Source organism: Paenibacillus bouchesdurhonensis (genome assembly GCF_900155685.1).
Classification (GTDB): Bacteria; Bacillota; Bacilli; order Paenibacillales; family Paenibacillaceae; genus Fontibacillus; species Fontibacillus bouchesdurhonensis.
Window position 1 is genome coordinate 346,028 of sequence record NZ_LT732547.1, and the last position, 115,343, is coordinate 461,370.

The following is a 115,343-nucleotide window of genomic DNA, read 5'->3' on the forward strand; positions in this document are numbered from 1 at the left end:
TTTTACCACTTAATGATGCGAGGACTATTTGGAGCAAAAGGATAGTTCCGTTGTTTAACCTTGAGTTGAACGACTGGAGCTATTTTTTTTGGACGCTCGGGACTTTAGGATTGGAAGCTTGACTTTTTGGGCCTACAGTTTTAGATAATTGTGTATAGTAATTTCTACAACGCTGTGACGAAGGATGTGTAGTCATTGTCAAAGTTTATCCGGATCAACACGTTGCGCAACCAAATCTTTCTTGGCTTTATGCTGGTGATGATCATCGTACTCGCTTCAGTCAGTTTTTTTACGTTCGATCAAGTATCGATATTGTTGCGTAACAACGCTGAGAAGCATATTCAGCAAACGGCCGTTCAGGCGACAGGGAAGCTGGATGCCTTGTTGCAGCAAATCAATACGCTTACAGCCCAGGTTGCAATGAGTGCAACGACCCAGCGCTTGCTCACCGAGGAAACGATGGGCGTGCCAATCAGCTTTGGAGATCGCCAGCTGCTTCAGCAGGAGGTGCGTAAATATGAAGCCTATGCGACCGGCATACGCTCGCTTGAGTTATATACGGCTGATTTCAAAAGGCTGCTGCCGCTGGATGACTTTAGATTGACCGAACGGGCCTCCAGTGAATGGATTGAGCGGGTAGACGAGGAAATGGGCCGACTGGTATGGTTTGGCCTTGATCCTCAGAATCCAGATGGCGTTATCGCGATTCGCAGCATTCGATTAATCGATAAGTCCTTTTCGCATGCCGGGTATTTAATGGTTCATATTGAGAAAAGCTACTTTGAGCTTACGGATGCAACGTCGGAGAGCGAAATGCGCGAATCGATGGGACTGTTTGATAAAAGCGGGAGAACAATATTCTCCGATTTTCCAGCAGAGGTAGATTCGAAGATGCTCCTCAGTCATGTCGGCGAAAGCATTACGATTGGCGGCAAAGGGTATATTGCAATTCAGAAGCAGTCTGAGGCTACAGACTGGACGCTCGCGATTTTGACGCCCATGGATTATGTTACCGAGGGGATTTCTGTGCTCCGTACGAATATTCTCGTATCCGGTGTAGTTGGCGGCTTGCTCTTTCTGATATTTACCTTTATTCTATCCACGATGATTACGCGGCCCATTTTGAATCTGATTAAGGCGATGCGGGGTGCTCGATTTGGCACGCTGAAGCCAAGTCCTATTACGTCAACGACGATGGAGATCAATGAGCTCAACAATTCATACAACCAAATGGTCGTCGATCTGAACGAGCTGATTGAAGTTGTCTACCAGAAGGAAATCATCCAGAGCCGTACGGAATTGAAGGCGCTCCAGGCTCAGATTAACCCGCACTTTCTTTTTAATACTCTAGAAGCATTCTACTGGGAACTGGAAGATAAAGGGGAGGAGGAGCTGGCTCAAATTGTCGTGGCGATGTCCGGCCTATTCCGTTATGTCATCAATAAAACGGATGAGGATGAATGGGTCACGCTCGGAGATGAATTGGATCATGCGGAAAGATATTTGAAGATTATGGAGATGCGCATGGTGGACAGATTATCATGGCGAATTGAGGCAGACGAGGACTGCCGTCGAGTACCCGTACCTAAGCTGCTGATCCAGCCGCTAGTTGAGAACGCTATCCTGCATGGTGTAGAGCAGCGGGTCGGCCCTGGAACGGTTGTATTGCGGGCAGAGCCTAGCAGCAGACCCGGGTTTACCCGGATTACCGTAGCGGATGACGGGTCGGGAATGGATCAGGAGAAGCTTCGTTCCTTATATGCCGTTATGAGAAAAGGGCATGTAAGTGCTACTAAAGGGCATGGCATCGGGATGGTCAACGTGGAAAGGAGACTAAGGCTGAGCTATGACTCTGAGGCTGACGGGCTTGAAATCAGGAGCGAGAAGGGGCAAGGAACGACGATAGCCTTTGAAATACCGAATGAATATGGGAGTGACAATAAGCCATGAAGACGATTCTAATCGTAGATGATGAACCGAGGACAAGAGAAGGGGTTCGCAAAACCTTAGAGGCATGGTCCTCGGGGCGTTACCGCATTGAGACAGCGTCCAGCGGCGTGGAGGCTTTGGCATGGCTGGAGGAGCACGAGGCCAATCTGCTCGTAACCGATATACGGATGCCCGAAATCGGCGGGCTCGATCTTATTGAGAGACTGGAGGATATGAAGAATCCTCCGGTCGTCATCGTGATTTCCGGTCATCCTGAATTCGACTATGCGCAAAAGGCGCTGAAATTTGGCGTGATTGAGTATTTATTGAAGCCGCTGGATAAGGCCAAGCTCGTTCAGGCCGTTGAGCTTGCACTCCAACGGGAGGAGAAGATCCACCGGATTGAACGGATGGAGAAGCTGGTCGACCCCAAGCTCATGGAGACGATGGAGCACGAGAATGTTTACAGCACTCCCGTGCGGGAGGCGATTCGTTATTTGGACGAACATTTGCATGAATCGGTATCCATGCGCGATCTGGCCGATCATCTTCACATGAACGCCAGCTATTTCAGCGTGCTGTTCAAGGAACAGACCGGGCTTACCTTTAGCGAATATTTGACGAAGCAGAGAATCCAGCGGGCGAAAGTGCTGCTGACAACGACGACGCTCCCTATCGCTGAAATTGCTGAAAGGGTCGGATATCAGACAGCAAGGTACTTCGTGAAAGTGTTTCGTGAGCTCGAACAGGTGAGTCCAGGGCAATATAGGAGCAGAGTGAATGATTCGGCGGACATTATCCAATAATAATGGCATAAATCCCAATCCCTCTATCATTACGGTATGATCACACCATTGTTACAATTTAATTAAGCGGAATGAAACCGCTAGCATTCGTAGAAAAGGGGTTGTAAACGTGTTCAAGAAAAAATGGACGATGCTGCTATTAACGTCATTGTGTCTGGCTTTGGTCTTAGGAGGCTGCGGTTCGAAAGGAAATAACGCTGGCGATACCTCTCAGGGGGGCGGCGAAGGCAAAGGCGGCGAACAAGTTACAGTTAGCTTCATGCACCTATGGCCTGAAGGCGTGTCCGCTGGTCAGAACAAAATCGTGAACCAAATCATTACGGAATATCAGAACGAGAACCCTAACGTGAAAATCAAGCAAGAAGTGTTGGATAACGAGCAGTACAAGAACAAACTAAAAGTACTTTCCGCATCTAACGAGCTGCCTGATGTAGGTGTAACCTGGGCAGCGGGATTCTTGCAGCCTTATGTGGAAGGCAATTTATTTGCTCCGGTGGATGATCTGCTGAGTGGCGAATTGAATGGAAAATTCGTTGCCGGAACGACTGAGGCATATAATATTGACGGAAAAACGTATGCGCTTCCACTAGAGTTTAATATTGCGCCGGTGTATTACAATAAAGCGATTTTTGAGAAATACAATCTTGAAGTTCCACAAACGTACGAACAATTTAAAGAAGTTGTGAAAACGCTGTCTGATAACGGGGTAGCACCAATTGCACTGGGCAACAAGGATCGGTGGACGGGCTCCCTATGGTACATGTACATGGCTGACCGGATTGCAGGACAGCAAACGCTCGCTAACGCGATTAGCGGCTCAGCCTCCTTCAAGGATGAAGGATTGCTGAAAGCAGGCGCCGAGGTTCAGGCTTTGGTTGACAGCAACGCATTTGTGAAAGGCTTCAACGGCTTGTCCAATGAAGAGGCGAAGTCTGAGTTCCTGAATGAAAAAGCGGCAATGTATATGATGGGTTCCTGGGATCTTCCGAACTTCACAACGAATGAGGAAATTCCGTTGGAGTTCCGTAACAGTGTTGGTTTCTTCAAATTCCCGACCATCGAAGGCGGCAAAGGCGACATCAACAGCTGGGTTGGCGGACCAGGCGTAGGCTTGTTCGTGGCTGAGAACTCCAAAGTGAAGGATGAAGCCAAGAAATTTGTAGAATACTTTGTTACTAAATGGGGTGAGCAATCCGTAACTGGCGCAGGTGTTATTCCGGCTACGAAGGTAGATACGTCCAACCTAGAGTTGCCACAATTGTACATCGACCTGTTTAATGAAATGAATCAAGCAAGCAGCATCACGTTGTTTGCAGACGTTCAAATGCCAGCGAACGCGGCAGAGACACACCTTAACATGATCCAGGCTCTCTTTGGCAAAGCGGTAACACCGGAGAAATTCTCGGAAGAGCATGACGCGGCAATTGCCAAAGGACAATAATAGCTTCGTTTCAAAGACATTTTTGCAACAGGATGATTGGATCTATCCGGCAGCATTGCCGGATAGTCTTTTCTCAAGGAGAAAACGACTATGAAGGAAAGGAGTCGGACAACGTGGACAAGGTGCTCTCAAATAAAAAGATAATTGCACTCTATGTACTGCCATCACTGCTACTCATTTTAGGCGTCGTTTACATTCCAATCCTACTTACCGGCTACTACGGATTGAATAAGTGGAATGGAATCAGTGCCATGGAATTCATCGGCATGGAAAACTATCTGGCTCTAGCGAAGGATAGCGCATTCTGGAGTAGTGCTTGGCACTCGCTTCTGCTAGCTTTGTTCTCCACACTTAGCCTCGTTATTTATTTAGCTGTAGCTATGGTTCTTGCTACCCGTATTAAGGGGGCGAACCTGTTTCGTAAAATTTATCTCATTCCGATGCTGTTGTCATCGGTTGCGATCGCGCAATTGTGGCTTAAAATTTACCACCCGACAAACGGGATTGTAAACAGCTTCTTGGAATCTATTGGTTTCGCTAATCCTCCTGCATGGCTCGCAGAGACATCATTGGTATTGCCTGCTCTTTTTATTCCGATTCTGTGGCAATATGCAGGTTTCTATATTTTGATCTACTATGCAGCTCTGAAGAATATTCCGGCATCCCTTGAGGAGGCGGCGAAGATCGACGGTGCCAATGCACTGCAAATCGCCTGGAAAATCAAGCTTCCGCTTGCGATGGAAGTGATCAAGGTGACGATCGTTCTTGCCGTAGTCGGGTCACTGAAATACTTCGACCTGATTTACGTCATGACCGATGGAGGACCTAACGGAGCCAGTGAGGTTATGGCCTCCTACATGTATCGCGTAGCTTTCCGAGCCCATGATTTCGGCTACGGTAGCGCGATCGGTTTCTTCCTGCTTGTGATTTGTCTTATCATTACGTGGATTATTCGTAAATTAACCGCTACTAAAGATACCATTCAATATTCCTAAGGAGGGACGCTTCATGATATCTGGAACCGCGGGACAGCTTCAGGGCGGGCCGGCTAGCTCAGGGGCAACCCTTGGACGCAAACTAGGTTATGGTCTATTGTATATTATTTTGATTCTTGTGGCAGTTCTTCAAGTGCTGCCGCTAGTATGGCTGTTGTTCTTCTCGCTAAAAAATAATCAGGAAGTGTTCAACCTCCCGCCTTTCTCGCTCCCTATGGATCCTAAATGGGAGAACTATTCAAAGGTATGGAGTGCGGGGAATATCAATGTGTACTTCTTGAACAGCGTATGGGTTACCGTGCTGGCGACCGCGCTGACGGTCATTCTGGGCAGCCTGGTCACGTATGCCGTGACGAGAATGAAGTGGAAGGGAAGCTCTTTCGTACTGGGCCTCTTCATGGTCGCGATGATGATTCCCGTTCACTCGACGCTTATTCCTTTGTTTAGCATATATAACAAAATTGGTTTAACGGATCATCCGTTATCGCTTATATTTTCATATGTTGCATTCAATATGCCCATTACGATCATGATTTTGCTTGGCTTTTACTATGCTTTGCCGCGTGAAGTAGAGGAGGCAGCGGTGATCGACGGGTGCTCTGTGAACCGAATGTTCGCACGAATCGTGCTCCCGATGACCAGCTCCGTACTGGCGACGACGGCCATTATCAACATGATTTATAACTGGAACGAATTTATTTTCGTAAATACGTTCATCAGCTCGGATATCTACAAGACCTTGACGGTCGGCGTTCAGAACTTCATCGGTCAATATACGACGGATTGGGGTGCCATCGGTGCTACGCTTATGATTAGCATTCTGCCGATTCTGATCACCTTCCTGTTCCTTAGCGACAAGATTGTGGAAGGGATCGCTGCTGGATCGGTTAAGGGCTAAGTTGAAATCGGCAGATTTGAGCGATATGCATTCCAACTACCGTAGAGTTATTTCACACCGCGCAGCTTCTAGTGCGCGGTGTTTTGCTGTATGACGGCGGTCGGTCGGCCACATGAGCCAATATGCATTCGAACTACCGCCGGGATTCGGCGCAATGCTAGGTGCAGGTTCACATAGTTGTGCTGAGGTTATAAAGGTGGGGTAAGTAGTGTTGAGGCTATAAAAGTGCGGTAAGTAGTGTTAAGGCATACTAAGAGCTCGTTAAGTTTTGTACGGAGGCATATAGCGTCCGAGCCACGCAGAGTCCATGTCCGTGCAACGAAGAGGCGAGGTACGAGCAATGACAAGTCCATGTCCGTGTACAACACAGAGGCCAGGTACGCGCAATGACAAGTCCATGTCCGTGCAACGCAGAGGCCAGGTACGAGCAATGACAAGGTCATGTCTGTGCAACACAGAGGCCAGGTACGCGCAATGACAAGTCCATGTCCGTGCAACGCAGAGGCCAGGTACGCGCAATGACAAGTCCATGTCCGTGCAACGCAGAGGCCAGGTACGAGCAATGACAAGCCACGTCCGAGCAATGCGCAAGCCATTTTGCTGCACGAGCAAATGAAGAAGCAACCAGCGTTCAAGCAATCGTGTCGGGTGGTCAGAAGAGCTTGACAAACCTAGGTTAGAGAGAGATAGGGAAAAGCTGGAGGTTTGAATAAGATATTGTTACATCTACAGCTGAATAAAGAGCCTGGGGCGAGCCCTAGGCTCTTTATTCTCTTGGGGAGCGGATTAACATAGGGATGAATGTGGGCTATACAGTGTAAACTGCTGCGAGCAGTAAGTTGTAATGTTCTAGATGAATGCACGAAACAGTAGCAGTGTGGTATAGAGCGGCAGTGAGGTATCCAATACTAAGAGCGCAGCTTGCTAACGGTTATAAGTTCCGCTATTGCTCCATAATGCGCGGATTTATAGATCTAACGGATGCCGTAGCCCTTATTGAGCCTAACCACCCTGAAAATAGGATGATTAAGGGCGAATAGCGGCTCTGAGATCCGTTAAAGTTGTAAAAAGCTTTGTTTTGCAACAATAACGTTATCTGTATCCGTTAGGATTCAGTAGAGCAGCCCAGATGCCAATCGATGTACCGCAAGAACGCCTCAGGGCGCCGAATTGTTGTTCGGCATGCTGGTAGTCGGCCCTGTTGCGGGAAGATATCGGCATACAGGGAATATTAGTGTAGTTAATCGCAGCAATATACAAGCGACACACAAGCAGCGTACGAGCAACGAACAAGCAACGGACGGACAGCGTACAAATGGTGTACAAGCAATATACAAGCGACACACAAGCAGCGTACGAGCAACGAACAAGCAACGGATGACAGCGTACAAGCGGTGTACAAGCAACGAGCAATCACAACAACAGGCCGCGTTTGGGATACCCTGTCCCTGACGCGGCCTGTCATTAAATTAATTGTTCTTGTAAATGAAATAGTCGAAGTCGGCTGGCTCGTTCTGGCCGGAGGTATCCTGGCATTGCATGCCTACGAATGCTCCTGTAAAGAACCCTCCGCCTTGGATGTAATCGTCGGACAGCTTATAAGAATAGAAGTTGACCGGGATGACAGTCCAATCCTCTCCATCGAAGGAGTAGGAGTAACGGTACACATCTGTTTCTACATCTACGCGCAAGTACACATATTCAACATCCGCAGGAACTGCGATTTCATTGCCTTGCAGCGGGGCAGAGAACGTAAAGTTGTCGCAAACGACGAGTTCCAGAATTCTTCCCTTGTCTTCGTTCCAGGAGATTTGGCAGGAAGTCCAGTTCTGCGTGTTATAGTAATTCACTAATCCTGCCGACTGCTGGAAGGTTGTTGGATTGAACGCTACCTTCGTTTCCGCAGTGAAATTGAAATGCTGCCAGCGTCTCGCAATGAATGCCTGCGTAAATTTGGATGTCAGCGATTCTTTACCGTACAGGCGCAGATGCCCTGGCTTGTCGGTTAGCGATACAATATTGTCGCCCAGCGGAATCCGTAAGCTTTGGAAGTGCAGATTCTGCTTGTCGCTGTCAAAATCGTCCTTCTCCGGGAAGTCCGGCTCCCATTTTACTTCCGGAATGTTAGGCCCTTCGATTTGCAGGGAAGGCTGGTTGCCGCCCACAACGTATGGCCAGTCATTCTTCCATTCCAGGCGCTGAATAGCTGTCTCTCTGCCAAGTGGGCAGAAACCGCGAGGATCAAGCAGCGGCTGACCTTCCCGGGACAGCGGTCTTCCCGTTAAGTGAACGAGGAACCATTCGTCGGTATGCGTCTGCACGATCGAAGCATGTCCAGCCTTTTGCAGCGGATTACGCGGTACGGAGAACGACGAGATAAGCGGGTTCTCTGGATGTACTTCGTAAGGGCCACGTAAGTTTTTGGAACGGGCAATCGTAGCGCAGTGGTCATACTTGGTGCCGCCTTCAGCCGTAAGCAGGTAGTAATATCCATTTAATTTATATAGGTGTGGCGCTTCCGTCAGCTTGATATCGGTTCCTTTAAAAATAATCTCTCTGTCGCCGACCAGCTTCCGCTCGCTGGCACTATATTCTTGGAGCACGATGCCGTAGAAGCTGTGGTGACCGACACGCTGATCCCACAGCATGTTGACCAAGTACTTTTTCCCGTCTTCATCATGGAATAACGAAGGATCGAAGCCCGAGCTGTTCAAGTAAATCGGCTCTGACCATTCGCCGTCGATCGTGTCGCAGGTAACGAGGTAGTTATGGCAATCCTTCCATTGTCCGTCTGTTACTTTAACATCGGTGTAAATCAGCCAGAATTGACCATCAGCGTAGGACAACTGAGGTGCCCAAATCCCGCCGGAGTCCGGATTCCCCATCATGTTGAGCTGGCTCAGGCGATTCAATGGTCTGGTGACCAATCTCCAGTTCTTCAAATCCTTCGAGTGGTAAATGCCCACGCCGGGGAACCATTCAAAGGTGGATACAGCAATATAATAGTCCTCGCCTACGCGGCAAATGCTAGGGTCTGGATTAAAGCCTGTCAAAATCGGGTTTTGAATTGTAGCCATGCTTCTTCTCCTTTAACATGTTATTTGTTTTAAAAAAGTGGGAGCTTGAATTGAGGTTCACAAAGATAAATTACCCATTTCCTTTTGAAGGATGTCAGGGTTCTATCCATGTTATAATAACTATATTGTATCAATGTTACTTGGATGATCCCATATCCATTGCATGTTGATATTTATCCAAATCGATCAAGTTGAATGTTAGCATTTATTATCCAAAAGGGGGCACGAAAAATGGAGGTAAAAATGGAGCGCATACGAAGAGAAATGATGCTTCCCGACATGGAGTCCACCTTTCGCGTGTTTGCAGCCCACTGGCGAACAGTTGACCCGGATTGGAAGTTCCCCTCGCATAAGCATCCGCTATTTGAGGTGAATTTAGTCCTTTCGGGTACGCAGGAAATGATCGTGAACCGGACAGTATATGTGCAACGGCCGGGTGATCTCCTTTTGCTGGGGCCTGACGATGTTCATGAAAGCCGAGTGCTCGGCGGTGAAGAAATGACGTATTATTGCTTGCACTTTGACGTCGATGAGATAGCGTTTCGCGAGCTACTATATCGTAAAGAGGCCTGCTATCATGCCTCGGAAAGCGAATTGGCGTCTACGATTCGGCCTGCACTCGATAAACTGATTGCATTGACGTCGGAGGAGGCGGTCGTCCGCGTCGAATCCCGTATGGCAGCCCTTTCGGCAATATTCGAGCTTTTTGCAGGAATGAGCGGAACGCTTAGCAAACGGGTTGGAGATGGGCCTCCGTCACGAATGTCGCATACTGCATCTCAGGTGGCTGCCCTGCTGGAGCAAGCTGTGGATGAGACTGCGGATGGGAGCAGAGAGGGACGGGAAATGGAGACGATCGAGTCGATCGCTGCGGCGGTAGGCTATAGTACGTCTTCCATCAATCGGATGTTCACATCTGTATTCGGCGTATCGCCTCGTCAATATATGTCCAACTTAATGCTGAAAAAGTCCAAGCTGCTGCTCATGGATCCCGAGCTGACGATCGAGGATATTTCCAGCAGGCTTGGTTACAAAAACATTGCTCATTTCAGCCGCCAGTTTAAGCGCTGGACTGGTGAATCGCCAAGCAGTTTTCGCGCTCGTTTTCACACATAGGTCTTAATGTCTAATTTTGGGTATAACATTTACAGAAGTAAAAATATAACATATACTCCTTACAGTTTGAGCCTATAAGCAGGGATTTATTTATAAAGTAAGGAGTGATTTTATCTTTGGATCAAACTTCAATTACAAATGCATCAGTGACAGACGAAAGCGCAAGTTCTAACCTCAGTTCAAATTCCTCGGGGCCTCCTCCATGGGGGAAGTATACGGGCTTTCCAGTCCAACCGGGTGGTACATTCCCTTCCGTTCCAGAACTGATCGTGTACAGCTATAGTTCATCCATTGTTTTTAGGCGCTGGGCTGCTACGATACTAGATGTTCTAGTTTTGGCAGGCTTATACGGTACAGCTATCTTTTTTAATAGCAATATTCTGTTTTACCTCGTTCTCGGATTCACTCTGCTGTATTATCTGCTGCTGGAGGGCTTTACCGGCCATACGGCTGGTAAATACATCCTGCGTATTCAGGTTGTGCGTGAGGACGGAAGGCCTCCCGGATTTGTAAAATCCCTTATACGAACGTTACTGAGGATTGTAGATACGAACCCTGGACTATTAGGCGGCTTGCCAGCCGGGATTTGTGCTTTGGTGACGAAGAAGAAGCAGCGGTTAGGAGATATGGCAGCAAATACATATGTAATAAAAGTAGCCGATTCGCACGCTATAAAGCCGCCAAGTCGTAGAACGAAGATGACATTAGCCGTTATATTTTTTACCATTATTTTATTTGCGGCAGTGCCGAACGTAATTGCTTGGACGACAACCGGTTATCCTGAAACCCAACCCAAAACTGTTATACATATGAGTGAAGATGGTAAGTTTCAGATCATGGATCGAAGCAGCCTGAAGCGTGATTCTTCGGGGGCGGCTGAGCTCGGCGCCAATTTAGCGTTATCCAATGCGTTAAACACGAGACATATCGTCGTATTCACGTATTCCAAAGAGGAGATAGGAACGGAGCATACTTTGGAGGATTTTTATCTAGAGATGCAGGATCTGCTGCGCGATAATGTGACATCTGGTTTTCAGGAGAGGAAATTCGCCGTAGACAGTGGACTCGGATATGAGATGACTTATCAGCAGACTATTGATGGAGAACCTTATATGTATATCGCGGGTTATGTGGAGACCTCGGAACATTTTCATGAAGTTACCGCTATCATGGACGTAAGGAATTATGAGAAATACGGGGCTGAGCTCCGTGCAGCCATAGCAACGTTTAGGGAAGTAGATCCATAAGTTGAATTTGTATCTATGATATATGTTATATTCATAAACCTCCAATTGAAATGGGGGTTTATTTCGTATGAATATTAAAGAATGATTTGTTTTCGTAAGAGATATGGGTTGGTATATTTGTCATAGGCTATATGTACTAAAATTGTGTTGATTTGAGCAGGAGAATTTAGGAGGATGTAGAATTATTAAGTTTATAGAATTGAAGGAACTAACAGTTATGGTGAATTAAATAAACATTGGAAGCCGTGGGGATCTTCGCGGTTTCGATATAAGACGTTAAGTATTAAAAGTACCAAAAAAGTCAAGAGTTTATAGCCCTTAATAGAATACATAATTGTTTAGGAGAGTGTTTTTGTGATGTCTCAGACCTATAAACAAGATGAGAATCTCGACATTTACATAGGAGCTAGGCCGCTGAAAGATCAAATTTATATGATTATGCCTACATATGATTTGCTCAAAGAGCAAATTGATCATATAAGATCTACCGCGCAACAGTTCGCCTCTAACAAAAATTCCGACATAGTAAAAAAGGAAAGCAATAATACGATTGGTGTATTCGGCTCCAGAGGAACGGGGAAAACTTCAGCAATTTATACCGTTCAGGAATATTTATTGGAGGGAAAAAGGGGGGAGGAAAACATCCTTCTCCCTATTATTGAACCTGATAATTTTGGGGAAAACACAAAAATTATGGGATCTATAGTTGGGCTATTGAAGGAAACGGTTAATGACCTTCTTACAGAAATACGAAAACAAAATGGTAATGAGATTGAGGAACTTAATCATTTCTATAACAATTGTGTACTTAAGGATAACAATGTACTACGACAGAAAATGGATGAGCTTATTGAATATCACTTATATACGGAGAGTCAATATCGCACGCTGCTTAGTCAGAATTATGATGATCTTGCGACACATATCAATAAGTCATCCCGCCTTCTTATTCCAGATATAAAATTTAAAAAGAAACTGCTTGCTCTTATTGATGAAATTGTGGCTACTCAGAAAAAATTGTACAAAATAGAAAAGGAAGTATTGCTTTTTATTTTTATTGATGATATCGATTTGAAAACGACCAAATGTCGGGAACTCGTAGATTCCCTCCTTCAATATGCAAACCATCCAAACGTGGTAACTGTGTTGTCTGGTGATTACAACATTTTGGTGGAGTCCTTTACAATCGCTTTGCTTCATGATGAAAATTTGAGTTTAAGTCAGCTTTCTCCTAATACAAAACTACGTGAAAGAGAGAATCGAAGCTTGGGGGAGGAGGAAGACATTACAATTCTTGAACGTAAATTGGAGCTGTCTCATGAATATTTGAAGAAAATCATTCCTCCTGCACGTAGACATCAGTTGGTCAATTGGAATATGGAAACTATCCCTCAATTTGCATTTGGGGAAATAACGTTAGCCTCTCAATTGCAATTACTCATGAGGAATAATCAAATATTTGGCTATCATGATATCTCTAAAGAAATTTCTAAAGGTAGTTTGCTGCCTATCAAGAATAGCTTTGCAATTTTTGATAAAAAAGCTCGCGGACTGGTCAATGTCTATTATCATATCCATCAAATCAATCAGATTTTGTCGAGTGCTCAATATTTGGACTCAACCCCTGAGGAACAGGAAAAAATTAAATTTATACATATAAAAGCGCTTATAGACACGATCATTCTATCTTCGGGAGAACTCATTGTTGATCAGCAGCAATTTATGGATAAGCTTATACGCTGGGGAAGTAATCAGGAAAGCTCGTATATTGATTACGAAACAGATACTCTACAACTAGAGTTACTGATTATGGGTGAGATTATCAAAGAGCATCTTCCAAAGATTCGTTATGATGAGGCCGCATTTTCTGGAATGAAAAAGGTGTTGTTTCATGAACTAGCACTTTCGGAAAGCGATAAAAGAAACGCTGCTAATGATAATAGCAGCTTCATTAAACATGCGAACAAATGGCGGTATCCGCTCTATCGCATTGTACGAGGTATTCTTATTCATACTAAACCTCGAAGCGCTCTTTTGCTACTTGAATATCTGTCACGAGCTAGTGGAGAGTCATATTATTATGAATACCATCATTCTCCAGAGCGGTATGAAAAGGATCGATTCATATTTATGAGTATATATAAGCTCAGTGTTGAGGACGAGAACTTTTTGATTGATTTGTATGAACAATCGCATAGTTTCAAAATCAATGAAGTAAATGAGAGCATAAATTTCCTAAATGATATTTGTGCTGTTTCAGCAGAATATTCACTTACAGAAAGAATGTTTGATAAGCTCCTGAGTAAATTTCGCGTTGAAGTCGATAAATCAACTGCTCCTGATGAACGCGTGAAGGCGAAGGACTTATATATTAAGAGAGAGTTATTTATAAACACACTAGTTCAGCTAAGTAATATTTTGGATATAGACAAAAATAATGATAGTAAAAAAAATAAGGATGTGTACGGTACCTTAATACATGAAGATTTATTATCAAAAGAATATAGAATGATGTTGAAAATTAATAGGAATTTTAATGAGAATAAGAACCTTTCTGTCAGTTTATTAAGAATGCTGGATGCTAGTGTAAATAAATTAGGTGATTTATTATATGAACGGTTAAGCAGTTCATATATTGTTGTAGGTATAACAAGGGAATTTAAGGATGAGTATTCGAAATTTATTAACGGGGAGAATGGAGAAAATACAAAGTACACCCGTGTAAAGAGAGAAATATCCCGGATAATTAAATTAAACCAAATTGATTCCATGAATAATTATATAAAAATTGAAGAATTTATATCTCTGTATAAGGAAATTGATAAATTGTCCAAAAATAATCGTGTGTGGTATGGACAGTACGAGGCGATTCGTTTCCTTGCTGTTATAAAAAGAACGGCATATATTGAGTCTGACTTTTTTGCGGGAAATGAAATACCATTTCTGCAAGAACTGGCAAAGTACTATAAAGGCAGCAATTTATCGATTAAAACAGATATTGAATTTGAGAAGGCAAAAAAGGACATGAGTGTTATGCTCAAAAATGCTTACGATGTAATCCGGGGAAATATAGAAGAGTCATTGGCAGAATTCGACATGTCACTGGAAGATGATGAAAACTGATGCTTAATAAAATTAATTTACTGATACACGTAGCTACTTTCCCTTTTAAGGATCTGGAGTTTTATGGGCAAGAGGAAATCCTTCAGGTTCTATCAGATACGCTGAATACTGATAGTAGCATTAAAGAAGCGGAGAAAAAGAAGAATCGGAATCGAATGGTTCAAAAACTGCACAAAAATATTTTACTCAAGTGTTCTCCAAATAGCCTGGATGAAATAAATTTATTAATGGCCAAATTTCATCCCATGCTATGTGCTACTCAAACTAACCGACCACAGCATGTGGAGTATGATCTATATCAACATTATTTCAATATTTTAGAGGAGTTTTCCGAATCGCTAATTTCTCATCGTGACGGTGAAATCATATTCAAATATTGGAAGAGTGGGATGAAGGGGCACAAAAAAAGAAAATTCGATGATTTTCTAAGCGAGTATAAAGAACAAGATAAAGTACATTTTTTTCATTCCATTAGTCGGTTTATCCCTATGGATATCCTAGTGGCTGTTCATTATTCCATCAATAGTATATATGACCCGATCCAACTGGATGGCTTCTATCAGCATGTCAATTTAGCTGATGCCCCATTGCATGATGTGCTAGAGCGTGGAGTTGCAGAAAATCATATTCATGCGACTGCTGCCTTTAATTTCTCTATTCTATGGGAATCGGTCATGAATGATAAGCAGGCAACGGATTATTTGAGAAGGTTTGAGACCAATCATCTAGCTACATCTACAAAGGTATATGAGTATATCTTGACCGCCCAATTGTTAAGAATGATTATGGTGTTATATTTGGATGAAGGCACCGATATTGAATTATTCAAATGGTTAAAAACCATGTTTGGCCAATCCTCCAGCCTTCTGCATTCGATTCATTCTATTTTGACAGGTCAGAAAAACGAATTTGAGAATGTTAGCTGCTTGCAGGAAATTATTGAGGAAGTTAAGAAAACCATTGGTCTGTATGATGGAGACAGAGATCATGACTTTATATATTCTATTATTCGGCGGGACAAGCATATTAAAACCTATGGAGAAAATATATTCCTGCAAATGGTCATGAAATACAAGGAATCTACCTCGCAATCGATCGTTATGAAAAATCATTTTGAACAGTTTTTTAGAGTATTCTTTAAATATGCTGCTATCAAAAATGAGTTTTATCAGCAAGTAACCCAGGCGACATCGATCCAGGGGCTTGATTTTTTTAGGGGGTATTTTGATCGAGCAACAGACGGCTTCAGCAAAGGAAAGAATTATTACAAAATGCTGCTTCGTACTCTATTTCAGAATTCATACCTTAAGATGGTGGAGCTCCGTCTATCCTTACAAAAAAGTGAAGGTCAAAATAGGAAGACTATTCTCAGTATACTCCAATCCTATCATGATATTTTGAAAGAAGACTATGGTCTTGGCAAGGATTTAAATAGTGACTTTCCTCGAATCGGAATCATATACCATCTTATTAAGCAAGCTGACGATATTGAGAAATGCTGGAGCTTATATGAAGCGCATAGAGATCATACGATAGAAAATCTTCATTATGGGAAAATACAGCAGACTTATTTAAGACAGATTGAAATACTACAAAGTCTGCGCAAGAGGATTCCGCTTCTTACTAACTTTATTGTCGGTATTGATGCGGCTAGTCTTGAAAATAATACGCCAGTTCAAGTCTTTTCCCCCGTTTTTGCGGAGGCGAGAGACAGCCAATATGATTCGATTAGGGTTGTTAACCGTGATGGCTACATCATGAAAAATCAAAGCTTGTTTTTTACTTTTCATGCAGGTGAAGATTTTAGACATATCAACTCAGGACTTCGACGAATGGATGAGGTTATAAGCTACTGCAAGTTCCATTCTGGGGATCGAATTGGCCACGGCATTGCGCTTGGCGTCAATGTAAAGGATTGGGTGTCTAAGAATCCAGTTGTCGTTTTGCCGCGAGGTGAATATTTAGATAATTTGCTTTGGATTTGGGGAGTTTACAGTAAGTCTACAGGCTTAGATTCTAGAACATATGTTTATCTGGAGCAACGCATTTATGAGGTGGCTAAAGAGATTTTTCAAGTTACTACTGCCTTAACGATCCCGTTATTGTATGAAGTATACCAAAGAAGATTTAAAGCTATCCGAAATGAAATTGAAAGCCTTATAACTGATAATAAATATAGTTGTTCTACCATTAGAACAAAAGATGCTCCAGATGCACATAACGTACATATATGGGGTCAGGAGAATCTGTTTTTGGCTTACCACTGCAAGCGGTATTTGGAACGTATGACAGAGCCAGTTTATGTTAATACGACAGATGTTGAGGAGAGCATGTCCGTGGATATGCAAAACTATCTGATTCAAAAAATATCAAAATCTGGTATTGTCATTGAGGTGAATCCATCGTCAAATGAGGCTATTGGAGAAATAGATTCTATCTTCGGTAATCAGTTGTTTAGAATTCAATCCCCTGACAATAGTGAATTGTCTAATATTATGGTCAATATTAATTCTGACGATCCTATGGTGTTTAATACGAATGTCAGCAATGAAATTGCTTACTTGTACTATGGGATGCTAAAACAAGGTATTGGTAAGGAAGCAGCTCTCATATGGATAGAAAAGCTCAGAAAGTCGGGAATGGACACGTCTTTTATTCGTGGAAATACTAGCAATCAGGATTATATTTATGCACTGGAGACGACAATTTCTGCTTTGGAGGATCCCTTTTATTGTGATGGATAGCATCATGTATACGATATCGTGAGTGTTAACAGAGCAGCAAAAAATATGTTATTAAGAACGTTGGTCTTTTGGATTAAGGCAATAACAATCCCCCTTCCGATCTGATGAAGATTACGAGGGGGAGTCTTTTTTATTTGGGATAAGCTTGGTTCTCCTTGCGTTTCCTGGAGGCTCGGGGCGACTGGCCAATCACCTTCTTGAACATCTTCGAGAACAGGAACGGGTCGGTATAACCGACCGAGCGGGATACGTCGCTGACGCTAAGATCAGGATTGCGGAGCAGCTCCACGGCACGGTTCATGCGATATTCCAGCAAAAAGGTTTGCAAAGATACGCCGAATTGCGCTTTGAATAGTCCGGATAAATAGGTTCGATCCAGCCCGACGGAACGGGCGATGTCCATGACGCTGATCTTCTGGCTGTAGCTGCTTTCGATCCATTCGATCGCTTTGCGTACATAGACTTCCTTAGGGTATGAGGTCTTCTTCTCCGTGGCCAAATCCGGCGGCGAGCAGGCAATCAGTTCGGCCATAACTCGGTAAAGGATGCTCTGAATCAGCACATCTCCGCCGCGCTCCGAACGAGCTCGGGCCAGGTCATCGTAAAAAGCTTCGAATACAGGGCTGTTCGAGTAGAATACAGGGCTTGCAGGAAATAGATTGGCTCTCTGCAATAATGATTTGGCATGAAGCCCCCTGAATCCGATCCAAGAATATGTCCATGGACATTGGGCATCGGCTTCGTAATAGACTAAGGTCTCCGGTGGAATGAGAAAGCCGTGGCCTCTAGTCAGTTCATAAGTTCGGTCATCAATGCGGAAGCGCCCGGAACCCTCATGGACATAATGAATAATGTAGCAGTCCCGCAGGCCGGGACCCCATGCATGCCCAGACAAGCATTCCTCCATGCCGAAGAACAGTAAATTCAAATCCATCTGATTTTGGAACGTCTCGTTAAAGTGAACAATATCGATGCGGCTCACCTTTGCTTTCCCTCCTGGCTGTACACATCTATGCTATTTGCATTATAACAGGTTCCATATAGGAGATAAACGAAGTATACGAATTATTAAATGGGATTATGACATGTTTTAGCGGGAAAGAGCCATGTTCATCCTTCAGCTTTGCGCTTATAGTTAAGGTACATTTTAACGAATAGTGGAGGCGATAAAGCAATGGCGAAAATTACATTTATGGGCGCAGGAAGTACGGTTTTTGTCAAAAATGTTCTCGGAGATGTCATGCTGACAGAATCATTGCAGGGCTTTGAGCTCGCTTTGTACGATATCGATATGGAGCGGCTAAGAGATTCGGAAAATCTGTTGAACAGCCTCAAAGCATCGCTAGGCAGCACCTGCGTTGTAAAGGCTTACAGCGACCGCAAAGAGGCGCTCCGGGGTGCAAAATATGTCATTAACGCGATCCAGGTGGGGGGATATGACCCGTGTACGATAACAGATTTTGAGATACCAAAAAAATACGGCCTGCGGCAGACAATTGCCGATACCTTGGGGATTGGCGGCATTTTCCGCAACCTGCGGACGATTCCAGTCATGCTTGATTTCGCCAAGGATATGCAGGAGGTATGTCCAGATGCCTGGTTCCTGAACTACACGAACCCGATGGCGGTACTGACGAATGTGATGAATACGGCTGGCGGCATTAAGACGGTGGGGCTATGCCACAGCGTGCAGAAATGCATTCCCGAGCTGTTCGGAGCACTAGGCTTGAGCGAAGAGGGATTGGAGACGAAGATCGCAGGAATCAATCATATGGCCTGGCTGCTGGAAGTCAAGCGCGACGGAAAGGATCTGTATCCGGAAATTCGTAAGCTTGCCGCTGAGAAGCAGAAGGAGAGCCACCATGATATGATCCGCTTTGAGCTGATGCTGCGCTTTGGCTACTATGTAACGGAATCATCAGAGCATAATGCGGAGTATCATCCGTATTTCATTAAACGCAATTATCCTGAGCTGATCGAGCGTTTTAACATTCCGTTGGACGAATATCCACGGCGCTGTATTGAGCAGATTGAAGGCTGGAAGGAGCAGCGCGAGAAGCTCTTTGCCAGCAAAAATATCGAGCATACCCGCAGCCTGGAATATGCCTCGTACATTATGGAGGCCATGGAGACGAACCGGCCATACAAAATCGGCGGAAACGTGATGAACACGGGGCTTATAACTAATCTCCCGCAGGAAGCTTGCGTAGAAGTGCCTTGTCTGGTCGATGCCTCAGGCATAACGCCGACCTACGTCGGAGCTCTGCCGCCGCAGCTTGCCGCTTTGAACCGGACGAATATCAACACGCAGCTGCTCACCATCGAAGCAGCCGTCACCGGGAAGAAGGAGCATATCTACCATGCAGCGCTGCTTGATCCACACACGGCGGCTGAGCTTTCAATCGATGATATCGTTGCCATGTGCGATGACCTGATCGAGGCTCATGGAGATTGGCTGCCGAAGTTCAAATAGAAGAGATTAATGCTACCCTTTATTCGATTCTAGCTATTGCTATTGACGGTACTTGATAAGGTTTGTTATTATTTGGTCAAAATGACGAGGAACGTCTTCAATCACCATTGCGTGGTTTGGGGGCGTTTTTTTTATTTTCCAAGTCGTTTTTTATTTTACTAGTTTGATTGGAGGGGAGTTATCTCAGATGATGACTTTTGTGGAAGCGCACACAGCTTTTATTCAAGATCATTTGAGTCGTCGAATCGGTGAGCGAAGGAGCAGACTGGAAAGAGGGCATGGATATGGGGAAGTCCTTTTTGCGGAGAATATATGGTGGCCGCTAAAAGGAAACTTTGATGATCTTCATCCTGAATATGGACTTCTGTCAAGAAAGTGGACACCTATTAAGTGAAAGTTTACGCCGTCTCCTTCTTGAATTGCGCAGCAAATTGAACCGGCGACACATAGCCGATTGAACTGTGGATTCGTTTGCGGTTGTAGAAAAATTCAATGTACCTGTAAATGGTCTCGTAAGCCTGTTGTTTGGTCTTGAACTTCGTTCTGTAGATGAGTTCTTTTTTCAAGATGCTGTGAAATGACTCGATACAAGCGTTATCGTAGCAATTCCCTTTACGACTCATGCTAACCTTCATGGAATACGATTCCAGCTTGTCACGGTACTCCTTCGATGCGTACTGTGAACGCGATCGGAATGGTGAAGCAATCCCTTACCTGGTTTTTTCGCATCATATGCGGCTTCTAGAGCATCTAAGACAAGTTCTGTTGTCATCCGGCCGTAAAGCCGCCTACCCACGATCTCGCGTGTGCACAGATCCATCAGACTAGCCAAGTACAGCCGTCCTTCTCGGCAGGGGATGTAGGTAATATCTGCAACCCACACTTTGTTCGGTTCAGATACGGCAAAGTTCTGGTTCAACTCATTGGGAGCAATGGGTGAGTCATGATTGGAATCGGTCGTCTGCACCTTAAATTTACGGGAGACACAAGAACGCAACCCCAGTTCTTTCATGTAGATGCTAACTGTGCGCTCCGCGACCTGGATACGCTCTTTCCACAACATTCGGGTAATCTTAGGACTGCCGTAGCGTTCCCCGGAGTCATGAAAATGATACTTGACTCTCTCCAGAACCTTCGCCTTTCGAAGTTTCTGCTCGCTAGGCAATGCCTTTTGCCACTTGTAGAAGCCACTCCGAGACACTTGTAAAACCTTGCACATCTTCTCCACCGAAAACTCGGAGCGATGTTCTTCAATGAATTGGAATCTCAATTCCTTTCTTTGCTGAAGATGTGCAGCGCCTTTTTTAATATAGCGAGTTCTTCCTGGAGATCTTGATTTTCCCGCTCCTTCTCTTGATTCTCCAGTTCCTTATTACGCAGTTGTTGTTCGAGTTGACGCACTCTCTCCGGTGTGACTAAAGATTCCAGCTGGATTTCATCGCGGTAAAGTGCTTTCCAGTTGTGCAACACACCGGCAGATATACCGAGTTCTTCGGCCAACTGCGGCATGGACTTACTTTGCTCTAAAATATACTTCACTGTCTGCTTCTTAAACTCTTCACTGTAACTATTACGTTCCATCCGGACATCTCTCCCTTAAGAATTATTATCTAGGTTCACTTAAGGACTGTCCACTTTTTATTCTAGTTGCAGTTCTACAGTTGGTTGCTCCCGATATAGCAAATGTTAATGAACCAAGTGTACGAAGTACATGTAGATACAGCTATCTTTTCATAGTTATGTAGCTAGTTTGCCGAGGCTCTGTTCAGCGGCTAAATTGTCAATGCTGTGCAAAATAGTTAATTTGTAATTGCTGTGCGAAATAGTTAATTCATAATTGCTGTGTTGATTAGTTGTCTGGTGGCGGCAGGTCAATTGCTAAATTTGGAATGTTCAACTTGGAATGCCGGATGCAATCAAAAAAGGGGCTCCTGTGCTCTAATAAGAGCAAGGATCCCTTTTCTTGGGTAATGAGTGGGCGTATAGCCGGATACCTGTGTAAATGTGCAACGGGCCAATCGAATGAAGGCGCGCCGCATAGGTGTGTGCACATATCCGGCAAGCGTTTCTCGTAACCATTCAACTTAGAAGTTCATATAAATAAATTCCTGCGATTCGCCCGAGAAAAATAGGATGCCTAGGACGATAGCTATGATGACAATGGCTCCACCGACCGCTGTTCCCAGCATCATCAGTGCTCGGCCGACACGATGACTGAGGCGATTGGTTTTTGCTTGGGCTAGCTTGGCACTACGAGTTTGTAATTCCATATTGCGTCAACTTCTTATATAAAATTTCGCCGAACATCTTGTTGCCTTCATCCAGGAGGTGGGACGGGTCGCGATATAATTTATGCGGGATTGTATTCTCTTTCCCTTTGTTAAATTCAATATAAGGATAGCCTCGCGATTCGATCAGCTCCTGATAAGCCCCCATCACCTTATTGTAGTCTTCCCAATTCAGCAGCTTTTTCTTGGTAATATGCTCTTTATCGAGCGGAGCTGAATAGAAAACTGCTGTCTTGTCATGCTCCTGCAGCAGATCAAGCGTCTTCTCGATCATAAACAGGCCGAAGCTCTCGTCTTTATCAAACGGCTTATTCCAAACGTACAGCTGTTTGAAATGGTTGTCGATCTCTTCTTTATGTTTGTCCTGCATTTTATCATACGCCGTGTACATCGGAGTATAGCTCGGCGTTACGCCATTTTTCTTGTCCTGCTCGTTTTTGATTTCCCGGCGGATTTTCTCCATCGGAGTACGTGTCTTGAACAGCTTGTAGCTGATCACATCGCGATCATGATACAACGTCCATTTGCTTAGGAAATTGGATGTTGCCCAGTTGTGAATCTCGCTGGGGAGCGACTGGCGATTCTTATCCGGGAATTCATTCAGCCAGCTCCGCGGAATGTTCTGATCCAATTTCGTAATGAGGGACGGATACACGGTTACGTTAGGCTCATTATCTGATACAACGGCGATTCCGTAGTTGATTTCATATACGACATAATCGACTTCATCTATGATGGAGGCGAGCACGGCATAGGTCTCGGTGAACCTGCCGCCGGTAAGCCCCATATTGAGTATGCGGCTGTCCTTCAGATGAACCTGGAGAACTCCGGCAGAAGTGTTGGCCCCTTTCATCACCGTCGTTCCGAAGACCGTAGAGGGCCCGAATAAGCCGACTACCTGCTTCCCGTCATCCGGCTGCTCCTTCAAATATTCAATCCAGAGCGGCGTATAGACGATTGAGTCGTAAGCCGGAACCCGCAGTTCTTTTTTCGCATGGGTCACGACATCCTCTTTCATATGATCCACAATCGGACTTGCTCCGTCACTAATTCCGATCAAACCTGCGATAGCAAGCGAAACCATCATGACGGTTACCGTCTTATTCATGAATAAATTCGGCACTTTGTAAACCTCTCTTTCTTTCAATGCTTAATATCGTAAACCAAGCAAGCGCAGCATTAAATCCCATCCGTCCACGATCGGCAAAATGAAGAACACTCGGCTCATCGTTACGCCAAAAAACGTAATTAGAATAGCGATCAACGTTGTTCCTGGCTTCAGCCATTTCGGAACAGGCTTCAACTTAGGTTTGATTTGCTTCACATGGAATCTATGAATACATAACATCACGCCATGAAACATTCCCCAGACGACAAAGTTCCAAGCTGCTCCGTGCCATAGACCGGATACCGTCATCGTAGCCATCAAATTCAGATAGACTCTCGGAGCGGCCACGCGGCTGCCGCCGAGCGGAAAATACACATAGCGGGTGAGCCAGGAGCCCAGAGAGATATGCCAGCGATTCCAGAACTCGGCAACACTGCGAGCGAGGTATGGAAAACGGAAGTTCTCTGGAACGACGATACCGAACAAGCGCGCTGTACCAATAGCAATGTCTGAATATCCTGAGAAGTCGAAGTATATAACAAACGTATAAGCGATCAGTGAAATCCATAGCGTTCCAATATCAGCTCCGACAATCCCGGCTTTAGAGTAGACCGGCTGAGCCAACAGATCGATTGAGCCTGCCAGTACCAGCTTCTTGAACATACCAAACCCAATCCGGGTAACCCCAATCAAAACATGGTTGATCTGGAATTTGGCTTTGAGCTGCGGGTAGAACACCTGGAATTGCTTGATGGGGCCCGCGACCATCGTTGGGAAGAAGAAGATGAACGACAGCAGCCCCTCCGGTCTATGCTCCGGCAAATTTCCGCGCTTGCGTTCAACCAAGTAATGAATGAGCTCGAACGTAAAATAAGAAATCCCTAACGGGAGGACGATTTGTTCCGCCTTCGGGAAAAACGGCTGCTGCATAAAGGCGAACAGGTCATTTAAGGTATCGAGCAGCATATTCGTATACTTGAAATAACCGAGCACGAGAATAACCCCGATGATTGCGGCGGGGTAAATCCAGCGTTTACTCCACTTGGCAGCGGCCTTGACGACGATAATTGCGATGACGACCTCGGCCAGCAGCAAGAAGAGGTAGGAGCCTGCGTAGTAGTAATAAAAAGTGACGCCTGCGGCGAACAGCACCCAGGGTCTGATTCGATGCGGCATAATGTGATACGTGACAACAGCCACGAGCACGAACAGCCAGTATATCCAGTCTGTATAAATCATAATATTTCGTTTCCACCATCCAAGTTGTTTACTGTCTCTACTATTACTGCTTGTTCATGATAGCACAACATGAACGTACCCGGTTATATCAAAATTCGCTAAATGCACCAAATAACTGGAATATGAGTTTTGTTCAGAATACAAAATTCGCCAAATTACAATACATATCCTTCTTTTTAATATAAAAAGACGCATCGCATATAGTCTATAGATTAGACGCGTTTGCCGCACAAAAGTTCCAGTATTTGCGGATCGCAATCGAGATCTGCGCGAAAATCGCTGTCTGCGTATAGCACGAAAAAAACGCTGCCTGCATACAATAAAGTAATTCGCCTAGGAGGTAGGGTCGTGATCATTACATTAAATATGGAGCCTGGACGGCTCAAACAGCTTTCAGCGTCGGAAGTGGAACGGAATATCATGAACCAGCTAAGATTGAGCCCGGCTGTTCACATCTATCGCTTGCCGGAACAGCTCGATTTTGAATTGCGCACGAGAGCGGCGATTGTGAAGGCTGCAAAGGATTTTTACGCAGGAGGAACCAAATTTGCGACCTTCAAAAACTCAAGGGCTAACGAGCAGTATTGGACACGCATGTCTAACGGTGGATTTAGCTTAAAGGAAGAGGCGCTGCCTTCAGAAGCGATTGTCGATATATTTAATAATGGCTATAGATATGCTATGGAGTGCGCCACGGCGATGGTCGTTATTCTTTATAAAGGAGTGCTGGATTCCATCGGCGCCGAGGCTTTTAATAGGCACTTCAATCAACTGGTGCTCTACGATTGGCAATATGATAGTGATCTGCAACTGATCCAGACACAGCAGGCTGCTGCGGGGGATGTTGTCTATTTTGAGAATCCCGATTTCAACCCGCAAACGCCTGAATGGCAGGGGGAGAATGCGATTGTATTGGATAATAGCCTCTATTTCGGTCATGGGCTCGGTATTTCATCGGCTGAATCTATAATTGATGCCTTGAACGCAAAAAGAAAGCCAGGAAGCACGACCTCCGCCTTTTTATCCAATCTGATTGTGCATCCGGATTTTGAATATATTCGCAGACTTGGGGGGGCATAGCTAGCGACAACGATCGTTCGACATATTGCGAGAAAATACTACCAATTATTCAAATTTATTTCACAATATAAAATATTTTTCTAGACCTAACTGATGGACTATGTTATACCGATAATAGGTTAAGGAAAACTTATTATCGTAGGGGGAAAAATCGTGGAAAAAAGTCCAAAATCGTTTGTTGCTGCACTACTATTAGCTTTCTTTTTGGGATCATTAGGAGTTCATCGTTTTTACGTTGGCAAGGTTGGAACAGGAATTCTTCAGCTGCTTACTCTAGGTGGTATGGGAATCTGGACATTAATCGACTTTATTCTCATCGCTGTAGGCAGCTTCAAGGATAGTGAAGGCAGACCAATCAAGGCTTAGGTTCAATACATAAGACAAGCTGTAGAACTTCAAGTCGATAGTGCTTTAAATGCGCTATTTCACAAGACATACTTAAATGAAAGCGACCGTGCTTTGGCTTAGTGCCGAGTGCGGTCGCTTTCGCTTTCATTTATTGAGCGTATTGCTCGATTTGCTCAGAAGAATATATGGCCGTTTGCTTAGGGGCGCTCATAGCCATGCGGTACATTGCCCGGGCTACGGTCTTCGCCTCTATAGCTCTATATTTCCTTAGGGGGCCGATAAATAGGAAGGACAGGGCTTGAAAGATCACGCCTCCCCATCGTTCGGCAAGGCGATATTCCTGGCGATCGCCCAGCAATAGAGAGGGGCGCAGAATGGACAGACTGTCGTAAGGCATTTCGCGGAGCTCCCGCTCGGCGATGCCCTTGATCCGGGAATAGAATGCCGGGGAGTCGGCATTGGCTCCGATCGCGCTGATGAACAGAAAATGCCGTGCCCCTTGCCTCAGCGCCAGCTTGGCAACCGTTAGCGGATATTCGACATCGATTTTGTACATGGCATCCTGTGTTTTGGCCTTTTTAATCGTCGTTCCCAGGCAGCAAAATACGTCGTCAGCGGTGAAATGCTGCTCGTAATGCTCCAGTTGGTCAAAGTTGATTATAAGCTCGGTGAGCTTCGGATACTCCACATGAAGGGGAGCCCGGACGAGGGCGACCACGGAGTCGTAATGCTGCTCCTCAAGCAGTATATGGAGCAGCTGACGGCCAACGAGGCCACTGCCACCAACAATCAGGGCTTTTTTTATCATCGTAATGCTCCTCTCGAATAAATCAAGTCTGCGGGATAGGTGTATGCATTTAGTTTACTATAGTTGAATTGCTTATGGATTTGTTTTGCAGCGCTCGCAAGTGTACAATGTGGACGAATGAAGGTTCATCCTTCTATTATTGTTTCAAATTCAGTTAGGATGAGTTGTTAGTTACTTAAGGAGGGATTAGGTTGAAGTATCGGAGATTAGGCAAAACAGAATTGAACGTATCGGTCATCGGCATCGGAACATGGCAGTTTGGCGGTGAATGGGGAATGCAGTTCAATCAGGATGAGGTGGATGCCATCCTCGATAAAGGCCAGGAATGCGGCATTAATCTCATTGATACAGCAGAATGCTATGGCGACCATCTCTCTGAGTCGTTCATCGGCGATTATTTGAGCCGCCGCAAGCGGGAGGATTGGATTGTCGCAACGAAATTCGGCCATCATTTTCACGAGCGCTTCACCCGTACGGATGTATTTGATGCAGAGGATGTGCTGAAGCAACTGGATGCCTCGCTTAAAGCACTGAAGACGGATTATATCGATTTGTATCAATTCCATTCGGGGCCCGATCAGGTCTTCGATAATGATAAATTATGGACGATGCTGGACAAGCAGGTTGAGGCCGGCAAAATACGCCATTTAGGTACTTCAATCGGCAGCAATGATAATTTGCACCAGACCGATGCATCGAGCGAGGTCAATTCCAAGGCTATCCAAGTCGTATATAATCGCCTGGATCGCGTACCGGAGAATCGGGTATTTCCCTCTTGCGAACGTCAGGACCTCGGCGTGTTGGCTCGGGTTCCGCTGGCTAGCGGCTTCTTGAGCGGCAAATACAAGCCTGGAGCCCAATTCGATGCAACCGATGTGCGGCATCGTCAGGATGCTGAGGTCGTGCGCCGCAAACTGGAGGAGGTAGAGCGGATTCGCCGGGAGGAAGTACCGGCGGGCGTGGAAATGGCGCAATGGGCGTTGGCTTGGTGCCTTAAGAATCCTATTGTGAGCTCTGTCATTCCTGGTTGTAAAAATCCTGACCAGGTTGCATCCAATGCAAGCGCAGCGGATTTAGTAGAATAAACGAATAATGAGGCCTCGTTGGCGTTGGACGCTAGCGGGGCCTCATTGTGTCAAGGGTCTATAGAAACAGCCAATAGCTGACGTTCCAATGCATGAAGTGTCAAATACAGAGTACTAAGTAAAAATTTCAAAGGTCATAGTGCCAAAGTGCAGCCTTCAAGCTGCCGATTGGCAGTAGCCCGTGTTAGTCGGCCAAAGTGTTAAAGGACAGCTTGGCTGCTTTTAAGGCTGCACCTCATGCGCCTTCAGGACGATCACCGCGTTATGTCCGCCGAACCCGAAAGAGTTGGATATCCCGATGCGCAGCTTGGATTGTCGAGCCTGATGGGGTACATAGTCCAGGTCGCAAACCGGGTCGGGAGCATCCAGATTGATCGTTGGCGGAATAATGCCCTGCTCCAGTGATTTGACGAGGGCAACAGCTTCGACGGCGCTCGCCGCACCAAGCATATGCCCGGTCATCGATTTATTGGCTGTAATCGGGACTTGATAAGCATGTTCGCCGAACAGCTTCTTGATTGCTTTCGTCTCTGACCAGTCGCCTACCTCTGTACTCGTTGCATGCGCACTGATTACGTCCACGTCCTGCGGCCCGATATTAGCCTCTTTCAGCGCAAGCTTCATAGCGCGGTAAGCTCCGATGCCCTCGGGATGCGTCGCGACGATATGATAGGCGTCGGAAGTCGCGCCGTAGCCGATGATTTCGGCGTAGATGCGGGCGTTTCTCTGTTTGGCATGGGTGAGCGATTCGAGGATAAGGATGCCGGCCCCTTCCGCCATAACGAAGCCGTCGCGGCCTTCATCGAACGGCCTGCTTGCCTTGGTGGGCTCGTCATTGCGCGACGAGAGCGCCGTGGCATTGCCGAAACTTGCTACGGAAATGTCCGTAATCGCCGCCTCCGTTCCTCCGGCAATGATAATGTCGGCACCGCCCGACGCGATGAGGCGGTAGGCTTCCCCGATTGACGTATTTCCAATGGAGCAGGCAGTCACTGGCGATAATGTAGGACCGACGGCTCCGTATTTAATACTGATCATGGCGGCAGCCATATTCGAAATCATCATCGGAACGAGAAGCGGGCTAATTCGCTCGGCTCCTCGTTCTTGCAGCAGGCGGCTTTGCTCAAGAAGTGTTTCTATTCCCCCTGTGCCTGAGCCGACATACACCCCCATGCGCTCCTTATCGATTTGCTCCAAATCCAATCCGGAATCAGACAGCGCCTGATCTGCGGCAGCCAGCGCGAATTGGCAGAAGCGATCCATCCGGCGCGCTTCTTTGTGGCCGAACATAACTTCGGCATCGAAGTCCCGTACCATGCCCGCGATTTTGGTCTTATGCCTGGAGGTATCAAAACTATCAATGAGGGAAATTCCTGATTTTCCGTGAATAAGCTGATCCCAGAACAACTCTACTTGATTGCCGAGCGGTGATATTATGCCCAGCCCCGTAATTGCGACTCTTTCCATAAGAACCTCCTTGAGAGCTGTGATGGGACTTATTGTGTCATATGACTTATCCTATTACAAGTTGTTGATTATTATAGTATAATCAGTACCACTTTAAGTAGGGCTTGAAGGAGGAGTATGAAATGAAGCAGCAGGCGCGATTGCAGGAACTATCCGCTTTCTTGAAGGCGCAGCGCGCCAAGATCGTTCCGCAAATGGTTGGACTGCCGATAGGAGGCCGGCGCAGAACGCCGGGGCTGAGAAGGGAAGAGGTGGCTCAATTAGCTGGCGTAAGCACCACCTGGTATACCTGGCTGGAGCAAGGAAGGGACATCAAAGTGTCCGCGTCTGTACTCGATAATATTGCTGCCGCCCTGCGTCTTACTCGGGATGAGCGCAATTATTTGTATGCGCTCGCGATGGATACGGGGGGAGGTACGGGCGCCGCAGGCCTGCTTCTGCAGGAAGGTCAGCCGGAGATCAGCCCCTCCCTGCAGAAGATTCTGCAAGAGCTGAAATACTGTCCTACGATTATTTCAGATCGAAGATGTCAGATTGTCGGCTGGAATGAGGCGGCTTCTCATGTGTTTCTTGATTTTGAGGAGATTCCGTTAGAGCAGCGGAATATGATCTCATTGCTCTTTACTAGGCAGGAGTTTCGCAGGCTGGCTGTAAATTGGGAGCAATTTGTGCGAGGCTTCCTGGCTATTTTTCGCGCTTATTATGGGCAATATGTGGAGGATGAGTGGTATAATCATTTTTTGTCAGAAATGAAGGAGGCTCATCCTGATTTCAATCATCTCTGGGAGCAAAGCGAGGTCAGCTCGGCACCAGAGGTGATTCTGGAGTTCAGGCATGCGAAGGGGGGCAAAATGCACTTCCAGCTTACCTCGCTGCAGGTGCACGGAAACGTGGATTTACGCTGCAGTATTTATACCCCTGCACCGGAAACAGCTACGGAGTTTAAGCTGAGGCAGCTGATGGAGCGGGAAGAATGAGGGGCCCACAAATTACCAAGTCCCTTTTTGGCGTGCTATAATTATAATGTTCAGAAGAGTAGGCTGGAGATGTGAATCGAAGGCGAAATACGTATAGACAAATAGAGTCAAGGTTAATCTAGACAGGTTAGGCAAGGAGAAAGGTATGGGTATGGAGCGAATACACGCATGGTATAAGTCGAAGCTAGTCATGACAGGCTTACTGTTCGTCCTCAAGCTGATGCTGTTGCGGATGTTCTTTTTTGGAGAAATATATTGGAGCGGTTTGCCCGGGGAACTATTGGCCGTTCTGGGACTGCTATGTTTAGTAGAGCTGTTAACGCCAGATAGGGCCAAAGCGGTCGTTTATTGGAGCCTGAACGCCATCTTTTCTTTTCTTCTGTTCTCGACGGCTCTTTATTATGCCCATTTTGGGACAGTGCCTACGTATGCTGTATTAAGCGGGCTGAATCAAGTTCCCCAAGTACGGGCTAGTGTCAGTGCGCTGCTGCGGCCGGAGCAGTTTTTGTTTTTTGCCGATTTCGTGCTCGCTGCGGGTTGGCAGGTTATCCGTGCCTTAAGACGGCGCCGAAAGGGTTCAGTTTATACATTTATGCTTAAGGAGCAAACGAGTCGGAAATGGGCTTGGAACACTGTAGTAACGGTATTGCTTCTAATCAGTGCTGCCTCATCCTTATATTATGTGCGGCAAGGCAAGCTAATCGACAATGAGCTCGTTCGGGCAGAGAAGGTCGGGTTTCTGAACTATCAAGTCGTGGCTGCGATCAGCAGCCGTGAGGAAGACCAGATGATCGCGGAAGGGAACATCGAAGAGACGAAGGCTAACATTGAAAAGCTGCAGAGCAGCTATCCTTACCGCACTGAGACAGACGCTGTAGACGGAATGAGATCCCCCGATTATTTCGGGATCGCGGAAGGGATGAATCTGATCGTCATCCAGATGGAATCTTTTCAGAATTTTCCCATTAATTTAAAGCTGAATAATGGAGCTGAGGTCACGCCGGTATTAAATAAATTGGCTGGAGAGGGCATCTATTTTCCCCACATTTATCAGCAAATCGGACAAGGCAACACATCGGATGCAGAATTTATGTTCAATACCTCTATTTATCCGACGGCGGCCGTGGCGATGTCTACGGGCTATGGCGACCGCGAGTTGCCCAGCCTGCCCAGATTGCTGCAGCAGCAGGGCTACACCGCTAATACGTTTCATGTCAACAACGTGACGTTCTGGGATCGAAACAAGCTGTATCCTGCGCTTAATTTTAATCAATATTATGATAAGCCTGCCTTTAACAATGATCATTTCAACGATTATGGAGCTTCTGATGAAGAGATGTACCGGGTCGGCGTAGAGAAGATGAAGGATCTTCATGCGAGGAACAAGCGTTTTTATGCCCAGTTTGTTACGACCTCCAGTCATTCGCCGTTCGTCGTTCCGGAGTCTTTCCAGCAAATTGAGCTGCCGGCCGAACTGGAAGGCACGAATCTGGGAAATTACATGAATGCGATCCATTATACCGATTATGCTATCGGCGAGCTGATCGGGCAGTTAAAGGAAGCCGACTTGTGGGATAACACCATGCTTGTTTTCTATGGAGACCATTTCGGCCTTCAGCCGAAGGAGACAAGTGCGCAGGAAATCGAGGCGCAGCTTGGCGTGCCGTATGATGACACGATCAGCCGTTTCAATATTCCATTTATCATTCATGTGCCTGGCAAGCCGCTTGGCATTGTGTCGGAGCGGGCCGGGGGACAGGTGGATATGCTGCCGACTGTAGCGAATATCCTGGGCCTCTCCTTGAAAAGGGAGCAATTCACCGCATTCGGTCAAGATTTGCTAAATATTGATCGTAATTTATTCGGCGTCCGCTATTACCTGCCGACGGGCTCCTTCTTCAACGACGAAATTATGTTCATACCGGGACAAGGTTTCGAGGATGGACAAGCCATATCGATTAAGACGTTGGAGCCTGTGGCCGACTTTGCCCAGTATCGTCAGGATTATGAATATGTAACGTCGCTCATGAAGCTGTCGGATGAGTATGTGAAGCTACTGCCGAAGCGCCGCTAGTATCATAACTTTTTATACGGCTCCCTAAGAAAATAATCTTCGGGAAAAGCGCCGAAAGGCGTTTTTTTCATTAGGTTCTACCGCTGATAATTGTTCCGTTTTGCCCAAATGCCAGAAAATTTTAGGCAATGAAGAAACTTTTGCCCGTCTGGACACGTCAAATAGTCAAGGCAACGGTAATATGGGTAAGTTACCTATATCAAGACATAGGAGGGGTTAAGCAAGTGAGGAAACTATGGATAACTATTCTATCAGCACTATTAATTTTTCCATTAGTATTACAGACGCAAGCTCATGCAGCACAAGCCATCAGCATTTATATTAATGGGGTCAGACTGCCGACCGATCAGGCGCCGATCCTGGTCAGCGGCCGGGCGATGCTGCCGCTCCGCGCTATATTTGAAGCATTGGACGCGGAGGTGGACTGGAACAATAAGACGAAGACTGTAACCGCCTGGAAAGACGGAACTTCTGTCGTGCTAAAAATAAACAGCAAAACGGCTACGATCGACAATCAAACGGTGGGCCTCGACGTTCCCGCACAGAATGTCAAAGGCAGAACGATGGTTCCCGTTCGTTTTGTCAGCGAAGCATTGGGCGAGGAGGTAGTGTGGGACGCTAACAGCAAGACAGTGTATGTGACCACGAACACTACTCCGGTGGCGGCTGAGCCGGTCGGGTACGTATCCGCCAGGGATATCGCCAATAACGGGGACGGGCGCGACTTGCAGGTCAGCTTCTCGCGGGCGTCGAATCAGTCTTCTATCGATCATTACCGGGTGTTCATCGTTAAGACCAACAAAACTTCTAGCTTTAATCTGGCAACTGCCTTGAAGGTTCCTTCTGCAAATTATACGAGCGTATCGGTCGGAAGCGTTGATCCTACGGTCACATTGACGTCTCAATCTCGTGACGTGGACGGGGATTTGATTAAAGCGAACCAAGCTTATGTTGCTTATGTTGTCTCGGTCGGCAAGGGCAGCTTAGCCAGCGCACTGTCTTATCCATCCGCTGCCATCACATTGGGCACTAGCCATTCCGTGGAAGCAGCAACGAATGTTAGAGTCAGTGACGTCAGCGATTATGGAGACGGCAGAGATTTGTATGTAACATTTACGAAGCCATCCAAAGATAGCGACATTTCCAGCTACCGCATCTTTGTTGTGAAGACGAAGGATGCCGGAAAATTTGATCTTGCTGCGGCAAACAAGCTGTCCAGCCAGTATTACACCGTTGTCAATAAAACATCGAACAGCACGCTGACAGCTGCATTGAGTTCCAGCGCGCGCGACACTTCCGGAGATTATATTAAGAACGGCGTCTCTTATACTGTATTCGTACAGTCCGTCAGCAATAACACCGCCACGGCATCGCATAAGCTGTCTGCAGCGTCATCTTCGATTACGCTGAACAGCGGATCCGTTGCGGCGCCTGTCATAACACAGGTCATCGATGAAAGCGATTATGGAGATGGCCGCGATTTGCGCATCAGCTTCACGAGGCTGTCGGATGAATCAAGAATTAGCGGTTATCGCGTGTTTGTCGTGAAGGCTAACGACTATGGCTCCTTTAACCTAGCAAAAGCAAACAATGTATCTAGCGCGAACTATACGGAGTGGAGCAAAGACGGCTATAACTTTAATCGTAACTTGCCCTCCGGAGCAAGGGATGTCGATGGAGCAACCATTCGCAATGGCGTCAGCTACCGGGTATTCGTAATGGCGGTTGGCAATGGCGCTTATGCAGGCAACAATGCACTGTCCAATCCGTCTTATGCCATTACTCTGCTCAATAACTACAGTGTGGGCACGATTTCTAACTTAAGCGTAAGTGATGTCAGCGACTATAATGATGGCCGCGACTTGTTAGTCTCGTTTAACCGGGCATCGGATGAATCCAATCTGAGCCATTACCGCGTGCTTGTCGTGAAGGCTTCGAATGCGGACAGTTTCAACCTGGCAAAAGCAAATAATGTAAACAGCTCGAATTATACGCAAATCAATAAAGGCAGCAACAGCTATGTGCAGCAAGCATTGTCATCCGGTGCGAGAGACGTCGACGGGGCAGCGATCCGCAACGGTGTTAGCTATCGGGTGTTCATCCTGTCGGTAGGCGGCGGCAGTTATTCGGGCAGCAATACGCTATCCAAGGCATCCTCTACGATTACATTGTCTAACAACTATAGCGTAGGCGCCGTAAACGGCCTGGATGTAAGAGATGTGAGTGATTATAATGATGGCCGCGATTTGCAGGTCTCATTCAATCGGGCTTCTGATGAATCGAATATTAGCCACTATCGTATTTTTGTTGTGAAGGCAGCGAATGCCAGCAGCTTCAATGCTTCCAAGGCTATCAGGGTTTCGAGCAGAGATTACACCCGCGTCGACAAAGCAGGCTCTTATCTGAGTCAGACGCTTCCTTCTTCCGCAAGGGATGTCGATGGAGCGGCCATTCGCAACGGCGTCAGCTACCGTGTATTCGTACTTTCGGTAGGCTATGACGGCTCCGTTAGCCAGAACGCTTTGTCCTCCCAATCCGCGGCGATTACGCTGAGCGGGAATAGCGCGGTAGCAGCGGTCAGCAATTTAACAGCGACAGTGAACGGCAATAACGGCGACGGCAGAGATATCGTCGTCAGCTTCACTCGATCCGCTACGGAAGACAATATTGCAGAGCATCGTATTTTAGTTGTGCCGACAAGTCAGGGCTTCGGCAAGGAAGAGGCCAATGGGGTACGATCTGCGAACTACACAGCGGTAGCGGCGGGCAGAGATGTTTCCCAAGCCTTGACGGCTGCTACCCGTGATGTGAACGGCAACGTGCTGAAGACGGGCGAGACCTACCGGGTATTCGTTCTGTCCGTCTCTAAGAGCAACACGGCTTCCTTGAATGCTCTGGCCGGTCCGTCCGGCGAGCTCAGATTGACGGTCGTTGATCCTGTGGCTCCGGCGGCTTCGGGCGTGAGCGCCTGGGCGGACAGCAATGCGGCAAGCCTGATTGTCAGCTTTACCAAGCCAGCGAACGAGAACGGAGTATCCTCGTATGCGGTGCTGCTCGTACCGGCAGGCGAGGGAATGACGGAGTCCCGGGCAAGTGGACTTGGGACAGGAGCGTATAAAACCGTCAGCAAAGGCGGAACTCCGATCGTAACCTTCACCGAAGCTGACTTGGACGCATCGGGTAATCCGATTATGGCCGGTGTAACCTACCAGGTTTATGTGCTATCGATTGCCGACGGAACGAACGCAACAGTGAACCGTTTGTCCGATCCGTCTAATTCTGTAGTTCTCGTCAGCAGTAATCCTTTAGAAGCCAGATAACTGCTTGGCCGAGCTCAATGGTAAACTTATTATTTAGTAGTAAATTGTGTCTTCTTAATTTCCTAAGTTATGAACTATACGTGGTGTGGATAGGTTATCTTTGAAACCAGATTGATGTTATTCGCACTTCAATTTTCTAAAGTACTAAGCAGTCTTAATTGGGTATTCTACCTGATAAGGCTGCTTATTTTAATAGAATCTTTCGGGTAAAAGTAGGTTGATGGTAAAAGTTATATATCTCACTTGTTTTTCAGGTTTTAGATTTTAGTCAATTTCAATTCATTTTGTTCTATAGAATACTAATTTTCATGGCTTTTCTTAAACTATATACAACTTAATTATGATTAAAAGCTGATCAATAGGCAGGCAATGGATCCTAGTGAAACTCTTGATTTTTGGATTGCTTGAAGTATTAATAGGTAAAATAAAACCTTCAAATAATAGCTTGACCCTCCATTCACCTTAAGGGTGCATAAGAATGGGCATCAAGCGTTGTATACAGTAGTTTGTTGGTTGTCATGAAGAAGATAGCGAGATAAAAGTAATATGATAATAACCATAAGTTCTCCGTTAAGTTCTCCGTTTCACTGTTTGTACAAGTTCGTTAATCCCTTCCAAGTAATCCATTGATCATCTTGTTGTGGAACCAGTGGAGAGTGCCTCCTTAATGCAGCTTAATCGTTCTGACCCAATTCAGAGATTTTTGCATCATACGTTTAAGCTGATAGGCACGGTTATTTAGATTGTTGTCGCATCAGAGCTTCTCTTGTGTAATTTTCTTGTATGTGAGCTTTCCAATTCAAAAGTCAAGATGATGCCATTCTTTACTTCAGAGTCATCCATTCCCTACAAGCCGGACAAGCAAATATTGAGCCGTACTCGGAGTAAAAATTCTTCTTAAGCATGTATTTCACCTTTTTTGTTCCTAATATCCTCCAAATAAAGTATTTTACTTTGAAAATCTACTGGATTCATCTTATCTTTACTGCTGTGTGTGAGATTATCTTCATTCATCACGCCCTAGTAACATGTTATCTAGAGCAATCAATAAAGTTATTGAAGCTTTTATTAACACCTTCAATTACAATGTTTTGATTACTTGAATATATTACCTATTAATGGTGTTATTGGGATATTATAAGTTAGAGAGTATAAAGTTGTGGTATTGAACAATTCTTGTCATCGTTGAAACTATTTTAAGGAGGGTATTTATGAAACGTACATTATTAGCAGTTTTTATTTTTGTTTTGATTTTTAGTCTCCCAGTACAAGCAGTTGATTATGAAATTGTTAAAATTGATGGAAGTGTAAGCAAAGATGATGCATACGAACTAAAAGCTATTATGCTAACCCTTGACCCTGAAGATAGAGAGAATGTACTTGTTATTAAACCAGATGGAAGTTTTCTGGCAAATAAAAGGGAAATCAGGGACGAATTTATAAAACAAAACTCTGGGAAATTTGAAGAGAATGGTAGATTGAAAACAAGGCATATCAAATCCTCTGAAGAGATCAATGAATCTTACGTTACTGCTACAGTAGAGGATAGTAAGATTTATAATTATGGTTTAGGCGAGGAATTTACAACAATGGCTTACACAAACCCATCTCTTAATTGTCTTAATACAGTATCATCTGCTAATAGCACAGGGCCTTTTAGAAGAGTAGAATCTCAAAAGGGATTTACAAGATTTGAAAGTAATATTTATTTACCATCTAAAGCAGATTCAGATGTTTTTATAGCTGATAATACAACAATTGCGACATCCAATGATAAAGCATATATTTATACGGGAGGCAATGCTTACAGTTCTAATGGGCAATTTGTTGCAGGAGTTGATTTGGGTCTAGCTCTAAATTATCCAGCAGGGTCATCTCCAAGTAATGAGACATGGGGAATGTATGCTAGCGGTGGAGTGATTGAAGATCCAACTCAATTAGGGAACTTTAAAATGGGACAAACAGTATTTATGAAATATTATATTTCTGCAGATAATTATCATGCATTAAATGTTCAAGGACAAGCTAAAAATGGTACCCCTATCACAAGGACTGTAGTTATGATAACAAGTGGTAACTATTTTACTGAAGCAAATAAAGCCAACATTACTGTAAGAAGAGTGACATCAATTGCACAGACACGTAATAGGGAAGCAACAGGTTCTTTTGTTAAAAATGTGAATTGGACGAACTCCAAGGTTGGTGTAACCCCTACAGGAATGAATTTAATGAATTCCTCAAATACCTGGTATCAATGTGGTTATGGATTATCTAATGTATCAGTAGATTATGTCAACCAAGCAAATGAAAAAGTATGGATTAATACTAATACTCTTCCAAAATAAAGTTTAAAAACTACTATATATTTTAAACTGATAGTTTAATAAGGGGGGCAAAATGAAAAGATTGAGTTTGTTATTTTCATTGTTTGTATTGTGCTTTGTGCTTATCAATTCGAAAACCTCAAAGGCAGCAGTATTCGAAGAGGGCAATGTCATTTTAAAGTTGAATAATTCCTTTTTGGTATACTCTCAACAGGAAATGCCTCAAATTAATAATGGTCATGTATTCATACCAATTCGAATGATTGGGGATTTGATGGGGACTAATGTTATTTGGAATAATATGAGTAAAAGCATTATAATTCAAGATGATGACAAAACAATAAAAATGAGTCTTAACGAAAAAGCAGTTACGGTTAATAACGATGAAATTATTCTAGAGACCCCACCTTTTTTTAAAAACAATACGGTGTTTGTTCCATTGAGATTTCTAACGGAAGTTATGAATATTAATGTTAATTATTATGAAGATAAACGAGTTGTCGAGGTACAAAGTGAGAAATTCTTAAACACTGAAACTGTTTCAATAATTGATGAAATGATGAATAAAGATGAAGCTTACGAGGGGATGATTGTCCCATTATCCGTGAAAACCAAGCAAGAAAAGCATGGTAATACCCTACTTATTGAAGTACAAAATTATTCAGAAACTACGATTAATAAATATGAGTTGCATAGGAATATTATCTTTTTTAGAAGCGAAACTTCTGTTGCTTTTGCCGGATCAAAAGGTGAGAATTACCATCAAAGTACCCCTGGATATAATAAAGTTGAGATTGGGGCAAATGGAAGAATTACAGATGAAATCCCTCTTGTAAAGGATATACAGGGAGATAGACTAGGTAATTACAAATACATTTTAAGTAATTACTTTAAAATCAAGTAACAAATCTTGGTCAGATGTAAACATTAAGTTCTTGATAAGGCGTTGGATAAGGTTTGTTTACTCGACTATCTAAAGGATAAAGATGTAACTTATAAAATAAAGCCATTCGAAATAAACGAATGGCTTTATTTTATCCTGGTGCGCCCGGCATGGGCGATAACTAGGTGGTGAAAGTCCACTACAGGCTTGGCAGTAGGAACTGTTAGCCGAAGGCAAGGGTGTCGACCGTGAGGCCGAATCTGAAGGAAGCCGGAGGCAAACCCTCGGTCTGACGAACAGAAATCACATACAAGGCATGATGAGACGGACGAGCTTGCCAGACAAAGCAAAGTCCAATACTGCCCGAATCTCATGATGTAAATGTGGCAGATAGATGAGGAGAAAGTTATCGCTCTTACCCGGGGAGGTCTCACAGACGTGGAGTAGGAAAAAAAACCGAAAGACGAAGTAAAGCTTGCTGTGAGAAGTCAGCAGAAGCCATAGTACGCAAGCCGCGAAAGCGACTAGCAGAAGGGCTGAACAATCGCAAGTCTCGAATACAGACTGAAAGGAGAATCGGTGCGATGAAGGCAGAATACCGAAAGGGCTGCCTGCAAAGAGATAGCGTGGAACGCGAAGGGTATGCAGGAGTGCGGAGTATCGAAGCTCGGGAAAGTAAAGAAAGAGACGGTGCAAAGAACCTGATGGAACGTATCCTGGACAGAGACAATCTGAATCGGGCATACAAGCAGGTCAAAAGCAACCACGGAGCGCCGGGAGTCGATGGGATGACGGTCGAAGCGGCGCTGCCGTGGCTGCAGGAACATAGAGACGAGCTTTTGCAAAGCATCCGAGAAGGCAGCTACAAGCCAAGCCCGGTGCGGCGTAAGGAAATCCCCAAGCCAGATGGAAGCGGAGTACGAAAGCTAGGCATCCCGACTGTAGTGGATCGGGTGATCCAGCAAGCGATTGCCCAGCAACTGCAACCGATATTCGAGCGGATCTTCTCGGACGGAAGCTACGGCTACCGTCCGGGGCGCAGTGCGCAGCAAGCCATTCGAAAAGTAAAAGCATATGCCGAGCAAGGCTACGGACATGCGGCTGAAATTGATCTGTCGAAATACTTCGATACATTGAACCACGAGCTCCTTTTGAACTTGCTGCGCAAACAAATCCAGGACAAACGCGTTATTGACCTAATCAAGAAGTATCTGAAAAGCGGCGTGATGGAGAACGGCGTGCGCCACGCGACGGAAGAAGGATCGCCGCAAGGTGGGCCATTGTCCCCGCTATTGGCAAACATCTATCTGAACGAATTCGATCAGGAGATGGCAAGCCGAGGCGTGAAGATTATCCGTTACGCGGATGATATCGTCGTGCTCGCGAAAAGCAAGCGGGCAGCCACAAGGTTGCTGGAATCCAGTCGAACGTATTTGGAGAAGAAGCTTAAACTCCAAATGAACATGCAGAAAAGCAAGATCGTCAGTGTCGTGGCGCAGAAACATTTCAAATTCCTCGGATTCGCACTAGGAAAGAACGGAAACGGCGTATACATACGCGTCCACCGTCAATCCCTAGCCAAGGCAAAAAAGAAGCTGAAAGAACTAACGAAACGAAGCCAAGGCAGGAGTGCGCGACAGGTCATGGAGAAAGTGAAGGCCTACATTCGCGGCTGGATCGGTTACTTCTACGTAGCGGATATGAAGCGAATCCTGCAAAACTGGAACGAATGGCTGCGAAGACGGATACGCATGTACATCTGGAAGCAGTGGAAAAAGCAGAGAACGAAAGTACAGAACCTACGCAAGCTGGGTGTGCCGGAGTGGCAGGCCTACCAATGGGGGAATACGAGGCTTGGATATTGGCGCATCGCCGGTAGCGTGGTGCTGCAACGCTCTATTACAAATGGAAAGCTCGTACAAGCAGGGTATTATGACTTCCCAGCTCAGTACGAGCGTCTACGTCAAATGCACTCAAGCGATTGAACCGCCGTGTACCGAACGGTATGCACGGTGGTGTGAGAGGTCTCGGCTGCTCAACTAATGGGCAGCCTCCTACTCGATTGTACTCGAGGGGAAGCTTATTATTCTATTTATGATGATTTTATGGATAATGCACTATTAGTAAGTGAGACCTGCATGTTCCACGCTTCAAAAACAATAAAGGAAGACAAAATCATGATTCATTTCACTGCGAATGTTATATAAGATTGCTTTACTCAAACTGAAATAATATTAACTTCAAGATAAGATTTCGACAGAACGATTCTAATGAAGGGTTGTCAAGAAGCGTCATAACACAGTAGTCATGCAAATCCCTATTTTTAATACTTGTGAACTTATCCTATTTGACGAGATGCACGGGCGGCGGGCCGTCGCTCTTGAGCATGCTGAAACAGGCGATATCGATGAATTTGCCGTCAGCAAATTCGGCCTCTCGTTCGACTCCTTCATGGCGGAAGCCTAGCGATAATAGCATGCGCTGATCGGCTTGATTACTGCCCTCGATTCGGGCTTCGATTCGGTTCAGTTCCATGGTGTCGAAGCCAAAGTCAGTCAGCGCGCCTAATGCTTCCTTAAGAAACCCCCGTTTTCGGTATTCGGGATGGATCTCGTATACAAGCTCAGCCTTATAATGAGCTTTGTTCCAATGGGAGAAACCACAGGAGCCGATCATTCGGTTGCTGTTATTCAAATAAATTCCAAAACGGATGCCTCTCTGCTCCTGATAAGGGGTCATGAACCATTCCTGAATGCGGTAGGCTATGGCCTCGCGTTCTTGAAATCGTGGCTCGCGGGCTTCCTTTTTCGCCTGAACTGGCAGGTGCTTGTTATGTCCCGGACGAGTCTTCATCATTACGGAATTTCCATATAACTCTGCGGCCGCGTCCATATCCTCCAGCGTCACTTCTCGCAATTGAAGACGCTCGGTGGATAGGGCGGGGAAGCGGTCAAACATGGTGATCCTCCTTGGTACATCATTATTCTGCGGTCCTAGTATCCATATCCTATATATTATAACCGATGATTGCCATAATCGCTTCTTGAGACGGATTGAAAACCCCCACTTATTTCATCGAAACCTGTCGTTTGACAATCAAACCTAACGTTAGTACCCTTACAATAATAACTTGTACCCGAAAGGTATCATGATGAAAGATATGCATGAAATGAACGATGTTCTTATATATGTATCCAAAAGCGGAGAGCTGGATGATCGATATATTTGGAGAAAAGAGCAACTTTATCGGGGGATGAACGGCAAATTTGTTGAGCGCTTCTATATCCCCTCGGGGCAGAGCTACATCTTCAAGCCGGTAACGCATGAGGGGAGCAGGGATCGCGAGGCCTGGGTATACGAGCATATTCTATCTGCCTTTCCACCTATATATCCGCAGCTGCTCGGCTGTTCTACGCCTGGGCAGGGCGAGGCAGGCTGGAGTATCTTTGAGGATCTCGGCGCCTTGAGTCACCGGTTCGATGTGAAGCATGCTCTGTTCATTGCCAAGCAAGTGGCTTGGTGGCACTCTTTGCCCAAGGATCATTGGCAGGATGTGCCGACGCGGGACAGAAGCCGAATATGAAGCAGATGTTGGCCGATTTGCAGCGCCGTAAAGAAGAGGCGGAGGACTCCCTGGAAGACATCGCGATGCCGCGGGAACTGGTGGGCGAAATGCTGTACAAGCTGGATCAACAGGCTTCAAGCCTGCTGGACGAGAAGGCAGAAGTTTTGTCTCACGGTGACTTGCATTTAGGCAATTATGCGATAGCGAAGAACGGTAAGCTGTACATTTTGGACTGGGAGCATGCTCATCTGAACGTCCCCTACTGGGATTTGTATCATTTGCTCGATATGTCGCATCCACGTTACCCGAAGCAAATAACGCCTGCTTCCAGGGAACGGATACTGCGGTATTATTTGAAGCAGTCCGCCTATTACGGGAAGACTTGGAATGAGGAAGCTTTCATCAGAGATTACTGCCTTTTTGCTGCGGCATTCTCACTATGGATGCTCATTCTGATCTCAGATGATTTACTGCGGGGAAACAGTGTATGGTCGAAGGAAGAACTGCTGTCTCAGCGCAATGAGGTGAAGGCCAGCTTGAGCGATTGCTGGAGTAGGGCAAAGACCGTACACGATCAGGGCCAGGGCCATCATTTATTGCACAACACAGAAAGGGCGGGGAATCAGTGAAAAAAGTCGGTTTAGTTATGCGTAAAATCCAGTTTGCCGAAGCCCAGGGGCCTCGTGTTTTTGCGGAGCGCCTCCGGGCTATGGCTGCGGAGCTTGGAGTAGAAATTATCTTTATCTCGCCAGAGCGTCATGTCAGCGGCCATGATTGGGTTCCGGGCTATGAGCATGAAAAAGGGGATCTGGTGAATTACGATATCGTCTTGGATCAAATTCACGCCCAGGGGATTGAGCATGTCATCTTTACCGTCTCAGGCTTCACTTATTTGAAGATGTTCATCGAGAAGAGCGTATTATTTCCGCACAGCTTCCCTGACCCGGCGCTGACAGGCTACGAGATGATGAAGCCCTTTTACAGTATCGTTGACAAAGCCATCGTGCAGACCGAGTTTTTAAAAAAACAGTTCGACAGTGTGTTCGGCGTCACCGATGTCGATGTGATTCCAATTGGCTTCAACGAGGAGCTGGCGCATCGCTACTTTGATCCCGGCGCGATCGTGCACAACCGCGTGCTGTGGATCGGCCGGGATGAGGAGAATCGCCGGCCGGATCTGGTGCTGGAATATGCCCGGCGCAACCCGGATCAGGAAGTGTATATGGTATTCGGCGGCGAGCGCTACCGGGAGAGCATGAAGAAATATGACATCCCCAGCAACGTTAAGCTGCAATTCGCCCTGTCGCAGGCGGAGATTTTTCAGTTGATGAACTCAGCTAAAGTATACTGGAGCTGCTCCAGATTCGACACGTTTGCGATGCCGCTGACGGAAGCGCTGGCGATGGGCAAAATCATCATCAAGCCGGAGCATCCGTGCTATGACCATATCAGCTCGCGTCACGCCTTTGCGGGAAATGAGCAGAATTGGTTCGAACTGCTCAATATGGCATTGGCGTCGCCCATGTCCCACTCTATGGATAACCGGGAGTATGCCTTTGATAAGTTTTCGAGCAGCGTGATGAAGGAAGGGTATCGCCAGTTTTTTGACGGCTGGCTGCGATGACGCCCCGCTAAAATAGCTGCAGCTATGCGGAAGCGTTGTTAAGGGGCAACCGCGTCCGAAGCTGTTTAATCCGTACGCAAAGCGTAAATCGGTCGCAGCTTGGCTGCCTTATTGGCTGGTATCACACCAAATACAATACCGATGAATAACGAGAAGCTGAATGAAATAATTACTATGGACATAGAGACCTCGGTATTTAAGGTGGACATGCCGGCGATTAAAGCGCTGGCTCCGAAGCCGAGCGCGACGCCGATCAGGCCGCCAAAGCCGCTTAGCGCAGTGGATTCCACCAGGAACTGCAGCAATATATCCCTTTTTTTGGCACCAATCGCTTTACGCACGCCGATTTCCCGTGTTCTTTCACTGACGGACACGAGCATAATATTCATAATGCCGATGCCGCCGACCAGAAGAGAAATACCGGCAATCCCGCCCAGAGCCAACGAGAGCATTTGTGTGGTCGAATTCAGCGTGTCCATCATCTCTTGAGCGTTAAAGATGCTGTATGCATTGTCGGCGTTCAGAAACTTCTCATCCAGCCAGGCTTCCAACCGGGCTTGCGTACTTTGGACGAGATCTGTCGAGGCTGCTTGCACAGTAATAGAGCGAATCCCCCGGCTTTGCAAGAAGCGCTCGGCGGTGGTAATCGGAATAAGAATTTTATCATCATTTGAGCCTGTCGCGCTGGTGCCGATTGTCTCCAGCATGCCGACGATTTTGAAGCTTATCCCGTTTAATTGCAATGTCTCCCCGACCGGATCTTTATTTCCAAAAAAATCGCTGGCTACCTCGGAGCCGATTAATGCAACCTTCATGCGGTATTCATTATCGATATCCAGAATATACCTTCCTGACTGGATGTGGAAATTGTTCACTTCTTCATAAGCTGGCGTAATGCCTTCTACGGAATAGGAATCGTTAACAGTTCCTTTCTTCACGGTGACATTCCCTGTAATTATGGGGGAGACGGCTTGTACCCCGCTGATCTCGTTCAGAGCCATAGCTTCATCATAGCTGAGCGAGGTAGCGGCTCCCCGGCCCATGATATTAACGGTGAGCAGATCGGTACCCAGCCCCTGAAGCTGTTCGGTGATGGAGGACGTCGTGCCCTGACCAACCGAGACCAGGGTGATCACGGAGGAAACACCGATAATAATGCCGAGCATGGTCAGGAATGAGCGTGTTTTATTGCCGACAATGCTCTTAAAGGCCATCCTGATGCATTGGTAAATGTTCAAACCACAGTCCCCCGATCTTCGACAATTTTGCCGTCCATGATCCGGATGATTCGCTTGGCCTGTTCGGCTATGTTCAGGTCGTGAGTAATGATAATAATCGTATGGCCCCGCTGGTTCAGCTCCTGCATTTGGGCCATGACTTCCGCGCCCGTCTTGCTGTCGAGCGCACCTGTCGGCTCGTCCGCCAAGAGCATTGGCGGATTGCCTGCAATGGCGCGGGCGATCGCTACGCGCTGCTGCTGGCCCCCGGACAGTGCTGAGGGGCGGTTATGCATGCGATCCTCCAACCCGACCAAACGCAGCGATTCCGCAGCGGCCCGCCGCCGTTCTTTATGCGGAACGTTGCGGTAGATGAGGGGCAGCTCGACGTTTTCGAAGGCGGATAATTTGGGAAGCAGATTATACTGCTGGAAGATGAAGCCTATTTTTTCATTGCGAATTTGCGCCAACTTATTGTCGGACAGCTTGCGGACATCCTGCCCATCCAGCCAGTAACTCCCTTCATTAGCCACGTCGAGGCAGCCAAGCATATTCATCAGAGTCGATTTTCCCGAGCCGGAGGGCCCGATAATTGCAACAAATTCTCCGTGATGGATGGTAAAAGTAATATTTTGCAGCACGGGCATCATTTCTCCAGCCATGACGTAGCCATGGCCAAGGTCATTGACTTGGATTAACGGCTTCGATGAGTTCGGCGATGGCTTGGTTGTCATCATTAGAAACCGCCTCCGCCGCTGCCGCGCGAAGCTTCTCCGCCGGACATTCCTCCGCCGCTCGGCATGCCTCCAGACACACCGCCCATACCTCCGCTACCCCCGCTAAAACCACCGCCGGACATGCCGCTCCCTGACATGCCGCCTCCGGGCATCATGCGCTGTTCGCCTTGAGTATTGGAGGAAGAGGCTCTTCGGATCGTCGGGATGACAACCTCATCGCCCTCCTGCAGTCCGCTTATAATCTCAATGCTTGTTTCATCGTGTACACCGACCTCAACCTTTTGCATTTGACTTGCGGCTGTACTTCCGCCACGAGCTTCGCGCCCTGATTCAGGTGCCGATCCAGGTGCCGATCCAGATTCAGATGCTGAAGCATTCGGAGATGGCCTATTCCGTTCATTGCCTGCAGGAGCCTCCCCTGCAGAAGCCTCCGTGCTGGAGGAAGCCTTGGCGGGGAGAAGCACCATATAATCTTCTCCCATTTGCTGCACAGCCTCGATAGGCAGGGTCAGCACGTCTTTTTTCTCCTCAAGTATAATGGTTACCTCTGCCGACATGCCTGCGCGAATGCTTTCAGGCTCGTCTAATTTCACCGTAACATCAAACAGAGATACTCCCCCAGAGGCCTTGCCTTCGTTGGCGATATCGGCAACAAGGGCTGTAAAGACTTGATCAGGGATCGCATCCAGCGTAACCTCTGCCCGCATTCCGATCTGCACCTTGGGGATATCCAGTTCGTCGATGCTGACCATAGCGCTTAATGTTTTATAGTCCATAATCGTAAAGAGCTCGTTTCCTTCTTTTGCACGTTCGCCGGATGAAATATTAATCGTGGTCACCGTCCCGTCGATCGGAGCCGTTAGCGGGTCTGGGGCGATCATATCTTCTTTCAAGGAAGCTATCTCATCCACAATGTTTTGGATGCTCTTCTCCTGTTTGGTAATAGACAATTTGATAGATGCGAGAGAGTCTTCGCTTCCTCCTTCGTGGACTTCGCGCTTGAATTTCTCCTGCAATTCCTCCAAATTCAGCTGCTCGGTTTCCAGGGAGGATTCTTTGGCGGCGATACTGTCGCTTAAATCATCGGCTTCAAAGGTAAGAAGCACCTGTCCCTTGGCGACGACATCCCCAGCTTTGACTTTGACTTCGTCGACGATGCCTTCATCCTTGGTGCGCACCGTTTCACTTTCCGTGGTAATGACACTTCCAGCTCCCGAGACGCTGACAAGGATATCTCCTTTGGCTGCTTGCGTTGTGTTCTGCTCCATTGCTGGTTGCTCGGCTCGCTGATTATGAGCTGTAGCTATGTAGAAAACGACTGCCATTAAGAGGACAGCAATAATTCCCGATCCGAGCCAAAGCCATTTTTTCTTCATGAGACTATTCCAACTTTCTATCATAATTATGTATGTACAATCGTAGGAGAGCTTATATATTAGTTTAAATTGGGAGAATGAAACAAACCTTAAATCAAACTGAAAGATTGCTGAAAGTATCTACGGAAGCAGCAAAAAGGCCTATCGCCGAAACCGATGAAGCCTCGGTTCGCAATAAGCCGTCTTAAGCCCTTTTGGGCATTTATTTGCTATTTTGATTCATGCGTGAATTAATCGCTGCCGCAAGTTGACCTCAGCAGCTGTTCGATCGCCTGTTCTTCCAACGGACGGCTGTAGTAGAAGCCCTGGATTTGATCACATCCAATTTCCTGCAGGAATTTGAATTGCTCTTCGGTTTCGACGCCTTCCGCCAATACGGTCATACCTAAAGATTTGCCCAGTTCGATAATCGAGCGGAGCAGAGAGCTGTCCCGCTGGGAGGACGGTGTTTCCTGAATAAATGTTCGGTCGATTTTTAGTACATGTAAAGGCAGTGTCTTCAAATAGTAAATGGAGGAATAGCCCGTGCCGAAGTCGTCCAGAGACAAGCTAATGCCCCGTTCCTTTAAGGAATCAAGCTTTTCCTTGATCATTACCGGGTTGTTAATAAGAGATTCCGTAAGCTCAAGCTCCAAATATTCCGGAGCAAGCCCCGTCTGCTCCAGCACATGTTTAACCATATGAACAAAGTGGGGATGCCTGAACTGAACGGCAGAGACGTTTACTGAAATGGGCAGCTTTGCATATCCGGCATCCTGCCACTTCTTATTCGTGCGGCAAGCTTCCCAGAGCACCCATTCCCCCAACTGCACGATAAATCCGGTATCCTCGGCGATTGGAATAAACGAAGCAGGCGAAATGCGTCCCAGCTCGGGATCATTCCAGCGAATTAACGCCTCCAGTCCGGTAAGCGTCCGGGTAGCGGCATCGATTTTCGGCTGATAATGCAGCTCGAACTCTCCTTCAGCAAGCGCTCGCGGCAGTTTTTTCTCAATGTTGACCCGTTCCAGCAGCTTATCCAACAAATAATAATCGAAATAATGCGGGCCGTTGAGCACTTCTATTTTCGCTTCCTTCATCGCGAGCTCGGCATGTTTGAGCAGGATTGCCGATTCAGAGCCGTCATCCGGATAGAGGCTGATGCCCATCGCAAATCCAAGCGTTATTTCCTCATCGGTTAAAACATAAGGCCTTCTCAAGGCATCATTCAGCTCATTAGCGATCTCGTGAACTCTCAGCGGGTTGGCAATACCGGATAGCAGAACGATAAAGTCATCTGCGAAGCTGCGGCAAATCGGCGTACCTTCTTTTAAGGTCGCTTTGAGCCTTAATGCCACTTCTTTAAGCAGCTCGTTGCCGGTGCTTTCCCCATAGCTCTCATTGATGTACCGAAAGCGGTTCAGATTCAAGCGAATGACAGCCGCCGTGTGGGTTTTCGTTTCCGTTTCCTGAAAGGCCCTCTTCATCGCTTCCCGAAAGCCGTTGTTGTTCAGAAGTCCAGTGAGAGGATCGAAATTGGAGAGCAGTTTAATTTTTTGCTCGGAGGCATCCCGCTCTTCCATCTCCTTGGTCACATCGAACTGTAGGCCAATGAAATAGGTCGGCTCGCCATCTGAGTTCACGACAGGGGAAATAATAAACTGGTTCCAGAATGTGCTTCCATCTTTTTTGTAGTTTTTAATCGTAACGCTATCAGTTCGACCTTCCTTGATCGCTTGGCGGATAACTTCCAAATGGCCATCGTCCGTCTCCTCGCCTTGCAGAAACCGGCTATTGCGCATGAGAACCTCTTCGCGAGTGTATCCGGTAATCAATTCAAAGCCCTGGTTGACATAGACGAGTGGGTTATCCTTCAAATTAGGATCGGTAATAGCTAAACCGATCCCCATCTTATCAATGGATCGCAGCAGTGTGGCCGAATCGATAATTGATTCGATACCGGAATGACTCAAAATATTAGCCCCCTCAAGTTGAACCGCGAATTTATGTAGGACTTATGGTATGAGCATATTGGATTATGCCTTTAAAAATATCATATTGCGGACTGTGCAGGAAATCAATGGATAGGGTATAAGAAATTCAGGAAAAGTGGAGATTTTTGTCGAATTATCGCAATCTCTTCAGAGATGAGCGAAGAATTGGGTAATTCCAGAGTGAAATTGGGTAATTCATGACTGTTAAGTAGTCTGGAATTTTGTATGAGGTCACTAAATTTTGTATTGGTTTGACCCGTCCAAGAGGTTCATTTTACAATGCAGGGGAAAGTCTGGACAGTGAAGTGAAAGCGCATACGAAAGGGCCCCCTATCCCTGAAGTACGCGCTTTTCTTCCATAACAATGTACAAGGAGTGGTTAAGAGCATGACCAGACAAGCAAAATGCATAGTGACTGCAAAACAAACGAATGATCGTCTTAGTGAACGGGGCAGGATTTCCTTCCGGCTCAAAGAACAGGGGCAAATTGCGGATTTGGAGCTTCAGCCGGATGTCCGTTACCAGCAAATACTTGGGTTCGGGGGGGCTTTTACTGAAGCGGCTGCTTATACGTTGTCCCTTATGAGCCCGGAAAAACGGGAGGAGGTTATTCGCAGCTACTATGATCCAGAGGATGGAATCGGTTATACGATCGGTCGCGTGCACATTCATAGCTGTGACTTTGCCCTTGAGAACTACACGTATGTGGAGGATAACGATACCGAACTGAGAACATTCGATATTTCCAGGGATCGAAAGTGGGTGCTTCCTTTAATTAAGGATGCTGCTCGAACCAGAAAGGGAGACATTATGATGCTGGCTTCGCCTTGGAGCCCGCCGGCCTGGATGAAAACGAACGGAAATATGAATCACGGCGGAGCGCTGAAGCCGGAATACCGCGAGGTATGGGCGCGTTATTATACGAAATTTATCGAAGCTTATCGTAGCGAAGGCGTACCGATTTGGGGGATTACGGTTCAGAATGAGCCTGCGGCGGTTCAAACCTGGGATTCTTGCATCTATAGTGCAGAGGAGGAACGAGATTTCATTAAGGAATATTTGGGCCCCGTGATGCATGATGCGGGCATGGAGGACGTGAATATTCTGATCTGGGATCATAACCGCGATATTATGGTGGAACGCGCCAGCGTTGTGTTGTCCGATCCGGAAGCGGCCAAGTATGTCTGGGGAACAGGGTTTCATTGGTATGTCAGTGAAGACTTCGCCAATGTAGGCAAGGTGCATGAGCTATTTCCGGACAAAGGCCTGCTCTTTACGGAAGGCTGTCAGGAGGGCGGAGTGAAGCTGGGAGAATGGTTTACTGGCGAACGCTATGGACGGAACATGATCGGTGATTTGAACAATTGGACAGAAGGGTATCTGGATTGGAATATCGTGCTCGATGAGACAGGCGGGCCAAATCACGTAAACAATTTATGCGATGCGCCGATCATAGCTGATACGGTCACGGATACGCTGCATTATAACAGTTCTTACTACTATATTGGCCATTTCAGCAAGTATATAGCTCCGGGAGCCGTGCGCATTGGCTTGAAATCGCAGACAGAAGATGTACTCTCTACCGCATTTGCTAACCCGGACGGAACGCTTGTCGTCGTGATCATGAATGAAAGCGGGGAGCGGTGCAGCTTGACCTTGGGAATGGGGAGCGAGGTGCTGGAGGTTAAGCTTGAGCCTCATTCGATTATTACTTATGTTATTGATCATAGAGCATAAATAGAAATTATCCGAAATCCCTCTTCACGGTGCCTTGACGATGATCAGGCACGTAATCGTGAGAGGGATTTGTTCGCATTGACCGAAATTTCTGACCCCCAATACGAAATCTGAAGCCTTACGGCCTATGAGGATAGATCGTACAATTAGATTCAAACACATGAAAATGCTTTCATCACAAAAGCTAGCATGGATCAGCAAAGACAGAAACGAACACCTTGGAGGTCAAACTATGGAACTAGAGCACAGTGCCGAGTCATCCGCATTGTCAAAGATGGAGAATATGCGTCCAGAGCCGCCTCGCCGCCACTGGCTGAGGAAGATGTACAGGCAGCGGCATATTCAAATCATGGCTCTGCTGGGCATCGCCTGGATCATTCTTTTCAACTACGTACCGATGTACGGGATCATTATCGCTTTTAAAGATTACAGAATCATTAAGTCCATCGCTGAGGCGCCTTGGGTAGGTCTCGAGCACTTCAAAGCATTCTTCGAGGACGATAATTTCATAAACGTCATGAAGAACACTTTGGGCATCAGCTTGATCAAACTGATCGTTGGCTTTCCGCTGCCGATTATCTTCGCCTTATTCCTGAATGAAATACGTTCGCTTCGGTTCAAGAAGGCGATTCAGACCATATCTTATTTGCCGCATTTCTTGTCCTGGGTCGTTCTGGGCGGGATATTGACAACATGGCTGGCGGACGTCGGGATCATCAACAATATTTTATTAGCGCTGAACCTGATCCAAGAGCCGATATCGTATCTTGCTGAGCCGGATTACTTCTGGGGAATCATTATTACGTCGGATATCTGGAAGGAGCTGGGATGGTCGGCGATCATTTACTTGGCCGCAATCTCCAGCGTATCGCCTGATTTGTACGAAGCCGCGACGATTGACGGGGCAGGAAGGTTTCAGAAAATGTGGTACGTTACGCTGCCATCGATCAAGGGGACGATTTCAATCCTATTCATTTTGGCCGTCAGCGGCGTGCTGAATTCCAATTTTGATCAAATTCTTGTGCTGCGCAACGCTCTGAACGAGAGCGCCAGCAATGTCATCGATATTTATGTGTACCAGACAGGCATGCTGTCCGGGCGCTTTTCCTACTCCACTGCGGTTGGTCTGTTCAAATCGGTGATTGCCCTGATCCTGCTGCTAATCGCGAACAGCGTAACCAAGAAGCTGAATAATACATCACTCTTCTAGAGAAGGAGCCGAGCGGACATGTTGAGTCTCAATCGAAAGACCAAGGGAGAAGCCCTCTTCGACCTGTTGAATAATATTGGTATGCTGCTGATATGTTTTGTGACCTTATACCCGATCTGGTACGTCATCGTAAATTCGTTGAACGAAGGCGTGGACGGCATGCGCGGCGGAATCTATTGGTGGCCCAGGGTATTCAGCTTTGAAAACTATATGGGAGTCTTTAGAAATCCCGGCATCATGCTGGCTATGGGCGTCACGGTCGCCAAGACATTGCTGGGAACGATCCTTCACGTATTCTTCACGGCCATGGTCGCTTACGCTTTCTCCAGGCGGGAGTTGATCGGGGGCAGGATTTATATTTTTATCGGTACGGTCACGCTGTTCTTTGGCGGGGGATTGATACCTACCTACCTGTTGATGAAGGATTTACACCTGCTGGACAATTTCCTAGTATATATTATTCCGGTGATGTTCAGCTTCTTTGATCTTATCATCTTCATGACCTTCTTTCGGGAAATTCCAGACGGTCTAGAGGAGGCGGCGGAAATTGATGGAGCCAATGATTGGTCGATCTTCGTCAGAATCATCATCCCGGTGTCGATGCCGGTGATCGCCACGATCTCGCTGTTTCACGGTGTGTATCAATGGAATGACTACTTCACCGGGGTCATTTACATGAACAATATGGATTTGCAGCCGATCCAGACCTATTTATACCGGGTCGTGGCCCAGTCGAGCTCGAATCAGATGGTGGCCCAGATCCCTGGCGGCGTCGGCAAAACGGTCACCTCGCAATCGATCAAGCTGGCGACGATGGTCGTGACCACCATGCCGATCGTCTTCGTCTATCCATTCCTGCAGCGCTACTTCGTCAAGGGAATGATGATCGGCTCGATCAAAGGGTAAGGCAGAAGACGGAAGGAAGCCGCCTTCCGTTTCCAGACGGTAGTTCCTCTTGCTAACTTTAGCGATCCGCATTAGCGAGAGTCATATTATACTTTTATTTCAAAGAAGAAAAGGGGTAATCTTACATGATGGCGAAGCCTAAGACAAAGAGTTTTGCAATGCTTCTGTGCGCGCTGCTGCTAGTTTTGTCGACAGCCTGCTCCAGCGGAGGAGGAAGCAAGAACGAGAATGGGGCACAGCAGCAGGGTGCGGAGCAGCCGGCCGTGGAAGTGAAATTGACGGAGAATGATCCTGGCTGGAAGGTAGATACATCGCCGATTACGTTTGACTGGTATATTAACTTTTCTTGGTTCCCGAACAAGTGGGGCGTAGACATTACGAGCCAATACGTCACGGAGAAAACGGGGGTTAACGTGAATTTCATCGTCCCTGCGGGCAACGAGGCGGAGAAGATGAATACGATGATCGCCTCCGGCAATCTTCCGGATCTCATTACGCTGGGCTGGTATGAAGATGCTGTCAAGCAAATGATCGAGGGCGGCCTGGTGCTGCCGCTCAATGAGCTTGCTGACCAATATGATCCTTATTTCTATAAGGTGACCGATCCGGCGAAGGTATCGTGGTACACGCAAGACGACGGCAATATTTACGGATATCCGAACTCGTCCTCCTCGCCTGAGGACTATAAGAAATTTGGAGACAACCTGACCTCGACGCAGACGTTCCTGGTGCGCAAGGATATGTATGAAGCGCTGGGCAGCCCGGATATGCGGACGCCGGAGGGTTTCCTGAAAGCGCTTGACGATGCCAAGAAAATGTTCCCGGACGTAAATGGGCAGCCGCTAATTCCGCTGGGCATGTACGACTTCCACGAGAAGGGCAACGCGTCTTTTGAGCATTACATTCAGAATTTCCTGGCGGTGCCTCATGAGAAGGACGGAAAGCTGAATGACAGATTCACAGATCCCGATTACGTGAACTGGCTGAAGACGATGCGCAAAGCCAATGAAATGGGACTGCTGGCTAAGGATGTCTTCATCGATAAGCGTCCGCAAATGGAGGAGAAGATTGCTCAAGGTCGTTACTTTGCAATGCTGTACGCGAGATCAGATTTAGCGGCCCAGCAAAACGCATTGTATGCTGAAAATCCGGACTCCATATATATTGCAGTAGACGGCCCGGCGAACTCCAACCTGGATCAGCCGACGCTGGCGGGGCCATCGATTTCCGGCTGGACGGTCACCTTGATTTCCAAGAATGTGAAGGACAAAGCCCGCGCTATCCGTTTCCTCGACTACATGATTTCGGAAGAAGGCCAGCGGGATACGTTCCTGGGGGAGCAGGGCGTAACTTGGGATACGATCGATGGCAAGGATCAGTTCCTGCCGGAAGTTGAGGAATTGCTGAACAGCGACCGCAGCGCGTTCGATAAGAAGTATGGTGCTTCCCATACGTTCTGGATGCTGATGGATACGAACATGACTCCAGCCTGGGCGCCGGCGGCGGTCGAGCCGTTCAAGCAAATGGAAGATTGGACGCGAGGCAAGACGGTGAGCCTCTCGCAATACGACCAGATCGATCCGGTCGGAAATTCCGACGAAGGCATCATGAACACGAAAATTTTGCAGGAATGGGGCAAAGTATTGCCTAAGCTGCTGCTGGCCAAATCGGATGAGGAGTTTGATAAAATCTGGGAGGCTTACTTGAAGAAGCGTGACGAGCTTGGCTTTGCCAAGGTTCAGGAATACAAACAGCAGAAATTCGAAGAGAACGTGAAGAAACTTGCTGAATTCATTGAATAGGTGAATAGCTGAATAGCTTGTTTTGCTACGGGGTACCCCATGTCGATCTTGGCCGAATGGGGGCCCCTTTGGCTGTATTTTCAAGTATTATAGCTTTTTGTGCAAAGCTGCTTTGGGAGCGTGGTCTTGTGGGTCGGCTTTGATTGCCTTTTGTCGCTTTTGTTCGGCTTTGATTACATTTAATCGTCTTTGCAAGCGGATTTCTACCTTTTTATGAAACTACATCATCCAAGGAATCTGGGGGCAACAGTGACTGCTCAAGCGCAGAACTGCAGAACCGTAGAACAATAGAGTTGCGGAACTGCAGTAACGTAGAACCGTGGAAACATAGAACCACAGAACCAGAGAACCATAGAAACATTTTACGTGCTTTCACCATAGCTTTTTAATAATTGAACTTATGCAAATGGATTTATAGTGTTTATTTTTGCGGTAGAGAGAGGAAAGTGGATTTAAATGTATTTCATGTCGTTAGAAGTAGGGAAACTGCCAATCATGGGCGGATTCTTGATTTTAGATACGTAAAATCCATCTAATTTCCTTAAACATTGCTTGGGACGTAATTAGATACACGAAATCCATTTAGTTGTGACAGCGAGAATGTGCGCCTTGGGGTAAAGCATTTTGGAGTATAGCATTTTGGTATATGCAACTTAGTGAGGTGTCTTGTGTACGACATAGCCAAGCACTAAAGCTTATATTAAGATGAACTAAAGAACGGGATACAGATAACTAGCGTATTTTCGCGAAGAACAGGAAGTGCCAAGGATGAAGCAACGCATGATTTCGGCTTGGCAGCCGATCATCTACTGGCTCAAGCGCAGATCGATGCAGAGCCGTCTTGTCACCGCGTATATCGTAATCATTTTAATTCCAAGCATCATTATTTCCAACTATTTCTTCAATGAAATCAGTAAGACATATACCCGAGATGCGTTGAAGCAAAGCCAGTTCATGCTGGAACTGGAGAAGTTCCATATCCAGAAGCAGATCGAGGTGATGGAGTCCGCTGCGCAAATTACATTATTGGATCAGGAACTAATGGATTATTTGATGCTGGATGAAGAGCCGGGCATTGTCGATTTGCTGGAACTCACCCGGGGCACTTTTGCCGATTTCACCCGGATTCAATTCAATAATCCCAGTATTCTGCATTGGCGACTCTTCGGTAACAATCCTTTGATCCATGAAATATGGCCGATTGTGTTCCAGGAGAAGAGGATTGAGAATGAAGCCTGGTTTGCCGAAGCGAAAGCTCTGGGCGGCACGGAAATGTGGGTATTCCAGGAGACCGATCGGGATATTATGAAGCGCTATACGTCGGAGCCGAGTGCCGACCAGCCGAAAGTGTCTCTGCTGCGGGAAATCAATAAGGGGGGCAGACATGTCGGCCTTATCAGCATCGATATGCTGCTCAAGGAATTCTCTCCAAAGACGTTCGCGGGCATCGGGGATGTAGAATACCAGATGATGATCATGGATCGCAGCGGCGCGTTATTCATGGATGAGAGTCGGAACATTTCCGGGGACAATGGGGCGATGATCGGGGAAGTGCGCCGGCAATTCGTCCTACTGCAGCAGAGCGGCAAGGAAACAAGCGAATTCAAGATTAATGATCGCTCGTATTTGATCACGGCCTCTCCGGTGGAGCGGGTCGGAGCACATTTGATCAATGTGCTTTCCATGGAGGAGCCCTTAAACCATATTTCGCAATTGAAGAAGCAGATTATCGCGGCCAACATTGTTCTCATACTCGTGCTGTCGATTATTACGTATTTCCTGAACTCCATGATTCTAAAGGGCTTAAGGCGGTTGACGGACGCCATGAAAAAAGTGCGCAGGGGAGAACTCAACACAACGGCACCGCGCCTTGAGGGAAGCGGAGAGGTTGGAGAACTGGCGCATCACTTCAATAAATTGCTGCAGACGATCAACGAGCTGATCGCTCAGGGCGTGCGAAAGCAGGCGATTACGAAGGAAGCGGAGCTGCGTACGCTGTACAGCCAAATCGATTCGCATTTCCTGTATAACACGCTGGAGAACATTAAAATGCTCGCCGAGATCGAGAATCAGAGGACGATTTCCGATGTGCTGACTTCTCTGGGCGGAATGATGCGCTACAACTTCAAATGGACAGGCGAATATGTAAAATTAAAGGATGAAATTCGCCATATCGAAAACTATATCGAAATTATGAATATTCGTTTTGACGAACCTGTCGTGTTGTCATTGGATATACCGGCTTATTTTATGGAGCTGGAGGTACTGAAAATGTCGCTGCAGCCACTCGTAGAGAATAGCGTTAAATATTCTTGGCCCGACGGGGGGAGTCAGGAACGGGAAATAAAGATTACGGTGAAGGACTGGGAGGATAGTGGAGTAGTCATCACAGTGGCTGATAATGGCATCGGCATTGATGAACTCCTTGTCAGCCGGATTAATGCCAGCATCGTGGCCGCCGGACTGCAGGAAAGGGAGCGGGTAGGCTTTGAGCGGAGCGGGGAGAAGACAGAAGGGATTGGACTGAGGAACGTCCATGAACGGATATTGCTCTATTACGGTAAACCATATGGCCTGGAGGTTTTTAGCGTGCAGGGGCAATTTACCGAGGTTGTCATGAAAATCCCGAAGGTGCTGCTAACAGGAGGGGGGATGGACATTGAGAAAGCTGTTGATCGTGGATGACGAGAAGAATATCCGGTTAGGGTTAAAAATGATGATTGAGCGTGAATTTCCAGATACCTATGCCATTATGACAGCTACCCAGGGGGAAGAAGCCCTTGCCATGTATCGGAGCCAAGGTGCTGATATCGTTATTACGGATATTCGCATGCCGGTTATGGATGGCATTGTCTTGATTGAGAAGCTGAGTGATATAGCTTTAACTGAGGAGCATCGTCCCAAGCTGAACATTATCATTCTGAGCGGCTATGAGGACTTCGAATATGCGAGGGCGGCGATAAAATATCAGGCTAAGGAATATTTGCTGAAGCCGATTCGGCGGGATGAGCTGTTTGTGGCGTTGCGCAAATGCGAAGCGGAGCTTAACAAGCATTCCCAGGTAGCCAGGGTGATTGCCGGAGCCGAATCTTACCGCTTGAAGCTGCAATCCAGCCGTTTGCAGGAGTTGGTGCTGCAAACGCAGTTGTCCGATCTGGAGCGGCAGGAGCTGGAGCGGGAAATTGATTTTTCGAGCTATGCGCTTCCTTTTACTATAGCCGTAGCATCTTATAAGTACGAGGACGGCCAAGAGATGAAGCGCGGAGAATTGATGGCGCTCGTGGAGCAACTGCTTCAATGCGGGGATGGCCATGTATTGAACGCGACTTTCCATGATCGCGAGGGCAGGGTGGTGCTCATCGGCAGCTCTGGCGAGAAATTTGCCGAACTGGCTCGGATAGCGGAGAGCAAAGGCTTGAATGGCATGCTGTTCGGAGTAAGCGAGGAAGGGGAGCGTCTTGACGATATCCATACATGCTACAGCCAGGCGCTTCAAGCTTTGCAGTATTCTTTTATTTATCCTCAAATACAATTGATTAGATATCGAGACATCCAAGAGCAACGGCTGGTGTATGCCGTACCGGAGGAGGACATTCGCAAGCTTGGCAACATACTTGGCACGAACCGGGAGAAGGAGATCAGCCCCTTGCTGCATGCTATTTTCCACAGCGATCAGTTGGCCGAGCTGGATATTCATTATATTGAACGGATCAGCCAACGGATTAATGAGCAGGTGCTCGACGAAGTATTTCGCGTTTATGGCGAGGCGTCCGTGGAGGTGCTCAAGCTGTACCGCAAGGTTGGTACGATGAGCAGATTCCGCCACTTTCACGATTACTTCAGATCATTGGAGCAGTTATTGTTTAGTCTGCATGAGTATATCAAAGGTATTCGTTCCGCTCATTCCGAGCACGGCGATATGAAGGAAGCGGTAGCCTATATCGAAGATAATTTTCACCGCTCCCTGAATATGGCGATCGTCAGCAATCACGTGTCATTGAATTATTCATACTTTAGCGAGGCATTTAAAGCCTATACTGGAGAGAGCTTCGTAGTGTATTTGAAAAAGGCAAGAATCCGCAAGGCCAAGCAATTGATGCATGACCAAACGCTCAAACTTGCGGATATCGGGACAGCGGTAGGCTTCGAGAACACGAAGCAATTCTCTCGCGTGTTTAAGGAATTGGAGGGGATATCCCCGTTTGAGTACCGGACGAAACTGCTGGCTAGCCAGGATCAGCCGCATTGTGAGGCGTAAGATGCGAATGATAGGTTAGAGCATTGGCATAGCATAAGAGGCTGCGGTATACATACATCGATTGTCGTACGTCGGATGATTTATCGAGCCTATTTTGAGGGTAAGCGGGCTGCGGCCTTTTTTATAATGTCTGATATCTGAACTTCATGCTTGTACATGTTCTGCTTATGAGTGAGAACCTGTTTTGACAGATTGCTTAGCCGATTCAGCGTATTTTCAGCTCGGCCGGCATCTTTGTTTTTAAGAGCTGTCTTAAAATTTTTCCACTCGGTAGTTATGCTCTTGTTCTTACTGCTAATCGCGCTTCGCTCGGCTTTAAGTTTAATTTTGACAGCATCGATTTGGGATAATACGCTTCGAAGCTCTTTCGCTTTTCTCGTTTTTTCGCTTTTTGCCGTCTTTAGCTCGGCCTCTCTGTTACGGATGTGAAGACGGGCAAGATCGATCGCTGGTTTCATGGCATCGGCTTTTTGTTTTAGTGTTTTGTATAGGCTCTTGTCTTTCAATGATTTAACGGCTGCGGCTTGCTTGTTCAAAGAGCTGTGCAAGTCGAGCAGCGGCTGCAGCTTGCTTCTTGCAGCCTTGGCTTGATTGTCCAGCTTGAGGACTTTGTCGGCGTCCAGATTCGTGATCTGCTTACGGACTTCAGTAAGCCGCGTCTCATTGCTCAGCCGTAGGCTCGTGGTTTTGGCATCCTGGGCATTCATCTGCTTCTGCAAAGCCGCAAGATCGTTGTATTGCTTAATTAGCCGGGTCTTTGTGTTACCGCCTGCAGCTTCCGCTGTTTTCTCTAGGGAAGATTTCACAGAATCAGTGAATTCCATCGCGGCATCTGCTGGGGGCAACGGAGCGATATAACCCTGGATGAGCACTCCAACGATGAGCAAAATCAAACACCGCAAAACTTTGTTACTGCGTAATACCATTCTACCTTCATCTCCTTCTTCACCGAATCATGATTACGACAAAAAAAGCACCTGCAAGAATAGGCGCTGGCGCCTGCTCTTACGGGTGCTTCCGTCGTAAGCTGTTTCTAAAAAATTATTTCTGTCCAATATACACGATACAGGCAGTAAATGTCAACAAGCACTTACTACCGTCGCTCAAATATTTAATAATTAGATACCGGAGGAGCGATTCTAGTGATTCATCTCAGCGACAGTATGCCGCATATACTCCAGCTTACGTAAAATCTCCTTCTGCCACTTCACGTCGCCCAGCCGTGCGGCGAGATTAAGCAAATCCAGGTAATCATCGACTTGAAGGGACGCTTTGCGTGCTGATAGATTCATATCCGTTACTCTCCTTATGTTAGCATAAATCATATTGTGATCATGAAATACCGATAAAACAATAATGATAATCATTATCATATACTCTATTCTCATTATGCACAATTGTTCAACAAAAGTAAATAAGCTGGCAAGTTTATATGATATAAAAAGGAATCTGTCTGTCATCCAGTCATTGCCTTGACAATGGTCAGGATATATGGACAATGAGTAGATATCATTATTCGGGAGGCGCTATGGAAACAGAATCGCTATACAAAGTGGAGGAGCTGGCTCTTAAGAAGCACCATATCTTCAAGCAGAACCCGCTCCATTACATCGCAAGATCCATGCTCGCCAGCATGTTTATCGGATTTGGAGTCATCGTTGCTTTTAAGACGGGCAACTTCTTCTATTTAGAGCATTCTCCGCTCACTTATCCGATGGCAGCCATCACGTTTGGTGCGGCTATTATTTTGATCGCATACGGCGGCGGGGATCTTTTTACCGGAAATACGTTCTATTATACGTATGCGGCTTTAAGGAAGCGATTAAAGTGGATTGAAGCTGTGAAGCTGTGGGTACTCAGCTACACCGGAAATATTCTGGGTGCTGCAGCTTTTGCGCTTCTGATCTTTTTGACAGGGCTATTCACGGATGCTTCGGTAAATAGTTTCTTGCTCAATGTGGTAGAACAGAAAATGACGACGTCCACGTCTGAATTGTTCTTTCGGGCTATTCTATGTAACTGGCTAGTTTGCCTCGCATTCTTTATCCCCATGTCTTTAAAAGGCGATGGAGCAAAAATGTTCGCGATGATGCTGTTCGTGTTTTGCTTTTTTATTTCGGGATATGAGCATAGCATAGCCAATATGTGTACCTTCGCGATTGCGCTCGTGTTGAACCATCCAGGTACGATTTCATTCGCAGGCGTGCTGCATAATTTGATTCCGGTGACGATTGGCAATTTGATCGGAGGCATTATATTTATGGGCTTCATGTATTACTACGTGAATAAACCATATTTAGACGCAGAGGATCAAGAGAAGCTGTTGATGAATAGCGCGCAAGACATTAAAAAGAAGAAGTAATGGCTGAGAAAATAAAAGAAACCGGCTGAACCCCCCTGATGGCGGAGGATTCGGCCGGTTTTATTTTGTCTTCTGACGACTTGTGGCAGGAACCATTACTGCCCTGGTTTATAATGGTGCATTTGATAAGTCACAAAGCCGCCCGTCAGGTTCCGGGTACGGAAGTCATTTTGATTCAGTATGCGCGATGCCGTATATCCGCGAAGACCAACCTGGCAGTAGACCCAGATTTCCTTGCTTGCATCCAGCTCGTCTAGACGATGACGCAGCTCATCGATGGGAATGTTGATAGAGCCGGGAATATGCCCGCGCGCGTGCTCGGCAGCTGTTCTTACATCGACTAGTTGGGTGCTGTCCGTATCCCGCTCTTCCAGTTCTCTCGGAAGAAAAACATGCGTTTTCCCGGTCAGCACGTTCTCGGCTGCATAACCCGCCATATTGACCGGATCCTTCGCGGAAGAATAAGGAGGTGCATAGGTTAGCTCAAGCTCGGTCAGATCCGTGATGCTGCCTTTAAAGCGAATGGCCGAGGCTAGAACATCGAGCCGTTTGTCTACGCCGCCTTTGCCGACAGCCTGGGCTCCGAGCACCTCTCCTGCAGGGCTGAACAACAGCTTGATGGTCATTGGCGAAGCGCCTGGATAATAGGTGGCGTGGGAGCTTGGATGCACATATATGGCATGGTACGGCGTGCCAAGGCGCTCCAGCGTCTTCTCGTTATTGCCGGTAGACGCTCCGGTTAGATCGAACACTTTAATAACGGAAGTGCCTTGCGCTCCTTTATATGTCGTTCCCAGCCCGCAGATATTATCCGCAGCAATCCTTCCTTGTTTATTAGCCGGGCCGGCGAGAGGAACCGCCGTTTGTGTGCCGCTCACGAAATCGGTAATTTGAGTGGCATCGCCTACGGCATAAACGCTCTCCAGATTTGTCTTCATATATTCATCAACCACGATATGTCCTTTCGGGCCGAGAGCGATGCCGCTGGATTGCAGGAAGCGAGTATCCGGGGCTACGCCGATTGCCAAAATGACGAGGCCTGCTTGGATTTCTGCGCCGCTGGCGAGCGTGACCTTTACCTCGCCTTCTGCGTCCTCGAAGGCAGTGACGCTATCGCCAAGGCGCAGCTTCACGCCGTGCTGCTCCATTTCTTTAGCCAAAATATTAGCCATTTCTCCGTCAAATGGAGCTAGAATTTGCTGGCCAGCCTCCACAAGGGTGACGTCCAGACCAATCTCCCGCAAATTCTCCGCCATTTCAACACCGATAAATCCACCGCCGATGACGATGGCAGAGCGTCGACCTGCCTCCGTCACCTGCTCTTTAATTCGATCGGTGTCCGGAATATTACGCAGCGTAAAGATTTGCGGGTGCTCAATGCCTGGCAGTGCAGGACGGATGGGTCTGGCTCCAGGCGATAGAATGACGGCATCATAGGATTCCTCGTATTCTCCGCGCTCCTCGCTGCGAACCATCACCGTGCGCGCTGCCGGATCGAGGGAGATGACCTCGCTCCCCGTCCGTACATCGATATTGAAACGTTGACGCATGGCTTCCGGTGTCTGTACAATCAGCTTCGAGCGCTCTTTGATCGTATCGCCAATATAATAAGGCAGACCGCAATTGGCAAAAGAAATGTACGGATCGCGTTCGAACAGCACGATATGAGCCTCTTCATCCAGGCGACGGAGCCGGGCGGCTGCGGAGGCGCCTCCCGCTACACCGCCAACAATCAAAATTTTTCTCTTCATGATGATTCCTCCCTGAATATAGTTAGTATTAGCTGCTTAACCATCTCATTCTCAATTGTGTAATGAATTTCATGTCTTTGGCGTTGTGCCTTTACGATTCCGCTCGTTCTCAGCTTCTGGAGATGTTGCGAGACCGTAGATTGTGGGATTTCCAGACAATCCTGCATGTAAGTGACATTGCAAGGGCCATTCCTCAGCAGCCCGCGGACGATGCAAAGGCGAACGGGATGAGCCAGCGCTTTAAGCATTTCAGCAGCTTCTTCGTAAGCATTGAAGTTATTGTCCATAAGGAACCTCCGATATCGGTAATATCATAATATCGTAATATTACAATATTACAATATTAATTGCAAGTCTGTGATAAGTCGCACAGGAACTAGAGAAAAGGATAGGTAAAAATTACTCCTTGTTCCAGATATCATATGTTAATATTAGACAATATAGGGAGAAACTCCACTCGGATAATAACTACAGCTCAATTTTCCCACTATATTTCCTCTCCTTGTAGTAGTTAATAGACACTTTATGCAGCATAAAAGGAGGAGCCCGGGTGCAAGGAATACACATGATGTTTTTACTCGGAATAACAACGCTCGGAATGATTTGTTTGCTCGTGTTAATGTATCAATCAAGAAAAAATATGCTGACCGAAAAAGCGCTGCTTCATGACATTTTTGACCATGCCCATTTATGCATTTGGACGGTCAAACTGGATAAGACGATCGTTAGGCTTAATAGTTACAGCGAACGGCTGATCGGAGTCAAGGGCAGCGAGATCATAGGCCGCAAGTATGATGAAATCGCCGTGCTGCAGAACGGCTGGCAGGAAGTCGTCTCGCTGTTGAACGATGCGCTTGCGAAGAAATTTGTAAATGATAAGGAAGTAATGATTTTTTTTGAGAGCCAGGAGCGATTTAGGACGTTTTCATTTAGAACATCGGTGATCAGCGGAGCTTCCGGTAATTCTGAACCGAGCCGCATTGTGCTGATTGGTTTGGATATTCATGAACGCAAGATGTCTCAGGACAAGCTGCAGAGCAGTTATCAGGAGCTGGAGGCGACCTACGAGACATTGACGGCTACGCAGGAAGAAATGCAGCGCCAATTCGACGAGCTCGTGGTGAATCAGGAGAAGCTTCGAGTCAGCGAGGAAAGATTCAGGCTGGCTACTCGCGGCTCGGGAGCCGTCATTTGGGATATAGACCCGGCTATAGGAACCTATTTTGTCTCGGATCGGTTATACGATTTGTTAGGCTATGATCGCTGTGAGCTTGATTTGACCGTTATGGGATTAAAAGAACTCATCCATCCCGACGATTGGGCGGATACGGAGCGGGCGCGACAGGCCTGCTTGAACGGATATACGCCCGTGTACGAGAGCGAGTATAGAATTAGGAAGAAGGATGGGGGATATCTATGGATGCAGGCTCGGGGAATAACGAGGAGAAACGGCGAGGGGCAGGTCGTCAGGTTTGCCGGCTCGATGATCGATATCACGGAACGAAAGCGCTATGAACTGAAGCTGGAGGAGAGCTGCTGCGAGTTGGAAGCAGCTTGTGAAGAGCTGAAGAAAACCCAGCGGCAATTGCTCGAAAATTACGAGAAGCTGGTGGAAAACCAAGATATGCTTAGCCGAAATGAAGAGCAGCACCGGCTTGTAATTGAGGCTTCCAATGCGGGCATATGGGAAATGGATCTGCTCCGCAATAAGAGGTTCTATTCTCCTCGTTGGTTCGAACTGTTGGGCTATACGCAGGATGATCATGTTTCCAGCGATATTTTGGACAATCTCATTCATCCGGAGGATGTCGGTGAAGTGCAGAAAGCGATGGAGGCTGCGACGCAAGGACAGACGGAGCTGTTTGAATGCGAATACAGGCTGCGGGTGAAGAATGGGGAATACCGCTGGTTCCTTGGCCGGGGCAAGGTGTTGTTTGATAAACGGGGAAGGGCCTATCGCATGGCTGGAACGCACGAGGATATTCATGAATTGAAGCGATCCCAGGAGAAGCTGCATCAACTAGCCTATTATGACACTTTAAGCGGCTTGCCGAATCGGTTATATATGCTGAAGGAGTTGGAGAACTATTTTGCTGCATCGAATGAGATGGCGGCAATATTTTTTGTCGATACCGATAATTTTAAGTATGTTAATGATACTTTAGGTCATAATTTTGGCGATCAATTGCTCATTGAGGCCAGTCGGCGGCTGACGAGCATGATCGGCAAAGGGGCGATGCTGTTTCGTCTTGGGGGCGATGAGTTTGTTGTATTCATGCGCAGCATTCAAGATGAGTCGGAAGCGATAGCTGCGGCAGAGAGAGTGATTATGGGATTCAAAGAGCCCTTCCGAATGAACGGAAGTGACTTACAGGTATCGGTGAGCGTGGGGATTTCCTTTTATCCGAAGGATGGCCGCAATATGGAGGAAATTTTGAGGAATGCGGATGTAGCGATGTATAATGCCAAGGAGGCGGGCAAAGGTAAATATGTATTGTTCGATCCGGCGTTTCTTAGGACATTTAACGAACGGGTTCAATTGGAAACGCAGCTTCGTCATGGCATTGAAAATAATGAATTCATATTGCATTATCAGCCCAAAATCAGCCGTAGAACAGGCCGAATTATGGGCTTTGAGGCCTTGATCCGTTGGAACAGTTCCGAGCTGGGGCTGCTCTCGCCGCTGGCCTTCATCCGGATCGCTGAAGATAGTAGATTAATCGTCCCTATTGGGGAATGGGTGCTGGCGGAGTCCTGTCGGTTTGCGGCTAAATTGCAGTTCGAAGCGTATGGTCAGTTAAGGATTTCAGTGAACATTTCCATCGTCCAGCTTGTCCAGGAGGATTTTGTCGATATGGTGCTTCGAATCTTAAAGGACACGGGATTGTCTCCCGAGCATTTGGAGTTGGAAATTACCGAATCCGTATCTTTGGGGATGGTATCTCCCGAAATATTGATCGGCAAGCTGGAGAAGCTGCAGGCTGCGGGGGTTCATCTGGCTTTGGACGATTTCGGCACGGGATATATATCTCTTAGCTATCTACAGCAGCTGCCGCTGACTACGCTGAAGGTCAGTCGATCGTTTATGACACAAATTTCGGATCAAGGGGATGAACGTTCGCTCGCCCGAGCTATGGTGCTGGTTGGCAGGCGGATGGGCTTGAACGTCGTGGCTGAAGGCGTAGAAACCGTGAAACAGTTGGAGCACGCCAAGCAGTCCAAGTATGATCTTATTCAAGGTTTTTACATAAGCAGGCCTTTGCCTGAGGAGGAAGCACTGACACTGATCAGGAATAATAAAGTGTATAACATGTACTAGATCAATTTACTTCATCTTAGTCAAAGGGGAGACGTCATTTGAAACCAATCATTATGGATGTGGATACAGGCATTGATGATGCTCTGGCTATAGCCTACGCCGTGCATTCTCCTGAGCTGGAGTTCATCGCTCTGACGACTTGCTTCGGGAATATTACGGTGGAGGAGGCTACCCGCAACACGTTGTTCATGCTGGAGAAGCTGGGCAAGTCTGTCCCTGTATACGAGGGAGCGGGTGCACCGTTGTTCGGTAAATTGAAGAAACGTTACGCAAGGCATATTCATGGAGAGGATGGCCTGGGCAATGCACTGAGGGGAGAGCCGCAGGGGCAAAAATCAGATCTGGCAGCATCTGACTACATCATTCGACAGGTGAAGGAGCGCCCTCATGAAATGACGATTATCGCCGTAGGCCCGCTCACGAATTTGGCGCTGGCGATAGAGAAGGCACCGGAAATCGTTCCTTTGATCGGCGAGGTCGTAGTGATGGGCGGTGCGGTCACTGTTCCGGGCAATATTACGCCTTACGGCGAAGCAAATATTGTAGCTGACCCAGACGCAGCCGCGATCGTCTTTGCGTCCGGCGTTCGGCTGAAGCTCGTCGGGCTCGACGTTACGCTGCAGACGCTGCTGGCCAGCGCGCATTTACAGACATGGCGAAATTCCGGCCGAGAGCTGGGACAACTGCTTGCGGAAATGACGGAGTTCTATATCGGCGCCTATGAAGCCCGCTATCCCGGCATCGGGGGGTGCGGCTTGCATGATCCGCTTGCTGTGGGCGTGGCTATAGATCCTAGCCTGGTGTCGAGCGAACTGATGCGGGTAACCGTAGTTACCGAAGGAGAAGCTGCTGGCCAAACGGTGGGAACATCCGAGGATGAACCGAGAATCGAAGTATGCACGAAGGTGGACGCCGAGCGTTTCCTGCAGCATTTTTTAAGCCGGGTTATATAAATTGTGAATGGCGCATGCATAGACGCGAAGCAGCCCCTCCCATTTTTGAATGGCGAGGGGCTGCTTGCGATAGTGGATGTTTATATTCGGTCAGGGCTTTTTGAGTTTAATGCTGTACTTTCAGCGAAGTTACATCTGGATCGGCCAAAAAGGCAGTAATCGGCATAGAGGCCGCGCCAAGAGCCGTGCTTCGAATGCCAAGCTCGGCAAATGCAACCTGCGTCTTCTTCATGTGGTAAGACAAGCTGCGGCTCTCCAGTGTATGCAGCATCGGTTCCTGGAGCAGATCGCCAGCCATTGACAGGCGGTTACCGATTACGATCAATTCGGGATTCAGAATATTCACAAGGTTAGCTAGGCCGACGCCTAGATGGTTTCCCGTTTCTTGCAGCAGGGAGAGCGCATCGTGGTCGCCAGTCCGGGCAAGATTCAGCAGGCGATCCAGCCCTTCCTCGTCGGAAGCGGCCGAGCTATCCTTCCAGCGCTGAGCCGCACGGTCGAGCAGCGCCTTCTCCGAAGCGAGCGTCTCCCAGCAGCCGCGATTTCCGCAGCGGCACAAAGGGCCGTTCTCGGTAACCGTCATATGTCCCACTTCCCCGGAGAAATTGGAAATGCCGCGGTACAGTTCCCCGCTGACGATCATGCCTGAGCCGATTCCTACCCCGATGCTGAGGTAAATCAAATTAACCGCATCGCGTCCAGCTCCGTATAATTTTTCGCCGATGGCTCCCGCGTTAGCTTCATTATCTATATGGATATTCTCTCCGAATTCAGAGGACAGCAGATTTTGCACAGTGACATTGTTCCAGCCCAAGTTCGGAGCGGAGACGATTCGGCTTTTCTCATCGACTAATCCCGGAACGCCAATACCGACGCCAACGATGCCATAAGGCGATTCGGGTGCTTTTTTACTGAGCCATGTAATCATTTTACGAATTTGATCCAGCGCATGGTCAGGCGATAAATCCTCTAAGGGAACGGTTCTTTCCTGAATGACATTGCCTTCCAAGTCCACAAGCAGCGCGAACAGATCGTTGACACGGATATCTATTCCGATAGCATATCCGGCGCCCCGATTGAACAGCAGCAGTGTAGGCTTTCGTCCGCCGCTTGATTCGCCGGGCCCAATTTCGGTTACAAGCTGGCTTTCGATCAGCTCGGATACTAGCGAAGATACGGTGGCTTTGTTAAGGCCGAGCGTAGCGGCGATATCGGCACGGGACAACGGTTGCCGCTCACGGATCGTATCTAGAACGAGCGTCTTGTTCATTTTTTTGATCAGTTGCTGATCGCCCGTAATTTTCATAGGAGTACCCCACAATTCTAATAAAAGATAACTACATCATACACATAACGGAGATGCTAAATCAATAACTTAGTTAGTTGGCTGGACAAACTAAGTTGGTCGTGTTAGGATAAATATATCAGGCAGCATGCCTCGCCTAAATTTGGGTCATGCTACTAATAATCATCATGATGTAAAGGCTTACTTTCCACAAGTAATTCTAAATTAGACTGGGAGGATTTCAAGCATGAGTTATTTCAAGAACATTAACAAAATCCAGTATGAAGGTTCAGGCTCCAACAATCCGCTGGCATTCAAACATTATAATGAGAACGAAGTCGTTCTTGGTAAAACGATGAAAGAGCATCTGCGTTTTGCGGTTGCTTACTGGCACACCTTGACGATGGACGGAAGCGACCCGTTCGGTCAAGCCACTATGATTCGTCCATGGGAGACTCGTACGGGTCTTGATCTGGCAAAGGATCGCGTGGAAGTAAACTTCGAATTCCTCGAGAAGCTCGGCGCACCTTACTTCGCGTTCCATGATCGCGACATCGCTCCTGAAGGCGCAACCCTGAAAGAGACAAACGAGAATCTGGACGTTATTATTGCTATGCTGAAGGAAGGCATGAAGGCTACTGGCACGAAATTGCTCTGGAACACGGCAAACATGTTCTCCAACCCGCGTTTTGTTCACGGTGCAGCGACGACTTCCAATGCTGACGTATTCGCTTATGCTGCCGCACAAGTGAAGAAAGGTCTGGAAACAGGTCTAGAGCTTGGTTCCGAAAACTATGTATTCTGGGGCGGTCGTGAAGGCTACGAGTCTCTGCTTAATACGGATATGGGTCTTGAGCTTGACAACCTGGCAAGATTCTTCCATATGGCTCTCGATTATGCGAAGGAAATCGGCTATACAGGTCAATTCCTGATCGAGCCTAAGCCGAAAGAGCCTTCCAAGCATCAGTACGACTTCGATGCGGCTACAACGATCGCATTCCTGCAAAAATACGGCCTGCAAGATCACTTCAAGCTGAACCTGGAAGCGAACCACGCCACGTTGGCTGGACATACGTTCGAGCATGAGCTGCGCGTTGCACGCCTCAGCAACATGCTTGGTTCCATCGATGCTAACCAAGGCGATTTGCTGCTTGGCTGGGATACGGATGAATTCCCTACGGATCTGTACGCGGTTACGCTTGCTATGTACGAAATTCTTGAGAACGGCGGCCTTGGCTCCGGCGGCGTGAACTTCGACGCGAAGGTAAGAAGAAGCTCCTTCGAGCCGGAAGACTTGTTCTATTCTCACATCGCAGGTATGGATACATTCGCAAAAGGACTTAAAGTAGCGGCTAAGCTGATCGAGGAGAAGTTCTTCGAGAACCTGCTGGATGAGCGTTATGCCAGCTTCAAGAGCGGAATTGGAGCTGACATTGTATCTGGTAAAGCCAACTTCAAGACGCTGGAAGCTTACGCGCTGCAAAACAGCGAGATCCGCAACAAATCCGGTCATTTGGAATTGGTTAAAGCTCGCTTGAACGAATATATTTTCGCTACGAAATAAGATGAATCATAAAAGGGGACGTCCAGCGTCCCCTTTTGAATATGAGGAATTAAACGTTTTAATTGGCGAAGGGAGAGTCACGGATGAAATATGTAATCGGTATCGACCTGGGAACAAGTTCTGTAAAGACGCTGCTCGTAGGCAAAGACGGGGAAATCAAAGGAGAAGCAACGGCAGCTTATCCGCTTATTCATGAGCGCCCCGGGTACAGTGAACAAGATCCGGAAGAATGGGTTAAAGGCACGATCACCTGTCTCAAAGAGCTCATGAAGAGCAGCGGCATCGCTGCTGAGGATATTGAAGGGGTTTCATTCTCCGGCCAAATGCACGGTCTGGTGCTGCTGGACGACAAGAACGAAGTGCTGCGCCATGCCATTCTGTGGAATGATACCCGCACGACGAAGCAATGCCGGGAGATCGAGTCCAAGCTCGGCGACAAGCTGCTGGACATTACGAGAAATGCTGCGTTGGAAGGCTTTACGCTGCCAAAAATCCTTTGGGTGCAGGAGAACGAGCCGGAGTTGTTCGCCAAAGCGGCGCGCTTCGTATTGCCGAAGGACTATTTGCGTTACCGCATGACAGGGAACGTAGCGATGGAGCTGTCGGATGCAGCTGGCACGCTGATGCTGAATGTGCCGGAAGCGAAGTGGAGCGAGGAAATTCTGACGGCCTTCGGGTTATCCGGCGATTTTGCGCCGCCGCTGGTCGGAAGCACGGAAGAGACGGGCACCCTGCTGCCGGAGTTCGCAGAACTGACGGGCCTTTCGACGAGCACGAAGGTGTTTGGCGGAGGAGCAGACAATGCTTGCGGAGCTGTTGGAGCTGGGATCGTACGTCAAGGAGATGCGCTTTGCAGCATCGGGACGTCCGGGGTTATTTTGTCATATGAGGAAGATAAGAATAAAGATTTTGGCGGCAAAGTGCATTTCTTTAATCACTCCCACCCGGGAGCGTTCTATGCGATGGGAGTTACGCTGGCGGCAGGTTACAGCATGAGCTGGTTCAAAGACTCGCTCGCGCCGGAGCTGAGCTTTGACGAGCTGTTGAAGCCCGTGGCTGATATCGCTCCAGGTGCGGAAGGGCTGTTATTCACACCATACCTTGTTGGTGAACGGACGCCGCATGCAGACAGCATAATTCGCGGCAGCTTCATCGGACTTTCCGGGACACATCGCCGGGAGCATCTTGCTCGCGCCGTTATGGAAGGCATCACGTTCTCATTGGCGGAATCTCTTGAGCTGTTCCGTCAAGCGGGAATTACCGTGGAACGCATTATTTCGATCGGCGGCGGGGCGAAGAATCCGGTTTGGCTGCAAATGCAGGCAGATATTTTTGGCACCCCAGTCGTTGCCTTGAACAATGAGCAAGGCCCGGCGATGGGCGCGGCGATGATGGCAGCGGTCGGCAGCGGCTGGTTCGACAGCCTGAAAGACTGCGCGGATCAGTTCATCGGGTACCGTGCCACGTATGAGCCGAATGCGGCAAATGTCGAGAAGTATGAGCGGTTGTTCAAGCTGTATCAGCAGGTATATTCTGCGACCCGTTCATTGAACGAGGGCTTGCAGGAGTTCAGAGAGCAGTAATCGGCGAATCAAGGTTAAGATAAACGGCCAATGAGTGGCTAGTGAATGTCCATTTTACGGCAATTTGAATAGCTTCTGAAAGGGGCACCGGAAACGGTGCTTTTTTTTGGGCTTAAAATGGGGAAAAATATATTAACAGGTATCTTGCAATATACAGTAGTGAATGTTAATATATGTATATCCTAACTACTATACATTGAACAGTACTGAGTAAAGCGGTGGTGAGAAGCGATGAATATCCAATTCAAGAAAGGTGTCTTGGAGCTTTGTGTTCTCGTCTTGACGGCTAAGAAAGATCGATATGGTTATGAGCTCGTAGAGCAGATTTCACGCAGATTCGAAATTGCGGAAGGAACGATTTATCCACTGCTTCGAAGGCTCGCCTCAGACGGCTTATTCTCAACCTATCTTCATGAATCGATGGAAGGCCCTCCAAGGAAGTACTATAAGATTACGGAACAAGGAAGGGAAGTCATGAATGAGCTTGTATCGGAATGGAGCAAGTTTGCCGAAGGAGTACAAGAGATGATTGAGGAGGGCTTAGATTGAATAAAGAGGCGTATTTAAACGAACTGCTTCAATATTTAAAGCCGCTCCCTCCAGACGAACGAGCGGATATCCTGGCCGACTACACGGAGCACTTCGAGCAAGCCGAATTCAGCGGACGATCCGAGGAGGAAGTGATCCTTAGGCTAGGGGAACCGCGGTTGGTTGCCCGTGAGGTGCTTGCCCAGACCCAAATCCAGAAGGCGGGGGAATCTCCTTCGCTCCCCAATGTGACTAAAGCGGTTATGGCAACGGTGAGCTTAGGACTGTTCAATTTAATTATTGTGCTCCTGCCGTTTATCGCGTCGTTAGTCGTGCTTGCCGGATTGTATGGATTTTCCCTCTTCCTGATCATATCTCCCATCCTGCTAATTATTCAGCATCAATCGGTCTCGATCCTCATCAATGATTTCTTCCTTATGCTTGGCCTTGTCGGTGCAGGACTGCTATTCATGATCGGAGCGCTAAAGGCGACCGGTCTATATTACAAGCTTGTCATACGCTATTTACGGTATAACTTGAAAGTTATAGGGAGGATATGATCTATTTTGACTAAAAATATGCGGAATATATTAAGACTGGCGGTTGTTCTGATTGCCGTTGCGGTAATAGGTAATGTAGTGATGTATATGATGGGGAATTCTCCATTCAACGTAGATAAGCTTGTCATCCAAAGATCCATTAGTATAGGGGAAGTAAATGAACTGTACATTCGTGCAGAGAGCGGTATGGTGAAGGTGATCCCGATTGAAGGAAATGAGATCCAAGCGACATTGGACGGAAGGACGACGAAGAAGTGGCTGAAGGACTACCATTTAGTCGTGAAGGAAGAAGGCGGGCGTGCCCGTATTGAAATTGTGCAGGACAGCAGAATGCGTTTTTTTGACCTCTACACGAAGCTTCAGTTAACGGTAGGCATACCCTCGTCCAAGTTGGAGCAATTGCAGGTCGTTACGGATACGGCGGGTATTTACGTTGACTCGGTACAGGCGAATGGATATGAGCTCGCAACTGATACAGGTGCTATAGAAATGAATGTAGCCGAAGGTCTCCTGAATATAAAATCGGACACCGGAGCAGTTGATATAGTCCTTGCACGAATTAGTCACGACATCCGGGCCGCAACGGACACCGGCGACATCACGATCCAAACGGCGGAGGCGCCTGAAGCGCTTCGCACCAAGCTAGAAGCAGATTCCGGACAAATCAACGTCACATTGCCCCACTACCAAGATGGTTATATCGGCGAAGGCGGACCATTAGTGCATCTTGTCTCCGATACCGGCAACCTCATCATTGAACATAAATAAGGCAAACCTCTCGTTACACCTACCTACTAGATATGCAAAATGACCACCTACCATGATCATAACAATAAATCTGTCACAAGAGATTAACCTGTTGGCCAACTGTGCGCTACGAATGTCAAAAAATGAAATCCGAATAATAAAATGTAATTTTCAAGGGGGAATATTTATGATTACGGCTAACGCCAAAAAGGTTGTTATGATCGAGGCGGTTAATTTGTGTAAATCCTATTCCACGGGAACAGAACAATTTCATGCGGCCAAAGGCGTGAATCTAGAATTGTACGAGGGGGATTTCACGGTCATTATGGGCAGCTCGGGTTCGGGAAAATCAACGCTGCTATACCTGCTGAGCGGTCTGGACACGCTAACCTCCGGAGAAGTGTATTTCAAGGGGCAGCGGATTGACCAATATTCGGAGAAAGAGATCACGGATTTCCGATCCAATAAAATCGGCTATGTATATCAGTCCATCAATTTAATTCCGGATTTCACCTTGCTGGAAAATGTCGCTTTTCCGGGATATGTGGCCGGCCGGGGCAAAAGCGAAATTAATATACAGGCCATGAGTCTGCTGCAAATGATGGGCATCGCAGAGCAGGCGGATCGCCTGCCGTCCCAAGTATCCGGCGGGCAGCAGCAGCGGGCGGCCATCGCTCGGGCGTTGATCAACTCCCCAGAGGTTATTTTTGCCGATGAGCCTACGGGGGCGCTCAGCCAGGAGCAAGGCACGATCATTTTGGATATTTTGACGGAGATGAACCGCAAATCCCAATCCATCGTCATGGTCACTCACGATATCAAGGCTGCCTGTAGAGCGGATCGCCTGATTCTGGTGAAGGATGGGAATATAGACGGGATTCTGGAGCTTGGCAAGTATTCTCTGGATCAATTGAAAGCAAGAGAAAACCAAATATTCATGTTCATGTCAGGAAAGGGGCGGTAACGGATGTATGCGATATGGAAGCTATGCTGGTCGAATATAAAAAATAAAAAAGTGCAAAACAGCTTCATGGCGATCATCATCATGTTATCTGCCCTGCTTCTCTCTACCGCAATATTGGTCATCAACAACACGAACCGGGTATATGAGAATATGCATGCCAAGGTTCACGGCGCCCATCAAATTCTACGCCTGGAGAACGGCATTCATGACCCGAATCAGGTTCATGGGTGGTGGGCGGGACAGCAGGGGGTTGCGGCCTCGGAGATGATGCGGTACCGCTATCTTTCCAGCATGTCTCATGCTGGTGAGGAAATTCCCAATGTTGACTTGTTTATGATGGAAACGCCAAATGGCCCTTTTCCCGTCGATAAGCTTTTGTTTGTGCAAGGGGGGGAGAGGCAGACTCCTAAGCCAGGAACAGCTTGGATTCCGACATCCCTCGCTTATTCCAACGATATACGGGTAGGCGATCCAATCGAATTCAAGACAGATAAAGAAACCTTCAGTCTGCAGGTCGCAGCGGTGGTTGTGGACATCTCGTATTGCTCGCCGTTTGCAACAAGCGGAAGAATATGGATGAATGGCCAGGATTACAATACTCATATGTCCTCGCTGCAAGGCAGCGACATGTACATGACGGGGCTGCGTTTCGATGATTATAGCCAGAACCGTGCCTACTGGGAAAGCTTCGAGAAGTTTCTGGGAATGCCTTACTTGGAGTCGGTGAAGGATTTTGAGAGCATATCCTCTTACTATATGATCGCGAACCAAGTCATTAGCTTTATCATGGTCTTTTTAGCGGCAGTCATGATATCTGTTGCCCTGTACACCCTTGGATTTACGATTTCCGATGCGATTCTGTCGAGCTACAAGACGATCGGCATTATCAAGTCTGTCGGCTTATCCTCTCGCAAAGTGATCTCGGCCTATGTGACGCAATATACACTGCTGGCTTTCGTCTCGGTCATTCCAGGAATTTTGCTCAGTTATTTTTTCTCAAACCAAATCGTAAGCAGCTCTATGGCTTACCTCAATACAGGCACATCGGATATGAATGTGCAATTTTCGGCAATTGCGATTTGGGTGGGCTTAGCAGTGGTCGCGGTCATATTCCTGTCTGCCCTGCTGTTCTCTTATAAAGCTCGCGGTGTTGAGCCGGCGCAGGCGATTCGTTACGGCATGTCGGAGAAGGACAGCTCTAAACAATCGAGCCGGGGAGGCGCTTGGAAGAAAAAGCTGCTGAAGCTGGGCTCCCTTCCGACGGAGATGATTATCGGGCTAAGAGGCGTTACGAAGAATATTCGCGGCTCCACATTGATCATCCTGATCTCGGCTTTATCTACTTCGGTGCTCGTATTCGGATTTTTGTTTGTGTACAGCATTTCCTCTATCCATGGAACTATTGCGAAATGGGGATATGATTCGGCTGATCTATCGGTAAGAATCGATAATCCGGCTAAGTTGACCTATGAACAGCTTCATGAAGAAGTGTTATCGGATCAAAGGGTCAAGAACTATAGCCGATATGGAGACGCTAATGCCGTATTGCCGATCAACAAGGAATTGGCTGCCGAAATGGAGCAGGATACGATGGGGATTTTGCTGACGGTGGCGGAGGGCAATTATGATGAAATCGGCTATGAGAACGTCAAAGGGCGCAATCCGATGAACGATCAGGAAATTTCAATCGGTGTTAATATAGCTAGAAGTTTGAACATCAATGTAGGCGATCCGCTCGACATTTACATCGAGGGAGAGAAGCATACGCTAACTGTGACGGGAATCTACCAGGCGATCGCGAATATGTCTTACACGGGACGAATAACGGCTGATGTCGTTAGAAAGGCCAATCCTGACTATGGCGCCGTGATGAATACGACCTTCATCAACCTGCAGGACGGCGTTTCCATCGATCAATTCGTGAGTGAGCTGCATCATAAGTACGGCAGCACGATCTGGACGGCAAGCCAAGCGACGCTCGTTGATGAAGTATTCTCTCAGGCCGTCACCATATTGATATTGCCGATGTCCGTTATGGCCCTGCTGTTCATCGTGATTACGTTCGTCATTATCTACAGTATTTGCCGTATCAACATGAAGAAAGAGAGTCGAACCTACGGCATTTATAAATCGCTCGGCATGACCTCCAGGCAAATTCGCATGTCGGTAACAGCGGGAATTTTAGTTGTCTCGGCGATTGGGGCTATAGTGGGGATTCCCCTGGGATTAATAGGCCTTCCTCCTCTGCTTAACTTCATACTGGCCGATTACGGTATTGTCGAGGTGCCGTTGATTATGAATGGAGGAGGGATCGCCGCGATGATTCCCCTAAGCATTTTGGCTGCATGTCTCGGATCATGGTTCGCCTCCAGATCTGTTCAAACGACATCGCCGCGAATCCTGACGATCGAATAAATAAATTTTTTACTAGTCCGAAACTGTAGGGAAAATGTTCGCAAAATGGCTTGCTGGCCTGTACCAGCGGCCTTTTTGCTGCTGCTGAAAAAAATCAAAATACAACATTTTTAACATGAAGCTTACAGAAACCTTACATAAATTGGATTGACTTTGAAAAAGAACATAGGTAATGTTATTTTATGGGAAGCAAACTCAATTATGTATTTATGTAATTTTGAAGATTAAATGACATTAAAAACCTCATCTTTAGAGCTCTTTATTTCTAAATCCACTGTGAAACACCCACCAATCAACATCAATCGCTAAAACATCCTATTCGAACAGAAGGAACTACTCTCTAACTCATAAATCAATCGACTCGCAAAACCAAAAAAATGAAAAAATTAACAGGGGATTGAGGTCTGCATATGACAAAAACAGCCTTTTTTTTTCCGGGGCAAGGATCCCAATATGTCGGTATGGGGAAAAAATTGCGGGATCAATTCACTACGGCAAAGCATCTCTTCGAGGAAGCAAATGATACATTGGGCTTCGATCTTGCGAAGCTATGCTTCGAAGGTAGTTCTTTAGAACTTATGCAGACGATGAACACGCAGCCGGCTATTATGGCGGTAAGCGTCATCGCCTTTGAAATCGGCAGACAGGAGCTAGGCTGGGAGCCCTATTTGCTGGCCGGACATAGTCTTGGCGAGTATTCCGCTCTTGTATGCAGCGGAGTCATTTCATTTTCGGACGGGCTTCGCATCGTCAGAAAACGCGGAATGCTGATGCAGTCGGCAGGCTCCTCCGGTCTTGGAGCCATGGCAGCCGCTATTCATGTATCTAGGGAGCAGCTGGAGCTTTGGTGCCGTGAGGTCTCCACGGAAACGAAGCAGGCTGTCGTTGCCTGCCGCAATTCACGGCAGCAGCATGTGCTTGCCGGCCATCAGGAGGCTGTCCGTGCCGTTGTTGAGAAGCTGGAAGCCGTATCGGGCGCAAGCGTGAAGTATTTGAATGTCAGCGCTCCGTTCCACAGCCCGCTCATGCAGTCGGCGGCGGATCAGCTGATCCTTGAATTGGAGCAATATGAAACCCAGGACGGGCAATGGCCCGTTATTTCCAACGTCACTGCGCGGCCCTATCGGCGGAAGGAGCTGAATGAGCTGCTTTATCGCCAGATGACCCACCCGGTTCGCTGGCTGGAGACGATGGAGTATATGTACCGCAACGGAGTTGATCGGACGGTCGAAATCGGGCCGCGCCAGGTTCTGACTAAGCTCATGAATGAGAGCTATCCCACCATAGAAACCTACCATTTTGACAATCCACTAGAATTAGAGCATTTACGTTCCGTGTTCAGCGCGGAGGATGGCCGTACAGCCGTCATCGGCAGCATTCAGGAAGCTTTGACGGCAGCTGTAATTGCCCGAAGCCGCAATGAAGATGCCGCCCAGCATATGAAGGGCGTTATCTCGCCAATCCGCCAAGTTAGAAAGCTCATAGAACAGATAGAGCGGAACCGGGATCTGAATATGACTCAGACGATAGACCAGATCAGGGAACAACTGCAATTAATCTTGACGACCAAGCGATTATCGCCGGATGAACAGTCGAGAATTACTAGCAAAATACCATCCAGCCGGAAGAATGCTGCCGCAAATTAATCGCTAATACTTTTTCTGGGGGGAAGAATGTGTTTACGAAGCAATTTACAACACTTATCGATGTAATTCAGGAGCGAGGAAAATCAGGCAATAGAGGCATTACCTTTATAGAGGGAGATGAACAGGAGGATCGATTGACCTATACAGAGCTGTATGAGGAAGCCTGCGGTTTCCTAGGCTATCTTCAAGCGCAGGGCGTAAGCCAGGGGCAGGAAGTCGTGTTTCAAATTGAGAACAACCGTCACTTTGTCATTGCCTTCTGGGCCTGCATCTTAGGTGGGATGATCCCGGTACCCGTCAGTACGGGGAACAATGACGAGCATAAGATTAAGGTGTTTAGGATTTGGAAGGTACTGCATCGTCCCTATTTAATTACCGAGTCAAAAACATTGCTAGATTTAGAGAAATATACGGGGAAAAGTGGGCAAGCCCACTTGTACGACTTGATTCGGGACAGTGTTACGCTCATTGACAACAGCGAGGTGTTTATGCGGGAGCATGCTCCGCAAATACATAGTGCCAAAGCCGAGGACATCGCTTTTATCCAGTTTTCCTCGGGCTCCACGGGCGATCCGAAGGGGGTTATGCTGACGCACAGAAACTTGATTTACAACACCTGCGGCATACTAAACAGCTCGAAAATCACTGCCGAGGATTCCTATTTGCAATGGATGCCTTTAACGCATGATATGGGGTTAATCTGCAATCATATGACTCCGCTGGTAGCTGAGCTGGAACAGTATATTATGCCCACGTCCTTATTTATCCGACAGCCAATTTTATGGATCAAAAAGGCTAGCGAGCATCGTGTCAGCGTAATTTCCTCGCCGAACTTTGGCTATAAATATTTCCTGCAATTTTTCAAAACGGAGAAGGCCAGCGGCTGGGATTTATCGCGGATTCGCATCATTTATAACGGCGCAGAGCCGATTTCTACCGACTTATGCGACGCTTTCTTGGATACGCTCGCACCTTACGGATTGAAGCGAACCGCCATGTGCACCGTTTATGGCCTGGCTGAAGCCTCAGTGGGAGTGGCTATGCCCCCGGTGGAGGCTGAATTCGTGACCCTTTACGTTGATCGCGAGCAGTTAAGCATCGGCAACCGGGTTGCTGAGGTGGACAAGCACTTTGCCGGAGGGCTGTCCTTCGTCGAGGTTGGCAGTCCCATTGATTACTGTCAGTTCCGGATCTGCGATGAGGCGGATCATGAACTAGGCGATGGTGTCGTTGGCCATATACATATCAAGGGGCACAACGTTACCCAGGGATATTACAACAACCCTGACGCGACGCGGAGTATATTGACGGAGGACGGCTGGGTGCGGACGGGAGACCTAGGGTTTCTGCGTAACGGACTTCTGGTCATTACGGGGCGGGCGAAGGACATTATTTTCGTAAATGGGCAGAACGTATATCCTCATGACCTGGAGCGGATCGCCGAGGAAGTAGAAGGAGTAGAGCTCGGCAGGGTGGCTGCATGCGGGGTTTACAATGCAGAGCTGAAGAAAGAAGAAATCGTTCTATTTGTCGTATCCAAGAAAAAAATAGAGAGGTTCTACCCGACTATGGTGGAGCTGAAGCGGCTTTTGAATCAGCGGGGAGGCTGGGAAATTGCCCATATCGTCCCTATAAAACGGATGCCCAAAACGACCAGCGGAAAGGTGCAGCGCTATAAGCTGGCGCAGCAATATAAGGGCGGGGAGTACGCTGAGGTATCGCAGGAATTAAGGGAGCTAGCCCGCACAATTGAAGCGGCAAAGCTGGAGTCGGCGGAAAAGATGGAAGTGATAGGCAAGGCGAAGAAAACAGAAGAGCCCGAGAAAATTGAAAATCGGGTAAGCCAAGTGAACCAAGAGAATCAAGAGAGTCAAGAGATTCTGGACAAGCAGGAAGAGTTTCTGCCAACGGCACAGGCTGCGCCTAACCATACGGGGCTTACGCAAAGCGGAATCGAGCGGGAAATTCAGCAAATTTGCCGAGAAGTGCTGGAGAAGGATGGAATCGGCATTGGGGACAGCTATTTCGATATGGGAGCAAGCTCTCTTCATTTAGTGCAAATTGCCGATCGGATCGAGAAGAAGTTTTCAATTCAACTGGCGGTTGCCGACTTATTCGCATATCCCTCGATTACCGACCTCGCTAAGTACCTTAGAACAGAAACGAACGTGCAAGGCAGCAGAGGTTTGGAAGAAAACGAAGCAGTGCAATCCGATAGAGACATTGCCATTATCGGCATGTCTGTGTATTTACCGGGTGCTGCGACTCTTCAGGACTATTGGAGCAATTTGGCGGCGGGCCGGGATCATATCGGTGAATACCAGGCGACCAGGCGGGAAGATGCCAAAGATTATTTGTCGGTTATCGGCTGGAATAAGAGCGAATCCGATTTTCGGGTCGGCGGCTATTTGGATGAGATCGATAAGTTTGACTATGCCTTCTTCAAACTGACTCCAAATGAAGCCAAGTTAATGGATCCGAATCAGCGGCTATTTACGCAGCAGGCGTGGCATACATTGGAGGATGCGGGATATGCGGGCCATAAGCTGCGCGGTCGCAATGTAGGGGTGTACGCCGGGTTTTCCAAGGTGGGCTATGATTACGAACGTTTGATTTCCAAGTATGAGCCGGAGCGGATTTCGAATTATGTCGTTGGAAATTTGCCATCGGTACTAGCGAGCCGCATCGCGTACTTTCTCGATCTGAAAGGGCCAGCGGTCACGATTGATACGGCCTGCTCCTCCTCCTTGGTCGCCGTCCATATGGCGTGCCAAGCAATTCGCAGCGGCGAATGCGAAATGGCGCTCGCCGGCGGTGTTAGAACATCGCTGCTCCCGCTATCGCTAGGGCTTGATATGGAATCTGGCGATGGATACACCCGGGCCTTTGATGCGGCCTCCGATGGAACGGGAGTCAGCGAGGGCGTAGCTTCGGTGCTGTTAAAGCCGCTAAGCCAAGCGATCCAGGACGGAGACCATGTCTACGCAGTTATTAAGGGCAGCGCGATAAATCAGGACGGCACGACGGTAGGAATTACCGCTCCCAACCCAGCCTCGCAGACAGAGGTCATCCAAGCCGCTTGGAGAGATGCGGGGCTCGATCCGAATACGCTCGCTTTTATTGAGGCTCATGGGACGGGAACGAAGCTCGGCGATCCTGTTGAATTTTCTGCTTTGGAGAAAGCCTTTGCCGGCTACACAAATAAGAAGCAATATTGTGCGCTCGGCTCAGTGAAATCGAATATCGGCCACACCTTTGAAGCGTCCGGCATTGCGAGCCTGATTAAGTCAGTACTGATGCTGAAGCATCGTCAAAACCCGCCGCTTGTTCACTTCCGGGCGCCGAACAACAACATTAATTTGGAGCAATCTCCTTTCTACATCAATACGGAGCTTGCACCCTTCGATGATACCGGGCAGCCGCTGCGCTGCGGTGTGAGCTCCTTCGGCTTCAGCGGCACCAATTGTCACATCGTTATGGAAGAGTATGTGAATCCGCTGCCGCAGACAGCGGCTGGCGATAACGGACAATCTCATATTTTCACTCTGTCGGCGAAGAATGAAGCTTCGCTTCAGGAGCTGGTTCAGCGGTATATCAGCCATTTATCTCTGTCTTCGCATCAATCCATCGCGGATATTTGCTATACGGCAGCTGCGGGACGGGCCCATTTGGAGCACCGAATCGCTTTTGTATGCGCAACGCGGGAAGAATTATCCCGCAAGCTGGACAGCCTAGCTGCAGACGGCGTGCAATCCGGATTATTCAGGGGAGTTTACCGGATCGTCCCGGAATCGGGAAGTCAGCGTATGTTAGGGGAAATCACGGAGGAAGAGCTGAATGCAATCAGCGAAGAAGCGGCTGAGAAAGTGCTAGCCATTGCATCGGCTGGTTCGGCGGGCAGGGAGCGGTTAGAACGCATATGCGAGCTGTATGTTCAGGGCGCTCGCGTGAATTGGGACGCGCTGTACCTGCAGCAATCCGTCCGCAGAACACCTTTGCCGTTATATCCTTTTGAGCGGAAACGCTGCTGGATAGAAATTGATCGTATCGATAATCAAGAAGTGGAGGGGAATTCGATGTCTAATCCAGGTGAACTGCTGGTGACGGCTGTTGAAGCCTCTGATCTGTTGGCTGAGGTACAAAAGACGATTACGAAGATGGTAAGCGAGGCTTCAGGCTTGAGCGAAGCTGAAATCGATGAGCATGCCCATTTCCTAGAGATGGGGCTGGATTCTATCATGCTCGTGCGAATCCGTAAGGAAATAGAAGAGATTTATGATTTGGATATTGCGATAGAGCGCTTTTTCGATTCGATTACGAATGTGCATAGCTTGACTCAATATATCCTCGAAAATGCTGATGTCCGTCAGCCAACAGCTGTGACGACGGCAGCCGAAGCCAATAGCCGTGAAGAGATGTCTCAGCAGCATTCGGTGCTGCAGGGGGCGGAGCAGCAGCGGCAAGTGGCGGCAGCGGCAACCGTAGAGGTGGAAGGAATGAGACCCCCTGAGATGGGGGAATTAATATCTCCGCTCGTCGGCAGTTCGGCGATGGAACGGATTATGGCTCGCCAAATCGAGCTTATGAGTCTTCAGCAGCAGAGTGTATCCGATATTCTTGGCCGGCAGCTCGATTTACTAAGCGGAAGATCCGTGCAGAATAGCCTGATTCAGCAAGGTTTGCCGGAGCTTTGCCCGGAGCAAGGCATTAGGAGTGGGCAGGCACATGGAAGCAACGCGGCTGGGATGTCAACAACGCCTGGGGTACATGATGCTGGCGAGGGTGCTCATATATCAGCTGGCGTTCAATCAGAGGCTGGCATCCAAGCAGCGGCAAGCGTTCAAGCTGCCGTGCAGCCTGCTCAAGCAGCGACACCCGTCCAAGCGATCCAAGCTGTTAAAACGAATAAGGCTTCACAGGAAGAGTCTAAGCCATTCATTCCTTATCAGCCGATGATCATCGAAGAAGACGGTAACTTTACCGCGCAGCAGCAGGCATATTTAGACCGTTTCTTTACTGAGTACATGAGCCGTACCCAAGGATCCAAAGCTTATACCCAGCAAACACGTGAAGTACATGCCAATAATCGCAATGTTTCAGGGTTTCGCTCTTACTGGAAGGAAGCGATTTATCCGATCGTGGCAGAGCGATCCTCCGGGTCGAAGATGTGGGACGTGGACGGCAATGAATATATCGACTTGACGATGGGATTCGGTGTTAACCTATTGGGTCATAATCCCGATTTCATCATAGAGGAAATGAAGGCACAATCGTCTTCTTCGCTTCCGCCTTTAGGGCCGATGTCCGATCTGGCCGGCGCAGTGGCTGCGCGGATTAGCCGAATTACGGGGGTCGACCGGGTAGCCTTTTACAATTCGGGTACGGAGGCCGTTATGGTGGCTTTGCGTACGGCGAGGGCAGCTACGGGCCGTTCGAAAGTCGTGATTTTCTCCGGTTCCTATCACGGTACGTTTGACGGGGTTCTAGGAGTAGCTAATCCGGAATCCGATGAAGCTTCCGCGCTTCCTATGGCGCCAGGCATCCAAGGAAATTATGTTCGCGACGCGCTGATATTGAATTACAATAAGCCGGAATCTTTGGAGATTATCCGCAAGCATGCTCATGAGCTGGCCGCGGTGATTGTAGAGCCTGTACAGAGCCGCAGGCCGGATTTGCAACCGCGCAAATTTTTGCAGCAGCTCAGGGAAATTACCTCTCAATCAGGCACCGCGCTTATTTTTGACGAAGTAATCACTGGTTTTCGCATCGGTCTAGGCGGGGCTCAGGCTTGGTTCGGCGTGCAGGCGGATCTGGTCGTTTACGGCAAGGTGGTGGGAGGCGGTCTGCCAATCGGTATCGTTGCGGGCAAGGAGCCGTTCATGGATCCAATTGACGGCGGGAAGTGGAGTTTTGGCGATGCCTCCTATCCGGTGAAGGCCGCGCAAAAGACGTTTGTTGGCGGCACCTTCTGCACGCATCCGCTGACGATGCGCGTAGCGCTGAAAACGATTGATTACCTGGAATCACAAGGTGCAGCACTATACGAGGAGCTGAATCGCAATACGGATTATTTGGTGCGGGAATTGAACTCTTTCTTCAAAGAAAGAAGCATTCCGATATATATGGTCAATTACGGCTCGTTGTTCCGCTTCGTCTCCTTCGGCGACATTGAATTATTCTTCTATCATTTGAACCACAAAGGGCTGTATGTCTGGGAAGGCCGCAACTGCTTCCTGTCCACAGCACATACCCTGGAAGATATAAACACGATTATTCGCATTGTCAAAGAGAGTGTCGGGGATTTGCAGCGCGGCGGGTTCCTGCCGGGCACGCCGGAGCCGCCGGATGATAACGGGGGAAAGAGGACGGCAGGCTTGTCCAATGAGCAGAAGCAGCTATGGATTTCCTCAATCTCCGGAGGCCCGGCTTCCGCGTCATTAAACGAATCTGTCCTGCTCAAAATGGACGGTGCGCTGGATGTACAGGCATTGCGGCAAGCAGTAAGCGTATTGATGCGACGACATGAGGCTTTGCGGACAGTTATCGATCCTAGCGGCGAGCTTCAGGTGATACTGCCGGATCTGCCGGCTCCGGTTGCCGTTGTAGATCTTCGTTCTCGCTCCGCGCGCGAGAGCAAGGCTAAGCTGGACAACTGGCTGGCTTCGGATGCTTCCAGAGCATTCGACCTGCATGACGAACAGCCGTTGTTTCGCATAACGGCGCTCCATTTGGCCGATGAAGAGCATGTTCTGGCGCTTGCCTTCCATCATATCGTCGTGGACGGTTGGTCGATTGCGGTATTTGTAGGTGAGCTGGAGGAAGCTTATTCGGCCATTTGCCAGAAGCGTACTCCAGAGCTGCCGCAGCCAATTCCGTTTCGTCAATATTTGCAATGGCAGGAGCGGCTGCAGCATGAGCCCGAGGCCGATGAGGCCGTGGCATTCTGGTCAGAGCGCCTTTCCAAGCCTGTCACGACTTTGCAATTGCCTTCTCCGGAAGGGCATATGGCGAGAAAGACGTTCAGCGGGGGCAGGCAGACATTGAAGCTGGATCGCGAGCTCACGAAGGAATTAAGAGCTTTAAGCATAAGAAGCAAGAACAGCTTGTTCATTACAATGCTCGCCGCCTATGGCCTGTTTCTGCATCGGCTTGCCGGGCAACGGCAAATTGTCGTCGGCATTCCAACGGCCGGACAATCCCATATGGGCGAGACCCATCTCATGGGAAATTGCGTGAACATGCTTCCGGTATATACAGAGATTCAGGGCAGCGACTCAGCAGCAGATTATCTTCATTCCGTGAAGATGGCAATGCAGCAAATGGATCGATATCAGAGCTATTCCCTGGCCAGCTTGGCCGAACGGATGCCCAAGGCGCATATGCCGACCATTAACATCTTGTTTAATATGGATCGACCTGTCCGGAAATTGAATTTCAGCGGACTGGATACGGAGCTAGTGCCTTATCCGGTTCAGCATTTGCACTATGATTTATTCCTGAACATAACAGAAGTCAACCAGGAGTTGTGGCTTGATTTTGATTACAGCGCTGATTTGATCCAGCCGGAGGTCATGCAGCATTGGGCGGAGGGATATCGCCGCTTATTGCTCTCCATCGTTAAGGACTCCTCCACGAAGGTTTCCCAGCTTTCGCTACTTACAGATGAGCAGGCTCATTTCCTGGCAAAGCTCGAAAGTAGCCATGGGGGGAAATGTATTCTGGATAGCTACGGGGAGCCAGCCCCCCTCGGCGTTACAGGTGAACTGCAAATATTGGACTTCGATACAGGGGGCATGACACCGACGGGACAATTGGCGATGTTCATGCCGTCCGGGGAGTTGAAAATTTGCGGGGAGGCGGATCGTGTTGCCGAAAATCGGGGATACCGCATTAATTTAGTACAGCTGGAGGAAGCGCTGCTGGAGCTGCCGAGCCTAAAGCATGCCCAAGCAGTTGTCCGGATGGTTGCCGGACATCATTCCCCGGAGCTCGTAGCTTATATTGCTGTGCCAGCCAAGATGGATGAGTCTTTGGTTAGGGCCGAGATGGCAGAGCGCTTGCCGGATTATGCGATCCCTGCTCATCTTGTTTCGCTGGAGTCGTTTACGCTGCTGGAGGACGGATTGATCGACGAGAGCTCGCTCCCGGCACCGGATATGACGCGGCAGGGGCAGGAGCCTTTAAATGAGACGGAAGCCGGGCTTGTTTGCCTCTGGCGCGAGCTTCTGGGAATTGCAAGCATTGGCGTGCACGACCATTTCGCTTCGCTAGGGGGCAACTCGTTGAAGGCGACAGTCATGCTGTCGCGAATCTATCAGGAATTCGGCATTCAAATTCCAATCGGGCAATGGTTCCAAAACCCGACGATCCGCAAGCTAGCCGGAATTATCGATGGCGGGGCCGCAGAATCGTTCCAGCCGATTCCAGTGCAAGAACCGCGGGGCACTTACGAGATCTCAGCGGCACAGAAGCGCATTTATATTTTGGAGCAACTGGACACCGGCACACTAGTTCACAACATCCCCGGACAAATCTCGCTTCGAGGCACACTTGATGCAGAGCGGCTGATCGCGGCTCTTCGGCATATCGTCAGCAGACATCAGGTGTTCAGAACGACGTTTGAAATCGATGGGCAAGAAATTGTTCAACGCATAGGCGATAAGATCGAATTTGATGTACCGTACACCGAGCTTGAGCTGTCCCGTCCGGAGGAGGCGGAACAGAGATTCCGGCATTTCGTGCAGCCGTTCGATCTCACCAAAGCGCCCCTGTTCCGGGCTGAGCTTGTGAAGCTGTCGGCAGTCGAGCATATTTTGTTTATCGATATGCATCATCTGATTTCGGATGGCTATTCCATGGCCGTGTTTATGAGGGAGCTCGTAGAGCTTTACGAGGGGCATACGCTGCCGGAGTTAAAAGTACAGTATACCGATTATTCTGTTTGGCAGAACCAAATCGCGATGGATCGCAAAATAAGCGAGCAGGAGGCGTATTGGCTTCACCAATTTGAAGGAGATTTGCCGGTTCTAAATTTGCCGACTGATTATCCGAGGCCCGGTCAGTTAACTATGGAGGGGCAACGTCTGACTGTCCGCTTGGATGAACGTCTGACGAAGCGGCTCCGCCAGTTGGCAAGCCGAACCGATACGACCTTATTCATGGTTATGCTGTCCGCATATAAAGTTTTGCTTCATAAATACACCGGACAGGATGATTTGATCGTCGGTACCCCGGTATCGGGACGAATTCACCCCGACATCGAGCCGCTGATCGGTGTGTTTATCAATACAGTTGCTATTCGCAGTTATCCTGCCAAGGATAAGGCGTACCGCGAATACTTGGAGGAGGTACGGCACAGCAGCATTACTGCCTTCGACAATCAGGACTATCCGTTCGAGCTGCTCGTTGATCGGCTGAATATTCAAAGGGATCTCAGCCGCAATCCGTTGTTTGATACCATGTTTATTTTGCAGAACATGGATATGGAGGCGGTGTCTGGAGCAGGCGTTACATTCAGGCCGGAGGAGAGGAATCCTGGAGTGTCGCCGTACGATTTGACCTTGAGCGCGGAGGATTGGAGCGAGGATTCCATTGCGCTAAATCTGGATTACAGCACCAAGCTGTTCAAGCGGGATAAAGCCGAACGGATGCTGATCCACTATGTGAATATTTTAAATACCGTGGCAGAGAACACAGATGTTCATTTGTCCCAGATTGATCTGTTAACCCCAGAGGAGCGGCAGCGGCTGATTGTTGAATTCAATGCAACAGATTTGCACTATGACAAGCAGCTGACGATTGACGAGCTGTTCCAGCGTCAGGCCGAGCGTACGCCCGATGACATTGCCGCGATATGGGATAACAAGTCTTACACCTATAAAGAACTCGACGTGAAATCCAATCGGCTCGCGGCCGCTCTCCGCAAGAAGGGGGTATTGCCAGGAACGATTGCCGGAGTCATGGTTACGCGTTCGATCAATATGATCGTCGCTTTGTTAGGGGTATTGAAGGCCGGGGCGGCCTACTTGCCGATTGATCCCGATTATCCGGCGAAGCGCATTGAATATATGCTGACAGACAGCAATGCCCAGATATTGCTGACCGAGGCGGATTTGGCGAACCACGTCGATTGCAATGCGGCGACGATTTTCGTCCATGATGAAAGCCTCTACCAGGAGGAAAACGACGAGCAGGCATTCCGTAAGCATACGGCCGATTATAACGCCTATGTCATCTATACGTCCGGCTCTACAGGCAACCCCAAAGGCGTCATGATCACGCATCAAGCTGTTCATAACTTCATTGAAGCGATGGCTCAAGAGATCGCCTTTACTCCCGGAAAAAACATACTGGGTTTGACGACGATTTCCTTCGATATTTTTGTCCTGGAAACATGGGTGCCGTTAACGAAAGGACTAACGATCGTCATAGCAAACGAAAACGAGCAGCTTGACCCTAAAGCTCTGCACCAGCTAATTACGGCATATAACGTGCAAATGCTGCAAATTACCCCGTCCCGTTTGAAAATGCTGATGTCCGGCGATCCCCAAATGACTTTTCTTGAAAAAGTGACCGACATCATGCTCGGCGGAGAGCCTTTGCCGATTCATTTATTGCATCAGCTGCAGAGCTTCGCCCATTTACGGATCTACAACATGTACGGTCCTACGGAGACGACCGTCTGGTCCTGCGTAAGCGATCTGACGGGCAATCCTCATGTGGACATCGGTCGGCCTATTGCCAACACACAGGTTTATATCGTGGATGCGGATGACATGCTCGTCCCGGTTGGAGTACCTGGGGAGCTGTGCATTGCGGGGGACGGCTTGGCGGCGGGATATTGGCAGCGGGAAGATTTGACGGAAGAGAAGTTCGTCGACAATCCGCATGTCCCCGGCCACAAAATGTACCGCACGGGCGATTTGGCAAAGTGGAGAGAGGACGGCTGCCTTGAATATATAGGCAGAACCGATTTCCAGGTTAAAATCCGCGGGTACCGCATCGAGCTGGAAGAAATCGAGAAAACCATGATTTCGCAATTGCCGGTGGTGGAAGCTGTTGTCGTAGCCAAGGAGGATGAAGGCGGCAACTACTATTTATGCGCCTATTTCGCGCCGGAAGATAGCAGGGCAGAGCTTGGATCTATTCGGGAGAAGCTGCTTAACACGCTGCCCGAATATATGGTGCCATCCTACTTTATTGCGCTGGAGCAAATGCCGCTAACACCCAATGGAAAAATCGATAAGAAAGCCTTGCCGGACCCGGAAACCAGCCATTCCGCGATGTCGTCCTATGCACCGCCGAGCAACGAATTGGAAGAACGACTGGTTCATCTATGGAAAGAGGAGCTCGGCCTTGAGCAAATCGGCATCCACGACAACTTTTTTGAACGGGGAGGGCATTCCTTAAAGGCGACGATTTTAGTCTCGAGAATGAACAAAGAATTCGGCGTGGACATCCCTGTGCGGGGCATTTTTCAATACCCCACGATTCAGGGCGCAGCAGGGCTTATTCAGAAATCTGCTCATAAGTCATTCGCTGAGATTCCAGTCATAGAAACGAAGAGCCATTATGCCGTGTCCACAGCACAGAGACGCTTGTTCATCCTGGATCAGATGAGCGAACCGAATACGTCGTATAACATGACGGCTGCTTTTGAAATTCAAGGAGAACTGGACACGGAGAAACTGGGGGATGCCTTCCGCGCCATGATGCAGCGGCACGAAGCATTTCGTACCTCGTTTGAACTAGTAGAAGGGGAGCCGGTACAGATTATCCATCCGGAAGCCGAGTTCAGGCTTGAAAATTACGGGAAGGCAAGCGGCGCCGAATTGGAGCATATAGCTGCGCAATTTGTAGCCCCCTTTGAATTAAGCAGCGCGCCTTTATTCCGGGCTGGCCTCGTGCAGAGGAACGAGAATGACTACGTACTGTTGCTCGACATGCATCACATCATTTCCGACGGCACGTCTGTCGGAGTATTCATGGAAGAATTTAATGCGCTATACAGCGGAGCAGAACTGCCGAAGCTGCGCATTCAGTATAAGGATTATGCCGCCTGGCATAACTTGCAGCTAGCGGAAGGGGCGCACGAGAGTCATAAGCAATATTGGCTTCAGCAGTTTGCGGGAGAGCTTCCCGTATTAAGCCTGCCAACCGATTTCCCGCGGCCGCAGCAGCACAGTTATGAGGGGGCCAAGCTGGATTATGCCGCCGGCCGGGAGCTGACGGTTCAATTACAGCGCTTAGCCCGAGAGACGGGAACGACGATGTATATGATTCTGCTGGCCGGCTATAGCATCTTGCTGTCGAAATATGCGGGACAAGAGGACGTTATTGTAGGCTCCGCCGTAGCAGGGCGGGATCATGCCGATGTACGACAGGTGATGGGAGTTTTCGTCAATACACTGGCTATGCGAAGCAAGCCGACGGGGCAGAAGAGCTTCCTTTCCTACCTGGAAGAAGTGAAGGAAATTTGCTTGAACGCTTATGAGCACCAGCAGTATCCATTTGAGAGCCTGGTGGAGGCGTTGGCGATTCCGCGGGATTTAAGCCGCAGCCCGCTGTTTGATGTCATGCTGACGATGCAAAATGCAAGCGAGGATGATTTCCAAATGGAGGGCTTGACAGTCAGGCCTTATCCGCTGGAGCAGCAATCGACCAAATTTGATATTTCGCTGCTTGCGGAAGTGACAGATGATGATATTAATCTGGAGTTTGTCTACTGCACGGAGTTGTTTACCAATGACACGATGCGGCGCTTTGCCCGGCACCTTGTTCATGTTCTGCAAACGTGCTTGGAGCAGCCTGAGCTGGAACTGGCGAAGCTATCTCTTCTAACCGCTGAGGAGAAGCTGGAGCAGTCCATTAGCCGCAGAAGTCAAGATCAAAGCAAGGATCAACATCCAATCCAAGGCGATAGTCCCGTCCAAGCGCAAGGTGCTGCAAGCGCCAAAGAGCAGCCTGAATTCCGCACCATTGTTGAATGGTTCGAAGCCCAGACAGAGCGCACGCCGGATCAAACTGCCCTGGCCTTCGGAAGTGAAAGATGGAGCTACTCTGAACTGAACGCCAGAGCTAATCGGCTGGCGAGAATGATGCTGGAGGGTGGCTTTGCGGCTAGCAGCGGCATTGTTGGAATCGTGATGGAGAACCGGCCGGAGACCATTGCAGCCCTGATGGCTGTACTCAAGGCGGGAGGAGCTTATCTGCCGATCGATCCCGAATTCCCGGCTGGCCGGGTGGAATATATGTTAACCAACAGCGGCGCACAGTTTCTGCTGACTTATGCCGATCACTTGCATGAAACGGAGAGCGTGACCGAGGTGTTTTTGCTGGATCGTCTTAAAACGTACGAAGGACAGGGGAATAACTTAAATATCCAAGTGAGCGAGCATGATCTGGCTTATGTCATTTACACCTCCGGCACAACTGGAACACCTAAAGGCGTCATGCTTGAACATCGCAATCTGACGAACTATGTGCACTGGTTTACGACATCTCAGCAGATTGATGAAAGCGACAGGACGATGCTGCTCTCCTCGGCCAGCTTTGACCTGTGCTATACCGCGCTATACCCTGCGCTGGTCAGCGGCTGCGAGCTGCATTTGCTCGACCGCCATGATTATGTCGATCCCGAATATGTGCTGGATTATATTGCGGCGAATGGCATTACCTTTATCAAGGCGACGCCGTCCTTATTCCATATCATGGTGAACCATGAACGGTTTGAGGCGGAAGCGCTGCTCAATTCACTGAAGCTGATCGTGCTTGGCGGTGAAAAGATGAAGGTACAGGATATCGAGCGATATTACGAACGTTATCCCGAAATCAGGTTCTTGAATCATTATGGCCCTACGGAAGCGACCATCGGCTGCATTGCCCATCCATTGAAGCGGACCGACTTCCAAGCATTCTGCAAACAGCCGGTCATCGGCCAGCCGATCTTTAACGCTGAGGCCTATATTATGGACGCCTATGGCAATTTGCTGCCGGACGGTGTTCCCGGAGAGCTGGCCATTGCGGGCAGCGGCCTAGGGCGCGGATATTTGAATGACCCCGAGCTCACAACACAGAAATTTGTGCCTCATCCGTTCGATGTTGAGCAGAGGCTGTATAGGACAGGAGACCGAGCCAAAAGATTGCCAAACGGCGATATTGAGTTCATCGGCAGAATGGATCATCAGCTCAAGATCAGAGGCTATCGGGTTGAACTGGCCGAAATCGAAGCGCAGCTCCTGGAGCATTCCGATGTGCAGGAAGTGGCGCTTACCGTGAAGGAGAGCGGTGAGGATACGAAATACTTGTGCGCGTATATTGTGACGCAGCAAGGGTTGACCGCCTCGGATATGCGAGGTCATTTGGCCCATCGGCTGCCTTCTTATATGCTCCCAGCCGCTTATGTATTCCTGGATCATATGCCTTTGAATGAGAACGGTAAGCTGGATTATAAAGCGCTGCCTGCGCCGCTTATCGATATTGAGCCGGCAGAGGCGTACTCGGCGCCGGCGAATGAGATCGAGGAAGCGATGGTACAGGTGTGGGAGGAAACGTTAGGCGTCAAAGGCATTGGGACGGATCATCATTTCTTTGAATGCGGCGGAGATTCGATCAAGGCGCTGCAGGTGTCGTCCCGGCTCATGACGCATGGCTTGAAGATGGAAATGAGGGATTTATTCAAATATCCAACGATCCGGGAGCTAAGCAGGTACGTGCAGACTTCCGTTCGTAAAATCAGCCAAGAACCGGTGATAGGGGAAGTGGGGCTTACCCCGATTCAGAGTCGTCTGTTCGAACAGAAATGGGAGCACATCCACCATTACAATCATTCTGTCATGCTGTACAGACGGGAAGGGTTCGAGGCAGAGCTCGTTACGGAGGCTTTCGATCGGATGGCAGAGCACCACGATGCGCTCCGCATGAGCTTCAGCATGGGAGATAGCGGGGTCATCCAGTTCAATCGAGGCATAGAAGGGCAGACCTTCTATCAATTTAATGTTTTCGATGTGACGGCAAGCGGAGATTCTCGCGAGGAGATTGAGCGGCAATCAGCCAAGCTGCAGGCTGAGTTGAATATCGAGAAGGGGCCGCTGATTCAATTGGCCGTCTATCATACCGCATTAGGCGACTATTTGCTGGTCATTATTCATCATCTGGTTGTTGACGGGGTATCCTGGCGTTTTATTCTGGAGGATTTTGCTGCCGTATATGGACAATTGCTGAATCAGTCGGCGGTTATGCTTCCGGAGAAAACTCACTCCTTCCAAGAGTGGTCACAGAGGCTGGGGCAATATGCCTCCAGCAAGGGACTGTTGAAGGAAGTCAGATATTGGGAAGCCGTTGAACAGGCTTCAACGGTTGAGCTGCCCGTCGATCATCAGATTGACTCCAATCAAGCCGGAGATCATGCTACGGTGAAGCTGGCATTGGACGCCGATTTAACCCGAAGCCTGTTAACGGATGTCCACCATGCTTACAGCACGGAAATCAATGATATTCTGCTGGCGGCCTTAAGCCGTACGCTTCAGGAATGGGCGGGCGCTGCCTCCGTGCTGATTCAACTGGAGGGACATGGACGGGAAGCCATCGCGAAAGGGCTAGATGTATCAAGAACCGTGGGGTGGTTTACATCGATATTCCCATTCGTGCTTGGCGCGGAAGGAACAAATGATTTAGACAAGGTCATCAAACGAACCAAGGATGCTTTGCGGCGGATTCCAGGCAAAGGGCTGGGCTACGAAGTCCTCAAACATTTAACGGTTAGCAAGCCGGATATTGAGCTCCCGCTGCATTTCCAGCTTAAACCGGAAATTGTCTTCAACTATTTGGGGCAATTTGGCGGTACAGCCGCTCAGACTGAGCTGTTTGAGCTAAGCGATATCCCTGCGGGGCCTGAAGTAGGGGCGCAGATCGAGAGAGCTCATAAGCTCGAATTGAATGGAATGGTGGTTGAAGATCAATTCACTATGGATATTCACTACAACAAATACCAGTACCGTCCGGAAACGATACAAGGGCTGGCCAATCGTTATCAAGAGCAGTTGGCTCAGATCATCCGGCATTGCTGCACAAAGCAGGTTAAGGAAATCACGCCTACAGACTACCAGTACAATAAGCTTTCGCAAAAACAATTGGATGCGATATCCCAGCGATTGAAGAAGAAGCTATAGTACGGTCGAAAGTGGAAGCGACCGAATCGGCAATGAGGTTCGGTCGCTAAAGTAAGAGGGGGAGTGAAACAAATTTGAGCAACCATGAAATCGAAAAAATATACCCGCTGACGCCGACGCAGGAGGGAATTTTGTTCCATTCCCTGGTTGATCCCGATTCTGAAGCGTATTTTGAACATGTGTCTTTCACGATTAAAGGGAAGCTGTGTTCACGAACGATGGAACAGAGCTTTGCGAAATTGATTGAACGATACGACGTATTAAGAACGGTATTCATCTATACAGAGGTTGAACAGCCGCTGCAAATCGTAGTAAGCCAACGCGAGCCGCGCATCGATTATAGGGATATATCTGCTTATTCCAACGATGAGCAGCAGCGATGGATAGAAGAGTATAAAGCCCGGGATCAACAACAGAGTTTCGACTTGGAGACAGGGCCATTGATTCGGATGGCTATCTTCAAAATCGATGAACGCACGCATCAAATTATTTGGAGATTTCATCATATTATTATGGACGGCTGGTGCCTTGGCATTCTTGCCCAGGATTTATTCCATATTTATGAGGCTTTGGCCGCTAACGTTCCGATTCAATTGGCCACGCCTTATCCTTACAGCGATTATATCCAATGGCTGGGCGAGCAGGATCAGGACGAGGCTCTACAGTACTGGAGGGACTATTTAGAGGAATATGAGCTGCAAGCGGCTATCCCCTCCTCCAAAGGGACTGCGGAGAAGGGAGGCTTCGACCATCGCAAATACCAGTTTAAATGGGATGCCGAGACGACGCGCAGCCTGCAGAAACTGGCGGTCGACAATCAGGTTACGCTCAGTACGGTGTTCCATGCGTTGTGGGGAATTTTGCTGCAGCAATACAACCATAGCGAGGATGTCGTATTCGGTTCGGTCGTATCGGGAAGGCCTCCGGAGCTGCCTGGGATCGAGAGCATGGTTGGCCTATTCATTAATACGGTTCCTCTGCGGGTCAAGAGCGATGAACATACCTCTTTCGGTGAGCTGCTGCACAATGTGCATGATTCGATTCTGGAGGCCAACCGGTACAACTATGTTTCGCTTGCCGATATTCAGTCAGGAACGGTGCTGAAGCAGCATCTTATCAACCATATCGTCGTATTCGAGAATTATCCGCTAGAGATGGCAGGTGACGGCGATGGGGAACACCAGCTTGTTATTACCGACAGCGAAATGCTGGAGCATACGAACTATGATTTGGACGTTACGGTGTTTCCCGAGGACGAGCTGGAAGTGTTGCTCACCTATAACGGAACCATGTACGATGAGGATTTTCTGCGAAGACTGGAAGGTCATTTGAAACAAATCACATCGGCGGTATTAGGAAATGAGCAAATCCTTGTCCGGGATATTGAAATGATTACGGCAGGGGAAAAGCAAAAGCTATTATTTGAGTTTAATCGGACGGATAAGGCTTATCGGCTCGATAAGCCTGCGCATCAGCTGTTTGAAGAACGAGCGCGCCTTCACCCTCGTAAAATTGCGCTCCTCTATCAAGGGCAGCAAATCACCTACGAGCAGTTAAACCGCAATGCGAATCGGCTGGCCCGGGTATTTCAGGAACGAGGGCTGGGACATGGCGATTTTGCAGCGGTCATGCTGGATCGCTCGCCGCTCATGGTTGAAAGCATACTCGCTATATGGAAATTGGGAGCGGCTTACATACCGGTAGATGCCCATTATCCCGAGGACAGGAAGGCAGGGATCATCGCCGATTCGGACGCCCGGATCGTTGTCACGTTATCGGAGTATGTGGAAGACGGGCTGCGTGCCGATTACGCGGGCCGAATTGTAGAGATGGACAAACTCGTCGTTCCGGCGGGGGAAGCGGACGGCCATGATCTCAATCTCCCGATGGAGATTACCGACCTAGCTTATACGCTCTTTACCTCGGGATCGACGGGCAAGCCCAAGGGAGTCATGATCGAGCATTTGGGAATGCTGAACCATATTTGGGCTGAGGCAGACGATCTTGGCTTATCCGAGCACATCGTATTTGCTCAAACGGCGAATCATTGCTTCGATATTTCGGTATGGCAGTTCTTCGGCGCTTTGGTGCTTGGAGGAACGACGGCGATCTACCCAGATGAGCTGATCCTAGCGCCCGGGCAGTTCATAAATCAAGTGATTCGCGATCAAGTGACACTGCTTGAGGTCGTGCCTTCATATTTGGCGGTTTTGCTGGATTTGGTGGAGGAGCGTTCGCTTCGTTTCGAACACTTGCAGCATTTGCTGATTACCGGGGAAGCGGCCACTCCGGCATTGGTTGCACGCTGGTTTGCGCTTTGTCCCGGAATCAGGATGGTTAATGCATACGGGCCGGCGGAAGCCTCTGACGACATTTGCCAATATGTGATGGAGCAGACGCCGGAGAATAGGGAGTATATTCCGGTGGGCAAGCCATTGTCCAACATTCGGATATATATCGTGAACCGGCAAATGCATTTATGTCCCGTGGGGATTATCGGTGAAATTTGCGTGGCCGGAATTGCGGTCGGAAGAGGATATCTTAACGATCCTGTGCGGACGGAGGAGGCCTTCATGGAGGATCCGTTTGCGCCTTCGCCGGGCGTTAGATTGTATAAAACGGGTGATTTGGGCAGATGGCTTCCGGACGGCAACATCGAATTCGTCGGCCGCAAGGATCATCAGGTCAAAATTAGAGGATTCCGCATTGAGCTTGGGGAAATCGAGCATCGGCTGGCCGAGCATGAACAGGTTCGGGAGGCCGCGGTGCTCGTGAAGGGCAGTGGAGAAGCCGAGAAGTATTTATGCGCCTATTACACCGCGAACATCGATCTCGGCATATCCGAAATAAAGGAGTATTTAAGCACTTGTGTGCCGGAATATATGGTTCCCTCTGTTTTTATGCAGCTTGAAGAAATGCCGCATAATGCCAATGGGAAGATTAACCGCAGCCAGCTTCCCGATCCCGTCCATGATCGTCTCGACGCACCGTTTGTGCCTGCCCGGAACGCTGTGGAAGAGGCATTGGTGTCGATTTGGACGGAGGTTCTGGACGTAAGGCAGGTGAGCGCTCAGGCTGACTTCTTCGCCTTGGGCGGCCATTCTCTGAAAGCAACGGTTATTGTCTCTAGAATCCATGGGGAGCTTGGCGCGGATGTGAAGGTAAAGGACATTTTCCAATATCCAACCGTAGCGCAGCTGGCCGAGCATATTCAGGAGCTTGGCGACAGACCGTGCGGCACGTCCGCTATAACGCCCGCCCCGATTCAAGACTACTACCCGGTGAGTCCGGCGCAAAGAAGGATGTATGTGCTGCATACGCTGGAGGAATCGGGCTCGACGGCATATAACATGCCGTTTGCTTATCGTATTCAAGGCTGTCTGGACATAGCACAATTTCAGCAGACCGTAGCCCGGTTGATCGAACGACATGAGTGCTTTAGAACGTCCTTCCACGTGGTGGATGGGGAGCTTGTGCAGATCGTGCATCCCGAGGCGGAATGCGGGCTTGAAATGGTGGAGCTTAGGGGTGCTGCCGAGGGGGAAGTGAATCAGCGGATATCATCGTTTATCCAACCCTTCGATTTAGAGGCGGCACCGCTAATGCGGATGGAGCTGCTTCAGCTTGCTCAGGAGGAGCATGTGCTGCTTATTGATATGCATCATATTATTTCGGACGGTCTGTCTGGCGACATCATGCTGCGTGAACTGGAGCAGCTATATCGGGGCGACACGCTGCCGCCGCTCGAGATTCAATATAAGGATTATGCAAGCTGGCTGAACGAGCGGCTGGCTGGCGAAGAAATGAAGGAGCATGAAGCGTATTGGCTGGAGCATTATCGTGGCGAGCTGCCTGTGCTGAACATGCCCCTCGATTATAGAAGGCCTCCGATGCAGACCTTTAACGGCTGTACGCTGCAATTTGTGCTGCCGCCCGGGCTTTCCAAGGCGCTGCGGGCGCTAGCCCATGACACGGGCTCCACATTATACGCGGTGCTGCTGGCCGCCTATAATATTCTGCTGTCGAAATATTCGGGACAAGAGGACATCGTCGTCGGCTCGCCAGTAGCTGGACGAACGCATCAGGATGTGCAGCAAATGCTGGGCATGTTCATCAATACGGTCGCGCTTCGCAGCTTTCCGGAGCGGCATAAGACATTCCGTCAATTTGTTCACGAGGTGAAGGATCATACCTTATCCGCGATTGACCATCAGGATTTACCGTTCGAACGATTGGTGGAGCTGCTGGATGTGGAGCGGGATACGAGCCGCAACCCTCTCTTTGACACGATGTTCAATTTGACGGATCGAGAACGACAAGAAATTTATATCGGTGAAATGTTGCTTACTCCTTACGAGCTGCAGAACGATATATCTAAATTCGATCTCATGCTGGACGTGTACACAGATGCTTCGGAGATTCACTTCGATTTGCAATACAATACAGATTTATTTACGGCCTTTACCGCAGAGAAGCTTGGCAAGCATTATATGGAGCTCCTGCGTAATATCGCTGCTGAGCCGGAAGTGCCTCTAATGCAGCTGGATATGCTCACGGTGGACGAACGGAAGGAAATCCTGGCGATCGGCCAAGGCAAGGTCGTCAATTATGATTTTGATCGAACCGTGCCATTACGATTTGAGCAGCTCGCTTTGGAGCAGCCGGAGGAGCCGGCCGTCCGTTTTGCCGGAGAGGTGCTGACCTATGCGGAGCTGAATGATCGGGCGAACCGGCTTGGACGTTATTTGCAAAGTCAATTAGACGATGTCCCGGCGGACACGGTAGTGGCGGTGATGCTGGAGCGTTCGCCCGATTTCATTCAAGGTGTGCTCGCCATTTGGAAGGTCGGCGGGGCTTACGTTCCGATCGACATGGAATACGGCGTTGAGCGCAAAGCAGGCATATTGGAAAATTCCGGCGCCCGGGTGCTCATTACCCGCTCTGAATATTTGCAGGACGGTTTAGAGGAAAGGTATGAAGGCGCCATTGTGTGCCTTGACCGAATTGCGGCGCAAGTTATGGAAGAAAGCCCGGAAAATATCGGCATTGTGCCTGCTGCTGACAGTTTGGCTTATATTTTGTTCACCTCTGGATCAACGGGCAAGCCCAAAGGCGTGATGATTGAGCACAAGGGTCTGCTAAATCACATTCTAGCGGAGGCTGATGAACTGGGCTTGGATCAACGTCTTATTTTTGCACAAAACGCCAATATCTGTTTTGATATCTCGGTTTGGCAATGCTTCGGCGCACTGGCCTTGGGAGGGACAACCGCAATTTATTCGCAGGAGCTTGTGCTGGAGGTAGAACGATTCCTTGCGGGAATCATCGAGGATCAGGTAACGCTCCTAGAGGTCGTTCCATCGTACTTGGCGGTGATGCTGGATGTCTTGGTACAGACTAGGGCACAACTGCCTTCACTCCGTCATTTATTAATCACGGGCGAAACGATCAAGCCGGATTTGGCCCAGAGATGGTTGGAGCTGTACCCTGAAATTCAAATCGTAAACGCCTATGGGCCGGCGGAGGCTGCTGATGATGTTAGCCAATACGTAGCCGAGCAGCTGCCGGAAGGAATGGAGACTGTCCCGATCGGCAAACCGCTGGTGAATTTTAACCTTTATGTAGTGGACGAGCAGATGGAATTATGTCCAATCGGTGTATATGGAGAGATCTGTGTGTCCGGCATCGGGGTAGGCCGAGGATATATTCATGATCCGGAACGAACGGGCCAAGCTTTCATGCAGGATCCTTTCATGCAGAAGCAAGGCGCCAGCTTGCGTCTATATCGAACTGGGGATTTAGGGCGCTGGCTTCCTGACGGAAACCTGGAGTTCCTCGGACGCAAGGACTTTCAGGTGAAAATCAGGGGCTTCCGCATCGAGCTGGAGGAGATCGAGGTTCGTATTTTACAAGCTCCGCATATCAAGCAGACGGTTGTGCTAGCCCGAGAGGACGAGAGCGGCAGTAAATATTTATGCGCTTATCTGGTGCTGGACTCACTTGCGCTGAATCAAGAAGAGGCCTGCCTCCGCGAGCTTAAGGATCATTTGGAAAAGACGCTGCCGAACTATATGATCCCCGCTTATTTCGTTACGCTGGAGCAGATGCCGCTGCTGGTCAGCGGGAAGATTGATCGGGCGGCACTGCCGGCTCCGGATCGAGCCACAGCGATGGCGGGAGATTATGCCGCGCCGCGCAATGAAGTGGAGGAAGCGCTGGCAGCGATTTGGGAAGAGGTGCTTGGCGTCAGTCAGATCGGAATCGACCATAATTTCTTCGAGCTTGGCGGAGATTCGATCCGGGCTATTCAAATATCCTCCAAATTAAGCAGCTACGGCTACACGCTGAAAATGAAGGATTTATTTCAGAATCCGGAGATTCGCAAGTTGTCCAGGTACGTCCAATTGGATCATCGTGAAATTGACCAGGGCCCTGTGGAGGGAGAGGTTGAGCTTACGCCGATTCAGGAGTGGTTCTTCGAATGCGGCTTCTCGCCGGCGAATCATTGGAACCAGGCGGTCGTTCTATATAAACGGGATGGTTTCCAAATCGACCTATTGTCCCAGGTTCTTACGGAGCTTACCCGTCATCATGACGCGTTAAGAATGGTATTCAAGCAGGAGGATGGAGCATGGATACAGTATAACGAGGGACTGAATGGGCAGGCAGAACGTACTTGGTTCGATCTAGCTGCTCTGACGGTGCCGGATGGGGACGAGGGCAGGCTGGAGATATCCCGCCAAATCGATCTGCTTCACGGCAGCATCGACTTGGAACGGGGGCCCTTAGTTAAGGCTGGCCTGTTCAGGACGAGCACCGGTGACCATCTGGCGATTATTATTCATCACCTGGTGATTGACGGCATTTCCTGGCGCATCTTGTTTGAGGATTTAACGCTGGCTTACGAGCAGGCGGCAAGCGGAAAGCCAATCCAGCTTCCCGCCAAAACGGACTCCTTCCGGGCATGGGCGAAATGTTTGAAGGAGCATGCTGCAAGCAAGGCCATGCAGAATGAGATGGTTTACTGGCAGCAGATCGAGTCTGCGGAGGTTAAGGCATTGCCCAAATCAGGCCGCCGCGTAGGTGCGCTCAAGGTGCTCGATAATATGACGCATTCCTTCCAGTTGGCGAAGTCTGAGACAGAGCAATTGCTAGGCAAGGTACACGGAGCGTACAACACGGAAATTAACGATATACTTCTCACCGCTTTGGGACGGGCCGTACGGCAGTGGACAGGCGAGGAGAAGGTGCTGATTTGCCTCGAAGGCCACGGCCGGGAAGAAATTCTTAAAAATGTGAATGTCAGTCGAACCGTCGGTTGGTTTACATCCATATATCCCGTGGTGCTGGATGTGCCCGGCACGACCGAGCTCTCCTATCAGATCAAGTCGGTCAAGGAGAGCATCCGGCGCATTCCGAACAAGGGAATCGGCTACGGGCTGCTCAAATATCTTGCTGCTGAACAAGGAGATGAGAGTATCGATTTTCGATTGGAGCCCGAAATCAAGTTCAACTACTTAGGGCAATTTGATAATGACGTGAACACGGATGTGTTCCAGGTCTCCGATATTTCTTATGGCCAAACCGTCAGCCCGGAGGCCGAGAGGGAAATTGCCCTGAATATTGGAGGACTCGTGGAGGATGGGCAGCTGACGATGTCCATCGAGTATAACCTGCAGGAATATGCGGAGGCAGATATCCAGGTTTTCGGAAATCACTTCAAATCGCAGCTGAACGAGATTATTAAGCATTGCATGGACAAAGAGACGCAGGAGCTGACGCCTTCCGATGTGGGGGGAGATGATCTATCGATTGAAGAGCTGGAAGCTATTATGGATTTTTACAAAAGTTAAAAAATAGATTCAGAGGAGGGATGGTCATGAACGAAAAGCTGTCTATCGCTGGGGTATGCAACCTAACGCCGATGCAAGAGGGAATGCTCTTCCATTCCTATTTGAATCCAGAGTCCGCGGCTTATTTCGAACAGTTTGCCTGCACCGTCACGGGGCAGCTGGATGTCGGGCTGCTGGAGAAAAGTTTTAATGCTCTGATCGACAAGTACGATGTGCTGAGGCTGAACTTCCTTCACGAAAATATGAAAAATCCGAAGCAAATAATATTCAAGAAGCGAAGCATGTCCGTTTTTTATGAAGATATATCCCAAATGGATAAGGCTGAGCAGGAGCAGTATATACAACGCTTTATCCAGGCCGATCAGAAGAAGGGCTTCGACTTGGCGAAGGATATGCTGCTGCGGGTGTCAGTGCTGCGTACGGATCAGCAAATCGATCTGCACACGGATCAGCCTACGGGTCAACGTAAGGATCAGCGCATGGAGCATCATCGCTATAAGCTGATTTGGAGCTATCATCATATCATTATGGACGGCTGGTGCTTGAAAACGATCGTGCAGGAACTGTTCGAAGTATATAAAGCGCTGAGCCAGGGCGTGTCCCTGGAACTGGACGAGGCTCCTCCCTTCGCCAGCTACATCCAATGGCTGGATCGCCAGGATCGGGAAGAAGCCCATCGCTATTGGGCCGATTATTTGCAAGGCTATGATTCAGCGATTGAGCTGCCTTCCTTCGGAATAAGACGCCAGGACGGCAAAGAATATCCCGACCAAGGCGTGATGCGCCATAAGGCGAACGATCAAGTTGATCGCAGCTATAAAATAAGCGAGGAGACGGCTCAGCGGCTGGAGCAGGTGGCCAAAGCCCATCAAGTGACGCTGAATACGGTGCTCCAGTCGGCTTGGGCGCTGCTGTTAGGCCGTTACAACGGAACCGAGGATGTAGTCTTCGGTTCCGTCACCTCCGGTCGGCCAGCCGAGGTGGAAGGGGTCGAGCAAATGATCGGGCTGTTCATCAACACTGTCCCGATCCGGATTGCCTTCCATGGTGATCAAACCTTCTCTGCTCTCATTCAACAAGTTCAACTTACCTCCTTAGAAACGCAAAACTATGATTTTTATCCACTTGCGGAAATTCAGTCCCTATCAACGAAGAAACAGCACCTAATCGATCATATTTACGCCTTTCAGAATTATCCGGTGAGTGCTGACCCGCTGGACGAATCAAAAGCGGAGGAGCCTTTCGCCATTAGCGAGCTTGAGGATTTCGAACAGACGCATTATGATTTCAATCTTATTTTGATGCCGAACGAAGGTCTTGAGGTCAAATTCAAATATAATACGGCACGCTATGAGCAGGCGGCGATGGATCGCTTGTTCCAGCATTATGAGCAAGTGCTGAATACGGTCAGCCAGAATGCAAATATACTTCTGCGAGATATTTCAGTAATTACGAGCGAGGAACGAGAGCTAATTTTGCACAGGTTCAATGACACGGCAGGCGAGTATCCGCGGAACCAAACCATCGTGCAATTATTTGAACGTCAGGTCGAGCAAGGCCCCGGAAAGCTTGCTATCGTTCATAACGGTGAAAGTTTGACGTATGAGGAATTGAATGAAAGAGCCGATCAGCTTGCAGTCAGACTCAGAAGCAGAGGAGTCGGCCCCGATCAGATCGTCGGCCTAATTGGGGAGCGTTCTGCGGATACGGTGATCGGCATGCTGGGTATTTTGAAGGCAGGAGGCGCTTATTTGCCCATCGACCCCGAATATCCGAATGACCGTATTGAATATATGCTTCTGGATAGTCAGGCGAAATGGATCGTTACTCCGCGGTGCTATGCGGAAGACCTTGCGAGTGAAGCTGAGATGATCATCCTCGATGAGAACGAGCCGGCAGGAGGGCTCTCCTCCATTCAGGCGGCCGAGCAGCTTCATGAGCTGCCGCTCCAAGCAGAGGGGAGCCCTGTGAAGCCTGCAAATTTGGCCTATGTCATGTATACGTCAGGTTCAACGGGGCGGCCTAAAGGAGTTATGATCGAGCATCAAAATGTAGTTCGCCTTGTCCAGAATACGAACTACGTTCCGTTCCGGCCGGGGGATCGCATTCTGCAGACGGGGGCACCTGTGTTCGATGCTTGCACGTTTGAAATATGGGGTGCGCTGCTAAACGGGCTGGAGCTGTATATCATCGATAAGGCAGCGATATTGGAGCCGGAGAAGCTGGGACAAGCGCTTCGCGAATACAGCATCACGACGATGTGGCTCACCTCCCCGCTGTTTAATCAGCTGGCCCAGCAGCAGCCGGAGTTGTTCCAGCCTCTACGTCATCTAATCGTCGGCGGAGATGCCCTCTCGCCCAAGCATATTCAGCGGGTCGCGGAGCAGTGTGAGGGAACGACGCTGATCAATGGGTATGGGCCGACCGAGAATACGACCTTCTCCTGCTGCTATACGATTAGTTCGCAGGAGGAGAAGAGCATCCCGATCGGCGGGCCGATTGCTCATTCTACAGCTTATGTTGTCGACTTATACGGGCACTTATGTCCTGTCGGTGTGCCGGGTGAGCTATGGGTTGGGGGCGACGGTGTGGCCCGGGGCTACATCAATAACGAGGCGCTGACTTCAGAGAAATTCATGGCCAGCCCCTTTGCTGAAGGAGAGCGCATTTACCGTACGGGAGATGCCGCAAGCTGGCTCCCGAACGGCACGATTGAGTTCATCGGTCGGCTGGATCATCAGGTGAAGATCAGAGGATTCCGTATTGAAATCGGGGAGATTGAGAGCCGGATCCAGCTGCACAAGTCTGTGAAGGAGGCCATCGTCACGGTATGGGACAAGGGCGAAGGCAGCAAGGCCTTATGTGCTTATCTCGTCTGCGAGGGCGAACTGAGTGCAGCGGAAATCAGGAAATACTTGTCGGGCTATCTTCCCGACTACATGATTCCCTCCCATTGGGTATTCATGGATCAGCTGCCGCTAACGGCAAACGGCAAGGTTGATCGCCAGGCTCTGCCTGAGCCGGAGGAGAGCGCTGCTTATGAAGGGATCTATGCTGCGCCGCGCAATGAGGTTGAGCAGAAGCTTGCTGACATTTGGACGGATATTCTAGGTGTTCCGGCTGCTGGCGTGAATGATCATTTCTTTGAGCTGGGCGGCCACTCTTTGACGGCTTTGAAGCTGGTCTCGGAAGTGAAGAAGCAATTTCAGATCCAGCTGCCGCTGGCGGATGTGTTCCAAACACCCGTTCTTGCAGACATGGCGGCCCGTATTGGCGGGAATGCCGAAGGGGATGCTGCCGCTCTAGCCATCGAGCCTGCCCCGGCGGCTGAATATTATCCGGTGTCCTCGGCGCAAAAGCGGTTGTTTATTTTGAATGGCATGACAGGCATGGATACTGCATACAACATGCCGTTCGTGATGCAAATCGAGGGCAGGCTTGATGTGGAGCGGCTGGAACAGGCATTTCAAGCGTTGATCGCGCGTCATGAGCCCTTGCGGACTTCCTTCGGCCTCCTTCGGGGCGAGCCGATTCAGCGAATCCATGAGAGCGTCGACTTTGCCATTGAGCAGTTGGACGTTTATCCTGACCGGAATATAGAGGATATCGCCGAAAGCTTCGTCACGCCTTTCGATCTTGGCCAGGCTCCGTTGCTGCGGGCCGTTCTCGCTAAACGCCAGGAGGAGCAATATGTGCTGGTCATCGATATTCATCATATTGTCGCCGATGGCTTCTCCATCGGCGTCATCGTGAAGGAATTCAGCGAGCTATACAACGGTCGAGGCTTGGAGTATTTGGGTGCCCAGCGCATTCAATATAAAGATTTTGCGGTCTGGCAAAATAAACAGCTCGGCTCGGGGGGCTTGCAGCGGCATGAGCGCTACTGGCTAGAGCAGTTCGCCGAGGAGCCTCCTGTACTGAATATGCTGACCGACTACCCGCGTCCGCAAATTCAAAGCTTCGAGGGAGCGACAGCCTCCGTGGAAATCGACCAAGAACTGTCGTCTCAGCTGAAGCAGCTCGCCAATGAAACGGGATCTACCTTATATATGGTTTTGCTTGCTGCCTATAGCGTGCTGTTGTCCAAGTATTCGGCTCAGGAGGACATCGTGATCGGTTCTCCGACAGCGGGCAGAACCCATGCAGACGTGCTTCATACGGTCGGCATGTTCGTCAATACGCTGGCTTTACGCCTGAAGCCGGAAGCGCAGAAGACGTTCGGGGATTTCCTGAATGAGGTGAAGCAAACGGCGCTGCAGGCTTTCGAGCATCAGGACTATCAATACGAGGATCTCATCGAACAGCTCGGCTTACGGCGGGACATGAGCCGAAATCCGCTGTTTGATACGGTATTTACCTTGCAGAACATCGATATTCAAGAGGCTGATTTAAGCGGACTGAACGTGCAATCCTGCTCTTGGGATGGCCGGATGTCCAAGTTCGATTTGACCTTGACGGTGGTCGAGCGGGAGCAAGGGATGTTCATCGATGCCGAGTATGCAGTCAAATTGTTTAAGGCAGCTACGATTGAGCGGCTGCTGAAGCATTTTGTCCAGGTGCTGCGGGCTATTGCCGCTAGCAAAGAGATGAAGCTCGCAGATATAGAGTTGTTGTCGCTAGAGGAACGGCAGCACGTGCTGGTTGATTTTAATGGTTTCCGTGCCGACTTCGCGCGCAACCGGACGGTATATGAACTGTTTGCTGAACAGGTCGAGCGGACACCGGAGCGCATCGCTATCGTATTCAAGGAGCAGCGATTAACTTATAGGGAACTGGACGAGCTGGTGAGCCGACTTGCCCCAATGCTTCGTGTTCATGGCGTCAAGCCCGGCGAGGTTGCAGCGATCATGGCTGAGCACTCAATCGAAATGATCGTTGCCGTGCTGGCAGTGCTGAAGGCTGGAGGCGCCTATCTTCCGATCGACCATGAATATCCGGCTGACCGCATCGCTTATATTTTGGAGGATAGCAATGCGGGTCTGCTCTTGACGAAGAGCCGGCTGCTGCAAGCGAAAGAGATGCTTGCTCCTGATATGAAGGTTCATATGGCCGGAAGGAATATTCAAGCGATTGATCTGGAGGATGCGCTTGCTTTGTCCATGGAAGCGGAGCCGCTGCCTTCGTCAATATCGTCAACAACATCGGCGGAATCAACGTCAACACCATTCCCATCGGCATCAACATCAACAACGCCAACATCAACGTCGGCCTCATCACAATCATCTTCAACGCCGCCGCTGTCATCCGCGGATGCCTCGCCATCCGACCTGGCCTATATCATCTACACCTCCGGTTCGACGGGGAAGCCGAAGGGCGTTATGATCGAGCATCGTTCCTTGTTGAATATGACCGGTTGGTACCAAACGTACTACAAGCTGACGGCCGCAGACAAATGTACGAAATATGCCGGGTTTGGCTTCGATGCTTCGGTGTGGGAGACTTTCCCGGCCCTTCTGTCGGGCAGTGAACTGCACATCATTCCGGAAGAAATTCGTTACGATGTACGATTATTAGCGGAATATTACAACAACAGCCGTATTTCAATCAGCTTCTTGCCGACAGCGGTTTGCGAGCAGTTCATCCAGCTCGACAACGACTCGCTGCGCATGCTGATTACGGGGGGAGATAAGCTCAGAGTGTATCGTCCGACGCCTTATGAGCTTGTCAATAACTATGGGCCGACGGAGAACACGATCGTAACGTCGGCATTCGTGGTCAAGGGAGAGTACGACAATATTCCGATCGGCAAGCCGATCGACAATGTTCGGGTTTATATACTGGATGCCAATGACAAGCTGCTCCCGGTCGGGGTGCCTGGCGAACTGTGCGTTGCCGGCGCCAGCTTGGCTCGGGGCTATATGAACCGGCCTGATTTGACGGCGGAGAAGTTTACGAGTGACCCCTTCTATCCCGGCGAAAGAATGTACCGAACCGGAGATTTAGCCAGATGGCTGCCGGAAGGGGATCTGGAGTATTTAGGCCGGATGGATGAACAGGTTAAAATCCGCGGTTACCGCATTGAGTTGGGCGAGGTAGAGAATGTCCTCTTGAAGCAGGCGGGGATCAAGGAGGCTGTTGTCCTGGCTATAGAGAACTTGCGGAAAGAGACGGAGTTATGCGCATATATCGCCGCTTCTCGGGAATGGCCGGTACGGGAGCTGAGAGAGCGTCTAGCCCGGGAATTGCCGGAATACATGATTCCAGTCCATTATGTATTCCTCGATGAATTGCCATTAACCGCAAACGGAAAAGTGAACCGCCATGCGCTGCCGCAGCCCGACTTCAATTCCGCCGCAGCGGATATCGATGTTCCGCCGCGCAATAAAACGGAGCAAAGGCTTGCTGAAATCTGGTCTGACGTGCTCGGCGTGACACAGGTCGGAGCGCATAGCCATTTCTTTGAGCTTGGCGGGCACTCCTTGAAGGCAGCGGCTCTGATAGCAGGCATTAAAGAAGCTTTTCATGTTGATTTGCCATTAAGCGGCGTTTTCTCCCAGCCCATTCTGGAGCAGATGGCCGCGGGCATTGATGCGCTGGAGCGGCAGGGTTACGAGGAGATTGAACGCACTCCGGAACAGGAGGCTTACCCGGTATCATCTGCACAAAAGCGTCTGCTGATTTTGAACGAGCTGGAGGGTGCCGGAACAACGTACAATATGCCTTTCGTGTTGCAGTTGTCTGGAAATCTGGATCGCATCAAGCTGCAAAAGGCATTCGACACCTTAATTCGCAGGTATGAGGCGTTCAGAACCTCTTTCCAGCTTAGAGAGGGCGAACTTGTGCAAATCGTGCATCCGGAAGTCGCATTTGCGATCCGGGAGACGGCCATTGCGGATGAGCCTGCTCGAATCAAGGAAACCATCCGGCAATTTGTTCAGCCTTTCAACCTGCAGCAGGCGCCGTTAATTCGCGCGGGGCTGGCAAGCCTCGGTGCGGACAAGCATATCCTGATGATCGACATGCACCATATCGTCTCGGATGGAGAATCTGTACGCCTGCTGGTCGAGGAGCTAAGCCTGTTGTACAGCGGCAAGGAGCGGGACGATATGGCATCGCGGGTAGAGTATAAGGATTATGCGGTATGGCAAAGCAAAATGCTTCAGTCGGAAGCCTATGGCCGGCAGGAGCAATACTGGCTGAAGCGCTTCGCGGGAGAATTGCCGGTGCTGACGCTTCCTACCGATTATGCGCGTCCGCAATTGCAGAGCTTCGAGGGGGACAGCGTGACGGTTAGGATCGATAGCGACTTAAGCTCTCGCATACTTGGAGCGGCTGCGCGGACAGGGACTACCTTGTATATGTTCCTGCTTGCCGCGTACAACATCCTCTTATCCAAATATGCGAACCAGGAGGATATTATCGTTGGCACGCCGACTGCGGGCAGATCGCGGAAGGAGCTGGAGGGCATCATAGGGATGTTTGTTAACACCCTCGCAATCCGTACTCAGCCTGAAGGGCATAAACATTTTGGGGATTTCCTGAAGGAAGTGAAGGAGCATTCACTGCAGGCGTTTGAGAATCAACAGATCCAGTACGAGGATCTGCTGGAGAAGCTGGAGGTCGCGCGGGATGTAAGCCGTAATCCGCTGTTTGACACGATGTTCGCTGTGGATAATGTCGGGGTAGAGGAGATCCGACTGGAAGGTCTGCACATGGCGCCCTATCCGTTCGATAATAGGACATCCAAATTCGATTTGATGGTTACGGCGGCAGAAGAGGGGGTAGAGATCCGTTTGGATGTCGAATATGCCGTCAAGCTCTTCCGTAAAGACACGATTCAGCGCTTGATTGCGCACTATGTTCAAATTTTGCGGGCTGTTACGGCAGACATGGAAATTAGATTGTGCGACATCGGTCTGCTCCTGGAGGAGGAGCGGCGGCAAATTCTCGCAGACTTCAATGATACGGCAACCTACTATCCGCGCCAAACGATCCATGAGCTGTTCGAGGAGCAGGCTGAACAGCAGGCAGATCGTATCGCGGTTGTCTGCGGCGATACCGAGCTGACTTACCGCGAGCTTAACGCCAAGGCCAACCAGCTTGCCGCAATTTTGCGGAACAAAGGAGTTGGTCCAGACCGAATTGTGGCGATCATCGGGGATCGGACATTGGAAATGATCATCGGCATGCTGGCGATTCTGAAGGCGGGAGGCGCTTATCTTCCGATCGATCCGGATTATCCGATGGATCGGGTCGAATATTTTCTTAAGAATAGCGAGGCCCAAGTGCTGCTTGCCCGAAGCTGCTATGCAGACAAAGCGATCGATGGCGTAGAAGCCGTCGTGCTGGATTACGAGCAGCTGAACGATCTTGCTGCGCCTAATCTCCGGCACGAGACTAACCCTGGTCATCTCGCTTATGTCATGTATACCTCAGGATCCACGGGGCTGCCAAAGGGGGTTATGGTCGAGCATCTTGGTGTCGCCCGGCTGGTCAGGAATACGAATTATGTACGCTTCACGAAAGAGGATCGCGTGCTGCAGACAGCGGCTCCCGTATTCGATGTCAGCGTATTTGATATTTGGGGAGCGCTGCTGAATGGAGCGCGGCTGTATTTGGTTGATAAATTTACTCTGCTTGATCCGATCCGGGTTGAATCCGTACTTCAGAAGCATCACATCACGACGCTATGGCTCACTTCGCCGCTATTTACCCAATTCGCCCAGCAAAAACCGGAAATGTTCCGTACGGTAAGCTACTTGATCGTCGGCGGCGATATTCTCTCTCCGAAGCATATCCAGCTTGTGAGGGAGCATTGCGAGCAATTGACTGTTGTGAACGGGTACGGGCCGACGGAGAACACTTCGTTCTCCTGCTGCTTCATCATCGAAGAGGCCTATGAGAAAAGCGTGCCGATTGGGCCGCCGATCAGCAATTCTACGGCATACATCGTCGACAAATACGGGAGCCTGAATCCAATCGGCGTGCCTGGAGAGCTCTGGGTCGGCGGGGACGGTGTGGCCCGCGGATATATGAACAATGAAGAGCTGACTAGGCAGAAATTCATTCCGAATCCTTTTGTCCCAGGGGATCGGGTATATCGGACTGGGGATGCGGCAAGATGGCTTCCTGACGGTTCTATCGAGTTTATTGGCAGAATGGACAATCAGGTTAAGATCAGAGGGTTTCGAGTTGAAATTGGCGAGATCGAAAGTGTTCTTCTTAGCCATCCGGCGGTCAAGGAAGTCGTCATTCTCGTTAAGGACTATGAAGAAACGAACAAATTCCTCTGTGCTTATGTAGTAGCTGACGAGGAACTGACTGTCCTGTCCGTTAAGGAATATATGGCCGAGCAGCTGCCCGACTATATGATCCCGTCCGCATTCGTATTCATGGAGCAGCTTCCGCTGAACGTTAATGGCAAGGTCGACCGCAAAGCGCTCCCAGAACCGGAATACCGGGGTGACGATGTGGAATACACCGCACCAAGAGATGAGCATGAGCAGGTGGTTGTTCAGGTTTGGTCGGAAATTCTGGGCATCGAGCGGATCAGTGTCCATGATAATTTCTTTGCGCTTGGAGGCCATTCGTTAAAGGCCATGCAAATGGTATCGAAGCTGGCGGAGTGCGGATGGAACATCAGCATCAATCAGGTATTCGCCCATCAGACTCCCGCCGAATTGGCGGCTTATGCCCAGCGGGCGACCCCTGCCGAGAAACAGCGGATCACGGATATTCAGAAGGCGGAGCAGTGGCTTAGCGGCCGCCTGCAGCGTTCATGCGAATGGAAGACCTACTTCGTCGAGGACGAGGAATATTATGTCGTTCATATACTCGGCCTGGATGAAGCGTTGAAGCAGGAAGCTGAGACCTTGATCGCCGAGCATTTGGATGAGCGTCTACATCCGCATTACTTGACAGACGCCGGGAATCAGAATGGCGATGCAATACATTTGAGCTTGGATCGGGAGGAGCTGAATGCACGGCTCCAATTAAGGCAGATAGAAGCCGCTGCCTGGGTGGATGGCATGCTTGAGCCGATCGCGCGCATGCAGGAGCTCTATGCACAGGGAATCACGGGCGGACAGATTGTAAAGGAATACGGAATATCCCCTTCGCAAATGTATCATTTCAAGCATAAAGACGTGTCGGGAACAATGGTGAAATGGAAGCAAGCGATTCAACCGGAGCTGCTGCGCCAGGTGCTCCAGCAGATTGTATCCCGAGAAGAAGTGATGCGCAGCGTACTGGTTCAAGGAAATGGAGAGGAGGGGTACTGGCGGCTGCATGAATGCTCGGAACAGCTAGCCCTGCCGATCATCGATATTTCCCAATTCGAGCAAGGCACGCAGAGGGAGATATTGAAGTCGCTCATGAACAAATTTTTTATTAAGCCGTATTCAGACGTGGATCCGCTCATGTACCGCGTGCTGCTGGTCAAGCAGAGTGTGAAGGAATATTTGCTGCTGCTTCCGTTCTCGCACACCATTTTCGATTACATGAGCAATGAAGTCCTCCGCAGCCAAGTGGTTGAAGGCTACGAGCTTCTCCGCCAAGGAAAGGCAGCCGAGCCGAAACAGAGCGCGACGTTTACGGACTTCATAGCGCAAATCAGCCGAGGCCCGGAAGGGATTTCGGCCAAGCAAATTCATGAGCTCTATGACCTTCGGAGCTTCGGGGCGGCGTCGAGACAGATTGCTGCGGCAATGCAGACGCGAGGCGGCGACCCAGCTATAATGACGGTCGTCAACCATAGCATTAATCTTGACCTGCAAGCGGATGGGCAGAAGGATGCAGAGAGCAAGTGGAAGCTGGCCGTGGGCATCTTTGTCGAATTTTTCAGCGCATATCTGGGGATGGAGCAGATTCCGATGTGGATGACCCATTTTGGAAGACAGTATGGGGAGGCGGCTTATTTCAACATCGTCGGCGAATGCATCGACTACATTCCTATGCTGCTGGATCGGAACCAGGATATGGATATGCAGTGTAAATTGATCAGCAAGAAGCTGCAATCTGCCTCCGACTACAACCTTCATTTTGCGAATCTGCTGTATAACGATTCGATGGATTCGGCTTTTATGGAAGCGAGAAGTGCTTTGCTTGCCGCCTTTGAGGAAATGCCAGTCAACTTCAATTATCTTGGCGAGCTGAGTGAAGAAGCAGACTTAGATTACTTGGATGCAGAAGGTGTGAATTGCGATGATTCGAACCGGATTCTCTATATGACCTGGCATCAGGGCAACCATATTCACATTACGCTGGCGCTCCCTGCAAAGGAGAATAGCGAATCCATCCGGAGCCTGCTGGATAAAGCAGCCGAGGAACAGATCAAGGGGAATACTTCTGCACGACTGAAAGGTGTAAACATATGAGAGACTCAAGAAACATCGCGATCTTCAGTTTAAGTCGTTTAATTACGGAGCTGGGAACGTCCATTTTCCGCTTTGCGCTCAGTCTGTATATTTTGGATCTCACCGGTTCAGCGAGCATGTTCGCCCTCGTATTAAGTTTTACTTACATTCCGGGCATCTTCGTGAATATTTTCGCCGGAGTGTTCGTGGATCGCAGCAATAAGAAGCGGATTATGGTTATTACCGACTTCCTTAGCGGCACATCGATTTTACTGTTAATGCTTATGTTTCAATTTTTCCATGACAGCATCTTGCTCTTTATTGTGTATGCGATGGTGATGAGCACGCTCCAGGCCTTCTTTACGCTGACGATTAATTCGTCTGTGCCCAACATCGTTGCTCCTGAACGGGTAGCTACGGTGAATTCCAGCAACCAGAGCATAGGGGCTCTGATCAGTATTTTGGGTCCCGTGCTTGGGGCTGTTGCCTACAGTAAATTCGGCCTGGAGAAAATCTTCCTGATTGAAGGGATCGCGTTCATCCTTTCCGGTTTTCTTAATATGGCGCTGAAGTTCTCATCCCGCAAGGAGCAAATGGGGGAAATCAAGCCGTATGTGGAAAGTTTGAAGGAGGTGTACCAGTACATCAGGCAGCGTGCTGCGATCAAATATTTGCTATCGATATTCGTCGTAGTCAATTTTGTCATCGCTCCAGCGGTTTCGCTGATTCTGCCCTTTATTGTTTATCAAGCGCTGGATATGACGCCTCAGCAGCTGTCGTTCATTGAAGCCGCGTTAGCGGTAGGCGTGATTATTGGAGCTATTGTTGTTTCGGTACCCAAGATTAATCGTTTTATCACTAACAAGATTTTTATTCTAATTCAATTGCAGGGATTCGTCATCGCCATGTGGATGTTTCCGAAATGGCCGATCTTTGATATGAGTGCAAAGATTACGCTTATGGTCGGCTTTATGATCGTCTTGGCGCTGACGGGTGCACTAAATACGATGGGCAATATTCCTATGCTCTCGTATGTGCAAATCTATATTCCCGAGCGAATCAGAGCCAGTATTCTTGGAGTGGTAAACACGGTGA

General features: G+C 48.7%; 64 protein-coding genes (2 of these 64 running past the window's edge). 44 read left to right on the forward strand and 20 right to left on the reverse strand.

The window, feature by feature from the left end; all coding sequences use genetic code 11:
- The 6 genes from CZ379_RS01585 to CZ379_RS01610 form a co-directional block, all read left to right on the forward strand.
- Nucleotides 1-13 carry the 3' end of an RDD family protein gene (locus tag CZ379_RS01585; protein WP_110929994.1) on the forward strand. It extends 1,031 nt beyond the left edge of the window, so 13 of the gene's 1,044 nt are visible here — the last part of the coding sequence; the start codon falls outside the window, past its left edge; the stop codon is at nt 11-13.
- A gap of 182 nt (nt 14-195) precedes the next feature.
- The gene (locus CZ379_RS01590; protein WP_110929995.1) at nt 196-1,950 is read left to right on the forward strand and encodes a cache domain-containing sensor histidine kinase; all 1,755 of its coding nucleotides are present in this window, start codon (nt 196-198) and stop codon (nt 1,948-1,950) included.
- The gene (locus tag CZ379_RS01595) at nt 1,947-2,735 is read left to right on the forward strand and encodes a response regulator (protein WP_110929996.1); all 789 of its coding nucleotides are present in this window, start codon (nt 1,947-1,949) and stop codon (nt 2,733-2,735) included. Before CZ379_RS01590 ends, CZ379_RS01595 begins: the two co-directional genes overlap by 4 nt.
- A 109-nt stretch (nt 2,736-2,844) precedes the next feature.
- Nucleotides 2,845-4,176: an extracellular solute-binding protein gene (locus CZ379_RS01600; RefSeq protein ID WP_110929997.1), complete on the forward strand. Its 1,332-nt coding sequence runs from the start codon at nt 2,845-2,847 to the stop codon at nt 4,174-4,176.
- A gap of 113 nt (nt 4,177-4,289) precedes the next feature.
- Nucleotides 4,290-5,171, forward strand: a complete 882-nt coding sequence (locus tag CZ379_RS01605) for a carbohydrate ABC transporter permease (protein WP_110929998.1) — start codon at nt 4,290-4,292, stop codon at nt 5,169-5,171.
- A gap of 13 nt (nt 5,172-5,184) precedes the next feature.
- Complete coding sequence (locus tag CZ379_RS01610; protein ID WP_110929999.1) at nt 5,185-6,069, forward strand: carbohydrate ABC transporter permease; 885 nt, start codon at nt 5,185-5,187, stop codon at nt 6,067-6,069.
- 1,469 nt (nt 6,070-7,538) lie between these two features.
- On the opposite strand, the gene CZ379_RS01615 is transcribed toward CZ379_RS01610, so the two are convergent.
- Nucleotides 7,539-9,146 (reverse strand): glycoside hydrolase family 43 protein, encoded by a 1,608-nt coding sequence (locus tag CZ379_RS01615; RefSeq protein WP_110930000.1) that lies wholly within the window; start codon nt 9,144-9,146, stop codon nt 7,539-7,541.
- Nucleotides 9,147-9,377: 231 nt separating this feature from the next.
- Between CZ379_RS01615 and CZ379_RS01620 the strand changes: the two genes are divergently transcribed.
- The 4 genes from CZ379_RS01620 to CZ379_RS01635 all read left to right on the forward strand — a co-directional run bounded on the left by CZ379_RS01620 (nt 9,378) and on the right by CZ379_RS01635 (nt 17,376).
- A complete protein-coding gene (locus CZ379_RS01620) occupies nt 9,378-10,262 on the forward strand; it encodes an AraC family transcriptional regulator (protein ID WP_110930001.1) in 885 nt (294 codons plus the stop codon).
- Nucleotides 10,263-10,378: 116 nt separating this feature from the next.
- Entirely contained in the window at nt 10,379-11,509 is a 1,131-nt protein-coding gene (locus CZ379_RS01625) for an RDD family protein (RefSeq protein ID WP_199925400.1), read from the forward strand.
- 357 nt (nt 11,510-11,866) lie between these two features.
- The gene (locus tag CZ379_RS01630; RefSeq protein WP_110930003.1) at nt 11,867-14,632 is read left to right on the forward strand and encodes a hypothetical protein; all 2,766 of its coding nucleotides are present in this window, start codon (nt 11,867-11,869) and stop codon (nt 14,630-14,632) included.
- A complete protein-coding gene (locus CZ379_RS01635) occupies nt 14,632-17,376 on the forward strand; it encodes an amidohydrolase family protein (RefSeq protein WP_110930004.1) in 2,745 nt (914 codons plus the stop codon). Before CZ379_RS01630 ends, CZ379_RS01635 begins: the two co-directional genes overlap by 1 nt.
- 130 nt (nt 17,377-17,506) lie before the next feature.
- Here the strand turns inward: CZ379_RS01635 and CZ379_RS01640 are convergent, their stop codons facing one another.
- Nucleotides 17,507-18,358 carry an AraC family transcriptional regulator gene (locus tag CZ379_RS01640; protein WP_110930005.1) on the reverse strand — a complete coding sequence of 284 codons (852 nt, stop codon included), beginning with the start codon at nt 18,356-18,358 and terminating at the stop codon, nt 17,507-17,509.
- A 192-nt stretch (nt 18,359-18,550) separates the two neighbouring features.
- Here CZ379_RS01640 and melA point away from each other — a divergent pair, with 192 nt between their 5' ends.
- A complete protein-coding gene (melA, locus tag CZ379_RS01645) occupies nt 18,551-19,849 on the forward strand; it encodes an alpha-glucosidase/alpha-galactosidase (RefSeq protein WP_110930006.1) in 1,299 nt (432 codons plus the stop codon).
- A gap of 398 nt (nt 19,850-20,247) precedes the next feature.
- On the opposite strand, the gene CZ379_RS01655 is transcribed toward melA, so the two are convergent.
- The 6 genes from CZ379_RS01655 to CZ379_RS01680 form a co-directional block, all read right to left on the reverse strand.
- Entirely contained in the window at nt 20,248-20,472 is a 225-nt protein-coding gene (locus CZ379_RS01655) for an IS3 family transposase (RefSeq protein WP_234404776.1), read from the reverse strand.
- 8 nt (nt 20,473-20,480) lie between these two features.
- Nucleotides 20,481-21,119 (reverse strand): IS3 family transposase, encoded by a 639-nt coding sequence (locus CZ379_RS01660; RefSeq protein ID WP_234404777.1) that lies wholly within the window; start codon nt 21,117-21,119, stop codon nt 20,481-20,483.
- Complete coding sequence (locus CZ379_RS01665) at nt 21,116-21,430, reverse strand: transposase (RefSeq protein ID WP_110930010.1); 315 nt, start codon at nt 21,428-21,430, stop codon at nt 21,116-21,118. The genes CZ379_RS01660 and CZ379_RS01665 overlap by 4 nt, the downstream gene beginning before the upstream one ends.
- Before the next feature lie 503 nt (nt 21,431-21,933).
- On the reverse strand, nt 21,934-22,119 hold the full coding sequence (locus CZ379_RS01670; RefSeq protein ID WP_110930011.1) for a hypothetical protein: 186 nt from the start codon (nt 22,117-22,119) through the stop codon (nt 21,934-21,936).
- Nucleotides 22,100-23,260, reverse strand: coding sequence for a hypothetical protein (locus CZ379_RS01675; RefSeq protein WP_110930012.1), 1,161 nt, complete (start codon nt 23,258-23,260; stop codon nt 22,100-22,102). Before CZ379_RS01675 ends, CZ379_RS01670 begins: the two co-directional genes overlap by 20 nt.
- A gap of 27 nt (nt 23,261-23,287) precedes the next feature.
- Complete coding sequence (locus tag CZ379_RS01680; RefSeq protein ID WP_110930013.1) at nt 23,288-24,484, reverse strand: MBOAT family O-acyltransferase; 1,197 nt, start codon at nt 24,482-24,484, stop codon at nt 23,288-23,290.
- A gap of 348 nt (nt 24,485-24,832) precedes the next feature.
- Between CZ379_RS01680 and CZ379_RS01685 the strand changes: the two genes are divergently transcribed.
- Both CZ379_RS01685 and CZ379_RS01690 read left to right on the forward strand, forming a co-directional pair.
- Nucleotides 24,833-25,564 (forward strand): protein-glutamine gamma-glutamyltransferase, encoded by a 732-nt coding sequence (locus CZ379_RS01685; RefSeq protein WP_110930014.1) that lies wholly within the window; start codon nt 24,833-24,835, stop codon nt 25,562-25,564.
- A gap of 153 nt (nt 25,565-25,717) precedes the next feature.
- On the forward strand, nt 25,718-25,930 hold the full coding sequence (locus CZ379_RS01690) for a TM2 domain-containing protein (RefSeq protein ID WP_110930015.1): 213 nt from the start codon (nt 25,718-25,720) through the stop codon (nt 25,928-25,930).
- 130 nt (nt 25,931-26,060) lie between these two features.
- Here CZ379_RS01690 and CZ379_RS01695 read toward each other — a convergent pair whose 3' ends face one another.
- The gene (locus tag CZ379_RS01695; protein WP_110930016.1) at nt 26,061-26,720 is read right to left on the reverse strand and encodes an oxidoreductase; all 660 of its coding nucleotides are present in this window, start codon (nt 26,718-26,720) and stop codon (nt 26,061-26,063) included.
- Nucleotides 26,721-26,911: 191 nt separating this feature from the next.
- Between CZ379_RS01695 and CZ379_RS01700 the strand changes: the two genes are divergently transcribed.
- Entirely contained in the window at nt 26,912-27,805 is an 894-nt protein-coding gene (locus tag CZ379_RS01700; RefSeq protein ID WP_110930017.1) for an aldo/keto reductase, read from the forward strand.
- A gap of 222 nt (nt 27,806-28,027) precedes the next feature.
- Here CZ379_RS01700 and fabF read toward each other — a convergent pair whose 3' ends face one another.
- Complete coding sequence (gene fabF, locus CZ379_RS01705; RefSeq protein ID WP_110930018.1) at nt 28,028-29,272, reverse strand: beta-ketoacyl-ACP synthase II; 1,245 nt, start codon at nt 29,270-29,272, stop codon at nt 28,028-28,030.
- A gap of 122 nt (nt 29,273-29,394) precedes the next feature.
- Here fabF and CZ379_RS01710 point away from each other — a divergent pair, with 122 nt between their 5' ends.
- From CZ379_RS01710 to ltrA, 6 genes are all read left to right on the forward strand, one after another.
- Complete coding sequence (locus tag CZ379_RS01710; protein WP_110930019.1) at nt 29,395-30,249, forward strand: helix-turn-helix transcriptional regulator; 855 nt, start codon at nt 29,395-29,397, stop codon at nt 30,247-30,249.
- Nucleotides 30,250-30,400: 151 nt separating this feature from the next.
- On the forward strand, nt 30,401-32,323 hold the full coding sequence (locus tag CZ379_RS01715; RefSeq protein WP_110930459.1) for an LTA synthase family protein: 1,923 nt from the start codon (nt 30,401-30,403) through the stop codon (nt 32,321-32,323).
- Between the two features lie 224 nt (nt 32,324-32,547).
- Nucleotides 32,548-35,643, forward strand: a complete 3,096-nt coding sequence (locus CZ379_RS01720) for a copper amine oxidase N-terminal domain-containing protein (protein ID WP_110930020.1) — start codon at nt 32,548-32,550, stop codon at nt 35,641-35,643.
- Between the two features lie 1,211 nt (nt 35,644-36,854).
- Nucleotides 36,855-37,988 (forward strand): hypothetical protein, encoded by a 1,134-nt coding sequence (locus CZ379_RS01725; protein WP_110930021.1) that lies wholly within the window; start codon nt 36,855-36,857, stop codon nt 37,986-37,988.
- Nucleotides 37,989-38,040: 52 nt separating this feature from the next.
- Nucleotides 38,041-38,871, forward strand: coding sequence for a stalk domain-containing protein (locus CZ379_RS01730; protein WP_110930022.1), 831 nt, complete (start codon nt 38,041-38,043; stop codon nt 38,869-38,871).
- Between the two features lie 563 nt (nt 38,872-39,434).
- Nucleotides 39,435-40,835 carry a group II intron reverse transcriptase/maturase gene (ltrA, locus tag CZ379_RS01735; RefSeq protein ID WP_110930023.1) on the forward strand — a complete coding sequence of 467 codons (1,401 nt, stop codon included), beginning with the start codon at nt 39,435-39,437 and terminating at the stop codon, nt 40,833-40,835.
- Nucleotides 40,836-41,193: 358 nt separating this feature from the next.
- On the opposite strand, the gene CZ379_RS01740 is transcribed toward ltrA, so the two are convergent.
- Complete coding sequence (locus CZ379_RS01740; protein ID WP_110930024.1) at nt 41,194-41,808, reverse strand: GNAT family N-acetyltransferase; 615 nt, start codon at nt 41,806-41,808, stop codon at nt 41,194-41,196.
- 193 nt (nt 41,809-42,001) lie between these two features.
- On the opposite strand from CZ379_RS01740, the gene CZ379_RS01745 reads away from it, so the two are divergent.
- The 3 genes from CZ379_RS01745 to CZ379_RS01755 are packed head-to-tail and all read left to right on the forward strand — an operon-like array spanning nt 42,002 to nt 44,039.
- Nucleotides 42,002-42,433 (forward strand): hypothetical protein, encoded by a 432-nt coding sequence (locus CZ379_RS01745; RefSeq protein ID WP_110930025.1) that lies wholly within the window; start codon nt 42,002-42,004, stop codon nt 42,431-42,433.
- Nucleotides 42,430-43,044, forward strand: coding sequence for a phosphotransferase family protein (locus tag CZ379_RS01750; protein WP_110930026.1), 615 nt, complete (start codon nt 42,430-42,432; stop codon nt 43,042-43,044). The genes CZ379_RS01745 and CZ379_RS01750 overlap by 4 nt, the downstream gene beginning before the upstream one ends.
- Nucleotides 43,041-44,039: a glycosyltransferase gene (locus tag CZ379_RS01755; protein WP_110930027.1), complete on the forward strand. Its 999-nt coding sequence runs from the start codon at nt 43,041-43,043 to the stop codon at nt 44,037-44,039. The genes CZ379_RS01750 and CZ379_RS01755 overlap by 4 nt, the downstream gene beginning before the upstream one ends.
- Before the next feature lie 65 nt (nt 44,040-44,104).
- On the opposite strand, the gene CZ379_RS01760 is transcribed toward CZ379_RS01755, so the two are convergent.
- The 4 genes from CZ379_RS01760 to CZ379_RS01775 all read right to left on the reverse strand — a co-directional run bounded on the left by CZ379_RS01760 (nt 44,105) and on the right by CZ379_RS01775 (nt 49,321).
- Nucleotides 44,105-45,277, reverse strand: a complete 1,173-nt coding sequence (locus tag CZ379_RS01760) for an ABC transporter permease (protein ID WP_199925402.1) — start codon at nt 45,275-45,277, stop codon at nt 44,105-44,107.
- The gene (locus CZ379_RS01765; RefSeq protein WP_324616323.1) at nt 45,274-45,993 is read right to left on the reverse strand and encodes an ABC transporter ATP-binding protein; all 720 of its coding nucleotides are present in this window, start codon (nt 45,991-45,993) and stop codon (nt 45,274-45,276) included. The genes CZ379_RS01760 and CZ379_RS01765 overlap by 4 nt, the downstream gene beginning before the upstream one ends.
- Nucleotides 45,993-47,369 (reverse strand): efflux RND transporter periplasmic adaptor subunit, encoded by a 1,377-nt coding sequence (locus CZ379_RS01770; RefSeq protein ID WP_199925403.1) that lies wholly within the window; start codon nt 47,367-47,369, stop codon nt 45,993-45,995. Before CZ379_RS01770 ends, CZ379_RS01765 begins: the two co-directional genes overlap by 1 nt.
- Before the next feature lie 230 nt (nt 47,370-47,599).
- Nucleotides 47,600-49,321 carry a putative bifunctional diguanylate cyclase/phosphodiesterase gene (locus tag CZ379_RS01775; protein ID WP_110930029.1) on the reverse strand — a complete coding sequence of 574 codons (1,722 nt, stop codon included), beginning with the start codon at nt 49,319-49,321 and terminating at the stop codon, nt 47,600-47,602.
- 408 nt (nt 49,322-49,729) lie between these two features.
- Here CZ379_RS01775 and CZ379_RS01780 point away from each other — a divergent pair, with 408 nt between their 5' ends.
- The 6 genes from CZ379_RS01780 to CZ379_RS01805 all read left to right on the forward strand — a co-directional run bounded on the left by CZ379_RS01780 (nt 49,730) and on the right by CZ379_RS01805 (nt 59,255).
- Complete coding sequence (locus CZ379_RS01780) at nt 49,730-51,079, forward strand: glycoside hydrolase family 30 protein (RefSeq protein ID WP_110930030.1); 1,350 nt, start codon at nt 49,730-49,732, stop codon at nt 51,077-51,079.
- Between the two features lie 274 nt (nt 51,080-51,353).
- Entirely contained in the window at nt 51,354-52,289 is a 936-nt protein-coding gene (locus CZ379_RS01785) for an ABC transporter permease (protein WP_234404810.1), read from the forward strand.
- 18 nt (nt 52,290-52,307) lie between these two features.
- A complete protein-coding gene (locus CZ379_RS01790; protein ID WP_110930032.1) occupies nt 52,308-53,195 on the forward strand; it encodes a carbohydrate ABC transporter permease in 888 nt (295 codons plus the stop codon).
- A 128-nt stretch (nt 53,196-53,323) separates the two neighbouring features.
- Entirely contained in the window at nt 53,324-54,997 is a 1,674-nt protein-coding gene (locus CZ379_RS01795) for an extracellular solute-binding protein (RefSeq protein ID WP_407668594.1), read from the forward strand.
- A 768-nt stretch (nt 54,998-55,765) separates the two neighbouring features.
- Nucleotides 55,766-57,682: a cache domain-containing sensor histidine kinase gene (locus tag CZ379_RS01800; protein WP_110930034.1), complete on the forward strand. Its 1,917-nt coding sequence runs from the start codon at nt 55,766-55,768 to the stop codon at nt 57,680-57,682.
- Nucleotides 57,657-59,255 (forward strand): response regulator, encoded by a 1,599-nt coding sequence (locus CZ379_RS01805; protein WP_110930035.1) that lies wholly within the window; start codon nt 57,657-57,659, stop codon nt 59,253-59,255. Before CZ379_RS01800 ends, CZ379_RS01805 begins: the two co-directional genes overlap by 26 nt.
- Before the next feature lie 89 nt (nt 59,256-59,344).
- Here CZ379_RS01805 and CZ379_RS01810 read toward each other — a convergent pair whose 3' ends face one another.
- Both CZ379_RS01810 and CZ379_RS01815 read right to left on the reverse strand, forming a co-directional pair.
- Nucleotides 59,345-60,181, reverse strand: a complete 837-nt coding sequence (locus CZ379_RS01810; protein WP_110930036.1) for a hypothetical protein — start codon at nt 60,179-60,181, stop codon at nt 59,345-59,347.
- A 213-nt stretch (nt 60,182-60,394) separates the two neighbouring features.
- Nucleotides 60,395-60,547, reverse strand: coding sequence for a hypothetical protein (locus CZ379_RS01815; protein ID WP_199925404.1), 153 nt, complete (start codon nt 60,545-60,547; stop codon nt 60,395-60,397).
- Between the two features lie 236 nt (nt 60,548-60,783).
- On the opposite strand from CZ379_RS01815, the gene CZ379_RS01820 reads away from it, so the two are divergent.
- On the forward strand, nt 60,784-61,617 hold the full coding sequence (locus tag CZ379_RS01820; protein ID WP_110930038.1) for a formate/nitrite transporter family protein: 834 nt from the start codon (nt 60,784-60,786) through the stop codon (nt 61,615-61,617).
- Nucleotides 61,618-61,712: 95 nt separating this feature from the next.
- Here the strand turns inward: CZ379_RS01820 and CZ379_RS01825 are convergent, their stop codons facing one another.
- Together CZ379_RS01825 and CZ379_RS01830 are read right to left on the reverse strand one after the other, a co-directional pair.
- On the reverse strand, nt 61,713-63,368 hold the full coding sequence (locus CZ379_RS01825; protein ID WP_110930039.1) for an FAD-dependent oxidoreductase: 1,656 nt from the start codon (nt 63,366-63,368) through the stop codon (nt 61,713-61,715).
- On the reverse strand, nt 63,365-63,655 hold the full coding sequence (locus CZ379_RS01830; RefSeq protein WP_110930040.1) for an ArsR/SmtB family transcription factor: 291 nt from the start codon (nt 63,653-63,655) through the stop codon (nt 63,365-63,367). The genes CZ379_RS01825 and CZ379_RS01830 overlap by 4 nt, the downstream gene beginning before the upstream one ends.
- A gap of 263 nt (nt 63,656-63,918) precedes the next feature.
- On the opposite strand from CZ379_RS01830, the gene CZ379_RS01835 reads away from it, so the two are divergent.
- On the forward strand, nt 63,919-66,687 hold the full coding sequence (locus CZ379_RS01835; protein WP_110930041.1) for a bifunctional diguanylate cyclase/phosphodiesterase: 2,769 nt from the start codon (nt 63,919-63,921) through the stop codon (nt 66,685-66,687).
- A 38-nt stretch (nt 66,688-66,725) separates the two neighbouring features.
- Nucleotides 66,726-67,640 carry a nucleoside hydrolase gene (locus CZ379_RS01840; protein ID WP_110930042.1) on the forward strand — a complete coding sequence of 305 codons (915 nt, stop codon included), beginning with the start codon at nt 66,726-66,728 and terminating at the stop codon, nt 67,638-67,640.
- Nucleotides 67,641-67,746: 106 nt separating this feature from the next.
- On the opposite strand, the gene CZ379_RS01845 is transcribed toward CZ379_RS01840, so the two are convergent.
- Nucleotides 67,747-68,946 (reverse strand): ROK family transcriptional regulator, encoded by a 1,200-nt coding sequence (locus tag CZ379_RS01845; RefSeq protein ID WP_110930043.1) that lies wholly within the window; start codon nt 68,944-68,946, stop codon nt 67,747-67,749.
- Nucleotides 68,947-69,172: 226 nt separating this feature from the next.
- Here CZ379_RS01845 and xylA point away from each other — a divergent pair, with 226 nt between their 5' ends.
- From xylA to CZ379_RS01905, 12 genes are all read left to right on the forward strand, one after another.
- A complete protein-coding gene (xylA, locus tag CZ379_RS01850) occupies nt 69,173-70,489 on the forward strand; it encodes a xylose isomerase (protein ID WP_110930044.1) in 1,317 nt (438 codons plus the stop codon).
- An 83-nt stretch (nt 70,490-70,572) separates the two neighbouring features.
- Nucleotides 70,573-72,072: a xylulokinase gene (gene xylB / locus CZ379_RS01855; RefSeq protein ID WP_110930045.1), complete on the forward strand. Its 1,500-nt coding sequence runs from the start codon at nt 70,573-70,575 to the stop codon at nt 72,070-72,072.
- Nucleotides 72,073-72,303: 231 nt separating this feature from the next.
- Nucleotides 72,304-72,621, forward strand: a complete 318-nt coding sequence (locus CZ379_RS01860; RefSeq protein ID WP_110930046.1) for a PadR family transcriptional regulator — start codon at nt 72,304-72,306, stop codon at nt 72,619-72,621.
- Nucleotides 72,618-73,160, forward strand: a complete 543-nt coding sequence (locus tag CZ379_RS01865; protein WP_110930047.1) for a DUF1700 domain-containing protein — start codon at nt 72,618-72,620, stop codon at nt 73,158-73,160. Before CZ379_RS01860 ends, CZ379_RS01865 begins: the two co-directional genes overlap by 4 nt.
- A gap of 6 nt (nt 73,161-73,166) precedes the next feature.
- Nucleotides 73,167-73,928, forward strand: a complete 762-nt coding sequence (locus CZ379_RS01870; RefSeq protein WP_110930048.1) for a DUF4097 family beta strand repeat-containing protein — start codon at nt 73,167-73,169, stop codon at nt 73,926-73,928.
- Nucleotides 73,929-74,094: 166 nt separating this feature from the next.
- Nucleotides 74,095-74,871, forward strand: a complete 777-nt coding sequence (locus tag CZ379_RS01875; RefSeq protein ID WP_110930049.1) for an ABC transporter ATP-binding protein — start codon at nt 74,095-74,097, stop codon at nt 74,869-74,871.
- Between the two features lie 3 nt (nt 74,872-74,874).
- Nucleotides 74,875-77,286 carry an ABC transporter permease gene (locus tag CZ379_RS01880; protein ID WP_110930050.1) on the forward strand — a complete coding sequence of 804 codons (2,412 nt, stop codon included), beginning with the start codon at nt 74,875-74,877 and terminating at the stop codon, nt 77,284-77,286.
- A 410-nt stretch (nt 77,287-77,696) separates the two neighbouring features.
- Nucleotides 77,697-78,932, forward strand: a complete 1,236-nt coding sequence (gene fabD / locus CZ379_RS01885; protein WP_110930051.1) for an ACP S-malonyltransferase — start codon at nt 77,697-77,699, stop codon at nt 78,930-78,932.
- A gap of 29 nt (nt 78,933-78,961) precedes the next feature.
- Nucleotides 78,962-95,101: a non-ribosomal peptide synthetase gene (locus CZ379_RS01890; RefSeq protein WP_110930052.1), complete on the forward strand. Its 16,140-nt coding sequence runs from the start codon at nt 78,962-78,964 to the stop codon at nt 95,099-95,101.
- 74 nt (nt 95,102-95,175) lie between these two features.
- Entirely contained in the window at nt 95,176-102,954 is a 7,779-nt protein-coding gene (locus tag CZ379_RS01895; protein WP_110930053.1) for a non-ribosomal peptide synthetase, read from the forward strand.
- 26 nt (nt 102,955-102,980) lie between these two features.
- Nucleotides 102,981-114,269 carry a non-ribosomal peptide synthetase gene (locus tag CZ379_RS01900; RefSeq protein ID WP_199925406.1) on the forward strand — a complete coding sequence of 3,763 codons (11,289 nt, stop codon included), beginning with the start codon at nt 102,981-102,983 and terminating at the stop codon, nt 114,267-114,269.
- Nucleotides 114,266-115,343 carry the 5' portion of an MFS transporter gene (locus CZ379_RS01905; protein ID WP_110930055.1) on the forward strand. 200 nt of this gene lie beyond the right edge of the window, so only the first 1,078 of its 1,278 coding nucleotides appear in the window; the start codon lies at nt 114,266-114,268; its stop codon lies beyond the right edge, outside the window. Before CZ379_RS01900 ends, CZ379_RS01905 begins: the two co-directional genes overlap by 4 nt.

Coding starts and splice junctions, on each gene's coding strand:
- CZ379_RS01595 (WP_110929996.1), top strand. CDS start 1,947: ATGAAGACGATTCTAATCGTAGATGATGAACCGAGGACAAGAGAAGGG.
- CZ379_RS01610 (WP_110929999.1), top strand. CDS start 5,185: ATGATATCTGGAACCGCGGGACAGCTTCAGGGCGGGCCGGCTAGCTCA.
- CZ379_RS01615 (WP_110930000.1), bottom strand. CDS start 9,146: ATGGCTACAATTCAAAACCCGATTTTGACAGGCTTTAATCCAGACCCT.
- CZ379_RS01620 (WP_110930001.1), top strand. CDS start 9,378: ATGGAGGTAAAAATGGAGCGCATACGAAGAGAAATGATGCTTCCCGAC.
- CZ379_RS01630 (WP_110930003.1), top strand. CDS start 11,867: ATGTCTCAGACCTATAAACAAGATGAGAATCTCGACATTTACATAGGA.
- CZ379_RS01635 (WP_110930004.1), top strand. CDS start 14,632: ATGCTTAATAAAATTAATTTACTGATACACGTAGCTACTTTCCCTTTT.
- melA (WP_110930006.1), top strand. CDS start 18,551: ATGGCGAAAATTACATTTATGGGCGCAGGAAGTACGGTTTTTGTCAAA.
- CZ379_RS01655 (WP_234404776.1), bottom strand. CDS start 20,472: ATGAGTCGTAAAGGGAATTGCTACGATAACGCTTGTATCGAGTCATTT.
- CZ379_RS01665 (WP_110930010.1), bottom strand. CDS start 21,430: ATGGAACGTAATAGTTACAGTGAAGAGTTTAAGAAGCAGACAGTGAAG.
- CZ379_RS01670 (WP_110930011.1), bottom strand. CDS start 22,119: ATGGAATTACAAACTCGTAGTGCCAAGCTAGCCCAAGCAAAAACCAAT.
- CZ379_RS01680 (WP_110930013.1), bottom strand. CDS start 24,484: ATGATTTATACAGACTGGATATACTGGCTGTTCGTGCTCGTGGCTGTT.
- CZ379_RS01695 (WP_110930016.1), bottom strand. CDS start 26,720: ATGATAAAAAAAGCCCTGATTGTTGGTGGCAGTGGCCTCGTTGGCCGT.
- fabF (WP_110930018.1), bottom strand. CDS start 29,272: ATGGAAAGAGTCGCAATTACGGGGCTGGGCATAATATCACCGCTCGGC.
- CZ379_RS01710 (WP_110930019.1), top strand. CDS start 29,395: ATGAAGCAGCAGGCGCGATTGCAGGAACTATCCGCTTTCTTGAAGGCG.
- CZ379_RS01715 (WP_110930459.1), top strand. CDS start 30,401: ATGGAGCGAATACACGCATGGTATAAGTCGAAGCTAGTCATGACAGGC.
- CZ379_RS01725 (WP_110930021.1), top strand. CDS start 36,855: ATGAAACGTACATTATTAGCAGTTTTTATTTTTGTTTTGATTTTTAGT.
- CZ379_RS01730 (WP_110930022.1), top strand. CDS start 38,041: ATGAAAAGATTGAGTTTGTTATTTTCATTGTTTGTATTGTGCTTTGTG.
- ltrA (WP_110930023.1), top strand. CDS start 39,435: ATGAAGGCAGAATACCGAAAGGGCTGCCTGCAAAGAGATAGCGTGGAA.
- CZ379_RS01740 (WP_110930024.1), bottom strand. CDS start 41,808: ATGTTTGACCGCTTCCCCGCCCTATCCACCGAGCGTCTTCAATTGCGA.
- CZ379_RS01745 (WP_110930025.1), top strand. CDS start 42,002: ATGAAAGATATGCATGAAATGAACGATGTTCTTATATATGTATCCAAA.
- CZ379_RS01750 (WP_110930026.1), top strand. CDS start 42,430: ATGAAGCAGATGTTGGCCGATTTGCAGCGCCGTAAAGAAGAGGCGGAG.
- CZ379_RS01765 (WP_324616323.1), bottom strand. CDS start 45,993: ATGATGACAACCAAGCCATCGCCGAACTCATCGAAGCCGTTAATCCAA.
- CZ379_RS01770 (WP_199925403.1), bottom strand. CDS start 47,369: ATGAAGAAAAAATGGCTTTGGCTCGGATCGGGAATTATTGCTGTCCTC.
- CZ379_RS01780 (WP_110930030.1), top strand. CDS start 49,730: ATGACCAGACAAGCAAAATGCATAGTGACTGCAAAACAAACGAATGAT.
- CZ379_RS01785 (WP_234404810.1), top strand. CDS start 51,354: ATGGAGAATATGCGTCCAGAGCCGCCTCGCCGCCACTGGCTGAGGAAG.
- CZ379_RS01790 (WP_110930032.1), top strand. CDS start 52,308: ATGTTGAGTCTCAATCGAAAGACCAAGGGAGAAGCCCTCTTCGACCTG.
- CZ379_RS01795 (WP_407668594.1), top strand. CDS start 53,324: ATGGCGAAGCCTAAGACAAAGAGTTTTGCAATGCTTCTGTGCGCGCTG.
- CZ379_RS01800 (WP_110930034.1), top strand. CDS start 55,766: ATGAAGCAACGCATGATTTCGGCTTGGCAGCCGATCATCTACTGGCTC.
- CZ379_RS01810 (WP_110930036.1), bottom strand. CDS start 60,181: ATGGTATTACGCAGTAACAAAGTTTTGCGGTGTTTGATTTTGCTCATC.
- CZ379_RS01815 (WP_199925404.1), bottom strand. CDS start 60,547: ATGAATCTATCAGCACGCAAAGCGTCCCTTCAAGTCGATGATTACCTG.
- CZ379_RS01820 (WP_110930038.1), top strand. CDS start 60,784: ATGGAAACAGAATCGCTATACAAAGTGGAGGAGCTGGCTCTTAAGAAG.
- CZ379_RS01825 (WP_110930039.1), bottom strand. CDS start 63,368: ATGAAGAGAAAAATTTTGATTGTTGGCGGTGTAGCGGGAGGCGCCTCC.
- CZ379_RS01830 (WP_110930040.1), bottom strand. CDS start 63,655: ATGGACAATAACTTCAATGCTTACGAAGAAGCTGCTGAAATGCTTAAA.
- CZ379_RS01845 (WP_110930043.1), bottom strand. CDS start 68,946: ATGAAAATTACGGGCGATCAGCAACTGATCAAAAAAATGAACAAGACG.
- xylA (WP_110930044.1), top strand. CDS start 69,173: ATGAGTTATTTCAAGAACATTAACAAAATCCAGTATGAAGGTTCAGGC.
- xylB (WP_110930045.1), top strand. CDS start 70,573: ATGAAATATGTAATCGGTATCGACCTGGGAACAAGTTCTGTAAAGACG.
- CZ379_RS01860 (WP_110930046.1), top strand. CDS start 72,304: ATGAATATCCAATTCAAGAAAGGTGTCTTGGAGCTTTGTGTTCTCGTC.
- CZ379_RS01875 (WP_110930049.1), top strand. CDS start 74,095: ATGATTACGGCTAACGCCAAAAAGGTTGTTATGATCGAGGCGGTTAAT.
- CZ379_RS01880 (WP_110930050.1), top strand. CDS start 74,875: ATGTATGCGATATGGAAGCTATGCTGGTCGAATATAAAAAATAAAAAA.
- fabD (WP_110930051.1), top strand. CDS start 77,697: ATGACAAAAACAGCCTTTTTTTTTCCGGGGCAAGGATCCCAATATGTC.
- CZ379_RS01900 (WP_199925406.1), top strand. CDS start 102,981: ATGAACGAAAAGCTGTCTATCGCTGGGGTATGCAACCTAACGCCGATG.